This is a genomic window from Kitasatospora sp. NPDC057692 (assembly GCF_042799475.1).
Lineage (GTDB): Bacteria > Actinomycetota > Actinomycetes > Streptomycetales > Streptomycetaceae > Kitasatospora.
Genome location: NZ_JBHVIV010000023.1, coordinates 1 through 101,478, shown reverse-complemented (window position 1 = coordinate 101,478; position 101,478 = coordinate 1). Strand labels below are relative to the sequence as shown.

Sequence of the window (101,478 nt, the reverse complement as noted above, 5' to 3'; positions counted from 1 at the left end):
GGCGCGGACGGGCCGCCGGCCTCGCCGCCCGGGCCGGGCGGGACGGCCAGCCGGCGCCGCCGACCGGTCGGCGTGGGCGCGGCGGGCTCGGGCGGGGCGGGCGCTGGACCGGCGGGCAGGGCGTGCTCCAGCCCCGGGTAGACGGGGGTGTCGGTGACGCCGGGCAGGGCGAACCCGCCGGAGGAGTCCTCGCCGCCGGGCAGCGCGCGGCGGCGCCGGGACGGCCGGTGCTCGGCCTCGCCGCCGCCGTCGGGGCCGGCCGGGGCGGCCGGGGTGGACTCGCCGCCGCCGGGACCGAGCGCGATCGGAACGCGCGCGGCGCCCTCGCCCTCGGCGGCCCGGCGCTCGCCGGTACCGGCGGTTCCACCGCTCCCGTCACCGGGGCGCTCGTCCGGACGTCCGCCGTCGACCGGAACCGCGTAGGCGGTGCCGGAGCGGCCGTCGTCCTTGCCCCAGGGGTCGTTCTGCGGGCCGCTCGGGCCGCCCAGCCGCTGGCGTCCGTACGCGGGGTCGTTGCCGGTGCCGTTCCACTGCTCGGGGACGGCCCGTTCGATCCGGGCGGGGGCGTTGGGCCACTGGTCGGCGGGGATGTCCGGGGCGTCGGCGCCGACGGGGGCGGTGGGGTCGGCACCGTCGCGGCCCGGCTGCTCCGGGGCGGCGGGCGGCAGCTCGACGGCCGGCCGGCCGCGGCGTCCGCGCCGCTGCTCGACGGCCGGCGCCTCGTCCGGCGCACCGCCCGCCGTCGCCGGGTCGGCCTGGGCCTCGGTTCTCCGGGCGTCGGCGGAACCGTCCGGCGCGCCCTCCCGGGAGCGCTCCGCCGGACCGGCCCCCGGACCGTCCGCGGCGCCCTCGGCGGCGGCCGGCTCCTCGGCCGGGTCCGTGCTCGGCAGCTGGGGAATGCCCGGAAGGTCGGGCAGGACGGCGCTGTCGCTCTCCTTCGGACGGTCCGACCGGCCCTCGGTGGACGCGCGCTCGGCGGCGGCCTTGGCGGCGGCCGGGTCCAGCGGCAGCTCGACGACGTACGTGGTGCCGGCGCGTCCCGGCAGCTCGTGCGGCTGGAGCACCCCGCCGTGGCGCTCGACCACCGCGCGGGCTATCGGCAGGTGGACGGGGCTGCCGCCGCGTCCGGGGCCGCGGATCTCCACCCGGGCGACCTCGCCGCGCTGCGCGGCCGCGAGCACCACGGCCGGCACGTCGCCGCCGGCCGGCGGCAGGGCGGGCGTGCCGGGGGCGGCGAGTCCGGGGGAGGGGAGCTCGGGGGCGGCGTCGTCCAGCGCGAGGCCGACACCGCTGACGTCGGCGACCAGGTGGGCCAGCGCCCGGGCGAGCCGCTGCTCGTCGGCGATCACCTCGACGGCGGCGGCGTGCACGGAGAACCGCACCCGGCCGGCGCCGACCAGCTCGCCCGCGTGCTCGACGGCCCGGCGGACCACCTTGTCCAGCGCGACCGGCACCTGCTCGGCGGTCTTCCGCCCGCCCTTGCCGTCCGTACCGGTGCCCTTGCCGTCGGAGCCGCCGCCCTCGCCGGCCTCGGAGCGCTGGTGGTCCAGCACCCCCTCGATCAGCTTGCCGTAGCGGCGGCACTCGTCGGCCAGTCGGCGCAGGGTCCAGTTGGCCTCCGGCCACAGCTGCCCGGCCGGATCGGCGGCGAGCGCGTCGATCCGCCGGTGCAGCGCGGTCAGCGCACCGCCCAGCTCGCTCTCCAGGACGGCCGTGAGGTGCTCGTTGCGGGCGACCAGTGCCAGTTCGCGGCTGCGGTCGGTGAAGGTCATGACGGCGCCGACCAACTGGTCGCCGTCCCGGACCGGGGCGGTGGTGAGGTCGACGGTGACCGGGCGGCCGTCCTTGCGCCACAGCACGGTGCCGCGCACCCGGTGCTTGCGGCCGGAGGTCAGGGTGTCCAGCAGCGCGGACTCCTCCAGCGCCAGCGGGGTGCCGTCGGCCCGGGAGTGCTGGATCAGCGGGTGCAGCTCGCGGCCGCCCAGCTCGCTGGCCCGGTACTCCAGGATGTGCGCGGCGGCCGGGTTGACCAGCACGCAGCGGCCTTCGAGGTCGACGCCGAGCACGCCCTCGGCGGCGGCCCGCAGGATCATCTCGGTCTGCTTGTGCTGGCGGCGCAGCTCCGCCTCGACGCCGAGCCGGCCGGTCAGGTCGCGGACCAGCAGCAGGAGCAGGTCGGAGGAGCGGGAGCCCTCGCGGTACGGGTCGTAGGGGACCGGCGGCGCATAGCCGGTGCCGGAGCCGGCGCCGGCGCCGGACCCGTCGTCGTCGAAGTCGTTGCCGGAGACCTCGACCGGGAAGGTGGTGCCGTCGGTGCGCCGGGCGGTCATCCGCACCGGGCGGTCGAGCGCCTCGTCCTCGCGGGCGGCGGGCCGCATCGAGCCGGGGATCCGGCTGGGGTCGAACTCCGGGAGCAGGTCGAGCACGCCCATGCCGACCAGCGAGGTGCCCGGCGCCTGCAGCGCCTGGACGGCCGCGCTGTTGGCGTCGACGACGGTGCCGTTGCTGTTCACCAGCAACAGCGCGTCGGGCAGGGCGTCGAGTATGGCGGCGAGGCGAGCAGCGCCTCGGATCGGCCTGCTGCTCACGTCGACAGGTCTCCTCGGCTCAGGGCAGCTCTCTCCGGAGACGGCAGTATCTCATTCTTCTTTGCGGCGGGGACGACCCGCCTAGTAACGTTGGCGGCGGTTGGTGCCGGGCCCCCGGGTTGTGGCATCATCACAGGCACAAGGAACGAGTCCGCGCACGCGGGCTTGCTCCGTGTGGAGGAGGCTTCGCCTAGTCCGGTCTATGGCGCCGCACTGCTAATGCGGTTTCGGGGTTATTCCTGATCGAGGGTTCAAATCCCTCAGCCTCCGCCAGCCGGGAGCCCCGTCGACGATCTTGTCGGCGGGGCTCTTCGCATGTCCGGGCACCTCCGAGGGCGTGCCGGAGGGGTCCGGGACGCGTCGGGGGTGCCCTGCGGACACACCCGGAGGCGGGCCGTCGAGGAGTGTCCGAGGTGCCCGGATCAATCGATTTCGCCCCGCGCCGCAGGTCATGTAATGTTGTCCCCGCACCGCCCCGGAGGAACGTTCGCCAGGGCGAGCGCTCATAGCTCAACGGATAGAGCACTTGACTACGGATCAAGAGGTTGCAGGTTCGAATCCTGCTGAGCGCACCAAACTCCGCAAGACCGGGTCCGCCCGGAACTTGCGCTCATAGCTCAACGGATAGAGCACTTGACTACGGATCAAGAGGTTGCAGGTTCGAATCCTGCTGAGCGCACCATCGAGAGACCCCCGGCCGACGGTCGGGGGTCTCTGCGTTTCCCGGGTTAGGGTCCGGGGCCGGGTTCGGGCGTTCGGCCCGGTTGGCCGCCCTATGGGTGAAATGCGGTTCTTTCGGGTACATCCCGTCCTGCCGGTCGGAGGGCCGCCAATCGGGTGTTATGCGGCCAAGGGCGCAAGTGTCGCGGTATGACCGGCTCAGGATCGTGATTCCGTTTTGTCTGATCTTGTGCCCAGCCTGCCCGGCCATCCAGGCCGCTCGGCAGTCGATGCGAAGGAGAGCCGGATGAACCGACAGTTCCCGGCGGCGGCCGCAGCCCTGGCGGCCGGGCTGTTGATCGGCTGGAACCCGCCGCTCTCGGCCGCCCGACAGGCCTCGGCCACCTGGACCGCCGAACGGCGGTCGGTGTTCCCCTCCGGCCTCTCCGCACAGCTCGGCCTCTCCGCCGCTCCCGGCGCGACCGCCGCCGGGACCACCCCGGAGCCACCGCGGCTGCAGCCCGGCCGCGAGGAGCGCCAGGGCGCCGGCCCGGCCGTCGGCTTCCCCGAGGAGGCGGTGGTCGGCCACGACTACCGGCTCACCGTGCCCGTCGCGGTCGGCGAGGCGCCCGCCGTCCTGGCCGGCTGGGTCGACTTCGACCGCAACGGCCGGTTCGACCCGGTCGAGCGGGTGCAGACCGAGATCGCCCCCGGCGGACGCAGCGCCACCCTGGAGTGGACCGTCCCCGCCGGGGCCTCCTCCGGCGAGACCCGGGCCCGGCTGCGGATCGGCCGGGACGCCGCCCAGGTGCTGCCGGCCGAGGGCTCCGCCGACTCCGGGCAGGTCCTGGACCAGCGGGTCCGACTGACCGTCGGGGCCGCCCGCCCGGAGATCTCCCAGCCGGCCGACGGCGCCACCCTCACCGAGACCCGCCCCCGGATCTCCGGGACGCGGGCGGCGACCGGCGCCACCGTCGAGGTCCGCGAGGGCGACGGCGCGCTCTGCCGGGTCCGGGCGGCCCGGGGCGGCGACTGGTCCTGCCGCCCGGACTCGGCGCTGGCCGAGGGCCCGCACACCCTCACCCCGGTGCTGACCACCGCCGCCGGCAGGGTGCTGCGCGGCGATCCGGTCCGGCTCACCGTGCGGACGGCGGCGCCGGGCACGGCGGTGCTCACCCTGCCCGGGTTCACCAACGACCCCGGCATCCGGCTGACCGGCGCGGGGGAGGCGGGCAGCACCGTCGTCGTCACCGACCGGGCGTCCGACGGCCAGGAGGCCGACCTCTGCAGCACGGCCGTCCGGGCCGACGGCGGCTGGTCCTGCCTGCCGGTGGAGAACCTCGCGGACGGGCGGCACCGGCTCACCCCGGCCGCCGCCGACCTCGCCGGGAACCGGACCGCCGGGCAGCCGGTCGAGCTGGTGGTCGACACCGTGCCGCCGGACCGCCCGGTGCTGACCGCGCCGGCCGCCGGGGAGACCGTCCGGGCGGCCCGGCCCCGGCTGGCCGGGAAGGCCGAGCCCGGGGCGCGGGTGCTCGTCACCGCGGGGCCGGAGCGCGATGGCGGTGCCGCGCGGATCGTCGCCTGCGGGGCGACGGCGGCCGTCGACGGCAGCTGGACCTGCACGGGCAACCGGGATCTGACGGACGGGGAGCAGTGGCTGGTCGTCACGGCGACCGATCAGGCGGGGAACGGCACGGCGGCGGACGCGGTGGCGGTCCGGGTCCGGGCGGCGGGTCAGGCGGCGGTTCCGGCGCCCGTGGCGACGGCGGCACCGACAACGGCGGCTCCATCGGCGACGGTGTCGGCGGCGACGGCGAGCGCCGCCGCCACGCCTGCACCGATGGCCGCCCCGACACCCACGCCCACGCCGACCCGCACGCCCGCGGCTCCGGTCACGTCCACGGCCGCGACGGCCACGTCCACGGCCGCAGCGGTGCCGACCGCGGTCGGGCCCTCGGCGCCGCCCTCCGCACCCGCGCCCCCGGTGGCCGTCCCGGCCCCGGCGGCCACCTCCCCGGTGGTGCCGAAGCCTTCGGCCGTCACCCCGGCCCGGCCGTCCCCGTACGTGCCGGTTCCGTCCGGCCCGGCGACCCCGTCCCCGGCGGTGCCCGTGCCCGCCGCGGCGCAGGCCACCGTCCTGCTCGGGCTGCTGCCGGTGGTCGTCCCGCCGGGGCTGCTGCCGGTCGTCGTCGCGGCGCCCGCTCCGGCGGCCGCGGCACCGGCCCCGACCCCGGCCCCGACCCGGAGCGCGTCCCCGGCTCCCGGCTCCGCGGCCCGGTCCTCCTCGGCCCCGGCGTCCCCGAGTCCGAGTGCCCGCCCGAGTTCCGGTCCGAGTTCCGGTCCGACCCCGTCCCTGCCCCCGTCCCCGAGCCGGACCGCCACCCCCTCCACGACCCCGGCCCCCGCCGGACCGGCCCCCGCCTCGGACCAGGAGCGGGCCGACCGGGCGCCGGCCGCTCCGCCGCCGGGCGGGTCGCGGCAGGCGGCCCGGACCACCGCCACCGACGCCGCGACCGGCACCACCGACACCGCCGGCCCGGTCGGCGCACCGGAGCCGTCCTCGCCGACGGCGTCCGACCGGCACCGGTCGGACGGCTGGCGCGGAGCGCTCGCCGGGGTCCTGCTGGTGCTCGCCGGCCTCGGGCTGATCACCCGCCGGGTGATGGGCCGGGGATCCGGCCCCCGGCGGCGCTGAACCGCTCTCCCAGTCCGCCCATGTGTCTGCGCGTCAGTCCCGGCTTCGGATGATTCGTCAAGAAATGTCGACACGCACTGGTTCAAATGTCGCATTTGATGACGTATGAACTTAGCCTGGCTCTGGCACTGCCCGTCAGATCCGGGCCGCCCGTTGCGCGACACACTGAACCTGAGGATCCGTGCATGGACGTCACCCGCGATTCTTCGCAGCGACCCGACCACCTGCCCAAGGCGTTCCCCCCGCCACTGCCGGAACGTTCCGCCTCCGGCGCCGGCCCGCTGACCAGGGCGGCGAGGACGCCCAGACCCGCCCAGCCGGTCGACGGCGGCCCGGCGACCACCCCGATCGCGGTGGTCCCCGGGCCGGCTGTCGGCACACCCGTCGACCTGCGCGATCCACTGGAGACGGCGGACCCGATGCCGCCGGTGACCGCGAAGATCCCGCCAGTGGACGAGCCGGAGGCCTCCCCGGGCGCGGCGGCGACCGCCACCTCGCGCCGCCCGCCGCGCGCCGACCAGGCGCTCCGCGAGCACACCGCCGCCGGCCTGCCCGGCTGGATCGCCCTGCTCGGACTGCTGATCGGCACCGCCGCCGTCCTGCTGGTGCTGGTGCGCGACGGCGCCGTCCCGTACTGGGACGTGCTGCCCGACCTGCGCTCGGCGGCCGCGAAGGCCAGCGGCCAGGCCGAGGTGACCGGCCGTTCGGTGGCCGCCGTCGCCGTCGCCGGACTGCTCGTCGTCCTCTCGCTCGCGGGCCTGCTGGCCAACGCGGGCGGCGAGACCCGGGTGCTCACCCGCTGGGGTCGCTACCGGGGCACCGTCCGCCGCACCGGCCTGGTCTGGGTCAACCCGTTGCTGCGCCGCCGCCGGGTGGACGTCCGGCTGCGGCACTGGCGCAGCGAGCCGGTCAAGGTGGTCGACCGCACCGGGACGCCGATCGTCGTACGGCTGCTGATCGTCTGGCGGGTCAAGGACACCGCCCGCGCGACGCTGGCGATCGAGGACCACGAGAGCTACCTGCGGGAGCAGGTCCAGGCGGTGCTCACCCGGACCGCCTCCACCCTGCCCTGCGACAGCAACGCGGCGCCCGGGCCCGCGCTGCGCGACGGCCAGTGGTTCGCGGACGAGCTGACCAGGGCGCTGGCCGCCGAGGTCGCGCCGGCCGGCCTGGAGGTCTACTCCGCGCAGCCGCTGGCGCTGGACTACGCGCCGGAGGTGGCCGAGTCGATGCGCCGCCGACGGCTGGCCGACCTGGACGCGGGCCTGCGCACCGTGCTGGTGGACGACGCGGTCGAGGCGGCGGCGCTGGCCGTGCGCCGGCTGGAGCGGGCCACCGCGCACGAGCTGGACGAAGCCGCCCGGAGCGCGCTGATGGAGCAGTTGCTGGTCGCCTTCGTCGCCCCGGCCGGAGTGGCCGCCTCGGTACCGTCCCCGGCCGCCCGGGCCGGGCGGAAGGAAGGACGACCGGCATGAGGATAGCCACCGGCACGGACGCCGTCCCGGCGTTCGCGGACATGGATGTGGACGCGGACGTGGACGCGGACGGCGCGGCGCTGATCGGCTTCGAGGAGAGCCTCGGCAGCATCCCGGCGATCACGGGCTGCGGCTGCCCGAACTGCGCGGCCCGGCCGCGCACCGCCCGCGCGGCGGAGCCGTCCGGCGGTGGCCGAATACACCGGGCGGTCCGAAATACCTGCCTGGCCACCACGGTGCTGGCCGGCGCCGGCGTGGTCGGTCTGACCGCGGGCGCCGGGGCCGCGCACGCCGCGCCGGGCAAGCAGGGCTGGGACGGTTCGAAGTACTGGTTCAAGAACGGCAGCGGCGAGTGGCGCTACACCAGCCACTACAGCGTGTACACGAGCGCGGTGGGGGGCGGCTCCGGTTCCGCCACCGCGCAGCAGGCCGTCTCCAACGGCTCGGCGGCCTCCGGCGGGATGCGGCAGGGCTGGGACGGTTCGAAGTACTGGTTCAAGAACGACGGCGGTGAGTGGCGCTACACCAGCCACTACGACGTCTACCTGGCCCGCACCGGCCAGTCCGGCGGCGGCTCGGGGGCGTCGGCCGGCACCGCCGCGCCCGCCCCGGCCGAGACGCGGTCGGCCGGCCGTCTGGAGTCGGCGATCGAGTACGCGCTCGCGCAGCAGGGCAAGCCGTACGTGTGGGGCGGCAACGGTCCCTCCGGCTACGACTGCTCGGGGCTGGTGCAGCAGGCCTACCGGAAGGCGGGGATCAGTCTGCCGCGGGTGGCGGACGACCAGTACGCGGCGACCACTCCGATCACGGCGGGGCAGCTGCGCCGCGGCGACCTGCTCTTCTGGTCGGACAGCGGCCGGGCCTCGGGCATCCACCACGTGGGGATCTACCTGGGCGGCGGCAAGTTCGTCGAGGCGCCCCGGCCGGGCAAGACGGTCCGGGTGTCGACGATCAGCAGCGGCTTCTACCCGACCCACTTCGGCCGGCCGTAGGGCACGGCGCGGGAGCGCGCGAAGGGGCGCGCCGTCCACGACCGGTGGACGGCGCGCCCCTTCCGGGTGACGGCCTCAGGCGGAGGCGTCGTCCAGCAGGGTGGTCTGCGCCGGGGTGAGCTCCAGCGCGGCGGCGGCCAGCAGCGGCGGGAGCTGGCCGACGGTGCGGGCGCTGGCGATCGGCGCGGCGACCGTCGGCCGGGCGGTGAGCCAGGCCAGGGCGACGGTGGCGGGCTCGACGCCGTGTTCGGCGGCCACGGTGTCGAGCGCCTCCAGCACCTTGGGGCCGCGCGGGTCGTCCAGGTAGCGGGCGGCGCCCTCGGCGCGGGCGCTGGTCACCTCGGCGCCGCCCGGGCGGTACTTGCCGGTGAGGAAGCCGGAGGCCAGCGCGTAGTACGGCACGGTGGCGAGGCCGTGCGCGGCGACGACGTCGGCCAGCGGGCCCTCGAAGGTGCCGCGGGAGACCAGGTTGTAGTGCGGCTGGACGGCGGTGTAGCCGGTCAGGCCCTCGCGCTCGGCGAAGGCGAGCGCCTCGGCGAGCCGGTCGGCGCCGATGTTGGAGGCGGCGACGGCGCGCACCTTGCCCTCGCGCACCAGCGCGTCCAGGGCGGTGACGAACTCCTCCACCGGGGTGTCGTCGTCCTGGTGGGTGTAGTAGAGGTCGATGTGGTCGACGCCGAGGCGGCGCAGCGAACCCTCGGCGGAGGCCTTGATGGTGGCCGCGGCAAGCCCGCGGGCCTCGGGGTGGAGGCCGACCTTGGTGGCGATGACGACGGAGTCGCGGTTGCCGCGGCTGCGCAGCCACTTTCCGATGATGGCCTCGGACTCGCCGCCGGTGTTGCCCGGCACCCAGGAGGAGTAGGTGTCGGCGGTGTCGACGAAGTTGCCGCCGGCCGCGGCGTAGGCGTCGAGGACGGCGAAGGACTCGGCCTCGTCGGCGGTCCAGCCGAAGACGTTGCCGCCGAGGGAGAGGGGGAACACCGAGAGCTCGGAGCGGCCGAGCTGCACGTAACGGGGGGCGTCGCTGCGGGAATCGGTCATGGTCCGAGTCAACCCGATCGGCCGGGTGGTCATTCCGTGAACGAGGCGGACTTCACACGCCCGTCGCACGCCCGCAGCGCGGAGACCGGGTGTCGGGGCGGTCCGCGGATTCGTTAGAGTCCCTGCCATGGCTGACAACGAGTACGACCCCGCCGGCAGCACCCAGATGTTCCGGGCCTTCGTCGAGGAGACCCCGGCACCCCAGGCGCCGGGCTCCGTCAACACCTACGGCGGCAACAACGGCAGCCGTACCGGCAGGATCGCGGTGATCGCCGTGGTCGCCCTCGTGGTGCTGGGCGCCGTCGTCTGGCTGGCCGTCAAGTAGTGTGCGGGGTGGCACGCCTGGCGGTCCGACGGCCCGCCGCTGCCGGACCCTGCCTCGTCAGCAGGGCTTCCGCCAGGCGTCCAGCTCCAGCTTCTTCTGCATCGAGCTGAAGCCCAACGCCTTGGTGCGGGCGCAGAACTTCTCGGTGCCCAGTTTGTACTCGACGTGGAAGACCGCCTTGCCCGCCTGGATGAAGGGGGAGAGGCGGGCGCACTCGTCGAACTGCGCGCACTCCTCGTTCACGGCGAAGTCGAAGTCGTTCAGCAGCGCCGGGACCTGCTCCAGGTCGTTCTTCAGGCCGATCGCCAGGCCGCGCTCGTGGGCGAGCGCCGCGAGCATCCGGTTGTAGCGGAGCTGGTCGTCCGCGGTCAGCGGGAAGCCGCTGTTCTGGTTGTAGGCCTCGATGGTGTCGGGTTCGACGGCGTCGAAGCCCTTCTGCCGGCACATGTCGAAGCGGGCGGCCATCAGCGGCTTCAGCTGGTCGATCTTGCGGATGTCGAACCACTTCTCGCCCTTCCAGCCGTTGCCCGAGCCCTGGAGGGCCTGGGCGAAGGCGGCTGAGTCGGGGCGGTAGTCCTCCCAGGAGCCGGCGTTGATGTAGCAGATCACCTTGCGGCCCTTGGCGTGCAGGGCGGCGACCACGGAGGCGTCGGTCTCGAAGCCGTCGATGTCGTAGACGGGGACGTCCACGGACTGGTCGACGCTGCCGCCGAGTTGCCACTGCCAGGCGAGGCCGGGGGCGGGCTGCCAGCGGCCGCCGCCGGCGCCGCCGGGTGTGCCCGGAGTACCGGGCGCACCGGGGGAGTTGGGGGTTCCCGGGGTTCCGGGGGTGCCCGGAGTCCCCGGAGCCGCGGGCGTGCCCGGGGTGCCGGACGGGGCCGACGGGCGGCCCGGGGCGGTCGGTGAGCCCGGGCCGTCGGGCGGGGTCGGGGTGCCGGGGGCGGCCGGCGTCCCCGGGGTGCTCGGCGCGTCCGGGGTGGCCGGCGCGGTCGGAGCTCCCGGGACGGGGGCGGCGGTGGCCGCCGGGGGCGGGGCCGGGGTGGCTTCGGCCGAGGTGTCGTCCTCGTCGTCCGAGCCGGAGCTGCTGCACGACGTCGCCAGCAGGGCGGTGGCGGTGGCGAGGGCGAGGGCGGCCCACACGGGCCGGATACGGCGGGTCACGGTGCACGGACTCCGGATCGGGTCAGATGGGTTCGGGTTCGGCGAGCGGCCGGTCGGCGGTCAGCTGGTGCGGCAGGGTGCTCCAGGGGTTCTCCCCGGCGCCCGGCACCGCGCAGCCGACCCCGGCCCGTCGTGCGGCGATCAACGCGGCGGCGTCCCCGGCCCGTTCGGCGGGGACGCCGTAGACCAGGTGGCAGAACCGGGCGGCGGCGTGCCGGCCGGTCCACAGCGGCAGGGCCAGCGCCTGGTACGCCGCCCAGTCGCCCTCGAAGGTGACCAGCAGGTCGGCCAGGCCGACCTCGGCGTACCCGGGGTCCGGGTGGTCGCCGTGGCCGAACACCACGGTGGCGCAGCCGGCGGCCCGGGCCGCGGTGGCGAGGCGCCGGTAGTGCGGCAGCGCGCCGGGCGCGGCGGACACCTGGTCGAGGTAGACGCCGGTGATGCCGTGGCGCTGACGGTAGGTCAGGATGTCGTTCACCACGGCGGCGTGCGGCCGCCGGCCGTAGTCGGTGTCGGCGTAGCCGAGCAGCGGCAGGCCGGCCTTGCGGAGCTTCTCGGCGGCCTCGGTGAAGACGTGGTCGGGCTCGCCCGGACCGTCGGCGAGGTTGAGCACGACGGCGGAGACGAGCTTCGGGTCGGCGGCGGCGACCGCCTGCCAGGCCGCCGGGTCCACCGCGGGGTGGACGTAGAGCGGCACCAGCAGGCGGCCGTCGGGGTGGTGGCCCCCGGTCATGCGGTGACCAGCGGTGCGGTGGAGAGCCAGAGGTCGCGCAGCGTCTCGTCGAGCCCGGTCGCCGGGTGCCAGCCGAGCGTCCGGGCGGCGGCCGACACGTCGCCCTGCTGCCAGGAGACCGCCGCGGAGCGCTCCGAACCGGCGCCGCTCTCGTCGATCCGGCCGGCGAAGCCGGCCGCCGCGACCAGACCGTCGGCGATCGCCCGGACCGGCCGGGCCTGCCCGGAGGCCAGGTTGAGCACCCGGGGCAGCGGGCCCCGGGCGGTGACGGCGAGCGCGACCGCGCGGGCGACGTCCCGGGCGTCGACGAAGTCGCGGTGGGCCGAGAGGTCCCCGACCCGCACCACTCCGTCGGCGCCCTCGGGCGCGGCCCGGCGCAGCTCGGCGGCGAGCCGGCCGGGCAGCGAGCCGGCCGGGGCGCCCGGGCCGACCGGGTTGAACACCCGCAGCACCACGGCGTCCAGCGGCGAGCCGGCCACCGCGAGGGAGCCGGCCAGCTTGGTGGCGCCGTAGACGCCCACCGGGCGGGCGTCGGCGTCCTCGGCGAGCGAGCTGCCGGGGGCGCAGACGCCGTACTCGCCGGCCGAGCCGATGTGCACCAGCCGGGCCGCCGGGGCGCCCTGGCCGAGTGCCTCGGCGAGCACGGCCGGACCGCGGGCGTTGACCTCGGCGAGGGTGACGGCGCTGCCGGAGACGGCGCCGGCGAAGTTCACCACCGCGTCGGGGGCGAGCGCGGCCAGGTCCTCGCCGAGCGGACCGGCCTGGGCGGTGGCCAGGTCGAGCCGCAGGTCGTGGTCGGGCCGCCGCCCGGCGGTCAGCACGGTGGCGCCGGGCAGGGCCCGCAGGGCGGTGGCGGCGTGCCGGCCGAGGAAGCCGTCGGCGCCGAGCAGCAGGATCCTCACGCGGCCCGTCCGTCGTTCTCGGGGCCGGCCGGGACCGTGGCCGCGGTGGCCGTCGGCTGCCCGTCGGCGGCCTCGGGGGCGGTTCTGGCGGCGGGGATCGGCAGTCCCTGCCCGTTCGGTACGGCGTACAGGCCCTCGCCGGCGGCCGGGGTGGTGCCGGCCGGCTCGCCGGGGAGCAGCAGCGAGCGGTTGAGCGCGAACTCGGCGTTGGCGCGGTCGTAGTCGTCCGGGCGGCCGATGTCCAGCCAGTAGCCGTCGAACTCGTAGGCGGACGGCGGCGTCTGGGCGGCCAGCAGGTCCAGCACCAGCTCGTCGAAGCCGAGCGGCAGGCCCGGGGTGTAGCGGGCGAGCGCGGCGCGGGACACGCCGTAGACGCCCATCGAGACCCGGTAGTCGATGCTCGGCTTCTCCTGGAAGCCGGTGATCGACCCGCCCTCGGAGGTCAGCACGCCGAAGTCGATCTTCACCTGGCGGGCGTAGGTCGCGATGGTGAGCGGGGCCCCCGACCCCTCGTGGTGCTTGAGCACCCCGGCGAAGTCCAGGTCGGTGAGGACGTCGCCGTTCATCACCAGGAAGTTGTCCGGCAGCCGGTCCTGCAGGTTGAGCAGCGGGCCGAGGGTGCCGAGCGGGCTGTCCTCGACGGCGTAGCCGACCCGCAGCCCCCACTGGGAGCCGTTGCCGACGTAGGCGCGGATGATGTGGCCGAGGTGGCCGATCGCCAGGGTGACGGTCTGGAAGCCCGCGGCGGCGAGCTGGCGCATCACGATCTCCAGGATCGCGTGCTGGTCGCCGATCGGGACGAGTGGCTTGGGAAGCGCGGTGGTGTACGGGCGGAGGCGTACGCCCTTACCGCCGGCCAGGATCACTGCGTGCATGTGGTTCCCCCACGGAAGTCGGTTCGACAAGGGGCCTTCGGTGCCGGGAGCGGACGGAAGGCGGAGCCGGGTCAGACGTTGTAGATGTCGGTCTTGTAGCGGGCCAGGTTCGCCGGGTCGCGGAAGAACTCGATGGTCTGTTCGAGGCCCTCCTCCAGCGAGTGCGCCGGGGCCCAGCCGGTGGCGGTGCGCAGCCGGGTGGCGTCCGCGACCAGCCGCATGACCTCGGAGTTGGTCGGCCGGATGCGCTGCTCGTCCTCCTTGACGGTGACGTCCACGCCCATCAGCTTGCCGACCAGCGAGACCAGGTCGCCGACCGAGATCTCGCCGCCGGTGCCGGCGTTGAAGGTCCGGCCGACCACGGTCTCCGCGGGGGCGGTGCCGACCGTGCGGAAGGCCAGCGCGGTGTCCTTGACGAACATGAAGTCGCGGGTCGGACGCAGGTCGCCGAGGGTGATCTCGGTCTCGCCGGCGGCGAGCTGGGCGATCACGGTCGGGATGACGGCGCGCATCGACTGGCGCGGGCCGAAGGTGTTGAACGGGCGCAGGGTGACGACCGGGGTCTCGAAGCTGGCGTGGTAGCTGTCGGCCAGCCGGTCCCCGCCGGCCTTGGAGGCGGCGTACGGGGACTGGGTGTTGATCGGGTGGTCCTCGCTGATCGGCACGGTCTGCGCGGTGCCGTAGGTCTCGCTGGTCGAGGTGTGCACCAGGCGCGGGATCTCCAGGTGGCGCACGGCCTCCAGGACGTTCAGGGTGCCGGTGACGTTGGTGTCGACGTACGAGTGCGGGGCCTGGTACGAGTACGGGATCGCGATCAGGGCGGCCAGGTGGTAGACCGCCTCGGTGCCCTTGACCAGGCCGGTGACCGAGCCGGGGTCGCGGACGTCGCCGAGGACGATCTCGACGGAGTCCAGCACCTCCTTCGGGAGGGTCTCCAGCCAGCCGAACGACGAGAACGAGTTGTACTGGACCATCGCGCGGACCCGGTGGCCGTCGGCCACCAGGGTCTCGACGAGGTGGGAGCCGATGAAACCCTCGGCTCCGGTGACGGCGACGCTGCTCATGGTGAATCGCTTCCTGTGTCTTCAGGGGACGTGGTGTACGGGCCCGGCCGGGTGGTGCGACGGTGGTGACCCGGCCGGGCCGGTACGGGTGGTGCTGTTCCGTCGTGCTGGTTCCGTGGTGCGCTGTTCAGCTGTTCAGCGGTGCCGGTTTCAGCGGTGCTTGGTGGTGCGGCCGAGCACGGGCCCGGCGGTGGCGGTGAGGACGGCGGCCGCGGCCCCGCAGCCGATCAGTTGCAGGACGGTCGGGTCCGCACCGGTCAGCAGTCCGGCGCACTCGGCGCCCGCGGCTGCCAGACAGATGAGGGCGGTGCTCCAGCTGAGCCCGAAGGCGTTCAGCAGCAGCGCCAGCCAGAGCGAGCCGCCGAGCAGCAGCAGCGCGCCGAGCTCGGGGACGCCCAGCGCGGGGGCGCCGGGCCAGAGCACGGTGGCGGCGGCGTCGAGGGCGGCCACGGTGGTGAGGTAGATGAACAGGCAGCCGAGCAGCACGCCACCGGTGCGGCGGGCGAACTCGACCGGGGTGTGGCTGGTGCGCAGTGCGGCCACCGCCATCGCCCGGTAGCGGAAGAGCAGCCACTCGGCGAGGCCCAGGCTCAGCGTCAGGGCGATCATGGCCGGCCCGGTCGGGCTGGCCGAGGCGCCCTGGGCGCTGCCGGTGCTCACCGCCTGGTGGACGGTGACACCGAGTCCGGCGATCAGGGTGAGGGTGCCGACCGCCAGTCCGAACAGCAGGTGCGGGATCTCCTTGTACAGCGGCAGCCGCAGCGGGACGGGCTCCGCCTCGGCGCGCCGCCAGCGCAGCAGCTCCCGGGCGGCGAGCCCGACGGCCAGGCCGAGCGAGGCCAGCAGCACCGCGGTGCGGACGGCCTGCGGCACGTCGACGGCGAGCACCACGCCCGCGCCGACCGCCGACGGCGCCAGTGCCAGCAGCAGGAACTTCTCCCGGCCGAGCACCAGCAGCACGGTGGCGGCCGCCAGGTAGACGGACTGCCCGGCGGCGAAGCAGAGCGCGCCCAGCGGTCCGCCGACCACGTAGCCGGCGGCGGCCGAGGTCAGCGCGCCGACCGGGGCCCCGATCGCCAGGCAGGCCGCGGCCGACCGGCGCCGGCCGCGGCCGAGCCAGGCGTACGCGCGGTGCGCCAGCGCCTGGTTCCACGACCAGCTGACCAGGGTCGCCACGGACAGCGCGAGCATGCCCGAGGGCAGGCCGAAGCGCATCCGGTCGGCGGCGAACAGGTTGGCGCCGAGCAGGTAGCCGAGGCCGGGCAGGGCGAACACCAGGCCGCGCACGACGCACCGCCAGGGGTCGGCCCGCCAGGGGTTGGCGAACTCGGCGCTCGGCCCGGGGTAGCGGCGCTCGACCCGTTCGAACAGCTCCTCGGCGACGGTGAACGCGTCGGGGCGGCCGTACAGCAGGCCCGCCTGTTCGTCGGAGAGGCCGTCGGACTCCAGGAAGGCCGCGATCTCGTACGGGTGGACGGCGTCGGCGCAGATGTCCTGCAGCCGATCGGCCAGCTCGTCCAGCGGGTCGGGGGAGAGGTCGAGCTGGTCCGCCTCCGGCCCGGTGCGCTGCGCCGGCAGCGTCGGGCGGCGCCGCTTCAGCGGCAGGACCCGCAGCTGGACGGTCTCGTCGGCCTCGTTCGGAACGAGGCGCAGGGGGCCGCTCATGCCGTCACCTCGCTGCGCTCCTGCTCGGCCGGCTGCTCCCAGTCCGGGTCCGGTGGTCCGTCGGTGACGGCGACCACGCCCTCGGGCAGCCAGCGGGCGGTGCCCAGCAGCTCGGTGTAGATGCCGCGGAAGCCGTCGATGTTCTGGCGGAGCGTGAACTGCTCGATCACCCGCAGCCGGGCCTGCTCGCCGAGCCGGGCCCGGCGCTCCGGGTCGCGCAGCAGCTCGATCGCCGCCGCGGCCATCGGCTCGGGCTCGCGCGGCGGGACGACCAGTCCGGTGTCGCCGACCGCCTCGCGCACACCGCCGACATCGGTCGAGACGGTGGAGCGGCCGCAGGACATCGCCTCGATCAGGGTGAACGGGAAGCCCTCGCTGATCGAGGAGAGCATCACCACGTTCCCGGCCGCGTACGCGTCGGTGATGTCCGCGACCCGGCCCTCGAAGACCACCGAGTCGGCGGTGCCGAGTTCGGCGGCCAGGGCCTCGCACGTCTCGCGGTAGGCCTCGCCGCCCTTGGGGGTGCCGCCGAACAGCCGCAGCCGGGCGTCGGGTATCTCCTTGCGCACGATCGCGAACGCGCGGATCAGCGTTTCGAGGTCCTTGATCGGGTCGACCCGGCCGGCCCAGCTGAGCGTCGGGGTCTCGGGCTCCGGCCCGGCGGGCGGGAAGGCCGCCGGGTCGACGCCGTTGTAGACGGTGCGGATGTGCGCGGAGGGGGTGCCGCCGCGCTCCTCCCAGCGCCGGTTGTACCGGTTGCCGGGGGTGACCAGCGCGGCCCGCCGGTAGCTCTCCTCGGCGAGCATCCGGTAGAAGCCGAGCAGCAGCGCCTTGACCGGCCAGCGGTAGGGGCCGGTGCGGTAGCCGAGGTAGCGCTCGCGCAGATAGATGCCGTGCTCGGTGAGGAGAAACGGTACGCCGAACTGCTGAGCGGCTATCAGCCCCGGGAGGGTGGCCAGTCCGCCGCTCGCCGCATGCGCCACTCCGTCACGCGGCGGCTCGACCGCGAGCGGACGCAGCGCGTGCTCCAGCAGGTCGGTGGCGTTCAGGGCGTCGTGCATGGTGGGCCGGGAGACGGCGGTCGAGAGGTAGTCGCGGGTCCAGACGTGCTGGAGGGTGCGCAGGGCGCGCTCGCTGCGCAGCGCCGGGCTGAGCAGCCCGCGCTGGGCGAGGTCGGCGAAGCCGTACAGCTCGGTGCCGAAGTGGGTGGTGTAGACCGGGTCCAGGAGGGAGTGCAGGAACCGTTCGTAGGCGTTGAGGAAGCGGCGCATCTCCTTGCCGCGCGGCGCCTTCGCCTCCGAGGCCGGGCCCCACAGCGGGGCGGTGGTGACCGACCGCACGTTGGCGGGAAGTTCCCAGGCCAACGGTTCGTGTCCGGTGCCGGTGACGGCGATGATGTCGAAGTCGACGTCCGGCATGCCTTGCACGAGCTGGTCGCACCAGACACTCACGCCGCCGTGCTGGTGCGGATACGTCCCCTCGGTGAGCAGGGTGACGCGCATCTCCCTCCCCCCTCCTGTTCTTGCCTCAAGCTCCCGGCCGAGTGGGCCGGTCGGGTGGTGCCGGTGGCGGCCGCCGCACTGCGGCCGCCACCGGGTTCACCTGTCTAGCGGTTGCCGGGCGAGCCGGCGGTCTTCCTGGCGGGTTCGGCCTTCCCCCCGGAGGCCTTGCCCTTCTGCTGCGGGGCGCCGCCGTGGCCGGCCGCCTTCCCGCCGGTGCTGCTCGCCGTACCCGAAGTCGTACCAGGAGCGGCGTCCTTGCCCGCCACCGGGGCCCCACTGCCGGGGACCAGGGTCGGCGCGTCGGTGCGGTCGGTGTCGCCCGGACCGGCGGGGACCGCGTCCGCGGTGCCCTGCGGGACGACCTTGGTATCGGCCGGCGCCGGGGCCGCGACGGACTTGGCCGCCAGGCTCGGGCTGGTGCCGGCCGGGGCGGCCGGGGTGCCCGCGGCGGGCAGCGTCAGCTGGACCCCGCTCTGCAGCTGGCCGGGCTTGACCCAGCCGGAGAGCTCGCCCGCGTAGGCGGTGCCGAAGGCGGCGGTGCCGATGGCGAGCTGCTGGACGGTGCCGGTCGGCATGGTGGCCTGGATCTGGACACCGGCCGGGGCGTGCACGAAGACGGAGTCGCCGGTGCGGTAGGCGGTGACCTGGCCGGAGGCGAGGGCGTTGTTCCAGGCTGCCCGCCGCTGGAACTCCAGGCCGATCTCCTTCTGAGCGAGGTTCACGACCGGGGCGTTGTCCGCGTGCAGCGACCGGTAGGTGGAGAGGATCTTCTCCAGCACCGGGTAGACGATCCGGTCCTCGGACAGGTTCGACTGGTGGATGAAGTGCGGCCGCGGGTCGTTGTTCAGCACGTGGCCGAGGTCGATCCGGGCCTCCAGCGGCACGATGTACGACTGGTAGCCGGTGTTGACGTCCAGCGGGGCCGGCAGGCAGGTGGAGTTGGCGTTGTTCTCGCAGACGCCGCTGCCGCCGTTGGCGACGCTGGTGTAGATCCAGTTGTACTCGTCCGTCTCCTCCTTCGCCGTGGCGGCGTTGTAGAAGACGTTCATCGGGTAGCGCGGCACGGTGAGCGCGGCGCCGACGGCCCGCTGGGCGGACTCGCGGGAGGCGTCGCTGGCGGTCCACTTGACGCCGTTGGCGGCCAGCGAGGGGGCCAGGTACGGGTTGTCGCTGGTCTCCTGGGGCGCCGTCAGCAGGCCGGAGTGCTCACCGGTGACCAGCTCGGTCTTGTCCAGCTGCAGGCCCCGGGCGGCCGCCCAGTCGAGGTTGTTCTTGATCTGGGAGGTGATGGTGGCCTGGTCGACCCAGACGGTGCTGCCCGAGGAGGTCTTGGTGCACTTCCACGGGACCACCGAGACGTCCTGGAGGCAGCCCAGGTACGGGTGGGTGTAGGTGTGGTTGATCCACCGGTAGCTGGTCTGGTCGGCGACCATCTGGTCCACCACCGGGTCGGCGGTGGTCTCGTGGTCGGACTTCCAGTCCTCGCTGCCGCCACCGTTGAACACCATGTCCATGGTGAAGTTGTGGTCGATCTGCCACTGCTTGGCGTACTGCGCGTCGGCGACCGTCATCCGGATCGGGTTGGCGGTCTCCGGGGTGCCGGGCGGGCAGGTGACGTCGCCGGGGGTGCACTTGAGCACGGTGTCCCAGCGGTCGTCGGACAGGAAGACGTCGTCGACGTGGGCCGCGAAGTAGTTGCGGTCGTAGCCCAGGTGGACACCCTGGGTTATCCAGTCGACTATGCCGCGGGCCAGCAGGCGGTACTGCTGCTGGTACTGGTTGTAGACGAAGGTGACGACCAGTTCCTTGCGGCCGGCGTGCTGGTACTCGCCGACCAGCGAGCCCTTGGCGGTGCTGTTCGGGATCGGCACCTCGACCAGCGGGGTGAAGCTCGCACCGGCCGGGAAGGTGGCCAGCGGGGTGGCCAGGTAGCCGTAGCTCTCCGAGACGGTCGGGTCGTTGTCCTCGAAGGGGACGCTGCCCTTGAGGTAGTCGAACGGTCCGCTCAGGCCGGCCGTGGTGACCTGGCCCTGGAAACCGTCCAGGGTCCCCATGTAGCCCGGGTTGACCGCCCAGTTCAGGCCGACGTCGGGGCGGGCGTAGGTGTAGGCGTCGACCTGGCGGACGCCGAACGCGGCCTCGTACGTCGCGATCGCGGCCATCTCCGCGGAGCCGGCCGCGAACGGGTTGTCGTTGGGCAGCACGATGCCCTGGTACTTGCCGCGCGGCTGGCCGTTCAGCGTGTCGCTGAGGAAGGCCGCGTCGATCACCGGACGGTTGGTGTCGTTGAGGTCGACGAGCTTGTAGGGCGTGCCCTGGCTCTTGAGCTCGGCGGCGATCGCGGCCGTGGCCGGACCGCCGTCGCTGAGCACCAGGACCGTCAGATCGATCCGGGGCGTGGTGGTGGCGGCGTGCGCGAGGGACGACTGCAGGCCTCCGGCCAGCAGGACGGCTGCCGCGCAGGCGGCGACTCTTCGGGTCGCTCGACCCATGTTGTCTTTCCTCCCCTGGGCAGGGCGCTCCGCTGCCGGCGTCCACCTGCCCTGTAGCTGTTCGCGGGCAGCAGGCTGCCCGCCGCCCATCCTGATGGAACATCCGTGGCAGGAGGCACCAAATGGGCAGGAGTGCAGCGAATCTGTTACCAACGTTCATGGTCAGGCCATGAGGGCGCTGATTGTGGCGGAAACCGTGCCGGCTGCGCAAATAATGAATTAAAAATTAAAACCCGGAACCTAGCGTTACCGCTGCTCACCCATCGTGGGATCCGAGGGATGAACCGGACCCTACACTGGCGGCGTTGCCCATGACACTCTTGCACATCCTGTCGTTTCGGTGGGCAGGTTCATGCAATATCGCTCAGGGTTGTACAACGTCACCGTCTGAATATCCAATGGAGGTCGCCGAGTGGCCGAAGAACAGACCGAAACCGTCGCAATTCCGGCCGCCCGCAGTCTGGGCCTGTTCGGCGCCGTGAACGCCCGCGACCTCGGCGGCTACCGGACGGCCGAGGGGCTGGTGCTCCGGGCCGGCGTCGCCCTGCGCAGCGACGGCCTCAACCGGCTCACCGACGAGGACCTCGGGCGGCTGACCGGGCTCGGCCTGCGGCGGATCGTCGACCTGCGCAGCCCGGACGAGGTGCGCGAGGCCGGCGCGGACCGGATCGCCGACGGGATGGCGCTCCACCGGCTCCCGGTTTTCGCGTCGGACTTCGACATCTTCGCGATGCTGCGCGAGGCGCTGGCCGACCGCGATCCGGGCAGGCAGCGCGCACTGCTCGGCGGCGGCCGCGCCGACGCCATGATGACCGGTCTCTACCGATGGTTCGTCACCGACCGGATCGCGCGCGAACGGTTCGCCGACGTGCTGCGCCTGCTCGCCGACCCGGACGGCGCGCCGCTGCTGTTCCACTGCTCGGCGGGAAAGGACCGCACCGGCTGGACGGCTGCCGTGCTGCTGACCGCGCTCGGCGTGGACCGGGAGACGGTGGTCACGGACTACCTGCTCACCAACGAGCGGTCGGCCGCCGTCGTGGAGTCGGTCATGGAGGGCTTCCGGGCGGGCGGCCTGATGCACGAGCCCGAGCTGTTGCTGCCGGTGTTCCGGGCCGAACGACGCTACCTGGAGGCGGCCTTCGCGGAGGTCGAGACGGGCTGGCCGGACTTCGGCGCGTTCTGGACCGACGGCCTCGGGCTGGACGAGGCCGTGCTGACGGGCCTGCGGGCCAACCTGCTGGCGCCCTGAGACGGCCCCGGGACCCCGCCGGGCCCGGCGGGGCTCACCCCTCGGCGGTCAGGCCCTCGCGGAGCTGGGTGAGGGTCTTGGTCAGCAGCCGCGAGACGTGCATCTGCGAGATGCCGATCTCCTCGCCGATCTGGGACTGGGTCAGGTTGCCGAAGAACCGCAGCATGATGATCCGGCGCTCGCGCGGCGGCAGCTTGGCCAGCAGCGGTTTGAGCGACTCCCGGTACTCCACGCCCTCCAGCGCGAGGTCCTCGTAGCCGAGCCGATCGGCCAGCGGGCCCTCGCCGTCCTCCTCGCTCGGGCTGGAGTCCAGCGAGCTGGCGGTGTACGCGTTGCCGACCGCCAGGCCCTCCACCACGTCCTCCTCGCTGACGCCGAGGCAGGCGGCCAGCTCGGCCACGGTGGGGGAGCGGTCGAGGCGCTGGGAGAGCTCGTCGCCGGCCTTGGTGAGCGCCAGCCGCAGCTCCTGGAGCCGCCGGGGCACCCGCACCGACCAGCTGGTGTCCCGGAAGAAGCGCTTGATCTCGCCGACCACCGTCGGCATCGCGAAGGTCGGGAACTCGACCCCGCGCTCCGGGTCGAACCGGTCGATCGCCTTGATCAGCCCGATGGTGCCGACCTGGACGATGTCCTCCATCGGCTCGTTGCGGCTGCGGAAGCGCGCCGAGGCGTAGCGGACCAGCGGCAGGTTGAGCTCGATCAGGGTGTCGCGGACGTAGGTGTGCTCGGCGCTGCCCGGGTCGAGGGCGGCCAGGCGCCCGAAGAGGGAGCGGGAGAGCGTCCGGGTGTCGAGCCCGGCGTCCGGCGCGGTCGCGGCGCGCTGGAGCGGGATCTCCGCGGCGCCGGACGGTGCAGCGTGGATCTCCGCAGTGCCCACATCTCCGGACATGCACCCACCCCCTCGTGACTGACGGTCCAACGGGTGCCGCCGTCGGAACGTTCCCGCGCCCGCGGCCGGCCCCCTCCCACCCTGCATACCGGCTCACGGTCCCCGGCAAACCCGAGCGTCGCAAGATGTCACGCGGCGGTGACGGGCCGCTATCGCGCCGTAACGGTGCCGGCGGTCAGTCCTCCCAGGAGTTCCCGGTCCGCAGCCTGGTGAGGATCCGCGACAGCAGCCGGGAGACGTGCATCTGGGACATCCCCAGCTCGGTGCTGATCTGCGACTGGGTCAGATTGGCGAAGAACCGCAGCATGACGATCCGGCGCTCCCGCTCGGGCAGCTGCACCAGCAGGTGGCGGACCATGTCCCGGTGCTCGACCTCGGCCAGCGCGGAGTCCTCGTAGCCGAGCCGGTCGAGCAGCGCCAGCCCGCCCTCGTGCTCCTGGGCGGCCTCCAGCGAGGCCGCGTTGTACGCCCGTCCGGCGTCCAGGCAGGCCCGGACGTCCTCCTCGGGGATGCGCAGGCTGGCGGCGATCTCCGGCACCTTGGGGGCCCGGCCGTGCAGCACGGTCAGCTCCTCCATGGCGCCGCTGACCTGCACCCAGAGCTCCTGGAGCCGGCGCGGGACGTGCATGGTGCGGACGTTGTCCCGGAAGTAGCGCTTGATCTCGCCGAGGATGGTCGGCAGCGCGTAGGTGGGGAACTGCACGCCGCGGCCGGGGTCGAACCGGTCGATGGCGTTGATCAGGCCGATGGTGCCGACCTGGACGACGTCCTCCATCGGCTCGCTGCGGCTGCGGAAGCGGGTGGCGGCGTACCGGACGAGGGGGATGTTGACCTCGATCAGCGCGGCCCTGACCCGCTCGCGCTCGGGGGCGTCCGGGGGCAGCTCGGCGAGCCGCTCGAAGAGCACCCGGGTGAGGGTGCGGACGTCGACGACGGGGCGGCCGCCGGGGCCGCGCAGGCGATCCGGGCGGAGCTCGCCGGCCGGGCTGATCACGGCGGCCAGCACCTCGTCGTCCGGCGCGCTCCCTGGTGTCCGCACGGACACGTCACCCCTCCCAAAGTCGACAACGGCGGGACCTGCGGACCGGGTGTCGCGTCTCGTTCACCGCCCTCGCCATGTCCGGCAAAACCGGTCATAGCATCACAAGGCGGGCACGCGTCGGGCAAGTACCGCGCGGAGGTGTGTTGGTGCGCCGTCCGGGCCCGTCGGGGTGCGGCGGCGGTGCGGGGGAAGGGTCGTTCCCGGACAGCGCACGGCGCCCCGCCCGGATGTCGGGCGGGGCGCCGCGGGCCGTCCGGGGGACGCGCCGGGCTCAGACCTCGATGTCGGCGATCACCCAGGTGGCGAACTCGCGCCACTGCGCCGCCGCGGCCTGGTGGGCCGGGTGGGTGAGGTACGACTGGAGGGCCTCGCGGTCCTCGACGAGGCTGTTGATGGCGTAGTCGTGGGCGATGTCGCGGTCGGTGGTGTTCCAGCCGCACTCCCACTCGCGCAGCTCGGGAACGACCGGGCCGAGCTCGGCGAAGGCCTTGGCGCCGGCGAGCGCGCGCTCGTCGTCCTTGCTGACGCCTTCGTTGAGCTTGAACAGGACCAGGTGGCGGATCACGGTGCCGCTCCTCGCGGACGGGGTCGGGTGTCGGGCCCACCGTAGCCGGTGGGGTCCGGGCTACTTCACCAGGCCGGTCATGAAGGTGCCGACCGCCTTGGCGGCGTTCGAGATGCCTTCGAACCCCAACTGGACCAGTTCGGCCGCGCGGGCGGGCGAAGTGATGATCGTGTAGAGCACGAAGACGAGCAGGAGGACCATTCCGATCTTCTTCGCCTGCGCCATCCGGTGACCTTCCTCCCCGCTGCGGGCCGTCGTCACCAGGTCCCCGAGCGGCCCGGTGCAACGGGCAGCTTATCCACCCGGACGGCCTATCACGTGAGCGACGCGTTCACCTGCCGGGACGAAGGTCCCCGCGACAGGGGCCTTTCTCCGGGTGCCCCGGCCGTCGGCGGACGGCAGGATGGTTGATGTACCGAGGATCTGGCAGGAATCCCCGGTACGTGGATCCGGAGCTCCCCGCTGTGGGACCGGGCGCCGCGACTTCCCCCCGACGCGGCCCCGGTTGTGGGACTCCGCCCGGGGGAGCGGTCAGTCCCCCCGAGCCGCTCCCCCTCTTCCAGGCTCCGTACTCGACAGGCGTTGGTGGTCATCGGCCGACGGGTACGGAGCCCTTTCCGCGTTCGAGGGTGCGCGGGAACGCCGAAGGCCCGTCCGGTCGAACCGGACGGGCCTTCGGGCCTGCTGGCGGTAGCGGTGGGATTCGAACCCACGGTGGAGTTGCCCCCACACACGCTTTCGAGGCGTGCTCCTTTGGCCGCTCGGACACGCTACCGAGGGGAACTCTACCGGACGGGTGGCGCGGGAACGAAATCCGTATCCGGGGAGGGGCCCGGCGGGGCTGTCGGCGGGCGGCAGGGGCCGGCGGCCGGTGTCAGCGGTGGGTGTCAGCGGTGGGTGTCAGCGGTGGGTGTCGAAGAAGGCGCGCAGCTGCTCGCCGCACTCGTCGGCGAGGACGCCCCGGATCACCTCGGGCCGGTGGTTGAGCCGCCGGTCGCGCATCACGTCGAAGAGCGAGCCGGCCGCGCCGGCCTTCTCGTCGAGGGCGCCGTAGACCACGCGGTCGATCCGGGAGAGCACGATCGCGCCCGCGCACATCGTGCAGGGCTCCAGGGTCACGACCAGCGTGCACCCGCTCAGCCGCCACGCGCCGAGTTTCGCCGCCGCCTCGCGGATGGCGACCACCTCGGCGTGGGCGGTCGGGTCGCCGACGGCCTCGCGCTCGTTGTGGCCGCGGCCGAGGACCTCGCCGTCGGGGCCGAGGACGAGCGCCCCGACCGGGACGTCACCGGTGGCCGGCGCCAGGGCGGCCTCGGCGATGGCGAGGCGCATCGGCGCCGCCCAGCGGTCGCGGACCGGGTCGGGGCGGACGGGAGCGGGTAGCGGCGGGATCGGGCGGGCGGACTGCATGGCATCCAGTGTCGGGCATGGCGGCGGCCCGGCCGTCCGGAGGGCGGGCACGGTGCGTTACCGGACGGCCTCCAGGACCTCGCCGCAGCCGAGCGCCTCGGCGATCTCCTCCAGGGCGTCGCCGGGCACCGCGCCCTCGCCGCTGAGGGCGAGCAGTTCCTCGGAGGCGAGGCCGAACTCGGTCAGCAGGTGGGAGTCGCCGAGCGGGCCGACCGGGACGCCGTCACGGCCCTCGCCGTCCTCGTCGTCCTCCTGCTCCTCGGTCTCCGCACCGTCCTCCAGCTCGGCGACCAGGTTGTCGAGGTCGCCAAACTCGCTCTCGCCGGCCTGGTCGACCAGCTCGTCGGTGAGGACGGAGCCGTAGGAGCTGCGCGCGGCGGCGGCGCCGTCGGACACGAAGATCCGCGGGTCCTCCTCGCCGTCCACCCGGACGATGGCGAACCACGCGTCCTCCTGTTCGACGAAGACCAGGACGCTGTCGTCGTCCTGGGCCGCTTCGCGGGCCAGGTCGGCGAGGTCGGCGAGGGTTTCGACGTCGTCGAGCTCCGTCTCGCTCACATCCCACCCGTCCTCGGTGCGAGCAAGCACTGCAGCGAAGTACGCCACCAGGGACACTCCCAAGATCTCGGTCTCGGCTGTCGGCGCTCGCGGGCGGCGCGGAACTGGCCGCCCCCGCGCCAGAGGCGGTCCGCTGTTCGGACCGTCCCATCGGAATCGTGACAGAAAGCAAGGCTCTGCGGGGGGTGTTCTGCAGCGCGTCTTTGCAGGTCGTGTCGGAAGGGTTGGCCGCCGGACGGTGAACGGCGACGGGGCGGCAGCGGGAGTGTGGAGAAGCCGTGGAGGGGGTGTCAGATGCGGAAGGTTCGCATCCGCATCGCTTCGCGCATCCGGCGTTCCTTGGTCCGGCGGGGCTGCACCCGCTCGCGGAGTTCACGGGCCTCGGTGAGCTCGCGCAGGAAGACGGCGCGGCGCCTGCGGCGCTCCGCCTCGGTCTCCGGCCGGTCCGGGGGCGGGGCCGAGCGGCCGCCCGACGGGGCCGCGGCCCCGTCCGCCGAGCCGTTCCCGGGGTTCGGGTTGCTCGTCATAGGACGTGACTTTCCCCGATCGGCCGGATTGATACCACAGGAGGCCGATCCGTCCGGACATTCTCCCGGCGTCACGGCGCGTCACGGTGGAAGCCGCACCCGCCCGGGTCGGCCTACGGCCCGGCCTGGCACGGCGTGTCGTACGGGCGTCCGGACCCGGGCTAACCTCGATGCATGCGGATCCACGTCGTCGACCACCCCCTGGTCGCCCACAAGCTCTCCACCCTGCGCGACGAGCGCACCGACTCGCCGACCTTCCGTCGCCTGACCGACGAGCTGGTGACCCTCCTCGCGTACGAGGCCACCCGGGACGTCCGCACCGACGAGGTGGAGATCACCACCCCGGTGGCCGTGACCACCGGCACCCGGCTGTCGTACCCGCGCCCGCTGGTGGTGCCGATCCTGCGGGCCGGCCTCGGCATGCTGGACGGCATGACCCGGCTGCTGCCGACCGCCGAGGTCGGCTTCCTGGGCATGGTGCGCAACGAGGAGACCCTGGAGGCCTCCACCTACGCCACCCGGATGCCGGACGACCTCTCCGGCCGCCAGGTGTACGTGCTCGACCCGATGCTGGCCACCGGCGGCACGCTGGTCGCGGCGATCCGGATGCTGATCGAGCGCGGCGCCACCGACGTCACCGCCGTGGTGCTGCTGGCCTCCCCCGAGGGCGTCGTGGTGATGGAGCGCGAGCTGGCCGGCCTGCCGGTCACCGTGGTCACCGCGGCCGTCGACGAGCGGCTGAACGAGAACGGCTACATCGTCCCGGGCCTCGGCGACGCGGGCGACCGGCTGTACGGCACGGCGGGCTGAACCCCTCCGGACCCCCGGTCGACGGAAAGCCCCCCGGCGCGCTGCCGGGGGGCTTCGTCCGTCCTGCGCCGCCGGTCAGCAGCTGCCGGTGGAGCTCGGGGCCGGGACCGGCTTGGTGGCCAGCGCCAGCGCGGCGGCGGCCTGGGTCTCGTCCAGCAGCGCGTTGTAGCTGTCGCCGATGACGAAGTCCACGGTGCCGTCGGTGCGGGCGTCGGCGGTGCTGGTCGCGCCCGCGATCACCGAGCCGACCAGGGTGGACGCCCCGGCGCCGGCCGGGCCGGCGATCACCTGGGCGGTGCCGGGCACCTTCTTGTCCAGCTCGGCCGGGGCGTTGCCGACCTTGCCGATGGCGAAGCCGCGCTTCTTCAGCTCCTCGGCGGTGCGGGCGGCCAGTCCGGCCTTGGCGGTGGCGTTGTAGACGTTCACGGTGACCGCCGCCGGCTGCGGCACGGCCGCCGGGTCGATCGGCGCGGCGGCGGAGCCCGGCGCGGTCGGCGCCGCGTCCGGGGCCGGGGCGGCCAGCGGCTTGCCGGACGGGGTGGCACAGGCCTCGGCGGAGGCGTTCTTGCCCTTGCCGCTGAAGATGTCCCAGAGCTGGACGCCGCCGAGCCCGATCAGGGCCAGTGCGAGCAGCGCGCCGATCAGCGCGAACACCTTGCGGCTCTTCTTCGGCGGGCGGCCCAGCCGCGGATAGGAGTTGCCGGTGATCCGGTACTGCTTCCCCTTCAGGCCTTGGGGAGTCAACATGCTCACGGTTTGTCTCCCCCTCGTGCCGGGGCGGGGATCGGGTGACGGTGGGCCGGGCGCTCAGTCGCGCGAACGCGGTGTCACGCGAACGCCCTCGCGGCCGTAGTTAGCAGATTAGTGCCGTACAGCGGTGAAGGTACTAAACGATCATCATCAGGAGTACGCCGGTACCCGAATGGCGGCACCGCGACCGGACCCGGGTACGAACGGACCGCCCTGCCGGGCTGGCCGGAGGGCGGTCCGAACGCGTGCGGGGCCGGGAGGCCGGCCCCCCGGTCATTCCATTTCGAGGACGCGCGCGTGCAGCACCTGGCGCTGCTGGAGCGCGGCGCGGACCGCCCGGTGCAGTCCGTCCTCCAGGTACAGGTCACCGTGCCACTTCACGACGTGCGCGAAGAGGTCCCCGTAGAAGGTGGAGTCCTCCGCCAGGAGGGTTTCCAGATCCAGTTGTCCCTTGGTGGTCACCAGCTGGTCGAGTCGCACCGGGCGCGGGGCGACGTCCGCCCACTGGCGGGTGCTGGTACGGCCGTGATCCGGGTACGGCCGCCCATTGCCGATGCGCTTGAAGATCACACGGAAAGCCTACCGTTTGGGCGGCGGATGGCGCAGCAGCCGCGGCGCCGCCACGCGCACGGGTCCGGGCTGCGGGCGGGGGATTGCGGCTGTTTCATGGGAAATGTCGTGTAGGTCCCGCGCGGCCGTCGACCGTTCAGCCGGTCCGCCGTGCCCTTCCGGAGGGTGTCCGATGTCACCTGCCGTTCCGTCCGCCGTCCAGGAGATCGCCGACGGGTACGCCTTCACCGGGCCCGCGCTGGACCTCGGCGCGGTGCTGCTGGACGGCGCCGCGTACCCCGGTGCGCCGGTGCGGGTGCCGCTCGGGGTGCTCAACCGGCACGGGCTGGTGGCGGGCGCCACCGGCACCGGGAAGACCAAGACCCTCCAGCTGATCGCCGAACAGCTCTCCGCCCAGGGCGTGCCGGTGTTCCTCGCCGACATCAAGGGCGACGTCTCCGGGGTGGCCGCGCCCGGCGAGCCGGGCGGGCGGACCGCCGCCCGGGCCGCCGAGGTCGGCCAGGACTGGCAGGCCCGCGGCTGTCCCGCCGAGTTCTACGCGCTGGGCGGCCAGGGCACCGGGATCCCGCTGCGGGCGACGGTGACCAGCTTCGGACCGCTGCTGCTGTCCAAGGTGCTGGACCTGAACGAGACCCAGGAGGCCTCGCTCGGCCTGGTCTTCCACTACGCCGACCGGCAGGGCCTGGAGCTGTACGACCTCAAGGACCTCACGGCGGTCATCACCTTCCTCACCTCGCCCGCGGGCAAGGAGGAGTTGAAGGGGATCGGCGGGCTCTCCGCCGCCACCGCCGGGGTGATCCTGCGTTCGCTCACCCTGCTGGAGAACGAGGGCGCCGGGGCGTTCTTCGGCGAGCCGGAGTTCGACACCGCCGAGCTGCTGCGGCGGGCGGCGGACGGGCGGGGCGTGGTCTCGGTGCTGGAGCTGCCCGCGGTGCAGGACCGGCCGCGGCTCTTCTCGACCTTCCTGATGTGGCTGCTCGCCGACCTCTACCAGGAGCTGCCCGAGGTCGGGGACCTCGACCGGCCGAAGCTGGTCTTCTTCTTCGACGAGGCGCACCTGCTGTTCAAGGGCGCCTCCAAGGCCTTCCTGGAGGCGATCACCCAGACCGTGCGGCTGATCCGCTCGAAGGGGGTGGGGATCTTCTTCGTCACCCAGACGCCGAAGGACGTGCCGGGGGACGTGCTGGCGCAGCTGGGCAACCGGGTGCAGCACGCGCTGCGGGCGTTCACCCCGGACGACGCCAAGGCGCTCAAGGCGACCGTCTCGACCTTCCCGAAGTCGCCCGCGTACGACCTGGGGGAGGTGCTGACCTCGCTGGGGACGGGTGAGGCGGTGGTCACGGTGCTGTCGGAGAAGGGCGCGCCCACGCCGGTCGCGGCGACCAGGCTGCGCGCGCCGCAGTCGCTGATGGGGCCGCTGGAGGCGGCGGCGCTGCGGGCGGCGGTGGACGGGTCGGCGCTGGTGGGGAAGTACCGGGACGCGATCGACCGGGAGTCGGCGTACGAGAAGCTGGCGGCGCGGGCGGCCCGGCCGGAGGCGGAGCCGGTGCCGGCGTCCGCGCAGGAGACAGAGGCGCAGGCGCGGCGGGAGCCGGATCGGGAGCCGGCGCGCGGTCGGGAGAAGGAGGGGGCCGGGCTGCTCGGGTCGCTGCTGGGCAACCCGGCGCTGAAGTCCTTCGCCCGCTCCGCCGGGACGCAGCTCGGGAGGGAGATCTCCCGGAGCCTGTTCGGGACGTCCCGGCGGCGCCGCTGAACGGCCGTCCGCGGGTCAGAGGCCGTCGCTGAGCCAGACCCGTCCGGCCGAGATCGGGCGCTCGGCGACGGTGCGCGGCACGGTGGTGTTCAGGCTCCAGCGGTAGCCCGCGAACAGCTTGGTGTCGGCGTCGGCGTAGAGGACCATGTGGCCGTAGCCGACGCCGTCGTGCTCCTTCCAGGTGGAGGCGCCGGCGGTGCCCGGGACCTCCTCGATCCGGGTGTCCGGGAAGGCCCGGAAGAGGTCGGTGGCGGTGCCGCCGAGCGCCGGGTTGCCGTGCGGGTCGCTGGTGCAGTCGATGACCTCGAAGACGTACGGGACGACCGGGCGGCCGACCTTGGCGTCCACGGCCGGCTCCGACCAGGTGCCCTTGCGCTCGCGGATCATGACGATGTGCCCGGTGTACGGCTTGGTGTTGTCCTCGCCCGGGTAGTAGTCCAGGGCCACCAGGTCGCCGGGGCGGAGGTTCACCGGCTTGGTGACCCGGGTGAAGTGCGGGAGCGCGGCGGTGTCCAGGAAGGCCTGCTGGTACTTCTCCGCCGTCGGGTACGGGTTGGTGTTGGCCGGATCCTTGATGAAGTACTGCTGGAAGTACTCCCGGGTCGCCCAGCCGTAGCTGTAGCCGCCCCAGGGCAGCGGGGTGCCGGCGGGCGCGGTGGGCGCGGTGCCGTAGGCGCGCTGGAGCACCAGGGTGAGGAACGAGGAGCACTGGGAGAGGGTGGAGAACTCCTCCGGGTGGCCGGCGGTGCCCCAGCGGACGCTGGTGGGGACGTCCTCGAACTCGCCGGCCCGCTTGTACCGGTTGGCGAGGTGCTCCCAGGGGCGCAGACGCAGATTGTCGACCAGCGCCTCGGCCTCGATCTGGTGCGGCAGCTTGAGGGCGTACGGGCTCGCGGCCGGGACGGTGGCGGCGTTCGCCTCGGCGGCCCCGGCGGCGGTGGCCAGTGCGGCGGCGCCGGCGGTGCCGGCGGCACCGGCGAGCAGGCCGCGGCGGGTGATCCGTGGTGCGGACATGGAGTGCTCCCCCTCGTCGGATGATCACGACTGAGGGGGAGCTTAGGGTCCGCATGTTGGCATGGTCAGGATTATTTCGCGCAGCTGATCGATCGGTTTCGGCCAATCGGTGAACGGGCCCGACCGCGTGACGACGCGTCGACCGGCCGAGCGCGGCGCGGGTCAGCCGAGGGCGGCGCCGATCCGGTCGAGGGAGGAGAGGCGCATCAGGCCGTAGTGGTAGAACTCGACCTCCGGCACGCCCAGGTCGCGCAGCACGGCGATCTTGGCCGCGAGGTTCTCCGGGCCGTCGCAGTCCGAGGCCATCGGGCGCAGGATCACCGCCATGTCCTGCGGACGCACCCCGTGCAGGGCGAAGGCGGCGACCTTCTCGCGGACCTCCTCCGGGGTGCGCGCGTAGCCGAGTGTCTCGATCTGGTGGGCGGCCCCGGCCAGCCCCGGCAGGTCGATCCCGGACAGCCAGCCGGTGCCCGGCCCGCCGCCGTCCATGAAGCTCAGCCGCATGCCGTGCCGCGCCGCCTCCTCGGCCAGCTCGGCGGCCAGCGAGGTCACCGTCGCGGCGGAGGCGTCCACGTAGGCGGCGACGGCGCCGTCCGCCAGTTCGTCCAGCGCGGCCGGTTCGGCGGCGGCCGCGTCGTCGGCCAGCCGGCGGCGCAGCTCGGCGCGGACCGCCGCGGCGGCCTCGTCGGCCGGCACGCCCGCGCGGACGGCCGCCGCCCGGCAGTGCGGGCAGAAGCAGAGGCCGAGCAGCGCCTCGGCGGCCGGGCCCAGCTCCTCGAAGTAGCGCTCGTGGTGGTAGCCGTGGCGCAGGCCGTGGAAGTGCAGCGACTCCGCCCGGACCGCGTCGACGCCGTACCGGGCCAGCTCCTCCACCAGGGTGCGGGCGTACGCGCGCACCTCCGGGTGGGCCGGGCACAGCTCGGTGAGGTGGCGGTCGCCGAAGGCGTTGGCCGGGGCGCAGTCCGGGTGCTCGAAGCCGAGCCGGTCGTTGTGGCAGAAGACCGTCCAGGCGTGCAGCTTCAGGCCGCGCCGGCGGGCCTCCTCGGCGGCCTCGGCGAACGGGTCGCGCTCGCCGATCGCGGTGGACGGCGCGGGCCGCAGCCGCCGTCCGGACCAGCGGGCCGGGTCGGGGCGGAAGTAGGCGGCGCCCGGCTCCAGGTAGCGGATCACCCGGCGGGGGTTGTGCGGGAAGACGTCGCGGGCCCCGTGGTAGACCGAGGCGAGGGTGACGCCGCCGACCCCGGCCCGGTCGGCGAGGTTGCCGAAGAAGGTGTCGGCGCCCTCGTCGAGGAGGTCGGTGGCGAAGGCGAGGACGGACGACTCCACGGTGCGGCTCCGGAGCTGGGGGCGGGTGCCCGCCCACGCTAACCGCAGCGGAAGGGAGTGGTCTATACCTGGCCGGGGCGGCGCCGCCCTCAGATGCCCAGGTCGTCGAGCTCCTTGAGCAGCGCCGAGCCCGGGCCGGTCGGGGGCGCGGCGGCCCGGGAGCCGCTCGTGGCAGCGGCCCCGCGCGCCCGGTCGCCGCGGTCGCGCAGCAGCCAGGCGCCGACCAGCCCGCCGATCAGCCCGCCCAGGTGGCCCAGCCAGCTGACGCCCTGGGCGCTCGGCAGCACGCCCAGCAGCAGGTACGAGTACACGGCGGCGACGACCACGCCGATCACCGTGTCCACCAGGTTGCGGTCGAAGACCCCGCGCAGCACCACGTAGCCGAAGTACCCGTAGACCACCCCGCTGGCCCCCGCCGTGACGACGCCGGGCTGTTCGAAGAACCAGACGGTCAGCCCGCTGGCCACCACGATCAGCACCGTCGCCAGCAGGAACCGCTTCATGCCCCGGTACGCGGCCAGGAAGCCGAACGCGAACAGCGGCCAGGAGTTGGCCTCGATGTGGTCCCAACCGAAGTGCAGCAGCGGCATGGTGAGCATGTCCGGCAGCTCGGTGAGCCTCCCGGAGTTCATCCCGTACTCGTACGAGAGCCGGTAGTCGTCGAGCCAGTTCGCCACCTGGACCGCCCAGATGACGGCCAGGGTGCCGAGCATCGTGAACAGCGCGGCGCGGGAGTCACGGAGCAGTCGGGCGAATCGCGGGGACATGACCCGACTGTAGGGCCGGGGTGGGCGGTTGGTCACCCCACTAAGGTGAACCCTGTCCGACGGCCCGCAGCCGGGCCGGACACCCCCTTCCCGCCGTGCCGAGAGGTGACCCTCCATGAGTGTGCGTCCGCCGCTGCCGTACGAGTTCCTGCCGCAGGTGCCGTCCTTCCCGCTGACCAGCGAGGACATCACCGACGGCGGGACGCTGGCCAAGGAGTTCGTCTACGGCGGGGACAACCTCTCGCCGCAGCTGGCCTGGTCCGGCCTGCCGGAGGGCACCCGCTCGATCGCCGTCACCTGCTACGACCCGGACGCCCCGACCGGGTCCGGCTGGTGGCACTGGCTGGCGCTCAACCTGCCCGCCGACACCACCGCCCTGGCGCGCGGGGCCGGTGCCTCGGACGCCGACCTGCCGGGCGAGCGCTCCTTCCACGCCCGCAACGACTTCCCGGGCAACAAGTACGACGGCGCCGCCCCGCCGCCCGGCCCGGCCCACCGCTACGCCTTCGCCGTCCACGCCCTGGACGTCGACGCCCTGGACGTCCCGGCCGACGCCCCGCCGGCCCAGGTCGGCTTCAACATCACCTTCCACACCCTGGCCCGCGCCGTCCTCACCGCCGAGTTCGGCGTCTGACGCGTCCGGAGCCCCGCCGCCGCCGTCCGTGCGACCACGGGCGGCGGCGTCGTCGTTCTCAGGCCGGGTCGGCGGCGCGGGCGGCGCGGGTGGCGAGGGCGCGGAGGCGGGTGCGCATCTCGGGGGGCGAGTGGACCTCGAAGTCGCAGTCGAGCATGAGGAGGCGGACGGCCAGCCAGTCGGGGGCGTCGGTGTGCGAGCGGAGGCGGCAGGTGTGCTCGTCGACCGGGTCGACCTGGTCGGCGTCGCCGTGGCCGCCCAGGCGGTGGCGGGCCTCGTCGGCGGACAGGTGGAGGGTGGCCTCCAGGGTCGGGGTGGGCGACTGGCGGCGGAGCTTGCCGGCGACGTACGCGGCGGCGTCCTCGGCGGGGAGCGGGCGCGGGGTGAAGCGGGCGCCGGTGGCGAAGGGCTCGCCGATCCGGTCGACCCGGAACAGCCGCCAGTCGTCCCGGTCGAGGTCGAAGCCGACCAGGTACCAGCGGCGGCCGGCCGAGACCAGCCGGTCGGGCTCGACCTGGCGCCGGGTCTGGGCGCCGTCGCCGGCCCGGTAGCCGAAGCGCAGGCGCTCGCGGTTGGCCACCGCGTTGGCCATCACGGTGAGGTCCTCCGGGTCGACGGTCGGGCCGTCCCCTCCGAGCAGCGGGAGGGTGGCCCGGTCGAGGGTGGCGACCCGGTGCCGGAGCCGGGCGGGCAGCACCTGGAGCAGTTTGCCGAGGGCGCGCACCGAGGCCTCCTCGATGCCGACCACGGCGTGGCCGGCCGCCGCCCGCAGGCCGACCGCGATGGCCACGGCCTCCTCGTCGTCGAGCAGCAGCGGCGGCATCGCGGTGCCCGCGACCAGCCGGTAGCCGCCGACCGGCCCCATGGTGGCCTCGACCGGGTAGCCGAGCTCGCGGAGCCGGTCGATGTCGCGGCGGATGGTGCGCGGGCTGACCTGGAGCCGTTCGGCGAGCTCGCTGCCGGGCCACTCGCGCGGGGTCTGGAGGAGGGAGAGCAGGCTGAGGAGTCGTGCCGGGGTGTCGGTCATGGGGTCCAGGGTGCCGGAAGTCGCGGTCAGGATCTGACCTAGAAGCCCCGTAGTTTTCTCGACGTGCTGACGAGGAACGGCGATGAGGAGCATGTGGTGGGCAAGGGCGGGACGGGGATGGCGGACCGGGTGGTGGATCCGGTGGCGGGTGCGGTGACGGACCGGCGGAGGTGGATCGCGCTGGCGATCGTGATGACGGCCTCCTTCATGGACCTGGTGGACGTCACGATCGTGAACATCGCGATCCCGAGCATCCAGGAGTCCACGGGCGCGTCCTTCTCCGCCGTGCAGTGGGTGACCGGCGGCTATGCGCTGGCCTTCGCGATCGGTCTGATCACCGGTGGCCGGTTGGGCGACGTCTACGGCCGGAAGCGGCTGTTCCTGATCGGCATGGCCGGATTCACCGTCGCCTCGGCGCTCTGCGGCTTCGCGAGCGGCTCCGAGATGCTGGTCGCGACGCGGATCCTGCAGGGCGGGACGGCGGCGCTGATGGTGCCGCAGGTGCTGTCGATCGTCCACGCGACCTTCCCGGCGGAGGAGCGCGGCAAGGTGTTCGGCCTGTTCGGCGCGGTGGTCGGGCTCGGCGCGGTCAGCGGTCCGCTGATCGGCGCGGTGCTGACGGAGTGGGACGTGTTCGGCCTCGGCTGGCGTCCGATCTTCCTGATCAACCTGCCGGTCGGCATCGCCGGCCTGCTGCTCGGCCGGGTCTTCATCGGCGAGTCGAAGGCCGAGCGCGCCCTGCGGCTGGACCTGCCGGGCGTGCTGCTGGCCAGCACCGGACTGCTGATGCTGATCTACCCGCTGACCCACGGCCGGGAGGCCGGCTGGCCGCTCTGGGGCCACCTGGTGATGGCCGGCAGCCTGCCCGTGTTCGCGCTGTTCGTCGCCTACGAGCGGGTGAAGACGCGGCGGGACGGATCGCCACTGGTGGAGCTGTCGCTGTTCCGGGTGAAGTCCTTCGCGGCGGGCATCGGCGTCCAGCTGACCTTCGGTGTGGTGACCGGGATCTTCTTCCTGGTCTGGACCCTCTACATGCAGCTGGGCCTCGGCTGGAGCCCGCTGAAGGCTGGCGCGACCGGCATCCCGTTCTCGCTCGCCTGCTCGACGGCGGCCGGCCTCTCCGTGCAGCAGCTCGTCCCCCGGTTCGGGCGCAAGGTGCTCCAGGCGGGCGCGCTGGTGATGGCGGCCGGGGTGCTCGTCTACATCGCGGAGGCGCACCGGTACGGCACCGGCATCGCGCCCTGGCAGATGGCGCTGCCGCTGGTGGTGATGGGCGCCGGGATGGGCCTGATCGTCGCGCCGATCACCGACGCGGTGCTGGCCGAGGTCCCGCGCGAGCACGCCGGTTCGGCGTCCGGGCTGATCAACACGGTGAACCAGGTGGGCCTGGCGCTCGGCCTGGGCCTGGTCTCGGTGGCGTTCTTCGGCGCGGTGCCGACCGGGACGGTGGCCGGCGAGCCCTTCGTCGGGGCGTTCCAGCACGCTATGTGGTGGGTGCTCGGGGTGCTGGCGGTGGTGTTCCTGCTGATGTTCGCGCTGCCCGGGCAGCGGAAGGCCGGCCCGGCTCCGGTCGCCGCCGAGGAGACCGAGCAGGAGCTGGTCCTGGTGTAGCCGCCCGGGAGGGTCGGGCCCCGGTCGCGCGCGGTGTGCGCGGCCGGGGCCTTCGTGCGCCCCCCCGGGAGGGCCGTGAACGGTACGCCGGTGGACTCCTCGGCGCTGCGTTCGGTCGGCTACGGCGCGGCGCGTCCTGGAGCCGGAGTTCGCGGCCGGGGGCGGGTACGCCTACCCGGCCGTGCCGGGGCGGGCGGGTCTTCCGTACCGGGCGGCCCGCCTGCCCCTCGGCGTGTCAGGCGGAACGGCGCGCCTTGCGGCGGCGCAGCGCGAGGGTGGTGGCGCCACCGGCGAGGACCAGCACCGCGGCCACGCCGGCCAGCGCGGCGGTGTTGTCGTTCGTCCCGGTCTCGGCGAGGCCGGTGCCGCTCGCCGCGGGGGCCTTGGTGTCGTCGGCCTTCATGGTGTCCTTGATCCAGTTCGCGTAGGCGGGGGCACTGGTGTAGAGCCCCGGCCCCTCCGAGCACGGCACCGCCGGGTTGCCGGAACCCGAGGTGACGCCGACCAGCTCCCACTGCTCGTCGCGGCCCTTCTGGAGCTGCGGGCCGCCGGAGTCCCCGAAACAGGCCATGGCCTTCGGCTTGGCGGTGATCGTGCAGAGCCGGTCCGGGCCCGCGTAGCCGGGCGCGCACTCGGACTCGGCGCCCAGCCGGGTGTCCAGCTCCTGGAGCCGGTCGGGAAAGGCCATACGGGCGTCGACGGTGGTGCCGAAGCCGAGGAGCCGGGTCGCGGTGCCGGGCTTCCCGGCCGCGTCCGCGATCCTGACGGGCTGTTCGGTGACCGGCCGGTCGAGGCGGACCAGGGCGAGGTCGTCCTTGTTGGCGGCCTTGCCCTCGCCGTTCACGTAGCCGGGGTGGACGAAGGTCCGGTCGATCTTCCGGACGGTGCCCCCGGTCTTCCGCTGGTCGCTGCCGATCCGGACGGTGCCCTCCAGTTCGAGGCCCTCGCCGGTGACGCAGTGGGCCGCCGTCAGGACCCACTGCCGGTCGATCAGGGACGCGCCGCAGTTGCCGTCGAGCAGACCGAGGGTGGGGGCCGCCTCCGGGATCGTCGCCATGAACGGGTAGTTCCGGGTGGCCTCGCCGCCGTTGACGATCGCCCCGGCGCTGCCCGCCATGAGGGTGGCGCAGGCGGCGGCGGCGAGGGCGCCGACGGCGGCGGCGCGGGTGGTACGGCGGTGGGAGGGCTTCAGGCTGAACACGGGGAGTTCCTTTTACCGGGAAATTTCGGATGTGTTCAGCCTGGCCGTCGAAGAACCCGCAGGCCACGGGGGTACCAGGTGGACCCGGGGGCCCGGCAACAGGTGCGGCCGCGGTGGGGATATCCCCCCCGTCGGGCGTGAGGGCGTGGGGGCGTGGGGGCGTGAGGGCTGGGACGGGGGGAGAGGGTGAGGGGGGTGGCGGGGGTGGGGCCGGGTCAGGCGCGGACCTTGGCCTTCGCCTGGGCCTCCTTCGCGGCCTTCTCCTCCTTGGCGGCGCGCTTCACCTCCTGCTTGGTGGCACGCACCTGCTCCAGCGACTCCGGCCCGGTGATGTCCGCGACCGAGCGGAACGAGCCCTCCTCGCCGTAGAGCCCGGCCGCCTCGCGCCAGCCCTGCGGCTGCACGCCGTACTGCTTGCCGAGGAGGGCGAGGAAGATCTGCGACTTCTGCTTCCCGAACCCCGGAAGGGCGTTGAGCCGGCTGAGCAGTTCGCGGCCGGTGGCCACGTCCTTCCACAACGCGCCGGCGTCACCGTCGTACTGCGCCACCAGGAACTGGCAGAGCTGCTGCACCCGCTTCGCCATCGCCGCCGGATATCGGTGCACGGCGGGCTTCTCGCAGAGCAGCGCGACGAACTCCTCCGGGTTGTAGGTGGCGATCTCGTGGGCGTCGAGGTCCTCGTGCCCCAGCCGCTGCGCGATGGTGAGCGGCCCGGTGAACGCCCACTCCATGGGCACCTGCTGGTCCAGCAGCATCCCGACGAGCGCGGCGAGCGGGCTCCGCCCGAGCAGCTCGTCGGCCTGGGGCTGCTGCGCGAGCCGCACGGTGACGTTCATGGGATGACCTCCTCGGAGCGGGGACTCGGGTCGCGCCCAGTCTGCTGGACGGGAGGTGAGGCGGCCGCGTCAACACGCCATGACCGGGTGATTCCTTGGGGTCAGGGGGTGGTTCGTCGGCAGAGCTGTTCGAAGCGGAACGGCCGGCTACTCCAGGCCGAGGGTCATGTGGGGGTAGCCGAGGCGGATCCGGTCGCCGAGCCCGACGCCGAGGGCGGCGATGAACGCGTCCAGGCGGGCGGTGGCCTGTTCGACGGTCTCCGCGTCGCCCTTGAACTCGAACTCGACGAAGTCGCCGAGGCCGACCACGGTGTCGAAGGCGACCGCGATCCCGTCGACGTGCCACTCCTCGCGCGTCTTGTCGACGACGGTCAGCTCGGCGAAGTCGAGCGAGCCGAGCAGCCGCCGGACCGCCTCCGCGTCCGACACGGTGCTCTCGTACTCGTCGCAGTGCGTCTTCACCGGCGAGGCGATCGGGTGGAACCGCTTGAAGTTGACCGACGCCGCCCCGTCCTCGACCCGCACCCGCAGCCACTCCGAGACCACGTCGTTGTCGAGGAAGTCCCGGTGCGGCGCGTTGTAGTACGTGTCGACCTGCCGCGACGGCCGTCCCGGTGTCGCGCCGAGCGCGGCGAGCCTCTCCTTAAACTCGCCTGATCCGTCGAGGAGTCGGAACTTCTGCTCGACCTCGGTGTACTCCACGGCGGGTGAACCCCTTGTCGGTTGTCGAACTCGTCGGTGCGGAGGCCGGCGAGGGGTGGTGAGGGGGCGGTGAGGAGAGCGGGTCGGCTGTGTCGGCCCGATCATAGCCAGTCGTCCACCGGGCATCTTCCGGAAGCGCCGCGGGGCTTCGTCGAGGGCCTGATGAATGGTGGAAAGGGCCCATGATTGACGGTTCTTCATATGAATCCTCATTGGCCCGGCGATCCGGAGCCGTTGTCGAAAATTCGAACGAGCGGGTTCCGTGGCGGCGGCCGGACGTCCGGGTGGGGGGCGCGCGTCGTTCCGGTGGGGGATCCCGGGTGGTCCGGGGTCCGGGGTGCCCGTCGGCCGGCGTGCCGGGCGCCGGGCCCCGCCGTGCTGGTGACGGCATGTCGGTCCGGCGAAGGCTCCGCGGCGGCGGGGAGCGAGGCCGCCGAACATGCTTTGTCCGCAAGGCGAGTAGCCAATTTGTCGGCACAGCGGAAAAGAGGAAACGGGAAACGCCCGCATTCCCGGTTCGGCCCGCCGATGCGCGTGCCACCATTCTCGGCGGAGGCAGGGGAGAGCCCGCTTCCGGTCCCAGGACGAAGCCCGGTGGCCGGACGGTTCCCGAGGAGGGGGTTGGCATGCGCGCGTCCATTTCGGCCGATGGTGGCGAGTTCGGCCCCGAGCTGCGCAGGCGGCGGCTCGCGGCCGGGCTGACGCTGACCCGGCTCGCCGAGTTGCTCAACTACAGCAAGGGCCACCTCAGCAAGATCGAACGCGGGCAGAAGGCCCCGCCCCCCGACCTGGCCCGCCGCTGCGACGCCCGGCTGAGCGCCGGCGGCGAGTTGGAGAGACTGGCGTCGTCCGGGGGGACCGCCGGACGCGGTACGGGGGCGGGCGAGCTCGCGGCCGACGAGGATCCCGTCCTCCTGCGGGTCGACCGTGACGGCGTCCGCTGGCCCGGCGGCCTCGGGCGGCGCCAACTGCTCGCCGCCGGTGCGACCTCCGTGCTGGCCCTCGGGGGTGCCGGTGCGGTGGGGGCGGCCAGGGCGCAGGCGCAGCAGGTACAGGGGGTGCAGGCGACGCATCTGCCCGACACCTCGCCGGTCGAGATCTTCCGGACCCAGTTCGACCACATGCGCCTGCTCGGCCAGAGCACCGACCCCGCCCTGCTGCTGCCGATGCTCACCGTGCAGACCCACACCCTGCGCGAACTCGCCGTCCAGGCCGACAGGGTGTCCCGCGTCGGACTGCTCGGCCTGGCCGCGCGGTACGCCGAGTTCGCCGGCTGGATGGCGCAGGAGGCGGGCGACAACCCGTCCGCGCTCTGGTGGACCGCCCGCGCCGTCGAGCTGGCCGAGGGCGGCGAGGACCGCGACCTCGGCTCGTACGCGCTCGTCCGCCGCGCCCTCGTCACGTTCTACGCGGGAGACGCCGCCACCACCGTCGGCCTGGTCGGCCCGGTCGCGGACGACAGCCGCGTTCCACCGCGCATCCGCGGCCTCGCCGCCCAGCGGGAGGCCCAGGGACACGCCCTGGCCGGCGACCACGGCGCCAGCCTGCGCGGCCTCGACCGGGCGCGCGAACTGTTCGCCCGGTCCGCCGCCGACGGGGGTGGCGGCGGACCGGTGCTCGGCACCGGCAACCTCGCGGACCCGGCCGCCATGGTCACCGGCTGGTGCCTGTACGACCTCGGCCGCCCCGCCCAGGCGGCCGAGATCCTCGACCGCGAGTGCGCCGCCGTCCCCGCCCACGCCGTGCGCACCCGCGCCCGGTACGGCTTGCGACGCGCCCTCGCCCACGCGGCGGCCGGCGAGGTCGAGCACGCGTGCGCGGTCGCGGCCGAACTGCTCCCGCTGGTGGTCGGGCTGCGGTCGGCGACGATCGCGACCGACGTCGCCCGGCTGGACCGCGAGCTGTCCAGGTTCCGGTCCAACGCCGCGGTGCGCGACCTCCAGCCGGCGCTCGCCGCCGCACTCCACCCCAGGTCCTGAGGACCCCGAAGCCGCGCCTCCCCGGCGCCGACCGCCCGTCCACCGGTCCCATGCACCGGCCCCTTCACCGGAGAGGTGATTCCGCCATGCCCGACATCTTCGTGAACTACCGCAGCAGCGACGAGGACACCGGCGCCGCCCTGATCGAACACGCGCTCTCGCGGCGGTTCGGCAGCGAGCGGGTGTTCCGCGCCGGCAAGTCGATCAAGGTCGGCCGCCGCTTCCCGCAGGAGCTCCTCACCGCCGTGCGGCGCAGCAGCGTGCTGGTCGCCGTCATCGGCGAGCGCTGGGCCGACGCCCGCACCGCCGACGGGTCGCGGGCGCTGGACGACCCGGAGGACTGGACCCGGCGGGAGATCGTCGAGGCCTTCGAGAGCGGCGCCCTCGTCGTCCCGGTGCTGATCGGCCGGGCCACCCGGCTCAACCGGCACGAGCTGCCGCCGGAGCTGGCCGAGCTGGCCGACTGCCAGTACCGCCGGCTGGACACCCGCAACGCGGACGGCGACCTCGCCCGCCTCGGCGACGACCTCGCCGAGGCGGTGCCCCGACTCGCCGCGGCGGAGCGGGAGATCGCCCGCGGGGCGGCGGCGGCCGGCGGCGCGGGTGACGGCGACGCCGACGCGGGCGGCATCGGCAACCGGGTCGGCCGGGTGAACGGCAGCGTCGTGCAGGGCCGGGACCACACCCACCACCAGAGCGGCGGCATCGGCAGCGTCGGCGGGGACGTGGGGACCTTCATCAACAACGCCGGCGGTCCGGTGCACACCGGCAGCGGCACGCAGCACAACGACCTGCGCAGCGGCGGCGTCCACTTCAACGGCGACGGCGGCGAGTTCGGCGGCAACTACGTCGAGCGGGGGACGGCGCAGCAGTGGTCCGACGGCCGCCGCCGCGCGGACCGCGAGGACGAGGACCGGTGACCGACGGCGCCGTCCGGATCGAGGAGGCCCGCGGGCCGACCCACACCGGGCCGGGCCCGCAGTACAACCTCTTCGGGAGCGGTTTCGAGCAGCCCCGCCCCAAGGTGGCCCGGTCCAGGGTGGCTCTCGACCAGCGCCTCTGGCTGCTGCGCAGGTTCGTCGCGCCGCTCGGCTTCGGCGAGGCGCGGCGCCGGCTGGAGAGGCCCGGCACCACCGTCCTGCTCGCCGGGCCGCCCGGCAGCGGTCGGCGGACGGCTGCGGTGATGCTGCTGCACGATCCGGACGACCCGGCGACCCCGTTCGTGGAGCTGTCCTTCTCCCCGGAGAACGAGGACAGCACGCCTCCGGAGGCCGGCGACCGGTTGCTGCTGGACCTCTCCGGCATCGCCGAGGAGGACTACGAGACCGCCCAGCAGCAGCTGTACGGCCACTGGGGCAGTGTGGAGCAGGCCGGCGCCCGGCTGGTCGCCATCCTCCCGTCCGCCGGCCAGGAGGCGCTGCTCCCCGCGCTCCGGCAGCTGGTGGTCGGGATCGGACGGCCGAGGGAGATGGCGGTGCTCCGTCGGCACCTGGAGGGCGAGGGCGTCCGGCTGACGACGGAGGACCTGGGGGGTGAGGAACTCGCCTCCTCACTGGGCCGGTTCGCGATGCGCGACATGCAGCGCTTCGCCGGTGTGGTGGGCCGGGCCAGGGCGGCCGACCCGGCCGGGCCGGCCTCCGGGTGGATCCGACAGGCGCTGGACGCGCTGAGCGACCGCTCCGCGGAGGTGGCCCAGAAGGTCGCGGAGCGCACCTCGGGCCGGGAACGCGCACTGCTGCTGACGGCGGCCATGCTGGCCGGGGCACCGGTGAACGCGGTCTTCCACCACATGGAGCGGTTCCTCCGCCTGGTCGAGCAGCAACCGGACGAGCGGCCCTTGCTGGAACGGGCCGATCTGGCCGCACAGCTCAAGGACCTGCCCCTGGAGATCGACCGGGGCCGGGTGCGCTTCGTCTCGCTGGCGTACGACGGGGCTGTGCGCAGGCACTTCTGGACCTACCTGCCGTGGCTGAAGGAGTACCTCGGCCGGTGGGTCGCGGACGTCGTGGAGGACCCGCATCCCGAGCTCGTGGTGCAGGACCGGCGGCAACTGGTCGAACGCTTCACCGAACAGAGCCTGCGGGTGGCCGACTGGACCACGCTGCACCGGCTCGCGGGTGAGTGGGCCGCGCAGCCGCGGCATGCGGAGGAGGCCCTGGCCGTGCTCCGGCTTGGCCTCTACCACGACCGGTACGGTGCCGGGTTCCGCACCAAGATCTACGAGTGGGCTAGGGTCCAGCAGCTCTCGCCGGCCTTCGCCGTGGTGCTGGCCAGGGCCTGCGGCGAGGTCGTGGCCGGCACCCACCCGGACCAGGCTGTCGTCCGACTGCACCATCTCGCGCGTCGGACCGTCTGGAGCGGTCCGCGGGAGGTGCGCGAGACCCTGTACGAACTCGTGCGGCAGGACCGGCGGTTGTACCTGAAGCTGCTGGCCCGCTTCCGGGAGGGGCTGACGGCCCGCGACCCGTCGCCGGCGGACGTCCGGCTCTTCCTGGAACTGGTCGGCGAGCCGCCGCAGCGGCGCTGGGTACCGGCGAACGCGTTGGCCGCCACCTGGGCGAGGGCCCTGGCGGTCGCCGGGCGGGAGCAGTGGGCGGCGACGGCACACGGGTGGCTCTCGACGGCCCGGACGGGCCCGGAGGGCGGCGAGTGGCTGGTGGACGTGCTGGTCGCGGGGGCGGCCCAGGCGCGGCCGGACCGGCTGACCGCGCTCTACCTGGTCGGGCGCGAGTGGATGGCCGACGGCTCCCGGGAGGAGCGGCCCGGTCGCGCCGAGTTGGCGGCGCGGCTCTGGCAGAAGATCGACAGCGCTCAGGGCATCGAGCCGGCCTCGGCGCTGCGGACCGAAGAGAGGACGAGGTGAGGTTCATGGACAGGATCCGTACGGCCGGGACGGCCGTCGCCGCCGGGGCGGTGGCCGCGGCCATCGGGTCGGGCGCGGGCTGGCCCGCCTGGCTCTGGGCGTCGGCGAGCGCTGCGGGGGCGCTGGCGGCGCTGCTGACCTCGGTTGCGCGGGCACGGGGCGAAGGTCCGCCGGCGGCTCCGCCCGCGCAGGCCGTCGCGCCGGTGTTCCACACCCCGGCCCCGGCTCCGGAACCGCCGGTCGAGCAGCCCTACCAGTCGCTCTCGGTGACGGGGGTGGCCCTGCCGAGCGCGGTGCCGGACTACGACTTCCTGTTCTCCGCGACGGTGTGGTGGCGGCAGGTGCCCGGCACGGGAGGCGTCAGCCACGCCGCGCCCGGCAGCCTGGCCGTCGAGACGGTGCTGGCGCGAGCCCGGGCGGTCACCGAACGCGAGCAGCCTGGGCGGTCGGAGCTGGTCCGGCACCAGTTGGGCGGCGTGCTCGGGATCCCGGTTCCCGACGCCTCCGGGATCGTCGTGGCGATGGCCGGGCAGGTTGTCCTGGGCCTCTCCGAGGCGGACCGCGAGCGCTTGGACAAGCTGGCGGAGGTCCGCAAGACGGAGGAGATCTGGGAGCAGGAGCGCCGGCACGAGCGGAGCATGCGCGCGTACCTCGGGGAGGAGGTGCTCAAGTCACCGGGCAGCGCGGTGGTGTGGTGGCTGGCGCGGAACGACGACGAGGTGCGGGGGGCGGTCGACATGATCGGGCCGCTGGCGCAGCTCGCGGCGGCGGCCAACGACCGGGCGGTGGACGTGCTGTACCAGCACCTGGTGGCTCCGGAGGCACGTCGGGGGCACGCGGCGCCGTTCCTGAACGGCCTCGCACCGCTGGTGGTCGCGGGGGGCGGCCCGGCGGGGGCGGCGGGGGCGGCGGGGGCGGGCGCCCCGGGCCCGTCGGTCGTCGGCCCGTTGAACGACCTGATGCGCGACCTCAGGCTCGACGAGGCCGATGAGCGGGCCGTCTACGCCCATCGGGTGGCGCGTTTCACCGAGGTGGCCGGCCGACCGGAGGCCGCGGCGCGGATCCGGGAGAGCCTCGGGGACGACGTGTCCGGCGAGAGCGTGGGCGGGGCGTCCGTCGGGGCGGCGCCGGAGGGTTCTTCGGAAGGAGTGCCGGGACAGCGGGTGTTCGTGGTGGGTCCGGTGCGGCCCGACGGCGGGGCCGAGGCGCAGGCCGGGCCGGTCGGGTCGGCGTGGGAGGCGCTGCGCGGGCCCGTGGACGGGGAGGCGCGGGGAACGGGGAACGGGACCGGGGAAGGGTGGGGTGGGGCCGATCAGTCGTACGAATGATCTAGTCGGGGGCGGGGAGTTGGGCAGGTGTTCGAGTGAGTCGGTAGATCTCATATGACTGTTCCGGTTCTCCGGCTGAGATCGTTGAACTCGGGTAAAGCTGAATCGGCCTTGTCGACGCGTCCAGAAAGGCTCGCCCGGTGTCCCAGCCGTTCGAACTGCCGTCCTTCTACGTGCCGCACCCGGCGCGGCTCAACCCGCATCTCGACGAGGCACGGGCCCATTCCTCGGGGTGGGCCCGGGAGATGGGCATGCTGGAAGGGTCGGGGGTCTGGACGCAGGCGGATCTGGACGCCCACGACTACGGGCTGCTCTGCGCGTACACCCACCCGGACGCTTCCGCGGAGGCGCTGTCGCTGGTCACCGACTGGTACGTCTGGGTGTTCTTCTTCGACGACCACTTCCTGGAGATGTTCAAGCGGACCAACGACCGGGCCGGCGGCAAGGCGTACCTGGACCGGTTGCCGCTGTTCATGCCGGCCGACCCGGAGGCGGCCGTGCCCGAGCCGACCAACCCGGTCGAGGCCGGGCTGGCGGACCTGTGGCGGCGGACCGTTCCGGTGATGGGCGAGGACTGGCGGGTGCGGTTCGCGGAGAGCACCCGGAACCTGCTCAACGAGTCGCTCTGGGAGCTCGCCAACATCAACGCGGGCCGGGTCTCCAACCCCGTCGAGTACATCGAGATGCGCCGGAAGGTGGGCGGCGCGCCCTGGTCGGCCGGGCTGATCGAGTACGCGGCCGGGGCGGAGGTGCCGGCGGCGGTGTCGGGTGCGCGGCCGCTACGGGTGCTGATGGACGCCTTCTCGGACGGGGTCCACCTGCGCAACGACCTGTTCTCGTACCAGCGGGAGGTCGAGGACGAGGGCGAACTCAGCAACGGCGTCCTGGTGTTGGAGAAGTTCCTGGAGTGCACGACGCAGGAGGCGGCGGAGGCCGTCAACGACCTGCTCACCTCGCGGCTCCAGCAGTTCGAGAACACCGTGGTGACCGAGCTGCCGCAGCTGTTCGCGGACACCGGGCTGGATCCGGAGGGCTGCGCCAGGGTGCTGGCGTACGTCAAGGGCATGCAGGACTGGCAGGCCGGCGGGCACGAGTGGCACATGCGGTCCAGCCGGTACATGAACGGGGGCGGGACGGCGGCGGGTTCGGCCGGATCGGCGGGTGCGGCGGGTGCGGCGGGCTCGGCGGGCGGGGCCACCTGGTGGGACCCGTTCGCGATCGGCGGGGTGGGGACGTCGGCGCTGGACGTGCTGAAGTCGGGCGGGGCGCTGGACGATCTGGCCGACGAGCTGGGCTCGTTGAGCCGGTCCGGGCCGGTGACGAAGGCCTGGGCGCCGACGGTCGGGGAGTCGCCGGTGGCCGCTCTGCTGGAGGCGATGCGGGCGGCGACGGCGGGAGCGGGTTCCGGCGCGTCGCTGGAGTCGCCCGGGACCGGCCTGGTCTCGGGTTCGCACGGGGACGCCGATCCGGGGGTGCGGCGGGCGCGGTCGCACGCGCACGTGCCGTTCCAGGCCGTCGGACCGTCCCGACTGCCGGAGTTCCGGCTGCCGTTCACGGTCGACCTGAACCCCTACCTGGAGTCCTCGCGGCTGCACACCCTCGCGTGGGCGGAGCGGACGGGCCTGCTGGAGCCCCGGCCGGGCGACCCGACCGCGGGCGTGTGGACCGCGGAGAGCATGGCGGACTACGACCTCGCGCTCTGCGCGGCCGGCATCCACCCGGATGCCAGCGCTGACCAACTCGACCTCACCACCGACTGGTTGGCCTGGGGGACGTACGCGGACGACTACTTCCCGGTGGCGTTCGGCCGGACCGGCGACCTGGCCGGTGCCAAGGCCCAGCACGCGCGGTTCCAGCTGCTCATGCCGGTCGACGGCGAGCCCGCCGCCGAGCCGCTCACCGCGCTGGAGCGCGGGCTGGCCGACCTCTGGGAGCGGACCGCCGGGCCGATGACCGCCGAGGCGCGCGGCACGCTCCGCGAGGCCGTCGAGAAGATGACGCTGAGCTGGCTCTGGGAGCTCCACAACCAGGCACAGAACCGGATCCCGGACCCGGTCGACTACCTGGAGATGCGCCGGTCCACCTTCGGTTCCGACCTCACCATGAGCCTCTCGCGGCTGGCGCACGGGGCCGTCGTGCCGGGCGAGGTCTACGCGAGCGGCCCGATGCGCTCGCTGGAGAACGCGGCCGCCGACTACGCCTGCATGATGAACGACCTGTTCTCGTACCAGAAGGAGATCGAGTTCGAGGGGGAGGTGCACAACGCCGTCCTGGTGGTGCAGAACTTCTTCAACTGCGACTACCCGGCGGCGGTGCGGATCGTCGACGACCTCATGCACGCGCGGCTCGGTCAGTTCCGGCACGTGGTGGCCGAGGAGTTCCCGGTGCTGTTCGAGGACTTCGGGCTGGACGGCCCGGCGCGGGCGGTGCTCGCCGGGTACGTCAAGGAGCTGGAGAACTGGCTCGCCGGGATCCTGATCTGGCACCGGGGCTGCCGCCGGTACCAGGAGGAGGACCTGCTGCGGCACTTCGGGCGGGAGGCGGCCGGGCTGCCGGGCGCCGTCGGGGAGGAGGCCGTCGAGCCGGGCGGCGGGGTGGTGGGCGCCCTGCTGGTGCGGCCCACCGGGCTGGGGACGTCGGCCGCCTCGGTCCCGGGAGCCGTCGGGCGGGTGGCCGTCGGGTAGGCGGTCGGCGGATGGTGTGCGGCGGTCCGTCGGGGGTTCCGGCCCCGACGGGCCGCCGCCTCTTTGCGCGCGCGGGCTGGTGGCGGACTGGCTAGGGTGGCAAATCGGGACAAAACCTCACACGAGAGGCTTCGCCATGGCTGTGCTACCCGAGGGAACGCCCTGCTGGGCCGACGCGATGTTCGCCGATCTGGAGGGCGCCAAGGCGTTCTACGGCGACGTGCTCGGCTGGACCTTCGGTGAGTCCTCCACCGAGTACGGCAACTACACCCAGGCCTACTCCGGCGGCAAGGCGGTCGCCGCGATCGTCCCGCCGATGCCGAACCAGCAGGGCGAGGCGGCCTCCGCGTGGTGCCTCTACCTCGCCTCGCCCGACGCCGCCGGCACCGCCGAGAAGATCCGCGGCAACGGCGGCGAGGTGCTGATGGGCCCGATGACGGTCGGCGAGTTCGGCTCGATGGTGATCGCCAAGGACCCGGCGGGCGTCGTCTTCGGCGTCTGGCAGGCCGGTACCCACGAGGGCTTCGAGAAGCAGGGCGCGTCGGGCGCGTACACCTGGGCCGAGGTGATCACCCGCGACGGGGCCGCCGCGGACGGCTTCTTCCCCGCCGTCTTCCCGTACGGCGTGAAGCGGATGGACTCCGGGCAGGTCGACTACAAGATCTACGACGTCCGGGAGCAGCCGGTGCTCGGCCGGATGCAGGCGGGTCCGGAGGACCTGCCGTCGGAGGCGCCGAACTACCTCAGCGTGTACTTCGCGGTGGACGACTGCGACGCGACGGTCGCCAGGATCACCGAGCGCGGCGGGAAGCTCCACTTCGGCCCGATGGACAGCCCGTTCGGCCGGTTCGCGGCCGTCGGCGACCCGCAGGGGGCCGCGTTCGGCGTGATCGACCTCGGGAAGACGGCCGGGGACCTGCCGGGCATGGTGGCGGAGTGACCTCGGACTCCGCGGCGCTGCCGGGGGAGCGGGCGGACTTTCTGCAGACGCTGGACACTCACCGGGGCTTCCTGCGGTACACCGTCCGCGACCTCACCGACGAGCAGGCCGCCCGGCGCACCACGGTCAGCGAGCTGTGCCTGGGCGGGCTGATCAAGCACGTCAGCGGCGTGGAGGCGCGCTGGATGCGGTTCGCCGTCGGCGGCGCGCCCGCGATGGAGGCCGCCGAGCCGGGCGGGGCGGTCGCGTGGGAGGAGCGCTTCCGGATGACCGAGGGCGAGACCCTGGCCGGGCTGCTCGAGGCCTACGAACGGGTGGCCGCCGAGACGGACGCCCTGGTGGTGAGCCTGCCGGACCTCGACCGGGTACAGGCGCTGCCGGTCGCGCCCTGGTTCGAGCCGGGCGCCACCTGGTCGGTCCGGCGGGTGCTGCTGCATGTCATCGCCGAGACGGCGCAGCACGCCGGGCACGCCGACATCATCCGGGAGTCGCTGGACGGGGCGAAGACGATGGGCTGAGCGGGGCCGCCGGGGGGGGTGGGAGCCGAGCGGGCCGCCGGGGGGTGGGAGCCGAGCGGGCCGCCGGGGAGCCGAGCGGGTCTGCCGGGGTCGGCTCAGAGTGCGAGACCGAGCAGGTCGCGCAGGGCGCGCTCGCCGTCCGGCGTCACCCGCAGGGCGCGGCCGGAGCCGATCCGCTCGACCCAGGCCCGGTCCAGCGCCGTCCGGCAGAGCAGCGCGCCGAACGCGCCGCCCAGGTGGCTGCGCCGCTCCGTCCAGTCCAGGCAGGTGCGGACCACCGGGCGGCCGCCGGCGCGTCCGGCGCGGGGCGGCAGTTCCGCGCCCAGCTCGGCCAGCCAGGACCGGCCGCGGTCGGTGAGGGCCGGGCCGTCCTCGTCCGACACCAGGCCCCGGGCGAGGGCGGCGTCGCGGACGGCCACGCCGAGGCGGCCGGCGAGGTGGTCGTAGCAGGTGCGGGCGCGGGCCTCGGCGCTCGTCCGGGTGGCCTCGCGCAGGGAACCGGGGACGGCCGGGGAGGACGGTCGGCGCGTGGGTCGGTCGCCGGGTCGGTCGGTGGGCCGGTCCGTGGATCCGGCGGGCATCGGGAAGGAGGCCAGGTCCTCGATCAGCGTGGCGACCTCCGGGCCGGCCAGCCGGACGTACCGGTGGCGCCCCTGGCGCTCCTCGGTCAGCAGGCCGCCGGCGATCAGCCGGGACAGGTGCTCGCTCGCCGTGGACGGCGCCACCCGCGCGTGCCGGGCCAGCTCGCCGGAGGTCCAGGCGCGGCCGTCGAGCAGGGCCATGCAGAACGCGGCGCGGGTCGGGTCGGCGAGCAGACCGGCGAGCTGGGCGAGTGACATGGGTCCATGGTGCCGCGGGCACGGTTCGGCGGGGGCCGAAGCGTTCCGGTCCTAGCGTGAGGGCCATGGCCGATTCCACCGTTTCCGTTGCCGTTCCCGTTCCTGTTCCCGTTCCTGTTCCCGTTCCCGTGTTCTCGTTCGGGCGGTACGAGGACGTGACCGCCGTACTCGCCGATCCGGCGCTGGTGCCGCCGCCCGCCGAGTCCGGGCCGGTCGGTGGCACGGCCTGGCTGCGCGCCACCGTGGCCCGGTTCAGCGCGGGCGAGCGGCACGCCGCCCGGCGGGCGTTCGTCGAGGCGGACCTCGCCGGGCTCGATCCGGACGCGCTGCGGCTCGCGGCGGCGGCCGGGTTCGAGGCGGACGTGCGGGTGCGGGCGGTGCGGGTGCTCGCGCAGGCGCTCGGGATGGCCGAGCCGGAGGCGGTGGCGCGGGCGGTCGGGGTGGTCGCGCGCTCGTACTTCGTGGAACGGCCGGAGGACCCGGAGGCCGATGCGGCGGTGGCCTGGCTGCTGCCGCGGATGCTGCCGGAGGGATCGGACGGGTCGGCGGGAACGGCGATGCCGGAGGCGCCGGACGCGGGCGGCACGGAGCGGGCCGCCAACCGGATCGGGCTGCTCGTCCAGGCCTGCGACGCCACCGCCGCCCTGGTGGAGCACGCGCGGGCGGCCGGGGCGGAGTCCGGGGATCCGCTCGCCGCCGCGCTGCGGCGCGATCCGCCCGTGCGGACGATGCGCCGCCGCGCCGTGCGGCCGACCGAGGTGGGCGGGGTGTCCGTTCCGGCCGGGGCGGACGTGCTGCTCGACATCGCCGCGGCCCAGGCCGAGCGCCCCGACCTGCCGCCGCTGACCTTCGGCGCTCCGCCGAGGCTCTGCCCCGGCCGGACGCACGCGCTCGCCGTCGCGGCGGGCATCCTGTACGGCGCCTCCGCCGTGGCGCCGGTCGGTGGGGAGGCGGGCAAACCCGGCGCGGCCGAGCCCGCCCCGGCCGTCGACGACCGGGACCCGGCCGGGCTGGTGCCGGCCATGGTCGAGCACGTCCTCGCCCTCGCCGGGACGTGGACCGCGTGGGACGGCCGCCCGGCCACCACCGACGGCCGCACGTACACCCCGCACAAGGCGATCCGCCGGGTCACCGACCACCTCCTCGACCACCTCGCGGAGCTGGAGGCCCGGCTGGCCGGCGAGCCGACCCAACCCGACCACTGGCACGCCTCCGCCGCCACCACCCCCGCCGATCTCGCGCCGTTCACGCCGGTGGACCTGGACGAGGCCCGCAGCCGGCTCACCCGGCTCGCCCGGATCTGGTCCGCCCGGCTCACCGCGCTCACCCCCGACCAGCTCGACCACTCGCCCGGGACCGGGTGGTCGTTCCGCCGGCTCGCCTTCCACGTCGCCGAATCCGCGTACTACGCGGACGCCGTCGGCGATCTCCGTCCGCACGAGAGGACCACCGTCCGATGAGCCACGCCCCGCTCGACACGCGGTTCGCCGCGTTGCACCGCCGCCCCGGTGAGCCGCTGCTGCTCCCCAACGCCTGGGACCACGCCTCCGCCGCCGTCCTCGCCGAGCAGGGCTTCGCCGCCATCGGCACCACCAGCCTCGGCGTCGCGGCGGCGGCCGGGCTGCCCGACGGCGCCGCCGCGACCCGCGACGAGACGCTCCGGCTCGCCCGCCGCCTCGGCCGCTCCGGGCGCTACCTGCTCTCCGTCGACGTGGAGAACGGCTTCAGCGACGAACCGGATGAAGTCGCAGCGTTCGCAGCTGAGTTGGCGGACGCGGGGGTCGTCGGGATCAATCTGGAGGACGGCCGTCCGGACGGGGCGCTCACCCCGGTCGCGGTGCACGCCGCCAAGATCACCGCGATCAAGGCGGCCGCCCCGGCGCTGTTCGTCAACGCCCGCACCGACACCCACTGGCTGGCCCTGCCCGACCCGGCGGAGGAGACCGACCGTCGCCTCGCCGCTTACCAACTGGCCGGTGCCGACGGCCTGTTCGTCCCCGGCCTCACCGATCCGGGCGCGATCGGGCGGCTCTGCGGCAGCCTCGCCCTCCCGCTGAACATCCTCTACACCCCGACCGGCCCCACCCTTCCCGAGCTCGCGGCCCTCGGTGTCGCCCGGGTCAGTCTCGGCTCCTACCTCTACCGCACCGCTCTCGCCGCCGCCGTCTCCACGGCCCTCGCCATCCGCGCCGGTGCCCCTGCGGGTGGCGCGGCCGCCGACACCCCCGCCTACGCCACCGTCCAGGCCCTGTACGCCGACGGGCGGTAGGGGCTGGCGGTAGAAACTATGCAGACCGGTCTACTGATTTCAGTAGACCGGTCTGCATAGTTCGGGCCAGAAATCTGTAGACCGGTCTACAGATCGCCCCGCAAGACACACTCGGGCGCCCACACCTGGCCGACGGCGGACGTCCACCGCCGGCCGCCCACCGTCCGACGGCGGACGTCAGTCGCTGGTCAGGTAGCGGCGGCCCGGGATCTGATCGAAGATCAGGTTGGTCCGGGTCTGCGCCACCGCGGGGTGGGTGGTGAGGTGGTCCACGACGAAGTCGCGCAGTTCCTCCGGGCCCGCCACGCCGACGTGCAGCAGGTAGTCGTCGGAGCCGGCCATGTGGAACACGGCGAGGACGCCCGGCAGGTCGGGGGCGGTGCTCCGGAAGCTCTCGATCTGCTCGCGGGTGTGCGCCCGGAGCCGGACCGAGATCATCGCCTGCAGCGGCAGCCCGATGGCGGCGGGGTCTATCTCCGTGCGGAAGGCGCGGATGATGCCGCGGTCGCGCAGCGCCCGCACCCGGGCCAGACAGGTCGAGGGGGCGATGCCCACGGCCTCGGCGAGCGCGTTGTTCGGTGTGCGGGCGTTCTCGGCGAGGAGGCGCAGGATCGCGCGGTCGGTGTCGTCGATGGGCGCCCGGTGGGCCTGCGGAAAATTCGGCACGTCGCTCAGCGTCCCCGACCATCCCGCAGATTCGCAAGGTGAGGGCGCCTCGATCTGAATCTTCTGCGGAAGTCCTTCCATCACATGATGGAAAGTTCCATCCTGGCGGGCGAAGCGGCCCTGGGCCGACCTACCCCAGCGAACCCGGAGCGCCGCCCCCATGAGCCCCACCGCCGTCCACACCGCTCCGGTCGACGCTGCCCCGGTCGACGGCGCCCCGGCCCACACCGCCCCGGCCCACACCGCCCCGATCCACACCGCCCCGATCCACGTCGACGCCGCGCCGGAGAGCGAGGACTTCGCGATACCCGCCGAGGGGCTCACCGACGGCGAGCGGCTGCGCGCCCTCGACCGGATGGACGGGTACCTGACGCGCAAGCGCCGTCACCTCGTCGGCTACCAGGCCACCCAGGAACTCGCGGGCAGCGCCCTCGACCTCGCCCGCTTCATGCTGAGCAACATCAACAACCTCGGCGACCCGTTCCAGAGCGGCGGCTACAAGCCGAACACCAAGGTCGTCGAGCGCGCCGTGCTCGACTACTACGCGCGCCTCTGGCACGCCGGACGCCCGTACGACCCCGCCGACCCCGAGTCCTACTGGGGCTACATGCTCTCCATGGGCTCGACCGAGGGCAACATGTACGCCCTCTGGAACGCCCGCGACTACCTCACCCGCCCCGGCGCGCCCCGCCCGGTGGCGTTCTACTCGGAGGACACCCACTACTCCTTCGCCAAGGCCGTCCGGGTGCTGGGCGTCGACACCTTCCACGCGGTGGGCACGGCGGACTACCCGGGCGAGTGCCCGCTCGGCGGCGACTGGCCCGCCGAGGTGCCCTCGCTGCCCGGACCGTCCGGCCACTCCTGGGACGGGCCCGGCGCCGTCGACGTGGACGCGCTGGCGGTCCTGGTGGAGTTCTTCGCGGCCAAGGGCCACCCGGTCTTCGTCAACTTCAACCTCGGAAGCACCTTCAAGGGCGCCCACGACGACGTCCGCGGCGCGTGCGAGCGGCTGCTGCCGGTCTTCGAGCGCCACGGCCTGCTGCCGTCCGCCGGCAGCGGCGAGCACCGGGGCTTCTGGATCCACGTCGACGGCGCGCTCGGCGCCGGCTACGCGCCGTTCCTCCGGATGGCCGCCGACGACCCGGCGGCGTACGGCTGGTCGCCCGAACCCGCCGCCACAGTACCGGAGTTCGACTTCGGCCTCACCCTCCCGAGTCGGGCGTCCGGAGACGTCGACCCCGTCGCCTCGATCGCGATGAGTGGCCACAAGTGGGCCGGAGTGCCGTGGCCGTGCGGCGTCTTCATGACGAAGGCCAAGTACCAGCTCGACCCGCCCACCCAGCCCGAGTACATCGGCGCACCGGACAGCACCTTCGCCGGATCCCGCAACGGCCTCTCGCCCCTGGTGCTGTGGGACCACCTCTCCCGGCACTCCTACCGCGACCAGGTCGACCGGATCCGCCGCTCCCAGGAGCTGGCCGGCTACCTGGAACGCCGGCTCCACGAGCTGGAGCAGGAGACCGGCGCCGAACTCTGGCCGGCCCGCACGCCCGGCGCGATCACCGTCCGCTTCCGCAAGCCCGGCGCCGACCTGGTGGCCAAGTGGTCCCTGTCCTGCGAGAACGTCCTCACCACCCCCGGCGACCCGGCGAGCCTGCGCGGCTACGCCCACGTCTTCCTGATGCCCTCGGTCGACCGCGCCAAGCTGGACGCCCTCCTGACCGACCTCGCCCAGGACCCGGTCATCCGCACCACCCCCGCCTGACCGGGCGAGCCCCGTTCAGGACCAGGCACCGGTCAGGACCGGACACCGGTCAGGATGCCGATCAGCGGCTCGCCCAGCTCGACCCAGCGGACCAGGTCGATGCGATTCACCAGGGACACCTTCAGGCGCTCGGCGTCGGAGAGCGCACCCTGGGTGAAATCGCCGTTGGTGACGATGACGGCGAAGTCGGCCTCGTGGATCCCGTAGGCGGCGGACGCGACCTCCCGGACCACGCTGGGCTCCACCTTCCGGCCGCGCCTCGTGTGCTTCACCTGGACCGCGAAGAGCTGCTCGATCGGCCAGCGGGCGATGACGTCGGCGGCGGCGTCGCCGCCGAACCCGCCCCGCCGGCGGATGTCGAAGCCGTCGCGTTCCATCAGCGCGGCGACGAGCCGCTCGAAGGCGGGCGCGGTGAGTTCGTCGACGACGGCGATCGGGACGGTGTTCCGCGGTTCGAACAGGACGGCGGGCTGCTTCTTCATCTCGTAGACGATCCGGGCGGAGCTGCGGGTGATCTCGGCGTCTATCCGGTGCAGCGTCTCAGGGTGCTCGACCAGCGGCGCGTTCCGCAGCGGCATGCGGGGGTCCGTCGCGTCCCGGCACTGACCGTGGCGCGCGTCCCAGTACGCCAACTCGACCTCGGCCAGCCTGGTCCGGAGGTGGACGAGCTTCCCTTCCTCCTCCGCCAGCCAGAAGGCGAGCCGCCCCCGGCAGTCTTCGAGAGGGTCCACCTCGCGGCCCATGAAGCGGCCCGCGCAGGCGCTCATCACGGGGGTCGCGTCCTTGCGCACGAGATCGAGGTGGCTCTTCGTGTCGTCGATGATCTGGAGGAGCAGTTCTATCGACGCCGATGCGGCACGGATCCTCTCCCGGTACTGCCGTGACGGGCGAACGCCCGAGCCGCCCTCGGTGGCGCGATGGAGGAAGGCCAGCACCAGCGGCAGGAACTCGCTGTGCCTCGCGATCATCCCGGTCTCCGCGACGTACCGGTTGAGCACGTCGTTGTCGTCCAGCGTTGCCAGACGGCTCATCAGGTCGATTGTCGGATCACCCACGGTGGCCGAGGCTACCCGCCGCCAATGACAATCGGCGCCGGCTCCGGCCCGTCCGGGTTCCCGGGGTACGTGTTCGGGGCACGTGTTCGGGGCGGAGAAAACCGGTGGCCCGGGCGGCGGCCCGGTTGTTACGCTCGGCGCTCCGCCCGTTCGTCCCGTTATGGGCCCGTACCTCCGAGAGGGTGTCTTGATGTCCCGGACCGCGCCGAGTGCGCCTCGCCACACTGCCTGACGGATCGTCGTCGAGGCCGCTCGGCCTGCTCTTGCTGTCATTGTCGACCTCCAGCAAGGAGCACCCCGGGTGTCCAGTACCAACTCCACCAGCGCCAACTCCACCATCAGCAACACCCAGAAGACCGCCACCTTCACCTGTGCCTGGTGCGGTCTGACCGTGTCCACGTTCGGCGCCGACGGCGCGCGGCGGAACCACTGCCCGTCCTGCCTGCACTCGCAGCACGTCCTCGACCACGTCGAGGGCGGTCCGAGCGCGTGCCACGGGCGGATGTCCCCGATCGCTATCGCCGTACTGCGCACCGGGGACTGGATGGTGGTCCACCGCTGCGTGCGCTGCGACGAGTTGACGTCCAACCCGGTCCTTCCGGACGACAACCAGCTCATCCTCATGCGCATCGCCGTCCGGCCGCTGGCCCAGCCGCCGTTCCCGCTCGAAGCGTTCGGTTCGCTCTGAACCGCCCGGACGAGAGGGAGCCCCGACCGTGCCACGCCAGAAGAACACCAGCGGCGACCGCCGCCGGCAGCGGCCCAAGGACGTCCTGCACGCCCGGGGCGGACACCGGGCGAACGACTTCCGGTGCGTCGGCTGCCGGTTGGACGTCCCGTTGGACGCCCCCGGCACCGCCCACCGCAACCACTGCCCGAACTGCCTGACCAGCCTCCACGTCGACCGCCGGGTCCCCGGCGACCGCGCCGCCGACTGCCGCGGGCGGATGGAGGCCCTGGGCATGTCCGTCCGCGCGGACGGGGAGTGGCTGATCGTCCACCAGTGCCTGTCCTGCGGCGAGTTGAGCACCAACCGGATCGCCGGTGACGACAATCCGCTGCCGTTGCTGCGGCTCGCCGTCAAACCGCTGCAGGGCGCGGACTTCGCCCGCCGCACCCTGCTCAACCTGTAACCCCGCCGAGGCGCCCGGGACTTCACGGTCCCGGGCGCCTCGTGGCGTCCGCGGTCCGAGGGTCGGAGGTGCGGTGGGAGGAGCCGAGGCGGGAGCGGGGTACCGGACCGGCGGCACGGCGGGAGCCCGGTCCTCCTGCCGTCGGGCGATGCCCGGCAGCGGGTCCGCTTCCTAGGGTCGGGTCCGTGGTCACCGCGGTCCGCCCGCGCGGCGGGCACCGCCGTCACCGCGCACCGCCGTCACCGCACCGCCTTACTGCGCACCGCCTTACTGCGCACCGCCGTTACCGCGCACTCCGCCCTCTCCGCGCCCTCGTCGCGCCGTACCCAAGGAGCCTCCGCATGCCCGATCACCGTTCCCGCCGCCCCCGGGCCGGCCGTACCACCGCCGCGGGCGCGTCGCCCCGGCACGCCCTCGTCCTGCTGCTGGCGACGGCCGCCGCGCTCGGCGTGGCCGGCACCGCCCCCGCCTCGGCGGCGCCGTCCGCCGGTCCCAAGGACGCGGTACGGGCCGGGCTGGAGCGCCTGGTCAAGGAGGGCCGCTACCCCGCCGCGATGGCCTCGGTGCTCCCGCGTGACGGCCGGGCCCGCGACTACACCGCCGGCGTCGCCGACCTGCGGACCGGGGCGAAGGTGCCGGTGGACGGTCAGGTGCGGGCGGGCAGCAACACCAAGACCTTCGTGGCCGTGGTCGTCCTGCAGCTGGTCGGGGAGGGGAAGGTCGAGCTTGACGCCCCGATCGAGCGCTACCTGCCCGGGCTGGTCCGCGGCGAGGGCATCGACGGCCGCGCGATCACGGTGCGCCAGCTGCTCCAGCACACCAGCGGACTGCCGAACTTCACCGACGAGATATTCGAGGAGGTCTTCGGCGCCGGGCGCCACCGCTACTACCAGCCCCGCGAGTTGCTCGACATGGGGCTCTCCCGCAAGGCGCTCTTCGCCCCCGGGACCGGCTGGTCGTACAGCAACACCAACTACATCCTGGCCGGCCTGCTGGTCGAGAAGGTCACCGGCCGCCCACTCGCCGAACAGCTGACCAAGCGGGTGATCGACCGCCTCGGGCTGCGGCACACCTACTTCCCGGGGGTCGGCGACGAGAGCATCCGGGAGCCGCACCCCCGGGGGTACGCGGCCCGCCCGGACGGCTCGCTCGACGACGTCACCGAGCTGGACCCCTCCTGGGGGTGGGCGGCCGGGCAGCTGGTCTCCACACCGAGTGACCTGAGCCGGTTCTTCGTCGGCCTGCTGGGCGGCAGGCTGCTCAAGCCCGCCCAGCTCGCCGAGATGCGCACCACGGTGAAGGTCCCGGAGGGCCCCGGGGTGCCGGCGGGCGAGGAGTACGGGCTCGGGCTCATCCGCCGGTCGCTGAGCTGCGGCAAGGTCGCCTGGGGGCACGGCGGCGCCGTACCGGGCTTCCACACCCTCCCGGGCGTGACCGAGGACGGCCGCGCCGCGACCATCGCCGTCACCGCGAACCTGGCACCCTCCCCCCAGGGGTTGGAGCACGCTCAGGCCCTGTTCGACGAGGTCCTCTGCGCGAAGCGGTGATCGGGCCCTAACCCCTCGCCCCGGTCTGCTCGCCGCCCCCCGAACGGGCGGTGACCAGGCCGGACTCGTACGCCGCGATGACGGCCTGGGCGCGGTCGCGCACGTCGAGCTTGCCGAAGAGGCTGGTGATGTGGTTCTTCACGGTGGAGTGGCTGATGTCCATGGCCTGGGCGATCGCGGCGTTGTCCAGGCCGGCGGCCATCAGCCGCCACACCTCCACCTCGCGGGGCGTGAGCTCCCCCGCCGCGACGTCGGGCGGCGGCGGTGCGCCGAGCGGCGTCCGGACGTAGGCGGAGATCAGCCGGGTGAGCAGGCGCGGGGCGACCACCGCCTCCCCGGTGTGGACGGTGCGGATCGCCGCGCCGAGGTCCTCCGGCGAGACGTCCTTGGGCAGGAACCCGTACGCGCCGGCGCGCAGCGCGGCCACCACGTACTCGTCCATGTCGAAGGTGCTCAGCGCCAGGACCCGGCACCCGGGCAGGGTGCGGGCCAGCTCCTCGGTCGCCGCGACCCCGTCCATGACAGGCATCCGGATGTCCATCACCACGACGTCGGGGCGCAGCCGGTGGGCGAGCGCGACGGCCTGCTCCCCGTCCTCCGCCTCGCCCACCACCTCGAAGGCCGGGTCCGGCGAGAGGATCAGCGACAGACCGCGCCGGACCAGCGGCTGGTCGTCCACGATGAGGACCCGGATCCCGGGCTCCAGGGCCGTCACAGGTACACCGCCTCTCCGCGCAGCCCGCCGCCGGCGTGCTCGGCGGGCTCCCCGCGCTGGACGGCCGCCTCGGCCGCCTCCTCCGCCGCCAGCGGCAGCTCGGCCACCACCGCGAAGCCGCCCTCCGGCCGCGGTCCCGCCTCCAGGGTGCCGCCGTGCAGGGCGACCCGCTCGCGCATGCCGATCAGGCCGTACCCGCTCCGCCCCGGGTCGTGCCCGGTGTCCTGGCCGGGCACGCCCCGGCCGTCGTCGCTCACCTCGACGGTGATCCCCTCCGGATGGTAGGTCAGCAGGACGGACGCGTTGGCCGGCCCCGCGTACTTGCGCGCGTTGGTCAGGCCCTCCTGGACGATCCGGAACACCGTCAGGCCGACGGTCGGCGGCAGCGGGCGGCGCGGCCCGTGCACGCCGAACTCGGTCGGCAGCCCGGCCCGGCGGGACTCCTCCACCAGCCGGCCGAGGTCGTCGGCCCCCGGCTGGGGCGAGGCCGGGTCGGCGTCCGGTTCGTCGCCGGCCCGCAGGACGTCCAGCAGTTGGCGCATCTCGCGCAGGGCCAGCCGTCCGGAGGACTCCAGGGTGACCAGGGCCTCGCGGACCACCTCCGGGTTCGCGAGGTTGGCGCGGGCGCCGCCGGCCATCAGCTGCATGGTGGTGATGTGGTGGGCCACGATGTCGTGCAACTCCCGGGCGATGCGGCGGCGTTCCTCGGCCACCGCGCGGTCGGCCAGCAGCCTGCGGTTGGCGTCCACCTCGCGCTGCCAGCGGGCGACCGCGAGGCCGCCGCCGGCCACCAGCGCCGTGGAGGCGAGGGCCGCGATGCCAGACTCCGCGGAGGGCAGCGGGAAGTCGCTCTGGTTCAGCATCGTCACCAGCGCCGTCGTCGCGACGGCGCCCGCGGTGACCGGCCAGGCGCGGTTGCGGGCGACCGAGTACACCGCCACCGTCAGGACGGCACCGAAGTGGATGCCCATCGGGGTCGACAGGTCGATCGCGGACTGGAGCGGCAGGACGGCGGCGAGCGCCAGCACCGGACGGCGGCGCCGGGCGAGCAGCGGCACACCCGACAGCACGAGCAGGACGAAGCCCGGCACACCGACGGCGTTGGTCCCCGACACCTCGCTGACGAGCAGGTGGGCGAGCAGGTCCAGCGTGCCGGTGATGACGGCCACCAGCGCGTCGGCCTGGGTCCACGGCAGCCCGTCCGTGCGGCTCTGCGAAACCTCGCGCTTCTGCGGCACCTCGCGGCTCTGCGGCACCTCGCGCTGCTGTGCCGCCCCACGCGTCTGCGGCACCCCGTCCACGGCCGCGCCGGGGTGTTGACGCCCGTCCATCCTCGTCCTCCCGGCCGACCAGCGTTGACGTCCCATTCTGGCACCGGCCCGCCCGGCCCCGGATGGTCCCTCCGGCCGAGGACGCGCGGACGGACCAGGAGCACGCTCCCGGTTCCGGCCCGCCGGGGGGACCGGGGGCCCCGGCCCGGATCGTCCGCTGCCCGGACGCCCGGCACCCCTTTCGCCTGATGGTCTGGAAACCTGCCGGGAACCCCCGGCGACCAGCCCGACGCCCGCGTCCAGCACGACGCCCGCGTCCGTCACCCGGAGGGCACCGTGATCCGCGCACTGACCGGATTCTCCACCAGACACGCCTGGAAGGTCATCGCCCTCTGGGCGGTGCTGGGACTGGCACTGGGTGCGCTGAGCCCGACGCTGCTCGGCCGGGTCACCCAGTCCCAGACCGGTGACTTCCTGCCCAAGAGCTACGACTCGGCCGCCGCCCTGCGGATCGCCGAGGAGGAGTTCGGGGTGAAGCCCGACGCCACCACGGTCACGGTGCTGGTCGCCCGGAGCGACGGCAAGGCGCTCACCGACGACGACCAGCGGCGGATCGGGGCCGCGGCGGTGGAGCTCGGCAAGCGCCGCGTCACCATGCCGAGGAACGAGGACGAGCCGGCGTTCCTCAAGCCCGACCGCTCGCAGACCCCCCGGGTCGCCCCGGCGATGACGGCGCCCGACCGGAGCTTCGAGCTGCTCTCCGTCGAACTGACCGGCAGCGCCGTGGACGAGGGTGTCCAGGAGGTCTACCGGACCTTCCGGGACTCCGCCCGCGCCCAGTTCGACGCCGCCGGGATGCGTACCGGGTTCACCGGCGGACTGGCCGAGGCCGCCGACACCGCGGACGACAACCGGGTCGCCGCGCTGATCGGCAGCAGCCTGGTCACCGTGCTGATCGTCCTGCTCAACGTGCTGGTGTTCCGCAGCGTGCTCGCCGCCGTGCTGCCGCTGCTCGCGGTCGCCCTGATCGGCGGCGTGGCCGCCGGAGCGGTGGCCGGCGCCGCGATGCTCACCGGTCTGCGGCTGGACGTCTCCACCCCGGGCCTGATCTCCGTGGTGCTGCTCGGCATCGGCGTCGACTACCTGCTGTTCCTGCTCTTCCGGTTCCGCGAGCACCTGCGCGCCCGGCCCGACCAGCCCGCCCGCGAGGCGGCCGCCGAGGTCTCCGGCCGGGTCGGCACCGCGATCACCTCGGCCGCGCTGACCATCGTGGCCGCCTTCGCCACCCTGGGCGTGGCGAGCTTCGGGCAGTTCCGCGCGCTCGGACCGGCGATCGCCGTCGCCGTCCTGATCATGCTGCTCGGCAGCCTCACCCTGATGCCGGCCCTGCTCGCCGCCTGCGGGCGCAAGATGTTCTGGCCCTCCCGCAGCCTGGACCGGGAGCCGCGCCCGGGCGCGGCCGCCCGCTACGGCGCCTTCGTCGCCCGTCGCCCGGTGGTCCTGCTGCTCGGCTCCGTCGCACTGCTCGCCGCGCTCGCCGCCGGGATGACCGGGATCAAGATGGACTACGGCCAGGGCGGCGACTCCGGGACGGCGGCCGCGGCCACCGCCAAGGAGATCGCCCGCGCCCTGCCGGCCGGCGTGTCCGACCCGACCACCGTCTACGTCACCGCGAACGACGGCGGCGCCCTCGACCCCGCCCGGCTCGACGGCCTCTCCCGCGCCCTCGCCAAGACCGAGGGCGTCGGCCAGGTCGGCGGTACCGTCCTGAACGAGAACCGCCGCGCCGCCCGGATCGACCTCTTCCTCACCGTCGACCCGCAGAGCGCACGGGCCCGCGAGCTGGCCTCCGGCCCGGTCCGCGCCACCGTCGCCGCCCACACGCCCGCCGGGACCAGCGCCCACGTCGGCGGTGCGGCGGCGATCTTCGCCGACGTCTCCGTCGCCGTCGACCACGACCTGGCGATCGTCTTCCCGGTCGCCGCCGCCCTCATCGCCCTGATCCTGCTGCTCCTGCTGCGCAGCCTGCTCGCCCCGGTGGTGCTGATGCTCGCCGTCGGCCTCGGCTTCGCCGCCACCCTCGGCGCTGCGACCCTGCTGTTCCAGCACGTGCTGGACGAGCCCGGCGTCAACTTCACCCTCCCCCTGGTGCTGTTCCTGTTCGTCGTCGCGCTGGGCACCGACTACAACATCCTCATCACCGACCGGATCCGCGAGGAGATGCACCAGCCCGGCCCGGCCCGCGCCGCCGTGGCCCGCGCCGTCCGCCACACCACGCCCGCCGTCGCCACCGCCGGCCTGGTCCTGGCCGGCTCCTTCGCCACCCTCGCCACCACCCCCGGCACCGAACAGACCGCCTTCGCGCTGACGCTCGGCATCCTCCTCTCCGCGGTCGTCCTCTCCCTCGCCCTGGTCCCGGCCCTGGCCACCCTCCTCGGCCGCGCCCTCTGGTGGCCCCTCCGCCCCACCCCCCACCACACCCCCGCCCCCACCGCCCCCACCCCGCCCCCGACCCACGCCCTCATCCCCTGACCCACCCCACCCACCCCCTGACCGGGCGTCCGCCTGCCCCGGACGCCCACGGAGGCCCGGCCCCACCCCGGGGGCCGGGCCTCCGACCTGCCGCATGGTCCTGTACTGGGGGCCGATACGAGCCGCGGCCGGGCCGTTCCGGACCATCGGGGCAGCTGCTTCACGTCGGCGACAACTCGATACGCGTCGGTGAGGCTCTGGACGGGATGATCACCGTCAGCGGCCCGATCATCGACCGGACCGAGGCGACGTGGTTGTCCTCGTGCCTGGCCGCATCCCGCCATCTGCGCCGCCGGCAGCTACACGGCACCGGGCGGGCCGGTACGAGTACCGGCCGCGGACCAGCGACCCCCGCTCCAGCACCCAGCGTTCACCCGGATCGGCCTCCGGCCGCGGCCCCGGCCCCGCCCCCGGCTCCGGTGACAGCGGTGAACGGCCCCGCGATCGGCATGACCGGTCGCGGGGCCGTCGACGTCTCCCCGCCTACGCGCCGGCGTGCCCGAGTCCGTCCGCGAGCCGGTCGAGCCAGTGGCCGAACGGGGTGCGGACGGCCTCGGCGGCCTCGATCTGGGGGTTGTGGCCGGCGCCGTCGAGGACGGTGGCGGCCATCCGGGGGTAGTGGTCGAGCAGGGCCAGCTGGTCGCGCCAGCCGACCAGGGCGTCCTGCCGGGTGGTGACCAGCAGGTGGTGGCCGTGGTGCTGCGGCGCCCGGTGCTCCGGCCAGTGCGGCAGCAGGAAGTCGGCTTCGAGCTCGGCGGCGGCCGCCCGGTCGTGCGCCTGCCAGCCGGGCCGGACGTACCGCTCGAAGAGCTCCCGACTCGGCTCGGTGTGACGGGCCATGACGTACCGGAACAGCTCGCGGTCGGCGTCCGGGAGGCGGGCGAGGAGGTCGTCGTCGCGCTCGACCACGGACTCCTCGGGCAGGGTCCGCTCGGCGCCCCAGCGCACCACCGGCACCAGCAGCGCCGAGCCCAGCACCTGCTCGCCGAACCGTGCGGTCACCGCCCGGGCCAGCTGGCCGCCGAAGGACTGCCCGACGACGGCGAAGGGCTGCCGGCCGACCTGGTCCTCGATCCATCCGCCGACGGCCTCCGTCAGGGCGGCCGCCGAGGTGGTGCCCGGCAGCCGGGGGCTGGCGCCGTGGCCGGGGAGGTCGAGGTAGAGGCGCCGCCAGCCCGGGCGGTCGGCGAAGGCGGCCTCCAGCGGGAGCAGGACGCGGTGGTCGACGGTGTAGCCGTGGATCAGGACGATCGGGGTGCCGTCGCCGAAGGCGGTGTGACGGATCCCGGAGCCGGTCGTGTCGTGCGTGTCATTCATGTCGTACGTGTCGTTCGCGTCGTTCGTGACGTTCGTGTCGGTCATGGCGACAGCGTCCAACCATGACACCCGTGGCAAGGTCAAGCGGCGGAGTTCGAGCGGTGGACGCTCGGCGGCTCCTCGGCGGATCGGGAGAGGCCCTTGACCACGCCCAGGTACTCCAGAATGGCGTCCCGGTTGCGCGTCAGGCACAGGATCCGGCGGCTCATCCGGTCCGTCTCGGACTCCAGGGTGGCGAGCATCTCCGCGGTGGCGTCGGCGAAGTGGATCGTCCGCGGCGTGCCCAGGCAGGGCAGGACCTGCTTGATGATCCGGGTCGGCAGCCCCGCGTCCAGCAGCCCGCGGATCTGAAGCACCCGGTCCACGAGGTACTCGTCGTACGCGCGGTAGCCGTTCGCCTCGCGGCGCGGCGTGAGCAACCCCTGCTTCTCGTAGTAGCGCAGCATGCGCGGAGTGGTCTCCGCCCGCCGGGCGAGTTCGCCGATGCGCATGTGTGACCACCCTCACCCCGGGCCGGTGCCTCCCCGGCTGGACCTTGACACGGATGTCAACGATAGACGATCGGGCCCATGCCCACTCCCGAACTCCGCGCCCCCGCCGCGCCGGCGGCCCCCGGCCCGAAGCTGCCCTGGCCCGCGCTGCTGGCCATGAGCACCGGCGGCTTCGTCACGATCATGACCGAGGCCCTGCCCGCCGGAGTGCTGCCCGCGATGAGCGCCGACCTCGGCGTCGGCCAGTCCGCCGCCGGGCAGTCCGTCACGCTCTACGCGGCCGGCTCCATCGCGGCCGCCATCCCGCTGACCGCCGCCACCCGGCACCTGCCGCGCAAGCGCCTGCTGCTGGTCGCCGTCGGAGGCTTCGCCGCGGCCAACGCCGTCACCGCCGTCTCGTCGAACTACCCGCTCACCATGGCCGCCCGGTTCGCGGCCGGCCTGGTCGCCGGACTGCTCTGGGCGCTGCTGGCCGGGTACGCCCGGAGCATCGTCGCACCGGAGCAGCGCGGGCGGGCGATGGCCGTCGCCATGGCCGGCTCGACGGTCGCCCTGTCGGTCGGCGTACCCGCCGGCACCCTGCTGGCCGGGCTGGTGGGCTGGCGGTTCACCTTCGGGCTGATGAGCGTGATCGCCGTGGCGCTGACCGGCTGGATGCTGCTCGCGCTCCCGGAACCGCCCGGCCTGAGCGACCAGGCCCGCACCCCCGTCCGCCAGGTGCTGCGGACGCCGGGCGTGGCCGCCGTCCTCGCCGTCACGGCGACCTTCGTGCTCGCTCACAACGTCCTCTACACGTACGTCGCCGCGCTGCTCGCACCCCTGGGGCTGGACGGCCGGACGGACACCGTCCTGCTCGTCATCGGACTGTCCTCACTGCTGAGCATCCTCGGCACCGGCGTCCTGATCGACCGCCACCTGCGCCCCCTGACCGTCGCCGCCTCCGTCCTCCTCGCCGCCGCGGCCCTGCTCCTCGCCGCCGCCCTGCTCGGTCCGACCGGCTGGCCCGCCTACGCCGCCGCCGCGCTCTGGGGCCTCGGCTTCGGCGGCGCCGCCACCCTCCTCCAGACCGCCGTCGCCGACGCGGCCGGACCGGGCGGCGACATCGCCCAGTCGCTGCTCGTCACCTGCTGGAACCTCGGCATCGCCGCCGGCGGCCTGGCCGGCGGCCTCCTCCTCGACCACTCCGGCCCGACCGCGCTGCCCTGGTCCGCCCTCGTCCTCCTCGCCGCCGCCCTGGCCACCACCCTCGCCGGCCGGCGGCACGCCTTCCCGGGGCGGGGCGGCACTCCCGCGTGACATCGGCTGACGCCGGCTGGCATCGGCTGACACCGGTGCGGGCTTCCCCCTGGGGCCCGGAGAACCGGACGCAGCCGCTGCCGAATGTGATGAAGGACACGCCCCGACATGGTCCCCCACGTCCGCTAGGGTCGGCTCAGACCCGCCCTGAACTGGGATTTTGCGTCGGCCACCGCGCTGTGGCCGCCGCGGGTCTGACCTCCCCTGGAGAACTGCATGACCGATCTGGCATTCCGCTCCGCAGGTCAGCTCGCTGCCGCGATCGCGGCGAAAGAGGTGTCGAGCATCGAGTTGCTCGACCACTACCTCGCCCGGGTGGAGCGGCTCGATCCGAAGGTGAACGCCATCGTCGCCCGGGACGAGGAGGGCGCGAGGACCGCAGCGCTGGCGGCGGACCGCGCGGTCTCCCGAGGCGAGCCGCTCGGCCGCCTGCACGGCGTCCCGGTGACCATCAAGGACAGTCTCGAAGTCGCGGGCATGCGGACCACCGGAGGGTCGACCCGCTGGGGACACCACGTCTCGACGAGCGACGCCGAGTCGGTCGCACGGCTCAGGAACGCGGGAGCGGTCGTCTTCGGCAAGTCCAACATGCCGCCCGACGCCCGGGACTGGCAGACCTGCAACGAGGTCTACGGGACCACCAGCAACCCGTGGGACCCGACCCGCGGACCCGGCGGTTCGTCCGGCGGGTCCGCCGCGGCACTCGCCGCAGGGCTGACCGGCCTGGAACTCGGCGGCGACACGGCGGGCTCGATCCGGGTGCCCGCACACTTCTGCGGCGTCTACGGGCTGCGCCCGTCCTTCGGGATCGTGCCGAGGTACGGGAGCGTCTCGGGACATGCCCCCGGCACGCTGGCGGACTTCGACATGGCGGTACTCGGCCCGCTCGGCCGGCACGCCGACGACCTCGACCTGGGCCTGGACGTCCTCGCGGGAGCGGACCACGACCGCGCCCCCGGATGGCGGCTGGAGCTGCCTCCCGCCAGGTCGGGCACCCTGCGGGACTTCCGGGTCGCGGCCTGGCTCGACGACCCGTTCTGCCCCGTCGACAGCGAGCCGGCCGCGATCGTGCGGGCCGCGCTGGAGGCGGTGCGGGCCGAGGGCGCCACCGTGGTCGAGGGCGAGGGGCCGGTCGGGCTCGAAGAGACGATGGCCCTCTACCAGCCGTTGCTGATGGCACAGAGCGGGCTGGTCGAGCCGGCCGAGTCGTACGCCGGGCTGGTCGAGGCCGCCGCGGCGGAAGGGGCCGCCGGCGGGTTCGCCTCGGACCTGACGCTCCGCTTCCGCGACTGGCACGACCTCGACGAACGCCGCCAGCACTCCCGCCGCCGCTGGGCCGGGTTCTTCCGCGACGTCGACGTGCTCATCTGCCCGGTGAGCCCCACGGCCGCCTTCCCCCACGACCACCGACCCGACCCCGGCTGGTCGGTCCGGACCCTGCGGGTCAACGGCGCCGACCGGCCGTACCGCGAGATGCTCCCGTGGCTGGCACCGTCGTCGCTCAACCACCTGCCCGCGGCGGTGGCACCCGTCGGGACGACCCGGGACGGCCTTCCCGTCGGCATCCAGGTGATCGCGCCCTACCTGCACGACCGCACCGCGGTCCGGTTCGTGCAGTGCCTCGCGGAGGTGATCGGAGGGTTCCGCCGCCCGCCGGGATTCTGAGAGCCGCCCCCGGACTCGCGTCGGCGCCCGCTCGATCCGCCGCCACCACCGGAGCCGAGACCACAGCCGTGGCCGGGGGTGCGGAACGGGCTGGCGGGCGGCGGCGGGGCTGAGTCCGAGCCGGGTGAAGAAGCATATGCCGGCGATACACCGTGCTGCTTAGGCTCCAGGTATGCGCGTGCTGATCGTGGAGGACGAGCCCTACCTGGCCGAAGCCGTCCGGGACGGTCTCCGGCTGGAAGCGATCGCCGCCGACGTCGCCGGCGACGGCAACTCCGCTCTGGAACTGCTCGGCGTCAACTCCTATGACCTTGCGGTCCTCGACCGCGACATCCCCGGCCCCTCCGGCGACGAGATCGCCCGACGGATCGTCGCCTCCGGCAGCGGCATGCCGATCCTCATGCTCACCGCTGCCGACCGGATCGACGACAAGGCGTCCGGGTTCGGGCTCGGCGCCGACGACTACCTCACCAAACCGTTCGAGATCCGGGAGCTCGTCATGCGTCTGCGGGCGCTGGACCGCAGACGCGCGCACGTCCGACCCCCGGTCAGCGAGATCGCGGGCCTACGGCTGGACCCCTTCCGCCGGCAGGTCTTCCGCGACGGACGCTACGTCGCGCTCACCCGGAAGCAGTTCGCCGTGCTCGAAGTCCTCGTCGGCGCCGAGGGCGGTGTCGTCGGCGCCGAGGAACTCCTGGAGCGGGCCTGGGACGCCAATACCGACCCCTTCACCAACGCCGTCCGCATCACCGTTTCCGGCCTGCGCAAACGGCTCGGCGAACCATGGCTCATCGCCACGGTGCCCGGCGTCGGCTACCGAATCGACACCGGGACGGATACCGGGACGGACACCGGGATGGACACCGTTCACCCCGGCAGCACTCGTGAATAGGCGCCCAGGGCTCAGCGCCCGACTGAAGCTCACCATCAGCTACGCCGGATTCCTCCTCATCGCCGGTGCTCTTCTGCTGGCCGTGGTGTGGGTGTTCCTACTGCGCTACGTACCCGACAGCTCCCGGGGGCTTCTCGGGGTGGCGCCCAACCGCTACGTCCTCGTGCGTACGTTCGCCCCCGCCGCGGCCGTGGCACTGGCCTTCCTGCTGGTCTTCGGCCTCCTGGGAGGATGGATCCTCGCCGGTCGGATGCTCGCACCGCTCACGCGGATCGCGGACGCGGCACGGACGGCCGCGAACGGGTCACTGTCCCACCGGGTCCGGATGCGAGGTCCCCGGGACGAATTCCGTGAACTCGCGGACGTGTTCGACCTCATGCTCGAACAGCTCGAATCCCACGTCACCGAACAGCAGCGATTCGCCGCGAACGCCTCGCACGAACTGCGCACCCCGCTGGCGATCTCGAAGACACTCATCGACCTGGCCCGCAGCGACCCCGCACGGGACCAAGGCGAACTCATCGAACGGCTCCACACCGTCAACCGGAGGGCGATCGACCTCACGGAGGCCCTCCTGCTGCTCGGCCGCGCCGACCGCAAGAGCTTCACCCGCGAGCCCGTCGACCTGTCCCTCATCGCCGAAGAAGCCGCCGAAACGCTGCTTCCCCTCGCCGAAAAGCGGCGGATCGCGCTGGACGTCACCGGTGAGAAGACGCAGACCCTCGGTTCCGCGGCGCTCATCCTGCGGATGGTGACCAACCTCGTCCAGAACGCCATCGTCCACAACCTCCCCTCCGGCGGCACCGTAACGGTCCACACCGAATCGCAGCACGACGCGAGCGTGCTGCGGGTCGAGAACACGGGCGGCCGGGTCGTCCCGGCGGAACTCCTGCAGACCCTCACCGAACCCTTCCGACGCGGAACGGAACGCACACGCACCGACGACCACGCCGGGGTCGGCCTCGGGCTGGCCATCGTGCACAGCATCGTCCGAGCGCACGACGGGACCATCGAGCTCGCATCCCGCCCCACCGGCGGTCTCCTCGTCACGATTCGACTTCCTTGACGCCGCGGATCCGGGGTGTCGCGGATGTATGGAAAGTCGCGTACGCCGCCGCAACAGCCTTCCGTCTTCAGTGGAGGTGCGAGGACCACATGAGCGGGTGATCGGTTGCCGAGAACGGTCGCCGGTAGACCTGCACAGGTCGATCTATCGATCAGGAAGGGACCGTGATCATGGACTCGGATTCCGCACGCGGTATCGATCGGCGGCGGCTGCTCGGGTGGGGCGGGTTGGCGGCCGCCGGCGTGGTGGCGGCCGGCGCGCCGTCGGCGGGCGCCCGACCCGGCCGCGCCGACCAGGCCTCCACCGACTCCGACATCCCGCCGGCCACCCGTCCCGGCGGAGCCTACGACCAGTACGTGGCGAGGCTGGCCGCCGAGGGGAAGTTCTCCGGCGTGGTGCTGTTGTCGCACCGGGGCAGGACGGTGCTGTCCCGCGGCTACGGCATGGCCGACAGGGAGAAGGGGATTCGCAATCACGAGGGCACCGCGTTCAGCCTCAGCTCGGCGGGCAAGCCCTTCGGCGCGGTGGCCGTCCTGCAGCTGGCACAGCAGGGCAAGCTGAGCCTGTCGGACACGGTGGGCGCCCACCTGAAGGGCTTCGCCGAGGACATCGCCGAGCGGGTGACCATCCACCACCTGCTCTCCGGCACCTCCGGTCTGCACACCCCGGATGAGGACGTGCAGCGCGTCTTCCGGAGCCGGGAGGAGGTGCGCGAGTACAACGAGCAATGGGTCCGGCGGTCCGTGCCGGTGGCCGCCCCCGGCACGCCCACCGTCCACTCCGGCGCCGATGTCGGCATCCCCGCGTTGATCGTGGAGGCCGTGAGCGGCAGGACGTACTGGGACTACGTGCAGGAGAACATCCTCGGGCGCTGTGGCATGACCGGTTCGGCGTTCTTCACCAGGCCGCAGTGGCTCACCGACGCGCACATCGCGCACCCGTACATGACGCTGGCCGACGGCAGCCAGGTGGACGCCATCCGCAACCTGGACCAGGGCAGCCCGTACCCGGACGTGCTCGGGAAGAACCCCGGCCGCGGCTTCATCGACGCCCCCGGGGACGGCGGCTTCGCCACCGCGCCGGATCTGGCCCGGTTCGCGCGTGCGCTGGGCGACGGAACGGTGCTGGACCGGCCCTGGGCCGAGGTGCTCACCGGCGCCAAGATCCCCCATCGCGGTTCGTCGTTCGGGGCCTACGGCATGCCGGTCCGTATCGTCAACGGCCAGTGGGTGTACGGGCGCGGCGGTGGCAACCCCGGTGTCAGCGCCAGCTGGACCATCTACCCCTACACCGGCTGGGTCGGCGTGGTCCTCGGCAACTGCGACGGCCTGCCGCTGCAGGAGATCATCGAGCGGGAGACGCAGGCCATCACCGGGGCTGTGCCCGGCGACGGGGGTGGTGGCTGAACCCGGCCCGGCGGCAGACACGGAGCGAAGGAATCCCGTCCAACCCGGTGTGCCGGGCCAAGGCCGAGGCGCCGCCCGGGCACAGGACGAGACGACGAAGGCCCGGACCGCGTGATGCGGTCCGGGCCTTCTGCCGGCGGAGGATACGGGATTCGAACTGCGGCGGAGCGAATCGCCGGGCGGCCGTTGAACCGGGTTGGACGGGGGCGAATGAGACCAGAACTGAGACCACGTGCCGTCGACTCCCGGCCCGAGTGGAGCCCCGTCACCGACGTCGGTGAACGTGCGGCGCCCGCCGGACCCCACGGATGGGCTCCGTGGGGTCCGGCGGGCGCCGGCTGGTGGTCGGGTGGGTTGCTCAGGGTCCTCAGCTGTTGCGGCGGCGCCTGCTGAGGGCGAGGGCGAGTCCGCCGAGGATCAGCAGCGTGCCGCCGATGGCGGCCGCGGTGAGCACGGTGGTGCCGGTGCGGGCGAGGACGCCGGAGGGCTGCGGTGCGGGGTCGGGGCTGCCGGGGGCCGGGGTGTCGGTGGTCGGCGGGGGGGTGTTCCCCTTCGGTACCGTGTGGTCGGTCTCGCAGCCCTTCTCGGTCTCGCAGCTGCCGCGCTTGCCGTCGGGGGTGGTGACGACGTTGTGCAGCCGGCCGTCGCCGTTGGTGTGCACGGCGACCGAGTAGGTGATGGTGGCCTTGCCGTTGATCGGGAGGTCGCCCTTCCAGACGAGGGTGCCGTCGGTCACCGAGACCTCGCCCGTGGAGGCCTTGGCGTCACCGTTGTAGACGGCGTCGTCGAGGACCTTCGTGAGGTCGTCGGTGATGGTGGCGCCCACGACGTGGCCGTTGCCCTTCTGGGTGACGGTGACGGTGTAGGTGACCTTGTCGCCGAACTGGACGGTCGAACCCGGCTTCGGGTCGGAGGACTTGGCGAAGACGTAGTTGCCGTAGACGTGGTTGGTCTTGCAGCCCGCGGCTTCGTCGCAGGTGCCGCGCTTGTCGGTGGTGGTGACGACGTTGTGGAGCTTGGTGTCGCCGCCACCGGTGACGGTCACGGAGTAGGTGATCGTCGCCGTGCCGCCGGCCGGGAGGTCGCCGGTCCAGACGAGCTTGCCGTCCTTGACCTCGGTCGTGCCGGTGCTGGCCTTGACGTCGTCGTTGTAGGTGGCGTCGTCGAGGACCTTGGAGAGGTCGTCGGTGACGGTGGCGCTCTTGATCTCGGCCTTGCCGTGCTGGGTGACGGTGACGGTGTAGGTGACCTTGTCACCGACCTGCACCGTCGAACCCGACTCGGGATCGGAGACCTTGCTGAAGGTGTACGAGCCGTAGAGGTGCTCGGTCTCGCAGCCCTTCTCGGTCTCGCAGTGGCCGCGCTTGTCGTCGGTGGTGGTGACGGTGTTGTGCAGCCGGGCGTCGCCGAGGCCGGTCACGGTCACGGAGTAGGTGAGGGTGGCGGTGGCGCCGGCGGGGAGGTCGCCGGTCCAGGTGAGCTTGCCGTCCTTGACCTCCGCCGTGCCCGTGGAGGCCTTGATGTCGCTGTTGTAGGTGGCGTCGTCGAGGACCTTGGACAGGTCGTCCGTGATCGTGGCGCCCTTGACCTCGGCGGCGCCCTTCTGGGTGATGGTGACGGTGTAGGTGACCTTGTCACCGACCCGCACCGGCGAACCCGACTCGGGATCGGCGATCTTGGAGAAGGTGTACCAGCCCACCGCGTGCTGGGTGGTGCAGTCCGGGGTGCTGCCGTCGGCGGCCACCGCGCAGCCGGGTGACAGGACGGCGTTGACGAGCTGGGCGTCCCCGCCCGCCTTGACGGTCACCGAGTAGGTGATCGTCGCCTCGCCGCCGACCGGGACGGTGCCGTTCCACGTCAGCACGCCGCCCGTCACCGCCGCCGTGCCGGTCGTCGCGTTGACGTCGCCGTTGTAGGTGGCGTCGTCGAGCACCTTCGCCAGGTCGTCCGACAGCGTGGCCGGGGCCGGAGCCGAACCCTGCTGCTTCACCTTGACCGTGTAGGTGACCTTGTCGCCGGGGGCGACGGACTGGCCGGAGGCGGGGTCGGCGACCTTGGTCACCATGTAGTTGGTCACCTCGATCCCGGCCGGGTCCGGCGGGATGACCGGCGGCACGCCCGAGTCCGGCGGGGTGTCCGCCGTCGCGGAGGCGGTGTTGACGAACGTGCCCGACACCGACGTGTCCAGCACCGTGCTGAACTCGTGCGACTCGCTCGCCCCGGGGGCCAGCGAGGCGACCGTGAACGCGCCCGCCTGCGGGAACTTGTCGTCGGAGACCTTCACGTTGGTGAGCGTGCCCTGGCCGGTGTTGGTGACCACGATGCGGTACTTGACCGTGTCGCCGTAGCGGAAGACCGGGTAGTCCGCCGCCTCGTTGGCGTCGTGCCACTGCCCGTCCTTGCCCTGCACGTACTTCTTCAAAGAGGCCGAGTAGTAGTTCGCCACCGTGATCGGCGCCGAGGTGCGCATCACGAGTTCGGTGTGGGCGTCGCGGGCCTGGGCCCGGTTGACGAGCTTGTCGCCGCCCACCGCGCCGTCCGTGGCCACGGCGACCTTGAACTGCTGGCGCGCGCCCGGGGCCAGCTCGGGACCGATCACGCGCACCGCGGTCGCGTCCGGGGTGAACGTCTCCGTCCATCCCACGCTGTTGCCCGTGACGTCACCGGCCTTGCCGTTCATCGGATCGCCCGGGTCGTCGGACAGCGATCCGGGGGAGGCGGTGGTGTAGTACACCTTCGCGCCCGCCACCGGCGTCACCGAGGCCAGCTTGTAGGAGCCCGAGAACGACGTCCCGCGCCCGTCCCCCTCGTACGGCAGCACATCGATCGTGTCCGTGAACGCCTGCACCGCCGGGTCGTACGACCGCAACGTCACCGTCCACGAACCCGAACCCTTGCCGTCACCGTTGACGTTCGGAATGAACGCCGCATCGGGACTCTTCCCGATCGTCGTCAGACCGGTCGCCGAGAGCGTCACCGAGGCTGTGGCAACAGCCGAGTCCTGGCCACCGTACGACGCCACCGCGGTGTTCTTCAGCGACTGGCCGGGCGTCGCCCCGGCTGTCACCACCGCCTGGTAGGTCAGGGCGTGCTCCGTGTTGGTGGTGACCCCGTTGAGGGTCCAGGTCAGGACCTGCTGCCCACCGGACGTGGTGACGGCCGGCTCGGGGGCGGCCGAGCCGGCGACGTACGTCATCCCGACGGGAAGCGTGTCCACGATCTCGTAGCCGTCCACCGTCGGCGGAACGCCGCTGCCGCCGTTGGCGGAGTAGGTGAGCGTGAACGTCGCCGGCTCGCCCGGTTTGACGACCGCACGGTCGCTCGACTTGGAGATCGAGGGAGTCGCCGCGACGATCCGCAGGATGTCGCGGCTGCCGGTGGTGCCGGGGTAGCGGGCGTTGGGCGTGTTGACCAGGGCCCACGTGTTGGAGAACCAGGCACCGCCCTGGCGGTACTGGCCCCAGGTCCAGACATCGGTCCCGGCGGGGACGCCGTCCTTGATCCGCAGGTCCAGGAGGATGGCAGTGGCCCAGACGGCCGAGAGGGCCGGGTCGAGGTCGGACCGCAGGAAGTTGGCGCGCACCGCCTTCACCGTGGTCAGGTCGGCCGGCGCGGTGGCCACCCAGCCAGGAGCCCCGAGGTCGTCGCCACCCGTCCCGCAGCTGAACGCGTCCGGGTTGTAGCTTCCCGAGTTCGGGTCCAGGCTGGGCGAGCTGCCGACGTAGTACTCGAACGCCAGCTTCGAGAGCAGCGTGCTGCTCCACGAGACGCCCTCGAACGTCACGTACCTGGTGTCGATCACGTCACACAGGCCCAGCTTGGTGCCACCGGGCATGGTCTGCTTGGCGGCCTGGGTGGAGACGATGCCCTGGACCCTGCTGCCCGGCGAGACCCGGTAGTTGTCGTCGTGCCAGGAGCCGCCCGTTCGCAGGCCCCAGGCCTGGTTGAAGCCACCGGCCTCGATGACCTTGCTGGAGGTGTTGTTCGACGGGACGTCCTGGGCCGTCTGGCCGTTGACCGAGGTGTAGGTCGGGGCCGAGGCCGAGAGCTGGACGGAGAGCGACTTGTCGGTCGCGGTGGTGATCCGGAACCACACCGATCCGCTGGCCACCGCCACCCGGTCGGTCGGCAGTGCCTGGCCCAGCGAGTCCTTCGTGGGCACCTGCGCCTGTGAGTAGTCGATCCCGGTCAGGGTCAGTTTGAACTCGTTGGCGTTGCCGGTCGGCGTCAGCGTGCAGGAGCCCACGAACGGGGCGGTCTGATCGGCCGGGTGCGAACCGCCGGACCACGGGTGCTCGGCCGCCCAGCCCGCGCTGAACGGGGCGCAGGCGCTCGGGCCGGCCTGGACGGTACCGGCGGACGGTGCGACCTTCAGGATGTAGCTGACCGAGTCCGGGCCGGGATCGCCGCCCTTGTTCAGGTTGAGCGTCCATTCGAAGTCGAGGTCGAAGTAGCTGCCGCCGTCCTGGAAGGTGTTGGCCGGAGAGTTCCAGACCATGTCCATCCCGAAGACGTTCTTGATCGGGATCTCCGGGACGGCCGCGGTCTCACCGGCGATGGTGCCGGTCGCGGAGACCTTGTCGCCGGTCTCGCCGTCAGCCACCACGGCGGTCTGGACGACGGTGGCGGTGCCCTGCTGCTGCGTGCCGACGTTGCAGGTCAGGGTCGCCCTGTCGGCCGAGAGCGACGAAGGTGGGGTCACGCCAGCGGTCAGACAGGCGTCGGGTATCGCGCCGAACGTGCCGTGCTGCAGGGTCACCTGGAAGGTGACGTTGTCCACCGGTTCGTTGGACGGCGCGGCGGCGTCGTCGTTGACGTTCACCCGCCACTCCGCCGTCACCACGTCGCCACTCGACAGCACGGACGGCGTGCCCTCGACCCAGCGGCCGGTGATCTGATGCACCGGCTTCGCCCACGAAACGGTCGTCAGGCTGAGCATCGTCAGGACCAGTGCCAGCGCGACGGAGAGCGACAACCATCCGATCCATCCGGGGCGGGATATCAGGAATCCGCGCCCCCCACCTCCGTATGCGGAACGCGCGGCCTGTGACCGCCACCTCTGCGAACCCACCTCGGATCACCTCGTCCGTTCTCGTGGAGACGGGCACGAGCGCGGCGATGCCACGAGTGGTGATCCACAGTCACAGGTGACGACGACAGCCACGTGCGCGCACGCCTGGGTCGGCCGACGGATGTCGGACCGGTACGAGAGTTAAGCACTCTTTAGGGTGATTTGAAGGAAATTAGGATGTTCTGAGTTCGTGTCTTGTCGGGGTGATTGCCACCAGCTTGTCGACTGCTCTTCGGCGCTCTGGTTCGTTTGTGTAGGGACAGTCAGCGCCTCGTGGGTGCAGGCGTGTTGGAACAGCCTGACGGGTGCTCGACCGCCACCGCCTTCCACGGAGCGGAAAGCTCGCCGTGGAACCCGATCAGCGGTCGCGTCGGTGGAGACCGGGTGCGGCGGTCCGCCGTGCGGCCTCGCGCCGCGCCGCTACTGCTCGTAGTCCCTGGCGCGGCCGGTTCGGTGGTACTGCTCGACGGGGATCGGGTCGATGCGGCTCCGCATCCGTGCGGTGCAGAGCAGGCCGTCGAGGTGCTCCGGGCTCGGCCGGCTGGACGACGGCTGCGGCCCGGCCGGTGCGGTGCCGCTCCGGCGGCCGTGGACGCTCCAGGTGTTCGGTGGGCAGACGGACCGCGCGCTGGAACCAGCGGCCCCGGTTCTCCTCGCCGACCGAGTGGGAGTGCTCGATCCAGACCGCCTCGGCCGGTCGTGCTTGGCCTGCCGCAGGTAGCGGTGAGCCCGGGTTCGTCCCAGGTCAGTGGGTGTTCGCGGTAGTGGACGTTGGAGCGTTCGGGCTCAGCGGTAGCGTTCGACGAGCGCGTTGCCGATCGAGGCCAGGTGGGCCCGCACGTTCGGAGGGCCGGTCACTTCGAGCCATTCGACGAGCCCGGCGAGCTCACCGGCGAGGGTGTACTCGTCGCGGCCGCGGATGACGACCTCGACGCGGCCGTCGGTCGTGGTGCCTCCCACTTCGAGTCGATCGCCGAGTCCGATCCGGAGTATGCCGATGCCGTGGGGTGTGCAGAGCGCCTGGATCTCCAGGGGCGTCCGCCTGCGTTCGACCTCGTCGGCCATCTCGCGCCAGCTCCCGGCGAGGTCGAAGTCCTCGGGCCGGTCCACCGGATCGTCGGTCGGGTCGGCGGACGTCACGCGGTCGATCCGGAAGGTCCGTCGGCCGGTCTCGGTACGGGCGACGAGGTACCAGGCCGGGCCTTTGGCGACGATGCCCAGCGGGTGGACGGTTCTCCTCGTTCCGGCGCCTCTGCCGTCGACGTAGCCGAGCCGCACCTGGACGCCGCGGATCACCGCGTCCTGGAGTGCGTCGAGGAAGCGGGGCGGTGGGTGCTCGGCCCGGTTCGCCCCCCATTGCCGCGGGTCCGTCACGAGTGACGCCGCCGCCGCTTCGGCCTGCGCGCGGAACGGCTCCGGCAGGGCGTGGACGAGCTTGCGCAGAGCCGCCTTCACCGCCGGTGTCGCGGCCGAGGCCGGGCCGGCGACCAGGAACAGGGCGCGGGCCTCACCCGCGGTCAACCCCGACAGGTCGGTGCGGGCGCCGCCCACCAGGCGCCAGCCCCCGCCTCGGCCTTGCGTGGAGTACACGGGCACCCCGGCCATGGCCAGGGCGTCGAGGTCGCGGCGGGCGGTGCGCTCGGAGACCTCCAGTTCCCGGGCGACCTCCGCCGCCGTCACCTGCTCGCGCCGTTGCAGCAACAGGAGGATGGCCACCAGCCGGTCGGTCCGCATGCCGACAAAACTCCCACGCAAACCGGTCAACAGGTGACCGGTTCCGGCAGACAGGATGGCGGCATGACCTCAAGCGATTTCCCCGAACCCACTCTCATTCCGGTCAACGATGTGGAACTCGAAGTCTTCGAAACGGGCCGAGAGAACGCGGGAAAGCCCATCGTGCTCTGCCACGGGTGGCCGGAGCACGCCTTCTCCTGGCGTCACCAGATGCCCGCCCTCGCCGCGGCCGGCTACCACGTCATCGCCCCGAACCAGCGGGGCTACGGCCGCTCGTCCCGCCCGGGCGAAGTGACGGACTACGACATCGCACACCTGTCGGGCGACCTCGTCGCGCTCCTCGACCACTACGGCTACGAAGACGCCACCTTCGTCGGCCATGACTGGGGCGCGTTCGTCGTCTGGGGCCTGACCCTCCTGCACCCCGACCGCGTGAACAAGGTGATCAACCTGAGCCTGCCGTACCAGGAGCGCGGAGAGAAGCCCTGGATCGAGTCCATGGAAGCCGTGCTCGGCGGCGACTTCTACTTCGTCCACTTCAACCGGCAGCCGGGCGTCGCGGACGCCGTCTTCGACGACAACGCCTTCCAGTTCCTCCGCAACCTGTACCGGAAGAACGAGCCCCCCGCGGAGCCCCGGCCGGGCATGGCGCTGATCGATCTCGCCAGAGCGGAAGCACCACGCGGAGAGCCCGTCATGAGTGACGGCGAACTGGCCGTCCTCGTCTCCGCCTTCGAAACCTCCGGGTTCACCGGCACCATCAACTGGTACCGGAACCTCGACCGCAACTGGCACCTGCTGGCGGACGCGGACCCGATCATCCACCAGCCCACCCTCATGATCTACGGAGACCGGGACCTGGTCGCGAGGGCCGAGAACCTGGCCGAGTTTGTCCCCGACGTGGAAGTGGTCAGCCTGGACTGCGGCCATTGGATCCAGCAGGAGAGGCCCGAGGAAACGAACCGGGTGATCACGGAATGGCTGGCACGCCAGGACCGGCCGAGCAGGCGGACCGGCTGAGCCGAGGCTTCGGCCGATCCGGACGCCACCCGGATCGGTCCTCGATCCCGGCCGATCGAGCGCGGGGCCGACGAGGGGTGGCCTGGTCTTGTCGTGCTCGGCTTCGTCCAAGGCCGCGGGACACGGCAATCGCAACCAGGAGACGACGAAGGCCCGGGCCGCGTGATGCGGTCCGGGCCTTCTGCCGGCGGAGGATACGAGATTCGAACTCGTGAGGGGTTGCCCCCAACACGCTTTCCAACTGTTCGTCCAGCTGCCCGGGGACGGCCGTAGGCGTCCTGACCTGCAGCGGAGCGACCCGCCGGCGGAGCGTTGAACGCTGCTGGACGGAGGTGAATGCAACCAGAACCGCAACCAGGCGCTTCTTCGGAATGGTGCTGATCCCCCGGGGCTACGAGGGCATCACTCCGTGGATGCGGGAGAGGGTGAACACCCGCTCGTCGTTCCGCAGGTGGCACCAGGCGTGGAGGTAGGGGGCGTCCAGTTCGAGTCGGTTGAGCGTGCGGACAGTCGTGTTGCCCGAGGTGGCCACGTACTCGATCGTGACGGCTTGACCGTCGTTGACGGCATGGGCCAACTGGCGGACGTCGGTGAAGGAGAGGTTGCGCGCGTACCCGGCGATGATCTCCTCGGCGTCACTGGCGTAGGGGTGGCCGTCGTACGGGTCGGGCTCGGGAACGTCCTGTGGGGCACCGTGCAGGCGGATGGCGAGGGCGTGCAGGTCGACGGCGGTCCGGACGTCCGCGGTGCGGTCGTTCGTCCGTTGCGGACGGGACCCGCGGTGGGACGGGCGCGGGGGTGGGACCGGGCTCGCCGCGCGGGGGCGTTGGGCTCGCTCGATGCGGACGGACCCGTCGGGTTTCTCGGCGACGGGGGCGTAGCCCGCGGCTCGCATTGCCGCGAGCGTCTTTTCCGGTGAGGTCCGGCTGATCAGCACCGTCGGTGCCACCTGCCGCAGACCGAGTTGGGAGAGCTTGCGGTGGGCGGCCAGTTCGGCCAGTAGGGCGGGCTCCTCCCCGTGGATCACACAGGCCGCGGCGGCGACGCGCACCCGGCCGTGGCCGCGCGCGGCGTCGTGGATCAGGTACGAGAGCGGCTGGGGAAGCGGTTCGACGGCGACGGCGCCCAGGTCGGCGGTCAGGGCGTCGGGGGTGAGGCCCGCGTCGAGGGCGCGGCGGACGCTGCCCGGGCTGAACCGCCACACCGACGCCGCACCGGCGGTCTCCCGGTCCGCGACGGAGTCCAGCAGCGCGAGGAGGTGCGCTGACGGCGTACCGGCGACCACGGCTGTGAGATCGCTGCCGAAGCGTGCGGTCCCGCTGGCGGCGGGCAGCAGCCGTCGACAGGCATCGGTCAGGGCTTCGGCGTCGTCGGCGAGCAGGGCGGTCCCGATCGGGGACACGGCCCCGAGGGCGAGTGCGCCGAGCAGTTCCGCCTCCCGGATCAGGGTGGCGAACGGCGTGCTGTCCTGAGGGAGTTCGTCGGCGAGCGGGCGGAGCCAAACGAGCAGCGCCCCCAGGTCCGCCGAGTTCGTCGCGCCTTCGCCGGCCGGGAGCTGCGAGGCTGCGGTGAGTAGCCCGTGCCGGGCCTGTACGCAGCCTCCGCAGGGCGGAGCCCCGGCGAGCGCCGGCAGAGCCTTCCCGTCCTCGTCGCGGCTCCCGCCGGGGGTCAGCGGAAGCTCCCACCATGCCAGGAGCAGCGCGGCGAGCTGGTCGGCCGGTTCCTGCTCGGCCCAGGTGTCGTAGGACGCGGTCGCCGCGACCCGGTCGCCGTCCCGGGCCAGCAGCCCGGCCGCGCCTGCGGCCTCCAGTACGAGGCGTACCAGGAGGTCGTCGCACTGGGCCGCCTTGCCGATCCGGGCCAGCTCGCGGGCGCCGATCCCGCCGGCCTTGAGCCGGGCGGGTGGAGCGGCGGCGCACACTCCGAGGACGGACGCGGCGTGCGCGGCGAACGCCATCGAGGCGGCTGCGGCCTCCTGCTCGACGCCGGCGACGGTGGCGGGCACCGACCGAACGCCGGGCGGGACGGGGGTGAACGGGGCGTGCCAGTCGGAGCCGCGCAGTGAGATCGCGACCTCTGCGGGCATGCGGACCGGCCCGTACCGGTGCCGTTCCCGGATCAGCAGCCCACGTTCCACCGCCCACTGTTCGCCGGGCGAGGAGTCGGCCTGCGGAGTCCCGAACATGATGAAGCCGGACCGCTCCGGAGCCTCGTGTGCCCACCGCTCAAGGAGTTTCCGGGCGGCTGCGGGCGCCTTGGCCACCAGCGCGGCGACCCGGGCCGGATCGCTGTGATGGCCGACCAGCGCCGTCAGCCGCTCCGCCTTCCGGTTGGCGACGGGCTTGACGCCGATCTTCGCCAGCATTCGGCCCAGTTCGTCCGAGTTCGAGCCCGCGAGCAGTCGCACGAGCGGTGCGTCGAGCCCCAGCGGCGAGCCCCACGCATTCCGCAGCGGTGCCGCCATGTGCAGCAGGCCCTTGCCGTCCGACCACACCAGGGCGCGATCGGCCAGCACCTCCAGGGCGGCGGCCAACCCGTGGGCGCGATCACCGTGCGTCGCGCCCAGGAGGTCGGCCAGACCGACCCGCGACACGGTCGTCAGTGCGGCGACGGCCTCCGCCACCTGCAGGCAGGGCAGGGTGAGCCGGGGAAGGGCCAGCGCCACCGACGCCGGACGCTGGAGACGGTCCGCCAGTTCACCGACCGACCGCGGCTCCGGAGCCGTCCCGGCGTCCGGGCGCGCGGTCAGAACCCGCTCCAACTCAGCCGCGTCCAGACCGCGCAGCCATGTGACCAGTGCCGATCCGCTCTTCTTACTGATGGGGCACCTCGCCATAGAGGAGGACGTCCATGCCCATGCCGGAGTCGGCTGGGATAACAAGAATGACGTAACCAGCGAGGTGGGTACGACGAAGGCCCGGACCGCTTCACAGCGGTCCGGGCCTTCTGCCGGCGGAGGATACGAGATTCGAACTCGTGAGGGGTTGCCCCCAACACGCTTTCCAAGCGTGCGCCCTAGGCCTCTAGGCGAATCCTCCGAGGGAGAGCTTAGTACATGTTCAGGGGTGCTCGCGACCACGTATGTCGCAGGTGAGGGATGGGGGCGGCCTGCGGATGCGGGGGTGGGGGTGGTGGTGGAGGGGTGGGGTCGGGATCCGGTAGTGTGGGGGTCAGCCCCTCGTGTGGCGTTATCTCTCTGAACCCCCCCAGGGCCGGAAGGCAGCAAGGGTAGGAGGGCTCTGGCGGGTGCACGGGGGGTCTTTGCGTTCTCGGGGGCGGGGCGTAGGGGAGGCCGCGTTTGTCGGTCCGTCCCGATATCGTCGGGGGTGTGTCCCTAGCCCTGTACCGCCGCTACCGCCCCGAGACCTTCGCGGAGGTCATCGGGCAGGAGCACGTGACCGCTCCGCTCCAGCAGGCCCTGCGCAACAACAGGGTCAACCACGCCTACCTGTTCAGCGGCCCACGCGGCTGCGGCAAGACGACGAGCGCGCGCATCCTGGCCCGCTGTCTGAACTGCGAACAGGGGCCGACGCCGACGCCGTGCGGTGAGTGCCAGTCCTGCACGGACCTCGCCACGGGCGGGCCCGGGTCGATCGACGTGATCGAGATCGACGCGGCCTCGCACGGTGGTGTGGACGACGCGCGCGAGCTGCGTGAGCGGGCGTTCTTCGCGCCGGTGCACAGCCGGTACAAGATCTTCATCCTGGACGAGGCGCACATGGTGACCTCGGCCGGCTTCAACGCGCTGCTGAAGGTGGTGGAGGAGCCGCCGGAGCACCTCAAGTTCATCTTCGCGACCACCGAGCCGGAGAAGGTCATCGGGACGATCCGGTCCCGGACGCACCACTACCCGTTCCGGCTGGTGCCGCCCGGCACGCTGCGCGACTACCTGGCGGAGGTGTGCGGCCGGGAGGGGATCCAGGTCGAGGACTCCGTGTTCCCGCTGGTGGTGCGGGCGGGCGCCGGGTCGGTGCGTGACTCGATGTCGGTGATGGACCAGCTGCTGGCCGGCGCGACCGAGGGCGGCGTGACGTACCAGATGGCCACCGCGCTGCTCGGGTACACGGACTCGGCGCTGCTGGACGAGGTGGTGGACGCGTTCGCCGCGCACGACGGGGCGACGGTGTTCCAGGTGATCGACCGGGTGGTCGAGGGCGGGCACGATCCGCGGCGGTTCGTCACGGACCTGCTGGAGCGGCTGCGCGACCTGGTGATCCTCGCCACGGTGCCGGACGTGGGGGAGAAGGGGCTGATCGACGCCCCGGCGGACCGGGTCGCGGTGATGCAGGCACAGGCGGACGCCTTCGGGGCGGCCGAGCTGAGCCGGGCGGCGGACCTCGTCAACACCGGGCTGACGGAGATGCGCGGCAACGCGGCGCCCCGGCTGCAGCTGGAGCTGATCTGCGCCCGGGTGATGCTGCCGGGTGCGTACAGCGACGAGCTGTCGTTGCAGGCGCGGCTGGACAAGCTGGAACGGCGGGCCGCGGCCGGCGGGATGGTCGGTGGGCCGGTTGGCGGACCGATTGGCGGGCCTGCCGGTGGGATGGCGGCGGCTGCTGCGGCGGTCATGCCGGCGGCGCCGGTGATGCCCGAGGTGCCGGCCCCGCCGGCGATGCCGCAGGTGCAGCAGCCGGTGCCGCAGGCGGTGGCTCCGGTGCAGCCGGCCCCCGCGCAGCCGGCCGGGCCGGCGCCCGGGGCCTGGCCGATCAAGCGGAGCTTCCCGCCGGCCGGGGACGCCCCCGAGGCGGCGGCCGCGGCTCCCGTGGCCGCGCAGCCGCCCGCTCCGGCACCCGCCCCGGCGCCCGCGGCCCCCGCGCCCGCGCCGGCCGCGGTGCCCGGCGGGCAGCCGTCGGCGGCGGCGCAGCAGGGTGCGGCGCAGGTGCGGCAGCTGTGGCCGCAGATCCTGGAGGCGGTGAAGAACCGGCGCCGGTTCACCTGGATCCTGCTCAGCCAGAACGGCCAGGTGGCCGGTTTCGACGGCAGCGTGCTCCAGGTCTCGTTCATCAACGCGGGCGCCCGCGACAGCTTCGTCAGCAGCAACAGCGACGACGTGCTGCGGTCCGCGCTCGCGGACGCGCTGGGCGTGGACTGGCGGGTCGAGTGCATCGTGGACCCGTCCGGCGGCTCCTCCGGCGGGGTCGGCGGCGGCAGCGCGGGCGGCTTCGGCGGTGGGTCCGGCGGGGCGGGTGGGACCGGCGGGTCCGGCGGCGGGGGCGGCTGGGGTGCCCCACCGGCGCGTCCGGCGGCGTCCGCGCCCCCCGTGCAGCCCGCGGCTCCGGCGCCCGCCGTGGTGCCCCCGCCGCAGCAGCACCAGCCCCCGCAGCCGCCGCCGGCGCAGGCCGCCCCGGTGCCCCCGCCCGTCCGGACCCCGCCCCCGGCGGCCCCGGCGCACCCCGTGCAGGCGGTCGCCCCGGAGGACGACACCCCGGAGGAGGACGACCCCGATCTCAACGAGGAGGCGTTCTCCGGCCAGGAGCTGATCATCCGCGAGCTGGGCGCCACGGTGCTGGAGGAGATCCGGCACGGTGGGAACTGACCAGCACGTAGGCTCGTCGTGGACGTACCAGAAGGCGCACCAGGCGCAGACCGAACGCAAGGAGTGAGCCGTGTTTCCCGGTGGTGGCCAGCCCAACATGCAGGCGCTGCTCAAGCAGGCGCAGAAGATGCAGCAGGACCTCGCCCAGGCGCAGCAGGAGCTGGCCGAGGCGAAGGTGACCGGCTCGGCGGGCGGCGGCCTCGTCGAGGCGACGGTGACCGGTGCCGGGGAGCTGGTGGCGCTGACCATCGCCCCGGCCGCCGTGGACCCGGAGGACACCGAGACGCTGGCGGACCTGGTGCTGGCGGCCGTCCGGGACGCCAACCAGGCCGCGCAGAAGATCCAGGCCGAGCGGATGGGCCCGCTCACCCAGGGCCTGGGCGGCGGCGGCATCCCCGGCCTGCCGTTCTGAGAGCGGCGGGACGGTCCGGGGGACGCCGGATCGTGACGGTCCGGAGTTCAGACGATGGACCTGTGTGATTTATGCGGGAGTCGGGCGTCGGGCGGTGTGCCCGGCGTCCGATTCGTTGGATGATGGCACCGGAGCACCCCGTGCGGGTGCCACCGGTCCAACCCGAGGGAAGGCGCGACGTTGTACGAGGGCGTGGTTCAGGACCTGATCGACGAACTGGGCAGGCTGCCCGGCGTCGGGCCCAAGAGCGCGCAGCGGATCGCCTTCCACGTCCTGCAGGCCGACCCCGTCGACGTCCGCCGGCTGGCGCACGCGCTGCTGGAGGTCAAGGACAAGGTCCGGTTCTGCGCCGTCTGCGGCAATGTCGCGGAGGCCGAGCAGTGCCGGGTCTGCCTCGACCCGCGCCGCGACCTCGCTGTCATCTGCGTGGTCGAGGAGCCCAAGGACGTCGTCGCCATCGAGCGCACCCGGGAGTTCCGCGGCCGCTACCACGTGCTGGGCGGCGCGATCAGCCCGATCGAGGGCGTCGGCCCGGACGATCTGCGGATCCGGGAGCTGCTGGCGCGGCTCGCGGACGGCACGGTCACCGAGCTGATCCTGGCCACCGACCCCAATCTGGAGGGGGAGGCGACCGCCACCTACCTGGCCCGGCTCTGCAAGCCGATGGGCCTGAAGGTGACCCGCCTGGCGAGCGGTCTGCCCGTCGGCGGGGATCTGGAGTACGCGGACGAGGTCACGCTCGGCCGTGCCTTCGAAGGGAGACGACTGCTCGATGTCTGACCGGACGATCAACCAGCAGCCCCACACGCCCCACCAGGCCGGACCGGAGCAGGACCGGCGCACCCCCCAGGACGCCCCGCACGTCCCACCGGCCCAGCACGACCCGCACACCCACGGGCACGGCTCGGAGCCGGACGACTTCGCGGTGCAGATCGCGGACTCGGTGGAGAGCTTCGTACTCTCGGTGACCGAGGTCGCCAAGGGTGACGAGCCCGGCAGCGCCGTCTCGCTCCTCCTGCTGGAGGTGTCGCAGCTGCTGCTGGCCGGCGGCCGGCTGGGTGCCATCGAGGACGTCGTCCCCGACGACCGCTTCGAGCCCGACGCCGGGCCGGAGCCGGACGGCGAGCAGCTGCGCGAGCGGCTGGCCGAGCTGCTCGCGCCGATCGACGTCTACCACGAGGTCTTCGACCCGTACGGGCCGCCTGAGAAGCCGAACGCCTTCCGGATCTCGGACGATCTGGCCGGTGTGGTGGGCGAGCTCCAGCACGGGCTCACCCACTACCGCGAGGGCCGGGTCAGCGAGGCGCTCTGGTGGTGGCAGTTCTCGTACCTGTCCAACTGGGGCACCACCTGCACGGCCGTCTTGCGGGCGCTGCAGTCGCTGATCGCCCACGTCCGGCTGGACAGCCCGATCGGGGCGGCGCCGGACGGCGCGGACACCGACAACGACGGGCTCACCGACGAGCAGCTGGAGCAGCAGGCCGGTGACCTGATGGCGGCGGAGCTGGGTCTGGGGCGGTAGGACGCTGCGGATGCGGTGGGTCGCTGCGGATGCGGTGGGTCGCTGCGGACGCGGGGAGTCGCTGCGGACGCGGCGGGTCGTGGACGCGGCGGACGGGGAGGGGCCGCGGAGTGTGACGGAAGCCTCACCCTTCCGTGCGGAGAGGAAAACCCCGGGGCGTCCGTCCGTTCCTCCGCCGATTCTCCGGAACGGCGGCGGCCCGCCCGCAGACCTGCCGGTGTTGCCGCCCACACCCCCGCTCACCTGCTGAAACGTGTGTCTCATCATATGGAAAGCGGAGGTCGGAGGACCCCCGCTCGGTAGACTGGCGCCGACCGCACTGCCCCCGCCACCCGGGGGTGCGGGGGCCGATCGCCCCCGAAGACGACACAAGTCGAGGAGCGCACGTGGGCCTTGTCGTGCAGAAGTACGGCGGCTCATCCGTTGCGGATGCCGAGGGCATCAAGCGCGTGGCCCGTCGAATCGTTGATGCCAAGAAGGCCGGCCATGAGGTCGTCGTCGTGGTGTCCGCGATGGGCGACACGACGGACGAGCTCATCGAACTCGCGGAGCAGGTGTCACCTCTCCCCGCCGGCCGCGAGTTCGACATGCTGCTGACCGCTGGAGAGCGCATCTCCATGGCGCTGCTGGCCATGGCGATCAAATCCCTGGGCCACGAGGCGCAGTCGTTCACAGGCAGCCAGGCCGGCGTCATCACCGACTCCGTCCACAACAAGGCGCGCATCATCGACGTGACGCCGGGCCGCATCCGCACCGCCCTGGACGAGGGCAACATCGCGATCGTGGCCGGCTTCCAGGGCGTGTCGCAGTCGAGCAAGGACATCACCACGCTCGGCCGCGGCGGCTCGGACACCACCGCCGTCGCCCTCGCCGCCGCCCTCAAGGCGGAGGTCTGCGAGATCTACACCGACGTGGACGGCGTGTTCACCGCCGACCCGCGCGTGGTGAAGAAGGCCCGCAAGATCGACTGGATCGCGTACGAGGACATGCTGGAGCTCGCCTCGTCCGGGTCCAAGGTGCTGCTCGACCGCTGTGTGGAGTACGCGCGCCGCTACAACATCCCGATTCACGTACGCTCGTCCTTCTCGGGCCTCCCCGGGACGATCGTCAGCAATGACAACCCGAACCAGCCCGAAGGGGGCGAGATGGAGCAGGCCATCATCTCCGGAGTCGCCCATGACACGTCCGAGGCGAAGGTCACGGTCGTCGGCGTCCCCGACAAGCCCGGTGAGGCGGCGCGCATCTTCCGCGCCATCGCCGATGCCGAGATCAACATCGACATGGTCGTGCAGAACGTCTCGGCGGCGTCGACCGGCCTGACGGACATCTCCTTCACCCTGCCGAAGACCGAGGGCCAGAAGGCCATCGACGCGCTGGACAAGGTGCGGGAGGGCATCGGCTACGAGTCGCTCCGCTACGACGACGCGATCGGCAAGATCTCGCTGGTCGGCGCGGGCATGCGCTCCAACCCGGGCGTCACCGCGACCTTCTTCGAGGCGCTCTCCGCGGCCGGCGTCAACATCGAGCTGATCTCCACCTCGGAGATCCGCATCTCGGTGGTCACCCGCGCCGAGGACGTCAACGCGGCCGTCCAGGCCGTCCACAGCGCCTTCGGTCTGGACAGCGAGACGGACGAGGCCGTCGTCTACGGAGGCACCGGGCGATGACCCGGCGGCCGAACCTCGCCGTCGTCGGCGCCACCGGCGCGGTCGGCGAGGTGCTCCTCGGCCTGCTCTCCCTCCGCCAGGACGTCTGGGGCGAGATCCGACTCGTCGCCTCCCCGCGCTCGGCCGGCCGCAAGGCGGTCGTGCGCGGGGAGCCCGTCGAGGTGCTCGCGCTCGGCGAGGAGGCCTTCGAGGGGATCGACGTCGCGCTGTTCGACGTCCCCGAGGAGGTCGCCGCCCGCTGGGCGCCGATCGCGGCCGCCAAGGGCGTCGTGGTGGTCGACAACTCCGGCGCGTTCCGACTGGACGACGCCGTTCCGCTGGTCGTGCCCGAGGTCAACGCGGCGGCCGCCCGGATGCGCTCGCGCGGCATCGTGGCGAGCCCCGACTCCACCACCCTGACCATGATCGCGGCGGTCGGCGCGCTGCACGCCGAGTACGGGCTGGAGTCGCTGGTCGTCGCCTCCTACCAGGCCGCCTCCGGGCTCGGCCGGGCCGGCACGGACGCGCTGCGCAGCCAGCTCGCCCAGGTGGCCGGGACCGACGTCGGCGAGCAGACCGGCGACCTGCGCGCGGTGATCGCCGACCACGGGCCGTTCGCGGCCCCGCTCGCGCTCAACGCGGTGCCGTGGGCCGGTGTGCTGACGGACGGCGGCTGGTCGTCCGAGGAGCGCACGCTGCGCGACGAGTCCCGCAAGATCCTCGGCCTGCCCCGGCTGAAGGTCTCCGCCACCTGCGTGCGGATCCCGGTGGTGCGCACCCACGCGCTGGCCGTGCACGCGGTGTTCGAGCGCGAGGTCACCCAGGAGCACGCCCGGGAGCTCCTGGCGGAGGCCCCCGGGGTGGTGCTGTACGACGACCCGGCGGCGGGGGAGTTCCCCACGCCGAACGACGCGGTCGGGACGGACCCGGTGTGGGCGGGGCGACTGCGCCGGGCGCTGGACGACCCGAACGCGCTGGACCTCTTCCTCTGCGGGGACAACCTGCGCCGGGGTGCGGCGTTGAACGCGCTTCAGATCGCGGAACTGGTGGCCGCCGAGCTGGTGGCCGCCGAGGGCGTGGGCGAGTCCGAAGGTGCGGGCGGCGGCGGCGGCGTCGGCGGTGTCGGCGACGAGGTCGACGACGAGGCGTAGGGCCGCGGCTGCCGCACGGCCCGCACGGCTCGCGCGGAACGGTCCTGACGAGGTGTGGGGCGCGACGCCCCCGGCTCTGCGCGGGATGTTCGCCGACTGCACGAGGAATCCTCGCCGGATCCCCTGGAGGGCCGTTCCTTCCATGCGGGAGAATGTCCCCCGGACTGGGCAACCATGACAGGGGATCGAGTGTCCAACGGGCGTGGCGAACGTGATGGTGGGGGCAGGGACGGGCATCTCGGCGGTAGCCGCGGTGACGTTTCCGTCGCGTGTCCAGTGGCCTGCGGATAGGCCGGAAGATAACCAGATGACGGCAGTCGCACCCGGCGCCGCGGATTCCGGCACCGGTAGCGCCGGTACCGCCGGAACCGCCGCCGGGACCAGCGAAGATCTGCTCACCGAGACCTATCAGGCGCACTACCGATCCCTGCTGAGACTGGCCGCGCTGCTCCTCGACGACCTGTCGAGCTGCGAGGACGTCGTCCAGGAGGCCTTCATCCGGGTGCACGCGGCCCGGCGGCGGGTGCGTGAACCCGAGAAGACGCTGGCCTACCTGCGGCAGACCGTGGTCAACCTGTCCCGCTCGACGCTGCGGCGCAGGATCCTCGGGCTCCGGTTGCTGCAGAAGCCGATGCCTGACATGGCCAGTGCAGAGGAAGGCGCCTACGATGCGCTGGAGCGGGACCAGTTGAAAGTCGCGCTGCGGGGGCTGCAACGCCGTCAGCGGGAGGTGCTGGTGCTGCGCTACTTCCTGGACATGACGGAGGCACAGGTGGCCGAGACCCTGGGCATCTCGCTCGGTTCGGTGAAGGCGTACGGCTCACGGGGGCTCGCCGCACTGCGGGTCCAGATGGAGGCCGGGCGTGGCTGAGAACGATCGTGCGGGTGCGGGTGCGGGTGCGGGTGCGGGTGCGTCGGGTGCGGGCGAGGGCGTAGGTGCGGGCGCTCTGTTCGGTTCGGCGGCCCCGCTCGACGGCGAGGAGTCCGGTGAGCGCGAGGAGCGGCTGGTCCGGGAACTGATGCAGCGGGCCGTGGCCGGGGTGCAGCCCGCCCCCGGCGGTCTGCAGCACATCCGGCGGGCGGTGCCGCGCAGGCGGGCCATTCGGCGCGGGGCCTGGACGGGGGTCGCCGCCGTGACCGCCGCCGCCTCGTTCCTGCTGCCGGCCCTGCACACCGCGGACCACCTCGGCCTGTCCGGCGGCCCGGGCGCGGCGGGTGCCGCGAGCGGCAGCGCCTCGGCGACCGTCGAGGGCAACGCTTCCGGCACCACCGGTGCGCCCGACCGGCCGCCGGCCGCCGGAGCCGGGGCGTCGGCCGTTCCCGGCAACTCGTCCGGCACGGCCGACGGTTCGCCGAGCGTCGGCCCGAGCACCAGCCGGCCGGCGAACGGCACCTTCGCCCCGACCGCCCCCGCCACCACCGGGGGGAACAACGCCTCGGTGGTGCCGCTGTGCGCGCGCTCCGACCTCGGACAGGGCACCGCGCGCCTCGGCGCCGCGGACGCCGGCGGGCGGATCTACGGCCACTTCACCGTGACCAACGTCTCCGGGCGCAGCTGCCAGCTGGGCGGTCCCGGGTCGGTCACCGTCGCGGCCGTCACGGGCGTCGCGGGGGCCGACTCCGGCCGGGTCCGGATCGCCTTCCACACCGCCGGTGACCCGGCGACCGACCTGCCCGCACCCGGGCCCTCGTCCGGCCCCGCGACCGGGAAGGACGCGGGGAGCGACGGTCTCGTCCTCCAACCCAGGGCCGGGTACCGGGTGGACTTCGCCTGGATCCCCGACCAGGGCGGTTGTGCCGTGCCCGGCGGGACGTCCTCGCCGAGCGCGTCCACGGGCGGCGGGCAGCCGGCGACGTCCGGTGGCGGTACGACGGGGGGCGGCTCGGCCGGTCCCGGTACCGCGAGCGGCGGGCCGGGTGGGGGCTCGGGTGCGCTGCCGGGTGCGGACGGCGGCGGTTCCGGGTCTGTTTCAGGGGCCGGGGCGGGTTCCGGCTCCGGTTCCGGCGGGAGCGCGGGCGGCTCGGGGGCGAGCGGGGGCTCGGTGGGTACGGCGGGTTCGGCGGGGACGGACGGCGGCTCGGGGACGGGCGGCGGCCAGCCGGGCGGAACCGGGACGTCGGGGGGCGTCACCGGTGGGGCACCGGGAGCGGTTCCGGCGACCGACCCCACCGGGGAGCCGACCGCACAGCCGCGGCCGACCATGACGACGGGCGCGCCCACCGGGGCGCCGAGCCCGTCGGCCACCTCGGCGCCCGGCCCGAGCAAGCCCTCGGCGAGCGTCACGCTGGCGTACACCCCGGCCCCGGGCAACCCGGCTGCCGCGAGCGCCGTACTGCCGGGCGCCTGCGCGGGCACCGTCTACCGGACGGTGCCGCAGCTCCTCCCGGCCGACACCCCGACCCCCGCCCCCAGCACCTCGCCGTCGGCGGGGTGACCTGAGGGCGCGGGTGGCTGCGGTCGTCGGCGGCGCTGGCAGGGCTGGCGTTGGTGGCGTCGCCGGTGGCGGTGTTGGCGTGAGGTGTGCTCCGGCCGACGCGCGCTGCGGACGTGTGCTGTGGACGTGCGCAGGAAGTCGGCGGGTCCGACTTCCTGCTCCAGGGCGGCGCGGGGGCGGTGTTGTGGCGGCGGCCGGGGCAAAGTATGTAGACCGGTCGGCATATTTTGGCGTCCGGGCGGGGGCGAGTGCCGGGGCGTCGGGAGTGGAAAGTCGGCCGGTCCGACTTCCTGATCCGGCGGCGCCGCGAGAGCGGGAAGATTATGTAGACCGGTCTACTGATGATGGGCGAAATGTGTAGACCGGTCGGCATATTTGCAGGGCTGCGCGGGCGGCGGGCCGGTGGGGGTGGGAGTGGGAAGTCGGCAGGTCCGACTTTCCACTCCAGGGGGTGCCGCGGCGAGGTGGGTGGATTAGGTAGACCGGTCGGCATATTCGTGGGCCTATTTGCCGATGCGGTGCGGTCCCGTGCTGGCCGTGGGGTGGGAGTGGGAAGTCGGCGGGCTCGACTTTCCACTCCGGAAGCGCTGGCGAGATGAGCGAACTAGGTAGACCGGTCTGCATATTTCCCGGGGTCGGGAGGCAGGACGGAGGGCGCGCGGGGGCCCTGGGGGCGGGCGGGGTGTGAGGAGTGGTTACCGTGGGGGGTGTGTACCGGTTCCTCCTCACTCCGCGCTGGCTGAGCGGCACCGCGTTGGCCGTGGCGGCCGTCGCGGTGTGCGTCTGGCTCGGCTCCTGGCAGCTCGGCCGGTTCGAGGACCGGGTCTCCTCGCACCAGGAGATCAGCCGGGCGGTGGCCGACGGCGGCGCCCCCCGGCCGCTCGGCGAACTGCTCGGCGCCGAAAGCCCGCAGGTCACCACCGACACCGTCGGCCGCGCCGTGACGCTCACCGGCACCTTCGAGCAGGAGCACCAACTGCTCGTCCCCAACCGCGTGCTGGACGGCAGGCAGGGCTACTACGTGCTCACCCCGCTGCGCACCGCCGACGGCCGCACGGCCGCGGTCGTCCGCGGCTGGGCCGCCGGGGCACCCCCGGTCGGCGCGGCCGGCGCCGACAGCCCGATAGCGGCCGCCCCGGCCGGCGAAGTGACCGTGACCGGCCGCCTCCAGGCCGGTGAGACCAGCGGCAGCGGCGGCGCCGTGGCCGGCGGCCTCCCGGACGGGCAGCTCGGCACGATCAACCGGGCCGCGCTCCTCAACAAGCTCGCGCTGGAAGGCTGGTACGACGGCTGGGTGTCCGCCGACACCGCGCCGGAGGGCCTCACCCCCGTGCCGACCGTGCAGCCGCAGGGCGGTGACGGCCTCTCCCTGCGCGCGTTCCAGAACCTCGGCTACACGCTGGAGTGGTTCGTCTTCGGCGGCTTCGTGGTCTTCATGTGGTTCCGCCTGATGCGCCGCGAGGCGGAGGCGGAGCAGGACCGGGCCCTCGGACTGGACCCGGTCCTGGACTGATCAGCGGGCCGGCTTCGCCGGCGGCACGGCCGGCTTTCCCGGCACGGTCGGCGCCGGCGCGGGCGGCACCGTGGGAACGGCCGGCGTCGGCACCGCAGGCGTCGGTACCGCGGCCGACGGCGCACCGCCCGACGGCGAGGCGGTCGGCGACGGGTAGTCGCACTTGCGGCCACTGCTGTCGCTGTTGCCGCTGCCGTTGTTGTTCGAGTTGTTCGAGTTGTACGAGTCGGAGTGGTGCCGGGTCGTCCGGCCGCTCTTGGAGCCCTTGGACCCCTTCGAGCCCGACGACGACCCCTTCGAGCCCGATGACTTGGCGAGCACCACCACACCGCCGTCCTCACCGCTCCCGACCACGACCGGCGCGGTGCGGAACGCCGCCTTCACCACCGTGGACGTGGCCGTGGGCAGTACCGACGACGGCGCCGAGGAGGGCGAGGACGACGGCGAGGAAGCCGGCGGACAAGCCGCGCTCCCACCGCCACCGCCGCCCCCGCCCCCGCCGTCGTCCGAACCCGAGCAGCCGGTGAGCACCAACACCCCGGCCACCCCCGCCCCCGCGATCGCCAACAGGCGTCTCACCCGTACCCCCCGTTCCCCGCTGTGCCTAGTGCGCCGTGCCTACTTCTCCGCGCCCTGCTTCTCCGCGCCCTGCTTCTCCGCGCCCTGCTTCTCCGTGCCCTGCTTCTCCGTGCCCGCCTGATTCTCGCCCACCGTCGAGCCGGCGAGGTGCCGACGGACGAATTCGATCTCCAGCCGAAGCTGCTTGATCCGCTCGTCCACCACCAGCGACCCGTGCCCGGCGTCGTACCGGTACACCTCGTGCGGCTTGCCGAGCCGCTCCAGCCGCTCGACGTAGTTGTCGATCTGCTTGATCGGGCAGCGCGGGTCGTTCACCCCGGCACTGATGTACACCGGCACCCGCACCTGCTCGACGTACGTCAGCGGCGAGGACGCGGTCCAGCGCTCGGGCACCTCCTCCGGCGTGCCGCCGAAGAGCGTGCGGTCGATCGCCTTCAGCGCCTCCATCTCGTCCTCGTACGCCGTCAGGTAGTCCGCGACGGGCACGGCCGCGACGCCGAGGCTCCACAGCTCCGGCTGCGTCCCGAGCCCGAGCAGCGTGAGGTAGCCGCCCCAGGAGCCGCCCGACAGCACCAGCCGCGCCGGGTCGGCCAGCCCGCTCGCCACCGCCCACGCCCGCACGGCGGCGATGTCCTCCAGCTCGATCAGCCCGACCCGCTCGCGCAGCGCGTCCGTCCAGGCCTGGCCGTAGCCGGTGGAGCCGCGGTAGTTGACCCGGACCACCGCGAAGCCGTGGTCCAGCCAGGCGGCCGGTCCGGCGGCGAAGGAGTCGCTGTCGTGGTGGGTCGGTCCGCCGTGGACCTCGAACACGGTCGGGAACGGCCCGTCGCCCGCCCCGGCCGGCCGCTGGACCAGCGCGTGCACCCGCCCGCCGGGCCCGTCCACCCACACGTCCTCGACCGGCACCGAGCCGGGCGGGACGGCGCCGGGCGCGCGCAGCACCACGGTGCCGGCGGTGGAGCGCACGGCGGACGGCTCGGCGGCGGAGGACCAGAGGAACTCCACGGTGCCGTCCGGCCGCGGGGTGGCGCCGCCGACGGTGCCGCGCGGGGTGTCCAGCCGGGTGAGCACGCCCTCGTCCAGCGCGTACGAGAACAGCTCGCTGCGCGCCTCGTACTCGTGCTCGATCAGCAGCGACCGGGCATCGGGCCGCCACTGGGCGGAGAGGTCGCCCGGCAGTTCGCGGCCCTGCTCGTCGCGGAGCACCAGTGCCGTCTCCGTGCCGGTCGCCACGTCCCAGATCATCGGCTCCCAGCGGCCGGTGCGCTGGTGGGCGACCAGCAGCCGGGTGTCGCCGTCGAGCGGCGCGAAGCCCAGGCAGGCCACCCCGCGCGGCTCGTCGCAGCCGGTGACCTCGTCCAGTTCGGCCACCGTGGAGACCTCGCCGGAGCCGTCGACGGGCAGCCGCACGACCCGGATCGCGCCGTGCATGGCGTCGCCGTGCTCGGTGTGGTCGATGGCCAGCAGGGTGCCGTCGTGGCTCAGGTCGCCGACGCCGCCGTACTCGGCGTGCCGGTAGATCTCGACGGCCCGGTCCGCGCCGGGGCGGCGCAGGTGCAGGGTGGTGCCGCCGTCGTCCGTGGAGCGGCCGACCACCACGGTGCCGTCCCGGCCCAGGGCGAGACCCGCGTCGTAGGACGGGGCGAGGCCGGGGACGGCCTCCTCGTCGGGACCGGCCGGGCCGTCGGCGGGGCGGCCGGCGAACGGCTGGCGGCGCCAGATGCCGAACTCGTCGCCGTCCTTGTCGTCGAACCACCAGATCCACTGGCCGTCGGGCGACAGCTCGGCGTCGGTGGTGCCGTTGGGGCGGTCGGTGACCCGCCGGTGGGTGTCGGTGGCGCGGTCCCAGGCGTAGACCTCGTAGGTGCCGCTGGCGTTGGACACGTACAGCGCCCGCTCGGGGGCGTCCTCGGCCCAGTCCGGCAGGGAGACCCGGGCCGCCCTGAACCGCTGCTCCCACGCCGGTACGGCGCTCTTCTCCTCGCTCATCCACCCATCCAACCCGATCGGGGGGAGGAAACGGAACGGGAGGGCGAAACGGAAGGGGCAGGACCGCAACCGCACCCCCGCACCCCCGCACCCCCGCACCCCCGCACCCCCGTACCCCCGCACCCCCGCACCCCCGCACCCCGCGTCGCCCGGTCCGGCGCGGCTCACCACATTTGGCGCGGCTCACCCCGTCCGGCGCGGCAGCAGCTGGACCAAGGCCGCCAGCACCAGCTCCAGCACCGCCAGCGCCACCAGGCTGCGCCCGAACGAGACGGCCGCGTCGTCGGCGGCGTAGAAGAGGATGCCGATCAGCGCGACCCCGAGCGCCCCCGCCACCTGCTGGACGGTGGCCACCAGGCCCGCCGCCGAGCCGACCAGCCGCGGTTCGACGCCCGCCAGCACCACCGACGTCACCGGGGCGATCACCAGGCCCATCCCGAGCCCGTCCACGAACAGGCCGGGTGCCAGCCACCAGACGCTGCCGGTGGTGCCCGTGGCGTGCACCGCGAGGCCGATCAGGCCCAGCCCGGCGGCCATCAGCAGTCCGCCGAGCGCGACCGTCTGCCGCCCCAGCCGGGCGGCGACGCGGTGTGCGGCGGTGGAGGTCACCAGGTAGCCGAGGCCGATCGCGGTGAAGACCAGGCCCGCGCCGAGCGCGTCCAGGCCGCGGCCCGGCTGGAGGTAGAGGGCGAGCACCAGGAAGAAGGACCCCTGGCCGAGCGAGAAGGTCAACTGCGCGAGCAGGCCGGTGGTGAACGCGCGGCCCGCGGACCGCCGGGTGTCGAACAGCTGGGTGTCGACGAGGGGTGAGCGGCCGGCCCGGACGCCGCGGTGCTGGTGGAACGCGAACAGGGCGAGCAGCGCCGTCGCGCCGCCCAGGCAGAGCCAGGTCCACAGCGGCCAGCCGGCCCCCGGGCCCTGGATCAGCGGCAGCACCAGTCCGGTCAGCGCGACGGTGACCAGCACGACGCCCACCGGGTCCAGGCCCGGGCGGTGCGGGGCGCGCGACTCGGGCAGGGCGCGCCGCACCAGGGCCAGGGCGGCCAGGCCGACCGGGAGGTTGATCAGGAAGCAGCTGCGCCAGTCCAGGCCGAACAGGTCCGCACGGATCAGCACCCCGCCGATGAGCTGTCCGAAGACGGCGCCGAGCCCCATGGTCAGCCCGTACATCGCGAACGCCCGGGCCTGTGCCGCGCCGCTGTACGCCGTCCGCAGGATCGCCAGCACCTGCGGGCCCATCAGCGCCGCGGCCAGCCCCTGGGCCACCCGGGCGGCGACCAGCGCGCCCGTGGTCGGCGCCAGGCCGCAGGCCGCCGAGGCCAGGGTGAACAGGGCCAGGCCGAGTCCGAACAGCCGGCGCCGGCCGTAGCGGTCGCCGAGCCGGCCGGCGGTGATCAGCCCGGCGGCGAAGGCGAGGCCGAAGCCGGCGACCACCCATTGGACGGCGGCCGGTCCGGCGCCCAGGTCGCTCTGCAGGGAGGGGATGGCGACATTGACGACGAAGACGTCGAGGGCGGTCATGAAGGTCGCGGTCAGGAGGACCGGCAGCAGGCCGCGCGGGGCGCGCGCGGCATGACCGGAAGCAGTGCCGGAAACAGTGCCGGAGAAAGCACCGGAAGCGGCACCGGCGGCGGTCGGGCTGGCGGTGGGCGCACGGGACAACTCGTCGACTCCTCAAGGGCGGTGGAGCGGGGCGGGCGCCGTTTCGCCCGCCCCGGAGGGCAGGGGGAGGCGGGGCCGGGTCAGGCGCCCGGGACGCGGTCGAGGAAGCCGTACACCGAGGCGATCCGGCCCTCCGCGTCGGCGACCAGCACGTCGAAGCCGATGACCAGCGGCTCCTCCGCGCCGGCCGGGCCGAGGTTCCACGTGAAACGTGCGATGTTGTGGTGGGCGTCGACCGGGCCGAGGGTGAACACCAGGCCGGGGAACTGCGCCTGGGCGGCGCCGAGCAGCGCGTCGACGCCCTCGCGTCCGGTGACGGCGGCCAGCGGGTCGGTGTAGCCGCCGTCCTCGGCCCAGGCCTCGTCGACCAGCTTCCGGCGGGCGGCCGGGTCGGTCTCGTTCCAGGCGGCGAGGTAGCGAGCGGCGAGCAGCTGGAGGTCGGCCGCCCGGAGCTCGGCGGGCTCGGCGGGCTCGGCGGCCTGGGCGGGCTGGGCGGGCTGGGTGGAGGTCATCGTCTTCTCCCTTGTCCGGTAGAGCTGTTGGCGGTCCGTTCCCGCTGGTCAAGAAGGTACGGACGGCGGACGGAGGGCGAATCCGTCACGGATAGGTAGGGCTGTACGTACGCCGCCGCCAGTAGGGTCGGGCGTATCGGGAGGGGAGACCGGGGTGCTGTACGGGCGGGAACGGGAGCAGGCCGCCGTCGACGCGCTGCTCGACGGTGCGCGGGACGGCCGCAGCGGGGTGCTGGTGCTGCGCGGCGAGCCGGGGATCGGCAAGACGGCGCTGCTGGACCACGCGGTGGCGGCGGCCGGGGACGGCGTCCGGGTGATCAGGGCGGCCGGCGTCGAGTACGAGGCCGAACTCCCCTTCGCTGGGCTCAGCCAACTGCTGGCGCCCGGCCTGGACCGGCTGGCGGCACTGCCCGGGCCGCAACGGCGTTCACTGGAGGGCGCGTTCGGTATCGCGGAGGCGACCGGCGGCGCGGACCGGCTGCTCGCCGGGCTGGCCACGCTCGGGCTGCTCGCCGAACTCGCCGCCGAACAGCCGCTGTTGTGCGTCGTCGACGATGTGCAGTGGCTGGACCCGCCCTCGTTGGACGCGCTGCTGATCGCCGCCCGCCGACTCCAGGCGGAGGGCGTCGCGCTGCTGCTCGCCGCCCGGGACGCGGGGGCGGGCGCCGGGGCCGACGTACTGCCGCTCGCCGGGCTCCCGGAGCTGCGGCTGACCGGGCTCGCCGAGCCGGACGCCGTCCGACTGCTCGCCGACCGCGCGGGCGGTGCGCTCGCCGAACCGGTCCGCCGGCGCCTGCTCGACGAGGCGGCGGGCAATCCGCTGGCGCTCGTCGAACTCCCGTCGGTGGAGGCGGACTGCGCATCCGGAGGGCTGGCGCTCACCAGTCGGCTGCTGATGGCCTTCCACGGCCAGGTCACCGGCCTGCCGCCCGCCACTCAGACGCTCCTCCTGGTCGCCGCGGCGGAGGAGAACGGTGAGTTGGAGGCCGTCCTGGCCGCGGCCGCCGTGCTCGGTGTGGACGCCGGGGCGCTGGCTCCCGCCGAGCGGGTCCGGCTGATCACCGTCAGCGCCGAACGCAGGCTGGTCTTCCGGCATCCGCTGCTGCGCGCCGCCGTCCTCCAACGGACGCCCCTGCAACAGCGGTTGGCCGTCCACCGGGCGATCGGCGAAGTCCTGGAGGAGGGTGACCGGCGCACCTGGCACCTCGCGCTGGCCGCCACCGCACCCGACGCCGACCTCGCCGACGCCCTGGAGCGCACCGCCCAACGGGCCGAGGCACGCGGCGCCCACGGCGGTGCGGCGGCCGCCTACGAGCGCGCCGCCGGGCTCACACCGGACCGCGACGGCGCCACCCGTCGCCTGGTCCTGGCGGCCGAAGCGGCCACCGAGGAAGGCAAGTTGGCGCAGGCCGAGGCGCTCGCCGACCGGGCCGGGGCGCGCACCGACAGCGTCTTCGCGCACGCCCTGCTCGATCAGGTCCGGGCGGTCGCGCACTTCTGGCGCGGCGCCTACCCGGCCGCGTACCGGCTGCTGCTGGACGCCGCCGCCACCGACATCGAGCCCGCGCACGCCGCACGGATGCTGCTCCAGGCCTTCCACGCCGCCTGGTACGTCGGTGAGGAGCCGGTGGCCACCGTGCTGGACCGGTTGGCCGCCCTCCCGCTCGGCCCCGAGGAACCACTCGCCCCGCTGGCCCGAGACCTGCCGGCCGCCGTACTGCCCGCTCTGGGGCGTCCCGCCGGCCCCGTGCCCGACGTCCGCGCGACCGCCGGGGCGGCGCGCCGGGCGGGGGCGGAGAGCCCGGTCGACCTGGTGCAGCTGTGCGGCGCGGCCCTCGTCCTCGGGCGGGACCACGAGACGCTGGAGCTGGCCGCCGAACTCGCCGCCGAGGCGCGGGCCAAGGGGGCGGTCGGGGTGCTGCCCACGCTCCAGTTCTTCCTCGCCGAGGCCGAGTTGTTCCACGGCCGGCACCGCGACGCCGAGATCACGGCGGCGGAGGGGTACGCGCTCGCCCGCGACACCGGCCAGCACCAGTGGACCAGCCAGCTCGGCGCCGTCCTGGCCTGCCTGGCGGCCCTGGCCGGGGACGACGCGCGGTGCACCGACCTCGCCGCGCAGGCCCTGGCGCCCGGCTCGTCCGCCTCCGCCGCCGGCTTGCCCTGGGCGCAGTGGGCGCTCGCGCTGCTGGACCTCGGCCGGGGCCGCGCCGCAGCCGCCGCCGACCGGCTGCACACGCTCACCACCGGGCCCCACCGGCACCACATCGGCGCGACCCGGGCGGTGCCGGACCTCGTCGAGGCGGCCGTCCGACTGGGCGAGCCGGAGCGGGCGGCGGAGCCGTACGAGCGCTTCGCGCGCTGGGCGGGCGCGGCGGGGACGCCCTGGGCGGAGGCGCTGCGGTTGCGCTGCCAGGCGCTGCTGGGGCCGGCGGAGCTGGCCGAGTCGGCGTACCGGGCGGCCCTCGACCTGCACGAGGGCACGCACCGCCCGTTCGAACAGGCGCGCACGGCGCTGCTGTACGGGGAGTGGCTGCGGCGCGAGCGGCGGCGGACGGACGCCCGGCCCTATCTGGGTGCCGCGCTGGAGACCTTCGAGCGGGTGGGCGCCGCGCCGTGGGCGGAGCGCGCCCGGACGGAGCTGACCGCCACCGGCACCGCCGCCCCGACCCCGGTGGCCGCCGCGGCGGGGGTGCTGATGGTGCTCACCCCGCAGGAGCTGCAGATCGCGAGGCTGGCGGCGCAGGGGCTCAGCAACCGGGACATCGCGGCGCAGCTGTTCCTGAGCCCGAGGACGGTCGGGCACCACCTGTACAAGGCGTACCCGAAGTTGGGGATCGCCTCGCGGACGGAGTTGGTGGCGCTGTTCTGAGCCGGTCCGAGCGGACGGAGGTCCCTGCCGCCCCGGGGCGGGAAGGGCGGCAGGGACCGGCTCCTTTCCCTGCGGGGGTGCCGCTGCGGCTATTCGGCGGGGGTGCCGCGGAGGAGGAGGGGGAGGTGGGCGCCGCGGGCGAGGGCGTGGAGGGCGTGGGTGATGCGGTGGTGCTG

Annotated in this window: 78 protein-coding genes, 5 tRNA genes, 1 other RNA gene and 1 pseudogene; 43 read left to right on the top strand and 42 right to left on the bottom strand. The window is 73.6% G+C overall.

All coding sequences use genetic code 11. From position 1 onward, the window contains the following. A partial coding sequence (locus tag ACFVFS_RS15820; RefSeq protein ID WP_380624343.1) for a PAS domain-containing protein occupies positions 1-2,588 on the bottom strand: 2,588 nt, incomplete at its 3' end. A gap of 179 nt (positions 2,589-2,767) precedes the next feature. On the opposite strand from ACFVFS_RS15820, the gene ACFVFS_RS15815 reads away from it, so the two are divergent. The 6 genes from ACFVFS_RS15815 to ACFVFS_RS15790 all read left to right on the top strand — a co-directional run bounded on the left by ACFVFS_RS15815 (position 2,768) and on the right by ACFVFS_RS15790 (position 8,413). Then, positions 2,768-2,861, top strand: a tRNA-Ser gene (locus ACFVFS_RS15815). 226 nt (positions 2,862-3,087) lie between these two features. Continuing rightward, positions 3,088-3,163, top strand: a tRNA-Arg gene (locus ACFVFS_RS15810). A gap of 31 nt (positions 3,164-3,194) precedes the next feature. Continuing rightward, a tRNA-Arg gene (locus ACFVFS_RS15805) sits at positions 3,195-3,270 on the top strand. A gap of 285 nt (positions 3,271-3,555) precedes the next feature. Continuing rightward, positions 3,556-5,946: an Ig-like domain-containing protein gene (locus ACFVFS_RS15800; RefSeq protein ID WP_380624341.1), complete on the top strand. Its 2,391-nt coding sequence runs from the start codon at positions 3,556-3,558 to the stop codon at positions 5,944-5,946. A gap of 185 nt (positions 5,947-6,131) precedes the next feature. Continuing rightward, positions 6,132-7,421 (top strand): SPFH domain-containing protein, encoded by a 1,290-nt coding sequence (locus ACFVFS_RS15795; protein WP_380624339.1) that lies wholly within the window; start codon positions 6,132-6,134, stop codon positions 7,419-7,421. Continuing rightward, on the top strand, positions 7,418-8,413 hold the full coding sequence (locus ACFVFS_RS15790; RefSeq protein WP_380624337.1) for a C40 family peptidase: 996 nt from the start codon (positions 7,418-7,420) through the stop codon (positions 8,411-8,413). The genes ACFVFS_RS15795 and ACFVFS_RS15790 overlap by 4 nt, the downstream gene beginning before the upstream one ends. A 75-nt stretch (positions 8,414-8,488) precedes the next feature. On the opposite strand, the gene ACFVFS_RS15785 is transcribed toward ACFVFS_RS15790, so the two are convergent. Then, entirely contained in the window at positions 8,489-9,454 is a 966-nt protein-coding gene (locus tag ACFVFS_RS15785; RefSeq protein WP_380624335.1) for an aldo/keto reductase, read from the bottom strand. Between the two features lie 127 nt (positions 9,455-9,581). Here ACFVFS_RS15785 and ACFVFS_RS15780 point away from each other — a divergent pair, with 127 nt between their 5' ends. Then, positions 9,582-9,779, top strand: a complete 198-nt coding sequence (locus tag ACFVFS_RS15780) for a hypothetical protein (protein ID WP_380624333.1) — start codon at positions 9,582-9,584, stop codon at positions 9,777-9,779. Between the two features lie 57 nt (positions 9,780-9,836). Here ACFVFS_RS15780 and ACFVFS_RS15775 read toward each other — a convergent pair whose 3' ends face one another. The 8 genes and pseudogenes from ACFVFS_RS15775 to ACFVFS_RS15740 form a co-directional block, all read right to left on the bottom strand. Then, positions 9,837-10,940 (bottom strand): endo alpha-1,4 polygalactosaminidase, encoded by a 1,104-nt coding sequence (locus ACFVFS_RS15775; protein WP_380624331.1) that lies wholly within the window; start codon positions 10,938-10,940, stop codon positions 9,837-9,839. Positions 10,941-10,962: 22 nt separating this feature from the next. After that, positions 10,963-11,673: a spherulation-specific family 4 protein gene (locus tag ACFVFS_RS15770; protein WP_380624329.1), complete on the bottom strand. Its 711-nt coding sequence runs from the start codon at positions 11,671-11,673 to the stop codon at positions 10,963-10,965. Beyond that, on the bottom strand, positions 11,670-12,575 hold the full coding sequence (locus ACFVFS_RS15765) for an NAD-dependent epimerase/dehydratase family protein (protein ID WP_380624327.1): 906 nt from the start codon (positions 12,573-12,575) through the stop codon (positions 11,670-11,672). The genes ACFVFS_RS15770 and ACFVFS_RS15765 overlap by 4 nt, the downstream gene beginning before the upstream one ends. Positions 12,576-12,742: 167 nt before the next feature. Then, positions 12,743-13,450 (bottom strand): annotated as a pseudogene (locus tag ACFVFS_RS15760) (NDP-sugar synthase); the annotation flags it as partial. A gap of 71 nt (positions 13,451-13,521) precedes the next feature. Continuing rightward, positions 13,522-14,514: an SDR family NAD(P)-dependent oxidoreductase gene (locus tag ACFVFS_RS15755; protein ID WP_380624325.1), complete on the bottom strand. Its 993-nt coding sequence runs from the start codon at positions 14,512-14,514 to the stop codon at positions 13,522-13,524. A gap of 150 nt (positions 14,515-14,664) precedes the next feature. Next, positions 14,665-16,179 carry a hypothetical protein gene (locus tag ACFVFS_RS15750; RefSeq protein WP_380624323.1) on the bottom strand — a complete coding sequence of 505 codons (1,515 nt, stop codon included), beginning with the start codon at positions 16,177-16,179 and terminating at the stop codon, positions 14,665-14,667. Then, positions 16,176-17,681 carry a GT4 family glycosyltransferase PelF gene (pelF, locus tag ACFVFS_RS15745; RefSeq protein WP_380624321.1) on the bottom strand — a complete coding sequence of 502 codons (1,506 nt, stop codon included), beginning with the start codon at positions 17,679-17,681 and terminating at the stop codon, positions 16,176-16,178. Before pelF ends, ACFVFS_RS15750 begins: the two co-directional genes overlap by 4 nt. Positions 17,682-17,785: 104 nt before the next feature. Beyond that, positions 17,786-20,173, bottom strand: a complete 2,388-nt coding sequence (locus ACFVFS_RS15740; protein ID WP_380624319.1) for a hypothetical protein — start codon at positions 20,171-20,173, stop codon at positions 17,786-17,788. 412 nt (positions 20,174-20,585) lie between these two features. Between ACFVFS_RS15740 and ACFVFS_RS15735 the strand changes: the two genes are divergently transcribed. Then, positions 20,586-21,422, top strand: coding sequence for a tyrosine-protein phosphatase (locus tag ACFVFS_RS15735; protein ID WP_380624317.1), 837 nt, complete (start codon positions 20,586-20,588; stop codon positions 21,420-21,422). Positions 21,423-21,456: 34 nt separating this feature from the next. Here ACFVFS_RS15735 and ACFVFS_RS15730 read toward each other — a convergent pair whose 3' ends face one another. The 8 genes from ACFVFS_RS15730 to ACFVFS_RS15695 form a co-directional block, all read right to left on the bottom strand. After that, positions 21,457-22,311, bottom strand: a complete 855-nt coding sequence (locus ACFVFS_RS15730; protein ID WP_380624316.1) for an RNA polymerase sigma factor SigF — start codon at positions 22,309-22,311, stop codon at positions 21,457-21,459. Positions 22,312-22,486: 175 nt separating this feature from the next. Beyond that, the gene (locus ACFVFS_RS15725; protein WP_376086824.1) at positions 22,487-23,356 is read right to left on the bottom strand and encodes an RNA polymerase sigma factor SigF; all 870 of its coding nucleotides are present in this window, start codon (positions 23,354-23,356) and stop codon (positions 22,487-22,489) included. 268 nt (positions 23,357-23,624) lie between these two features. Continuing rightward, entirely contained in the window at positions 23,625-23,918 is a 294-nt protein-coding gene (locus tag ACFVFS_RS15720; protein WP_380624315.1) for a Dabb family protein, read from the bottom strand. A gap of 60 nt (positions 23,919-23,978) precedes the next feature. After that, positions 23,979-24,119, bottom strand: coding sequence for a hypothetical protein (locus ACFVFS_RS15715; RefSeq protein ID WP_376086974.1), 141 nt, complete (start codon positions 24,117-24,119; stop codon positions 23,979-23,981). A gap of 484 nt (positions 24,120-24,603) precedes the next feature. Further along, positions 24,604-24,693: transfer RNA gene (locus tag ACFVFS_RS15710), tRNA-Ser, on the bottom strand. Positions 24,694-24,818: 125 nt separating this feature from the next. Further along, a complete protein-coding gene (gene tadA / locus ACFVFS_RS15705; RefSeq protein ID WP_380624314.1) occupies positions 24,819-25,328 on the bottom strand; it encodes a tRNA adenosine(34) deaminase TadA in 510 nt (169 codons plus the stop codon). Positions 25,329-25,385: 57 nt separating this feature from the next. Next, a complete protein-coding gene (locus ACFVFS_RS15700; protein ID WP_380624313.1) occupies positions 25,386-25,934 on the bottom strand; it encodes a tRNA adenosine deaminase-associated protein in 549 nt (182 codons plus the stop codon). A 242-nt stretch (positions 25,935-26,176) separates the two neighbouring features. Next, positions 26,177-26,413: a hypothetical protein gene (locus ACFVFS_RS15695; RefSeq protein WP_380624311.1), complete on the bottom strand. Its 237-nt coding sequence runs from the start codon at positions 26,411-26,413 to the stop codon at positions 26,177-26,179. A 174-nt stretch (positions 26,414-26,587) separates the two neighbouring features. Here ACFVFS_RS15695 and upp point away from each other — a divergent pair, with 174 nt between their 5' ends. Next, positions 26,588-27,223 (top strand): uracil phosphoribosyltransferase, encoded by a 636-nt coding sequence (gene upp, locus ACFVFS_RS15690; RefSeq protein ID WP_380285999.1) that lies wholly within the window; start codon positions 26,588-26,590, stop codon positions 27,221-27,223. A 75-nt stretch (positions 27,224-27,298) separates the two neighbouring features. Here the strand turns inward: upp and ACFVFS_RS15685 are convergent, their stop codons facing one another. Together ACFVFS_RS15685 and ACFVFS_RS15680 are read right to left on the bottom strand one after the other, a co-directional pair. Continuing rightward, entirely contained in the window at positions 27,299-27,970 is a 672-nt protein-coding gene (locus ACFVFS_RS15685; RefSeq protein WP_380624351.1) for a LytR C-terminal domain-containing protein, read from the bottom strand. Between the two features lie 276 nt (positions 27,971-28,246). Further along, positions 28,247-28,543 carry a type II toxin-antitoxin system VapB family antitoxin gene (locus ACFVFS_RS15680; protein ID WP_030061387.1) on the bottom strand — a complete coding sequence of 99 codons (297 nt, stop codon included), beginning with the start codon at positions 28,541-28,543 and terminating at the stop codon, positions 28,247-28,249. A gap of 172 nt (positions 28,544-28,715) precedes the next feature. On the opposite strand from ACFVFS_RS15680, the gene ACFVFS_RS15675 reads away from it, so the two are divergent. Further along, positions 28,716-30,296, top strand: a complete 1,581-nt coding sequence (locus tag ACFVFS_RS15675; RefSeq protein WP_380624309.1) for a helicase HerA-like domain-containing protein — start codon at positions 28,716-28,718, stop codon at positions 30,294-30,296. 15 nt (positions 30,297-30,311) lie between these two features. Here ACFVFS_RS15675 and ACFVFS_RS15670 read toward each other — a convergent pair whose 3' ends face one another. The 3 genes from ACFVFS_RS15670 to ACFVFS_RS15660 form a co-directional block, all read right to left on the bottom strand. After that, positions 30,312-31,310 carry a hypothetical protein gene (locus tag ACFVFS_RS15670; RefSeq protein ID WP_380624307.1) on the bottom strand — a complete coding sequence of 333 codons (999 nt, stop codon included), beginning with the start codon at positions 31,308-31,310 and terminating at the stop codon, positions 30,312-30,314. Positions 31,311-31,472: 162 nt separating this feature from the next. Then, positions 31,473-32,636: a hypothetical protein gene (locus ACFVFS_RS15665; protein ID WP_380624305.1), complete on the bottom strand. Its 1,164-nt coding sequence runs from the start codon at positions 32,634-32,636 to the stop codon at positions 31,473-31,475. A gap of 89 nt (positions 32,637-32,725) precedes the next feature. Further along, complete coding sequence (locus tag ACFVFS_RS15660; RefSeq protein WP_380624303.1) at positions 32,726-33,403, bottom strand: rhomboid family intramembrane serine protease; 678 nt, start codon at positions 33,401-33,403, stop codon at positions 32,726-32,728. 115 nt (positions 33,404-33,518) lie between these two features. On the opposite strand from ACFVFS_RS15660, the gene ACFVFS_RS15655 reads away from it, so the two are divergent. Next, on the top strand, positions 33,519-34,037 hold the full coding sequence (locus ACFVFS_RS15655; RefSeq protein WP_380624301.1) for a YbhB/YbcL family Raf kinase inhibitor-like protein: 519 nt from the start codon (positions 33,519-33,521) through the stop codon (positions 34,035-34,037). 58 nt (positions 34,038-34,095) lie between these two features. On the opposite strand, the gene ACFVFS_RS15650 is transcribed toward ACFVFS_RS15655, so the two are convergent. Next, positions 34,096-35,064, bottom strand: coding sequence for a helix-turn-helix transcriptional regulator (locus ACFVFS_RS15650; protein WP_380624299.1), 969 nt, complete (start codon positions 35,062-35,064; stop codon positions 34,096-34,098). A 117-nt stretch (positions 35,065-35,181) separates the two neighbouring features. Here ACFVFS_RS15650 and ACFVFS_RS15645 point away from each other — a divergent pair, with 117 nt between their 5' ends. After that, positions 35,182-36,675 (top strand): MFS transporter, encoded by a 1,494-nt coding sequence (locus ACFVFS_RS15645; protein ID WP_380624349.1) that lies wholly within the window; start codon positions 35,182-35,184, stop codon positions 36,673-36,675. 235 nt (positions 36,676-36,910) lie between these two features. Here the strand turns inward: ACFVFS_RS15645 and ACFVFS_RS15640 are convergent, their stop codons facing one another. The 3 genes from ACFVFS_RS15640 to cyaB form a co-directional block, all read right to left on the bottom strand. Next, the gene (locus ACFVFS_RS15640; RefSeq protein WP_380624297.1) at positions 36,911-37,876 is read right to left on the bottom strand and encodes a S1 family peptidase; all 966 of its coding nucleotides are present in this window, start codon (positions 37,874-37,876) and stop codon (positions 36,911-36,913) included. Between the two features lie 215 nt (positions 37,877-38,091). Then, positions 38,092-38,712: an HhH-GPD-type base excision DNA repair protein gene (locus ACFVFS_RS15635; RefSeq protein ID WP_380624295.1), complete on the bottom strand. Its 621-nt coding sequence runs from the start codon at positions 38,710-38,712 to the stop codon at positions 38,092-38,094. 147 nt (positions 38,713-38,859) lie between these two features. After that, complete coding sequence (cyaB, locus tag ACFVFS_RS15630) at positions 38,860-39,414, bottom strand: class IV adenylate cyclase (RefSeq protein ID WP_380624293.1); 555 nt, start codon at positions 39,412-39,414, stop codon at positions 38,860-38,862. A gap of 626 nt (positions 39,415-40,040) precedes the next feature. On the opposite strand from cyaB, the gene ACFVFS_RS15625 reads away from it, so the two are divergent. The 7 genes from ACFVFS_RS15625 to ACFVFS_RS15595 all read left to right on the top strand — a co-directional run bounded on the left by ACFVFS_RS15625 (position 40,041) and on the right by ACFVFS_RS15595 (position 49,726). Continuing rightward, a complete protein-coding gene (locus ACFVFS_RS15625; protein ID WP_380624291.1) occupies positions 40,041-41,393 on the top strand; it encodes a helix-turn-helix domain-containing protein in 1,353 nt (450 codons plus the stop codon). Positions 41,394-41,479: 86 nt separating this feature from the next. After that, positions 41,480-42,313 (top strand): toll/interleukin-1 receptor domain-containing protein, encoded by an 834-nt coding sequence (locus tag ACFVFS_RS15620; protein ID WP_380624289.1) that lies wholly within the window; start codon positions 41,480-41,482, stop codon positions 42,311-42,313. After that, positions 42,310-44,256, top strand: a complete 1,947-nt coding sequence (locus tag ACFVFS_RS15615; protein WP_380624287.1) for a hypothetical protein — start codon at positions 42,310-42,312, stop codon at positions 44,254-44,256. The genes ACFVFS_RS15620 and ACFVFS_RS15615 overlap by 4 nt, the downstream gene beginning before the upstream one ends. Before the next feature lie 5 nt (positions 44,257-44,261). Beyond that, positions 44,262-45,584 carry a hypothetical protein gene (locus ACFVFS_RS15610; protein ID WP_380624285.1) on the top strand — a complete coding sequence of 441 codons (1,323 nt, stop codon included), beginning with the start codon at positions 44,262-44,264 and terminating at the stop codon, positions 45,582-45,584. A gap of 140 nt (positions 45,585-45,724) precedes the next feature. Next, complete coding sequence (locus ACFVFS_RS15605) at positions 45,725-48,268, top strand: germacradienol/geosmin synthase (RefSeq protein WP_380624283.1); 2,544 nt, start codon at positions 45,725-45,727, stop codon at positions 48,266-48,268. 136 nt (positions 48,269-48,404) lie between these two features. Next, on the top strand, positions 48,405-49,208 hold the full coding sequence (locus ACFVFS_RS15600) for a VOC family protein (RefSeq protein WP_380624281.1): 804 nt from the start codon (positions 48,405-48,407) through the stop codon (positions 49,206-49,208). Next, the gene (locus ACFVFS_RS15595) at positions 49,205-49,726 is read left to right on the top strand and encodes a DinB family protein (RefSeq protein WP_380624279.1); all 522 of its coding nucleotides are present in this window, start codon (positions 49,205-49,207) and stop codon (positions 49,724-49,726) included. Before ACFVFS_RS15600 ends, ACFVFS_RS15595 begins: the two co-directional genes overlap by 4 nt. A 95-nt stretch (positions 49,727-49,821) precedes the next feature. Here ACFVFS_RS15595 and ACFVFS_RS15590 read toward each other — a convergent pair whose 3' ends face one another. Next, on the bottom strand, positions 49,822-50,565 hold the full coding sequence (locus ACFVFS_RS15590; protein WP_380624277.1) for an ArsR/SmtB family transcription factor: 744 nt from the start codon (positions 50,563-50,565) through the stop codon (positions 49,822-49,824). Between the two features lie 155 nt (positions 50,566-50,720). On the opposite strand from ACFVFS_RS15590, the gene ACFVFS_RS15585 reads away from it, so the two are divergent. Beyond that, on the top strand, positions 50,721-52,025 hold the full coding sequence (locus ACFVFS_RS15585; RefSeq protein WP_380624275.1) for a hypothetical protein: 1,305 nt from the start codon (positions 50,721-50,723) through the stop codon (positions 52,023-52,025). Continuing rightward, positions 52,022-52,834, top strand: a complete 813-nt coding sequence (locus tag ACFVFS_RS15580; RefSeq protein ID WP_380624273.1) for an isocitrate lyase/phosphoenolpyruvate mutase family protein — start codon at positions 52,022-52,024, stop codon at positions 52,832-52,834. Before ACFVFS_RS15585 ends, ACFVFS_RS15580 begins: the two co-directional genes overlap by 4 nt. 177 nt (positions 52,835-53,011) lie before the next feature. On the opposite strand, the gene ACFVFS_RS15575 is transcribed toward ACFVFS_RS15580, so the two are convergent. Next, positions 53,012-53,500 (bottom strand): Lrp/AsnC family transcriptional regulator, encoded by a 489-nt coding sequence (locus ACFVFS_RS15575; protein WP_380624271.1) that lies wholly within the window; start codon positions 53,498-53,500, stop codon positions 53,012-53,014. A 160-nt stretch (positions 53,501-53,660) separates the two neighbouring features. On the opposite strand from ACFVFS_RS15575, the gene ACFVFS_RS15570 reads away from it, so the two are divergent. Beyond that, positions 53,661-55,265: a histidine decarboxylase gene (locus ACFVFS_RS15570; protein WP_380624269.1), complete on the top strand. Its 1,605-nt coding sequence runs from the start codon at positions 53,661-53,663 to the stop codon at positions 55,263-55,265. Positions 55,266-55,297: 32 nt separating this feature from the next. On the opposite strand, the gene ACFVFS_RS15565 is transcribed toward ACFVFS_RS15570, so the two are convergent. Further along, on the bottom strand, positions 55,298-56,296 hold the full coding sequence (locus ACFVFS_RS15565; protein ID WP_380624268.1) for a restriction endonuclease: 999 nt from the start codon (positions 56,294-56,296) through the stop codon (positions 55,298-55,300). Positions 56,297-56,621: 325 nt separating this feature from the next. Between ACFVFS_RS15565 and ACFVFS_RS15560 the strand changes: the two genes are divergently transcribed. The 3 genes from ACFVFS_RS15560 to ACFVFS_RS15550 all read left to right on the top strand — a co-directional run bounded on the left by ACFVFS_RS15560 (position 56,622) and on the right by ACFVFS_RS15550 (position 59,000). Then, entirely contained in the window at positions 56,622-57,008 is a 387-nt protein-coding gene (locus ACFVFS_RS15560; RefSeq protein WP_380624266.1) for an RNHCP domain-containing protein, read from the top strand. A 28-nt stretch (positions 57,009-57,036) separates the two neighbouring features. Next, a complete protein-coding gene (locus ACFVFS_RS15555; protein ID WP_380624264.1) occupies positions 57,037-57,453 on the top strand; it encodes an RNHCP domain-containing protein in 417 nt (138 codons plus the stop codon). A 341-nt stretch (positions 57,454-57,794) separates the two neighbouring features. Then, a complete protein-coding gene (locus tag ACFVFS_RS15550) occupies positions 57,795-59,000 on the top strand; it encodes a serine hydrolase domain-containing protein (RefSeq protein WP_380624262.1) in 1,206 nt (401 codons plus the stop codon). Between the two features lie 7 nt (positions 59,001-59,007). On the opposite strand, the gene ACFVFS_RS15545 is transcribed toward ACFVFS_RS15550, so the two are convergent. Further along, the gene (locus ACFVFS_RS15545; protein WP_380624260.1) at positions 59,008-59,715 is read right to left on the bottom strand and encodes a response regulator; all 708 of its coding nucleotides are present in this window, start codon (positions 59,713-59,715) and stop codon (positions 59,008-59,010) included. Beyond that, positions 59,712-61,046, bottom strand: coding sequence for a sensor histidine kinase (locus tag ACFVFS_RS15540; RefSeq protein WP_380624258.1), 1,335 nt, complete (start codon positions 61,044-61,046; stop codon positions 59,712-59,714). Before ACFVFS_RS15540 ends, ACFVFS_RS15545 begins: the two co-directional genes overlap by 4 nt. Before the next feature lie 276 nt (positions 61,047-61,322). Between ACFVFS_RS15540 and ACFVFS_RS15535 the strand changes: the two genes are divergently transcribed. Then, a complete protein-coding gene (locus ACFVFS_RS15535; RefSeq protein WP_380624256.1) occupies positions 61,323-63,518 on the top strand; it encodes an MMPL family transporter in 2,196 nt (731 codons plus the stop codon). Between the two features lie 483 nt (positions 63,519-64,001). Here the strand turns inward: ACFVFS_RS15535 and ACFVFS_RS15530 are convergent, their stop codons facing one another. Both ACFVFS_RS15530 and ACFVFS_RS15525 read right to left on the bottom strand, forming a co-directional pair. After that, positions 64,002-64,880: an alpha/beta fold hydrolase gene (locus tag ACFVFS_RS15530; protein ID WP_380624254.1), complete on the bottom strand. Its 879-nt coding sequence runs from the start codon at positions 64,878-64,880 to the stop codon at positions 64,002-64,004. Positions 64,881-64,915: 35 nt separating this feature from the next. Continuing rightward, positions 64,916-65,326: a MerR family transcriptional regulator gene (locus tag ACFVFS_RS15525; RefSeq protein ID WP_380624252.1), complete on the bottom strand. Its 411-nt coding sequence runs from the start codon at positions 65,324-65,326 to the stop codon at positions 64,916-64,918. Between the two features lie 78 nt (positions 65,327-65,404). Between ACFVFS_RS15525 and ACFVFS_RS15520 the strand changes: the two genes are divergently transcribed. The 5 genes from ACFVFS_RS15520 to ACFVFS_RS15500 all read left to right on the top strand — a co-directional run bounded on the left by ACFVFS_RS15520 (position 65,405) and on the right by ACFVFS_RS15500 (position 71,651). After that, complete coding sequence (locus tag ACFVFS_RS15520) at positions 65,405-66,622, top strand: MFS transporter (protein WP_380624250.1); 1,218 nt, start codon at positions 65,405-65,407, stop codon at positions 66,620-66,622. 216 nt (positions 66,623-66,838) lie between these two features. Continuing rightward, positions 66,839-68,287, top strand: coding sequence for an amidase (locus tag ACFVFS_RS15515; protein WP_380624248.1), 1,449 nt, complete (start codon positions 66,839-66,841; stop codon positions 68,285-68,287). 172 nt (positions 68,288-68,459) lie between these two features. Beyond that, entirely contained in the window at positions 68,460-69,179 is a 720-nt protein-coding gene (locus tag ACFVFS_RS15510) for a response regulator transcription factor (protein ID WP_380624246.1), read from the top strand. Continuing rightward, positions 69,172-70,245 carry a sensor histidine kinase gene (locus tag ACFVFS_RS15505; RefSeq protein ID WP_380624244.1) on the top strand — a complete coding sequence of 358 codons (1,074 nt, stop codon included), beginning with the start codon at positions 69,172-69,174 and terminating at the stop codon, positions 70,243-70,245. The genes ACFVFS_RS15510 and ACFVFS_RS15505 overlap by 8 nt, the downstream gene beginning before the upstream one ends. 170 nt (positions 70,246-70,415) lie before the next feature. Continuing rightward, positions 70,416-71,651, top strand: coding sequence for a serine hydrolase domain-containing protein (locus tag ACFVFS_RS15500; protein WP_380624242.1), 1,236 nt, complete (start codon positions 70,416-70,418; stop codon positions 71,649-71,651). Between the two features lie 367 nt (positions 71,652-72,018). Here ACFVFS_RS15500 and ACFVFS_RS15495 read toward each other — a convergent pair whose 3' ends face one another. Then, positions 72,019-76,626 (bottom strand): hypothetical protein, encoded by a 4,608-nt coding sequence (locus ACFVFS_RS15495; RefSeq protein ID WP_380624240.1) that lies wholly within the window; start codon positions 76,624-76,626, stop codon positions 72,019-72,021. Between the two features lie 882 nt (positions 76,627-77,508). Further along, entirely contained in the window at positions 77,509-78,456 is a 948-nt protein-coding gene (locus tag ACFVFS_RS15490) for a helix-turn-helix transcriptional regulator (protein WP_380624347.1), read from the bottom strand. A 63-nt stretch (positions 78,457-78,519) separates the two neighbouring features. On the opposite strand from ACFVFS_RS15490, the gene ACFVFS_RS15485 reads away from it, so the two are divergent. Then, complete coding sequence (locus ACFVFS_RS15485; protein WP_380624345.1) at positions 78,520-79,476, top strand: alpha/beta fold hydrolase; 957 nt, start codon at positions 78,520-78,522, stop codon at positions 79,474-79,476. A gap of 391 nt (positions 79,477-79,867) precedes the next feature. Here ACFVFS_RS15485 and ACFVFS_RS15480 read toward each other — a convergent pair whose 3' ends face one another. Both ACFVFS_RS15480 and ACFVFS_RS15475 read right to left on the bottom strand, forming a co-directional pair. Then, positions 79,868-82,312, bottom strand: a complete 2,445-nt coding sequence (locus ACFVFS_RS15480) for a helicase C-terminal domain-containing protein (protein ID WP_380624238.1) — start codon at positions 82,310-82,312, stop codon at positions 79,868-79,870. Positions 82,313-82,429: 117 nt separating this feature from the next. Then, a tRNA-Ser gene (locus ACFVFS_RS15475) sits at positions 82,430-82,514 on the bottom strand. 134 nt (positions 82,515-82,648) lie between these two features. Between ACFVFS_RS15475 and ffs the strand changes: the two genes are divergently transcribed. The 10 genes from ffs to ACFVFS_RS15425 all read left to right on the top strand — a co-directional run bounded on the left by ffs (position 82,649) and on the right by ACFVFS_RS15425 (position 93,691). Next, positions 82,649-82,739, top strand: an RNA gene (ffs, locus tag ACFVFS_RS15470) — signal recognition particle sRNA small type. A 65-nt stretch (positions 82,740-82,804) separates the two neighbouring features. Next, entirely contained in the window at positions 82,805-85,012 is a 2,208-nt protein-coding gene (locus tag ACFVFS_RS15465; RefSeq protein WP_380624236.1) for a DNA polymerase III subunit gamma and tau, read from the top strand. Between the two features lie 70 nt (positions 85,013-85,082). Beyond that, a complete protein-coding gene (locus ACFVFS_RS15460; RefSeq protein WP_380624234.1) occupies positions 85,083-85,424 on the top strand; it encodes a YbaB/EbfC family nucleoid-associated protein in 342 nt (113 codons plus the stop codon). A gap of 180 nt (positions 85,425-85,604) precedes the next feature. After that, on the top strand, positions 85,605-86,204 hold the full coding sequence (recR, locus tag ACFVFS_RS15455; protein WP_030392621.1) for a recombination mediator RecR: 600 nt from the start codon (positions 85,605-85,607) through the stop codon (positions 86,202-86,204). Next, a complete protein-coding gene (locus ACFVFS_RS15450; protein ID WP_380624232.1) occupies positions 86,197-86,946 on the top strand; it encodes a DUF5063 domain-containing protein in 750 nt (249 codons plus the stop codon). Before recR ends, ACFVFS_RS15450 begins: the two co-directional genes overlap by 8 nt. Before the next feature lie 386 nt (positions 86,947-87,332). Beyond that, entirely contained in the window at positions 87,333-88,613 is a 1,281-nt protein-coding gene (locus tag ACFVFS_RS15445; RefSeq protein ID WP_380624230.1) for an aspartate kinase, read from the top strand. Further along, entirely contained in the window at positions 88,610-89,743 is a 1,134-nt protein-coding gene (locus ACFVFS_RS15440) for an aspartate-semialdehyde dehydrogenase (protein ID WP_380624228.1), read from the top strand. Before ACFVFS_RS15445 ends, ACFVFS_RS15440 begins: the two co-directional genes overlap by 4 nt. 307 nt (positions 89,744-90,050) lie before the next feature. Next, positions 90,051-90,614, top strand: coding sequence for a SigE family RNA polymerase sigma factor (locus tag ACFVFS_RS15435; RefSeq protein WP_380624226.1), 564 nt, complete (start codon positions 90,051-90,053; stop codon positions 90,612-90,614). After that, the gene (locus ACFVFS_RS15430) at positions 90,607-92,178 is read left to right on the top strand and encodes a hypothetical protein (RefSeq protein ID WP_380624224.1); all 1,572 of its coding nucleotides are present in this window, start codon (positions 90,607-90,609) and stop codon (positions 92,176-92,178) included. The genes ACFVFS_RS15435 and ACFVFS_RS15430 overlap by 8 nt, the downstream gene beginning before the upstream one ends. 709 nt (positions 92,179-92,887) lie before the next feature. Then, complete coding sequence (locus ACFVFS_RS15425) at positions 92,888-93,691, top strand: SURF1 family protein (RefSeq protein WP_380624222.1); 804 nt, start codon at positions 92,888-92,890, stop codon at positions 93,689-93,691. Here the strand turns inward: ACFVFS_RS15425 and ACFVFS_RS15420 are convergent, their stop codons facing one another. The 4 genes from ACFVFS_RS15420 to ACFVFS_RS15405 form a co-directional block, all read right to left on the bottom strand. After that, positions 93,692-94,018, bottom strand: coding sequence for a hypothetical protein (locus ACFVFS_RS15420; protein WP_380624220.1), 327 nt, complete (start codon positions 94,016-94,018; stop codon positions 93,692-93,694). It abuts the gene before it with no gap. Between the two features lie 291 nt (positions 94,019-94,309). Next, the gene (locus ACFVFS_RS15415; protein ID WP_380624218.1) at positions 94,310-96,259 is read right to left on the bottom strand and encodes a prolyl oligopeptidase family serine peptidase; all 1,950 of its coding nucleotides are present in this window, start codon (positions 96,257-96,259) and stop codon (positions 94,310-94,312) included. A gap of 183 nt (positions 96,260-96,442) precedes the next feature. Continuing rightward, positions 96,443-97,921: an MFS transporter gene (locus ACFVFS_RS15410; RefSeq protein ID WP_380624216.1), complete on the bottom strand. Its 1,479-nt coding sequence runs from the start codon at positions 97,919-97,921 to the stop codon at positions 96,443-96,445. Between the two features lie 80 nt (positions 97,922-98,001). Next, the gene (locus ACFVFS_RS15405; RefSeq protein ID WP_380624214.1) at positions 98,002-98,433 is read right to left on the bottom strand and encodes a nuclear transport factor 2 family protein; all 432 of its coding nucleotides are present in this window, start codon (positions 98,431-98,433) and stop codon (positions 98,002-98,004) included. Positions 98,434-98,587: 154 nt separating this feature from the next. Between ACFVFS_RS15405 and ACFVFS_RS15400 the strand changes: the two genes are divergently transcribed. Then, positions 98,588-101,302: an AAA family ATPase gene (locus ACFVFS_RS15400; protein WP_380624212.1), complete on the top strand. Its 2,715-nt coding sequence runs from the start codon at positions 98,588-98,590 to the stop codon at positions 101,300-101,302. Positions 101,303-101,478: the final 176 nt, after the last annotated feature.

Excerpts from the sequence above, each read along its gene's own strand:
- ACFVFS_RS15800 (WP_380624341.1), top strand. The coding sequence starts at position 3,556 with ATGAACCGACAGTTCCCGGCGGCGGCCGCAGCCCTGGCGGCCGGGCTG.
- ACFVFS_RS15795 (WP_380624339.1), top strand. The coding sequence starts at position 6,132 with ATGGACGTCACCCGCGATTCTTCGCAGCGACCCGACCACCTGCCCAAG.
- ACFVFS_RS15790 (WP_380624337.1), top strand. The coding sequence starts at position 7,418 with ATGAGGATAGCCACCGGCACGGACGCCGTCCCGGCGTTCGCGGACATG.
- ACFVFS_RS15785 (WP_380624335.1), bottom strand. The coding sequence starts at position 9,454 with ATGACCGATTCCCGCAGCGACGCCCCCCGTTACGTGCAGCTCGGCCGC.
- ACFVFS_RS15780 (WP_380624333.1), top strand. The coding sequence starts at position 9,582 with ATGGCTGACAACGAGTACGACCCCGCCGGCAGCACCCAGATGTTCCGG.
- ACFVFS_RS15770 (WP_380624329.1), bottom strand. The coding sequence starts at position 11,673 with ATGACCGGGGGCCACCACCCCGACGGCCGCCTGCTGGTGCCGCTCTAC.
- ACFVFS_RS15755 (WP_380624325.1), bottom strand. The coding sequence starts at position 14,514 with ATGAGCAGCGTCGCCGTCACCGGAGCCGAGGGTTTCATCGGCTCCCAC.
- ACFVFS_RS15750 (WP_380624323.1), bottom strand. The coding sequence starts at position 16,179 with ATGAGCGGCCCCCTGCGCCTCGTTCCGAACGAGGCCGACGAGACCGTC.
- pelF (WP_380624321.1), bottom strand. The coding sequence starts at position 17,681 with ATGCGCGTCACCCTGCTCACCGAGGGGACGTATCCGCACCAGCACGGC.
- ACFVFS_RS15740 (WP_380624319.1), bottom strand. The coding sequence starts at position 20,173 with ATGGGTCGAGCGACCCGAAGAGTCGCCGCCTGCGCGGCAGCCGTCCTG.
- ACFVFS_RS15730 (WP_380624316.1), bottom strand. The coding sequence starts at position 22,311 with ATGTCCGGAGATGTGGGCACTGCGGAGATCCACGCTGCACCGTCCGGC.
- ACFVFS_RS15715 (WP_376086974.1), bottom strand. The coding sequence starts at position 24,119 with ATGGTCCTCCTGCTCGTCTTCGTGCTCTACACGATCATCACTTCGCCC.
- tadA (WP_380624314.1), bottom strand. The coding sequence starts at position 25,328 with ATGCAGTCCGCCCGCCCGATCCCGCCGCTACCCGCTCCCGTCCGCCCC.
- ACFVFS_RS15695 (WP_380624311.1), bottom strand. The coding sequence starts at position 26,413 with ATGACGAGCAACCCGAACCCCGGGAACGGCTCGGCGGACGGGGCCGCG.
- upp (WP_380285999.1), top strand. The coding sequence starts at position 26,588 with ATGCGGATCCACGTCGTCGACCACCCCCTGGTCGCCCACAAGCTCTCC.
- ACFVFS_RS15685 (WP_380624351.1), bottom strand. The coding sequence starts at position 27,970 with ATGTTGACTCCCCAAGGCCTGAAGGGGAAGCAGTACCGGATCACCGGC.
- ACFVFS_RS15675 (WP_380624309.1), top strand. The coding sequence starts at position 28,716 with ATGTCACCTGCCGTTCCGTCCGCCGTCCAGGAGATCGCCGACGGGTAC.
- ACFVFS_RS15670 (WP_380624307.1), bottom strand. The coding sequence starts at position 31,310 with ATGTCCGCACCACGGATCACCCGCCGCGGCCTGCTCGCCGGTGCCGCC.
- ACFVFS_RS15660 (WP_380624303.1), bottom strand. The coding sequence starts at position 33,403 with ATGTCCCCGCGATTCGCCCGACTGCTCCGTGACTCCCGCGCCGCGCTG.
- ACFVFS_RS15655 (WP_380624301.1), top strand. The coding sequence starts at position 33,519 with ATGAGTGTGCGTCCGCCGCTGCCGTACGAGTTCCTGCCGCAGGTGCCG.
- ACFVFS_RS15650 (WP_380624299.1), bottom strand. The coding sequence starts at position 35,064 with ATGACCGACACCCCGGCACGACTCCTCAGCCTGCTCTCCCTCCTCCAG.
- ACFVFS_RS15645 (WP_380624349.1), top strand. The coding sequence starts at position 35,182 with ATGGCGGACCGGGTGGTGGATCCGGTGGCGGGTGCGGTGACGGACCGG.
- ACFVFS_RS15635 (WP_380624295.1), bottom strand. The coding sequence starts at position 38,712 with ATGAACGTCACCGTGCGGCTCGCGCAGCAGCCCCAGGCCGACGAGCTG.
- ACFVFS_RS15625 (WP_380624291.1), top strand. The coding sequence starts at position 40,041 with ATGCGCGCGTCCATTTCGGCCGATGGTGGCGAGTTCGGCCCCGAGCTG.
- ACFVFS_RS15620 (WP_380624289.1), top strand. The coding sequence starts at position 41,480 with ATGCCCGACATCTTCGTGAACTACCGCAGCAGCGACGAGGACACCGGC.
- ACFVFS_RS15610 (WP_380624285.1), top strand. The coding sequence starts at position 44,262 with ATGGACAGGATCCGTACGGCCGGGACGGCCGTCGCCGCCGGGGCGGTG.
- ACFVFS_RS15600 (WP_380624281.1), top strand. The coding sequence starts at position 48,405 with ATGGCTGTGCTACCCGAGGGAACGCCCTGCTGGGCCGACGCGATGTTC.
- ACFVFS_RS15590 (WP_380624277.1), bottom strand. The coding sequence starts at position 50,565 with ATGTCACTCGCCCAGCTCGCCGGTCTGCTCGCCGACCCGACCCGCGCC.
- ACFVFS_RS15580 (WP_380624273.1), top strand. The coding sequence starts at position 52,022 with ATGAGCCACGCCCCGCTCGACACGCGGTTCGCCGCGTTGCACCGCCGC.
- ACFVFS_RS15570 (WP_380624269.1), top strand. The coding sequence starts at position 53,661 with ATGAGCCCCACCGCCGTCCACACCGCTCCGGTCGACGCTGCCCCGGTC.
- ACFVFS_RS15565 (WP_380624268.1), bottom strand. The coding sequence starts at position 56,296 with ATGAGCCGTCTGGCAACGCTGGACGACAACGACGTGCTCAACCGGTAC.
- ACFVFS_RS15550 (WP_380624262.1), top strand. The coding sequence starts at position 57,795 with ATGCCCGATCACCGTTCCCGCCGCCCCCGGGCCGGCCGTACCACCGCC.
- ACFVFS_RS15540 (WP_380624258.1), bottom strand. The coding sequence starts at position 61,046 with ATGGACGGGCGTCAACACCCCGGCGCGGCCGTGGACGGGGTGCCGCAG.
- ACFVFS_RS15530 (WP_380624254.1), bottom strand. The coding sequence starts at position 64,880 with ATGACCGACACGAACGTCACGAACGACGCGAACGACACGTACGACATG.
- ACFVFS_RS15525 (WP_380624252.1), bottom strand. The coding sequence starts at position 65,326 with ATGCGCATCGGCGAACTCGCCCGGCGGGCGGAGACCACTCCGCGCATG.
- ACFVFS_RS15520 (WP_380624250.1), top strand. The coding sequence starts at position 65,405 with ATGCCCACTCCCGAACTCCGCGCCCCCGCCGCGCCGGCGGCCCCCGGC.
- ACFVFS_RS15515 (WP_380624248.1), top strand. The coding sequence starts at position 66,839 with ATGACCGATCTGGCATTCCGCTCCGCAGGTCAGCTCGCTGCCGCGATC.
- ACFVFS_RS15510 (WP_380624246.1), top strand. The coding sequence starts at position 68,460 with ATGCGCGTGCTGATCGTGGAGGACGAGCCCTACCTGGCCGAAGCCGTC.
- ACFVFS_RS15500 (WP_380624242.1), top strand. The coding sequence starts at position 70,416 with ATGGACTCGGATTCCGCACGCGGTATCGATCGGCGGCGGCTGCTCGGG.
- ACFVFS_RS15490 (WP_380624347.1), bottom strand. The coding sequence starts at position 78,456 with ATGCGGACCGACCGGCTGGTGGCCATCCTCCTGTTGCTGCAACGGCGC.
- ACFVFS_RS15485 (WP_380624345.1), top strand. The coding sequence starts at position 78,520 with ATGACCTCAAGCGATTTCCCCGAACCCACTCTCATTCCGGTCAACGAT.
- ACFVFS_RS15480 (WP_380624238.1), bottom strand. The coding sequence starts at position 82,312 with ATGGCGAGGTGCCCCATCAGTAAGAAGAGCGGATCGGCACTGGTCACA.
- ACFVFS_RS15450 (WP_380624232.1), top strand. The coding sequence starts at position 86,197 with ATGTCTGACCGGACGATCAACCAGCAGCCCCACACGCCCCACCAGGCC.
- ACFVFS_RS15440 (WP_380624228.1), top strand. The coding sequence starts at position 88,610 with ATGACCCGGCGGCCGAACCTCGCCGTCGTCGGCGCCACCGGCGCGGTC.
- ACFVFS_RS15435 (WP_380624226.1), top strand. The coding sequence starts at position 90,051 with ATGACGGCAGTCGCACCCGGCGCCGCGGATTCCGGCACCGGTAGCGCC.
- ACFVFS_RS15415 (WP_380624218.1), bottom strand. The coding sequence starts at position 96,259 with ATGAGCGAGGAGAAGAGCGCCGTACCGGCGTGGGAGCAGCGGTTCAGG.
- ACFVFS_RS15405 (WP_380624214.1), bottom strand. The coding sequence starts at position 98,433 with ATGACCTCCACCCAGCCCGCCCAGCCCGCCCAGGCCGCCGAGCCCGCC.